Annotated in this window: 79 protein-coding genes and 3 pseudogenes (1 of these 82 cut by a window edge); 27 read left to right on the forward strand and 55 right to left on the reverse strand. The window is 63.8% G+C overall.

The window, feature by feature from the left end; translation table 11 throughout:
• A protein-coding gene (locus AC1DLO_RS03200) for an exodeoxyribonuclease VII small subunit (protein ID WP_476890798.1) crosses the window boundary here: on the forward strand, positions 1-191 show its 3' portion. Its footprint begins 52 nt before the window's first position; 191 of the gene's 243 nt are visible here — the last part of the coding sequence; the start codon falls outside the window, past its left edge; its stop codon occupies positions 189-191.
• Positions 192-252: 61 nt separating this feature from the next.
• Here the strand turns inward: AC1DLO_RS03200 and AC1DLO_RS03205 are convergent, their stop codons facing one another.
• The 8 genes from AC1DLO_RS03205 to AC1DLO_RS03240 all read right to left on the reverse strand — a co-directional run bounded on the left by AC1DLO_RS03205 (position 253) and on the right by AC1DLO_RS03240 (position 8,498).
• Complete coding sequence (locus tag AC1DLO_RS03205) at positions 253-1,107, reverse strand: polyphosphate kinase 2 family protein (protein ID WP_476890799.1); 855 nt, start codon at positions 1,105-1,107, stop codon at positions 253-255.
• Positions 1,108-1,156: 49 nt separating this feature from the next.
• On the reverse strand, positions 1,157-2,377 hold the full coding sequence (locus AC1DLO_RS03210) for a pyridoxal phosphate-dependent aminotransferase (protein WP_059387460.1): 1,221 nt from the start codon (positions 2,375-2,377) through the stop codon (positions 1,157-1,159).
• A 225-nt stretch (positions 2,378-2,602) separates the two neighbouring features.
• On the reverse strand, positions 2,603-3,547 hold the full coding sequence (locus AC1DLO_RS03215) for an ABC transporter substrate-binding protein (RefSeq protein WP_476890800.1): 945 nt from the start codon (positions 3,545-3,547) through the stop codon (positions 2,603-2,605).
• Positions 3,544-4,290: an ABC transporter permease gene (locus AC1DLO_RS03220; RefSeq protein WP_184740375.1), complete on the reverse strand. Its 747-nt coding sequence runs from the start codon at positions 4,288-4,290 to the stop codon at positions 3,544-3,546. Before AC1DLO_RS03220 ends, AC1DLO_RS03215 begins: the two co-directional genes overlap by 4 nt.
• A complete protein-coding gene (locus AC1DLO_RS03225) occupies positions 4,287-5,009 on the reverse strand; it encodes an ABC transporter permease (protein ID WP_476890801.1) in 723 nt (240 codons plus the stop codon). The genes AC1DLO_RS03220 and AC1DLO_RS03225 overlap by 4 nt, the downstream gene beginning before the upstream one ends.
• The gene (locus AC1DLO_RS03230) at positions 5,009-6,094 is read right to left on the reverse strand and encodes an ABC transporter ATP-binding protein (RefSeq protein WP_476890802.1); all 1,086 of its coding nucleotides are present in this window, start codon (positions 6,092-6,094) and stop codon (positions 5,009-5,011) included. Before AC1DLO_RS03230 ends, AC1DLO_RS03225 begins: the two co-directional genes overlap by 1 nt.
• 136 nt (positions 6,095-6,230) lie before the next feature.
• Positions 6,231-6,689, reverse strand: coding sequence for an NUDIX hydrolase (locus AC1DLO_RS03235; protein WP_476890803.1), 459 nt, complete (start codon positions 6,687-6,689; stop codon positions 6,231-6,233).
• A gap of 9 nt (positions 6,690-6,698) precedes the next feature.
• Positions 6,699-8,498 carry a glycoside hydrolase family 35 protein gene (locus AC1DLO_RS03240; RefSeq protein WP_476890804.1) on the reverse strand — a complete coding sequence of 600 codons (1,800 nt, stop codon included), beginning with the start codon at positions 8,496-8,498 and terminating at the stop codon, positions 6,699-6,701.
• Between the two features lie 50 nt (positions 8,499-8,548).
• Here AC1DLO_RS03240 and AC1DLO_RS03245 point away from each other — a divergent pair, with 50 nt between their 5' ends.
• Positions 8,549-9,595, forward strand: coding sequence for a pirin family protein (locus AC1DLO_RS03245; RefSeq protein WP_476890805.1), 1,047 nt, complete (start codon positions 8,549-8,551; stop codon positions 9,593-9,595).
• Between the two features lie 117 nt (positions 9,596-9,712).
• Here AC1DLO_RS03245 and AC1DLO_RS03250 read toward each other — a convergent pair whose 3' ends face one another.
• Positions 9,713-10,642 (reverse strand): N-acetylglucosamine kinase, encoded by a 930-nt coding sequence (locus tag AC1DLO_RS03250; protein WP_476890806.1) that lies wholly within the window; start codon positions 10,640-10,642, stop codon positions 9,713-9,715.
• A 34-nt stretch (positions 10,643-10,676) separates the two neighbouring features.
• On the reverse strand, positions 10,677-11,651 hold the full coding sequence (locus AC1DLO_RS03255) for a LysR substrate-binding domain-containing protein (protein WP_476890807.1): 975 nt from the start codon (positions 11,649-11,651) through the stop codon (positions 10,677-10,679).
• A 103-nt stretch (positions 11,652-11,754) separates the two neighbouring features.
• Here AC1DLO_RS03255 and AC1DLO_RS03260 point away from each other — a divergent pair, with 103 nt between their 5' ends.
• A complete protein-coding gene (locus tag AC1DLO_RS03260) occupies positions 11,755-13,068 on the forward strand; it encodes an MFS transporter (protein ID WP_476914393.1) in 1,314 nt (437 codons plus the stop codon).
• Here the strand turns inward: AC1DLO_RS03260 and AC1DLO_RS03265 are convergent.
• On the reverse strand, positions 12,950-14,086 hold the full coding sequence (locus AC1DLO_RS03265) for a trans-sulfuration enzyme family protein (protein WP_476914394.1): 1,137 nt from the start codon (positions 14,084-14,086) through the stop codon (positions 12,950-12,952). The genes AC1DLO_RS03260 and AC1DLO_RS03265 overlap by 119 nt on opposite strands.
• Before the next feature lie 131 nt (positions 14,087-14,217).
• Between AC1DLO_RS03265 and AC1DLO_RS03270 the strand changes: the two genes are divergently transcribed.
• The gene (locus AC1DLO_RS03270) at positions 14,218-14,721 is read left to right on the forward strand and encodes an Lrp/AsnC family transcriptional regulator (RefSeq protein WP_395797851.1); all 504 of its coding nucleotides are present in this window, start codon (positions 14,218-14,220) and stop codon (positions 14,719-14,721) included.
• A gap of 60 nt (positions 14,722-14,781) precedes the next feature.
• Here AC1DLO_RS03270 and AC1DLO_RS03275 read toward each other — a convergent pair whose 3' ends face one another.
• The 3 genes from AC1DLO_RS03275 to AC1DLO_RS03285 form a co-directional block, all read right to left on the reverse strand.
• Positions 14,782-15,009 (reverse strand): 2-nitropropane dioxygenase, encoded by a 228-nt coding sequence (locus AC1DLO_RS03275; protein ID WP_476890810.1) that lies wholly within the window; start codon positions 15,007-15,009, stop codon positions 14,782-14,784.
• On the reverse strand, positions 15,006-15,671 hold the full coding sequence (locus AC1DLO_RS03280; protein ID WP_184740395.1) for a winged helix-turn-helix domain-containing protein: 666 nt from the start codon (positions 15,669-15,671) through the stop codon (positions 15,006-15,008). Before AC1DLO_RS03280 ends, AC1DLO_RS03275 begins: the two co-directional genes overlap by 4 nt.
• Positions 15,672-15,761: 90 nt before the next feature.
• On the reverse strand, positions 15,762-17,000 hold the full coding sequence (locus AC1DLO_RS03285; RefSeq protein WP_476890811.1) for an MFS transporter: 1,239 nt from the start codon (positions 16,998-17,000) through the stop codon (positions 15,762-15,764).
• Between the two features lie 167 nt (positions 17,001-17,167).
• Between AC1DLO_RS03285 and AC1DLO_RS03290 the strand changes: the two genes are divergently transcribed.
• The 4 genes from AC1DLO_RS03290 to zapE are packed head-to-tail and all read left to right on the forward strand — an operon-like array spanning position 17,168 to position 20,403.
• Positions 17,168-17,743 carry an Lrp/AsnC family transcriptional regulator gene (locus AC1DLO_RS03290; protein WP_476890812.1) on the forward strand — a complete coding sequence of 192 codons (576 nt, stop codon included), beginning with the start codon at positions 17,168-17,170 and terminating at the stop codon, positions 17,741-17,743.
• A gap of 9 nt (positions 17,744-17,752) precedes the next feature.
• Positions 17,753-18,178 carry a DUF1761 domain-containing protein gene (locus AC1DLO_RS03295; protein ID WP_476890813.1) on the forward strand — a complete coding sequence of 142 codons (426 nt, stop codon included), beginning with the start codon at positions 17,753-17,755 and terminating at the stop codon, positions 18,176-18,178.
• An 18-nt stretch (positions 18,179-18,196) separates the two neighbouring features.
• Positions 18,197-19,192: a magnesium/cobalt transporter CorA gene (corA, locus tag AC1DLO_RS03300; RefSeq protein ID WP_476890814.1), complete on the forward strand. Its 996-nt coding sequence runs from the start codon at positions 18,197-18,199 to the stop codon at positions 19,190-19,192.
• Entirely contained in the window at positions 19,192-20,403 is a 1,212-nt protein-coding gene (gene zapE / locus AC1DLO_RS03305) for a cell division protein ZapE (RefSeq protein WP_476890815.1), read from the forward strand. Before corA ends, zapE begins: the two co-directional genes overlap by 1 nt.
• Before the next feature lie 6 nt (positions 20,404-20,409).
• On the opposite strand, the gene AC1DLO_RS03310 is transcribed toward zapE, so the two are convergent.
• The 3 genes from AC1DLO_RS03310 to AC1DLO_RS03320 all read right to left on the reverse strand — a co-directional run bounded on the left by AC1DLO_RS03310 (position 20,410) and on the right by AC1DLO_RS03320 (position 22,612).
• Positions 20,410-21,033 carry a dihydrofolate reductase family protein gene (locus AC1DLO_RS03310; protein WP_476890816.1) on the reverse strand — a complete coding sequence of 208 codons (624 nt, stop codon included), beginning with the start codon at positions 21,031-21,033 and terminating at the stop codon, positions 20,410-20,412.
• Between the two features lie 96 nt (positions 21,034-21,129).
• Positions 21,130-21,660, reverse strand: coding sequence for a ferritin (locus AC1DLO_RS03315; RefSeq protein ID WP_184740407.1), 531 nt, complete (start codon positions 21,658-21,660; stop codon positions 21,130-21,132).
• A 73-nt stretch (positions 21,661-21,733) separates the two neighbouring features.
• A complete protein-coding gene (locus AC1DLO_RS03320) occupies positions 21,734-22,612 on the reverse strand; it encodes an EamA family transporter (RefSeq protein WP_476890817.1) in 879 nt (292 codons plus the stop codon).
• 64 nt (positions 22,613-22,676) lie between these two features.
• Between AC1DLO_RS03320 and AC1DLO_RS03325 the strand changes: the two genes are divergently transcribed.
• A complete protein-coding gene (locus AC1DLO_RS03325; RefSeq protein WP_476890818.1) occupies positions 22,677-23,549 on the forward strand; it encodes a LysR family transcriptional regulator in 873 nt (290 codons plus the stop codon).
• Between the two features lie 9 nt (positions 23,550-23,558).
• On the opposite strand, the gene crcB is transcribed toward AC1DLO_RS03325, so the two are convergent.
• Genes crcB through AC1DLO_RS03340 form a run of 3 tightly spaced genes read right to left on the reverse strand, consistent with a single transcriptional unit; the run spans position 23,559 to position 24,960 of the window.
• Positions 23,559-23,927, reverse strand: coding sequence for a fluoride efflux transporter CrcB (crcB, locus tag AC1DLO_RS03330; RefSeq protein ID WP_476890819.1), 369 nt, complete (start codon positions 23,925-23,927; stop codon positions 23,559-23,561).
• Positions 23,924-24,427 (reverse strand): fluoride efflux transporter FluC, encoded by a 504-nt coding sequence (locus AC1DLO_RS03335; RefSeq protein WP_221451530.1) that lies wholly within the window; start codon positions 24,425-24,427, stop codon positions 23,924-23,926. The genes crcB and AC1DLO_RS03335 overlap by 4 nt, the downstream gene beginning before the upstream one ends.
• Positions 24,424-24,960: a universal stress protein gene (locus AC1DLO_RS03340; RefSeq protein WP_476890820.1), complete on the reverse strand. Its 537-nt coding sequence runs from the start codon at positions 24,958-24,960 to the stop codon at positions 24,424-24,426. The genes AC1DLO_RS03335 and AC1DLO_RS03340 overlap by 4 nt, the downstream gene beginning before the upstream one ends.
• A 106-nt stretch (positions 24,961-25,066) precedes the next feature.
• Here AC1DLO_RS03340 and AC1DLO_RS03345 point away from each other — a divergent pair, with 106 nt between their 5' ends.
• Positions 25,067-25,801, forward strand: coding sequence for an SOS response-associated peptidase (locus AC1DLO_RS03345; RefSeq protein ID WP_476890821.1), 735 nt, complete (start codon positions 25,067-25,069; stop codon positions 25,799-25,801).
• A 17-nt stretch (positions 25,802-25,818) separates the two neighbouring features.
• Here AC1DLO_RS03345 and AC1DLO_RS03350 read toward each other — a convergent pair whose 3' ends face one another.
• Positions 25,819-26,088 carry a hypothetical protein gene (locus AC1DLO_RS03350; RefSeq protein WP_184740419.1) on the reverse strand — a complete coding sequence of 90 codons (270 nt, stop codon included), beginning with the start codon at positions 26,086-26,088 and terminating at the stop codon, positions 25,819-25,821.
• Between the two features lie 196 nt (positions 26,089-26,284).
• Between AC1DLO_RS03350 and AC1DLO_RS03355 the strand changes: the two genes are divergently transcribed.
• Positions 26,285-26,590, forward strand: a complete 306-nt coding sequence (locus AC1DLO_RS03355; RefSeq protein WP_184740421.1) for a hypothetical protein — start codon at positions 26,285-26,287, stop codon at positions 26,588-26,590.
• Between the two features lie 170 nt (positions 26,591-26,760).
• On the opposite strand, the gene AC1DLO_RS03360 is transcribed toward AC1DLO_RS03355, so the two are convergent.
• The 24 genes and pseudogenes from AC1DLO_RS03360 to AC1DLO_RS03475 all read right to left on the reverse strand — a co-directional run bounded on the left by AC1DLO_RS03360 (position 26,761) and on the right by AC1DLO_RS03475 (position 55,341).
• On the reverse strand, positions 26,761-29,034 hold the full coding sequence (locus tag AC1DLO_RS03360) for a gluconokinase, GntK/IdnK-type (RefSeq protein WP_476890848.1): 2,274 nt from the start codon (positions 29,032-29,034) through the stop codon (positions 26,761-26,763).
• Positions 29,035-29,095: 61 nt separating this feature from the next.
• Complete coding sequence (gene manD, locus AC1DLO_RS03365) at positions 29,096-30,325, reverse strand: D-mannonate dehydratase ManD (protein ID WP_184740424.1); 1,230 nt, start codon at positions 30,323-30,325, stop codon at positions 29,096-29,098.
• A 119-nt stretch (positions 30,326-30,444) separates the two neighbouring features.
• Positions 30,445-31,773 carry a mannitol dehydrogenase family protein gene (locus AC1DLO_RS03370; protein ID WP_476890849.1) on the reverse strand — a complete coding sequence of 443 codons (1,329 nt, stop codon included), beginning with the start codon at positions 31,771-31,773 and terminating at the stop codon, positions 30,445-30,447.
• An 86-nt stretch (positions 31,774-31,859) separates the two neighbouring features.
• The gene (gene uxaC / locus AC1DLO_RS03375; RefSeq protein ID WP_476890822.1) at positions 31,860-33,266 is read right to left on the reverse strand and encodes a glucuronate isomerase; all 1,407 of its coding nucleotides are present in this window, start codon (positions 33,264-33,266) and stop codon (positions 31,860-31,862) included.
• An 89-nt stretch (positions 33,267-33,355) separates the two neighbouring features.
• The gene (locus tag AC1DLO_RS03380; protein WP_311770584.1) at positions 33,356-34,402 is read right to left on the reverse strand and encodes a LacI family DNA-binding transcriptional regulator; all 1,047 of its coding nucleotides are present in this window, start codon (positions 34,400-34,402) and stop codon (positions 33,356-33,358) included.
• Positions 34,403-34,542: 140 nt separating this feature from the next.
• The gene (locus AC1DLO_RS03385) at positions 34,543-35,550 is read right to left on the reverse strand and encodes a Gfo/Idh/MocA family protein (protein WP_476890823.1); all 1,008 of its coding nucleotides are present in this window, start codon (positions 35,548-35,550) and stop codon (positions 34,543-34,545) included.
• A 270-nt stretch (positions 35,551-35,820) separates the two neighbouring features.
• Positions 35,821-36,294 (reverse strand): DUF805 domain-containing protein, encoded by a 474-nt coding sequence (locus AC1DLO_RS03390; RefSeq protein WP_476890824.1) that lies wholly within the window; start codon positions 36,292-36,294, stop codon positions 35,821-35,823.
• Between the two features lie 352 nt (positions 36,295-36,646).
• Positions 36,647-36,931 (reverse strand): DUF427 domain-containing protein, encoded by a 285-nt coding sequence (locus AC1DLO_RS03395; RefSeq protein WP_184740432.1) that lies wholly within the window; start codon positions 36,929-36,931, stop codon positions 36,647-36,649.
• A gap of 148 nt (positions 36,932-37,079) precedes the next feature.
• A pseudogene (locus AC1DLO_RS03400) lies at positions 37,080-37,250 on the reverse strand (aspartate/glutamate racemase family protein); the annotation flags it as partial.
• A gap of 173 nt (positions 37,251-37,423) precedes the next feature.
• Positions 37,424-38,272 (reverse strand): IclR family transcriptional regulator, encoded by an 849-nt coding sequence (locus AC1DLO_RS03405; protein ID WP_476890825.1) that lies wholly within the window; start codon positions 38,270-38,272, stop codon positions 37,424-37,426.
• Between the two features lie 87 nt (positions 38,273-38,359).
• Positions 38,360-39,475 carry a maleate cis-trans isomerase family protein gene (locus tag AC1DLO_RS03410; protein WP_476890826.1) on the reverse strand — a complete coding sequence of 372 codons (1,116 nt, stop codon included), beginning with the start codon at positions 39,473-39,475 and terminating at the stop codon, positions 38,360-38,362.
• Between the two features lie 117 nt (positions 39,476-39,592).
• Positions 39,593-40,141, reverse strand: coding sequence for a 2-oxo-4-hydroxy-4-carboxy-5-ureidoimidazoline decarboxylase (locus AC1DLO_RS03415; RefSeq protein ID WP_476890827.1), 549 nt, complete (start codon positions 40,139-40,141; stop codon positions 39,593-39,595).
• Entirely contained in the window at positions 40,138-41,433 is a 1,296-nt protein-coding gene (locus AC1DLO_RS03420) for a hypothetical protein (RefSeq protein WP_476890828.1), read from the reverse strand. The genes AC1DLO_RS03415 and AC1DLO_RS03420 overlap by 4 nt, the downstream gene beginning before the upstream one ends.
• A gap of 19 nt (positions 41,434-41,452) precedes the next feature.
• Complete coding sequence (locus AC1DLO_RS03425; protein ID WP_476890829.1) at positions 41,453-42,607, reverse strand: sugar phosphate isomerase/epimerase family protein; 1,155 nt, start codon at positions 42,605-42,607, stop codon at positions 41,453-41,455.
• The gene (locus tag AC1DLO_RS03430) at positions 42,604-43,425 is read right to left on the reverse strand and encodes an ATP-binding cassette domain-containing protein (RefSeq protein WP_184740442.1); all 822 of its coding nucleotides are present in this window, start codon (positions 43,423-43,425) and stop codon (positions 42,604-42,606) included. The genes AC1DLO_RS03425 and AC1DLO_RS03430 overlap by 4 nt, the downstream gene beginning before the upstream one ends.
• Complete coding sequence (locus tag AC1DLO_RS03435) at positions 43,422-44,444, reverse strand: ABC transporter ATP-binding protein (protein WP_184740638.1); 1,023 nt, start codon at positions 44,442-44,444, stop codon at positions 43,422-43,424. Before AC1DLO_RS03435 ends, AC1DLO_RS03430 begins: the two co-directional genes overlap by 4 nt.
• Positions 44,445-44,463: 19 nt before the next feature.
• Positions 44,464-45,336, reverse strand: a complete 873-nt coding sequence (locus AC1DLO_RS03440) for an ABC transporter permease (RefSeq protein ID WP_221451533.1) — start codon at positions 45,334-45,336, stop codon at positions 44,464-44,466.
• 3 nt (positions 45,337-45,339) lie between these two features.
• Positions 45,340-46,380 carry an ABC transporter permease gene (locus AC1DLO_RS03445; RefSeq protein WP_221451534.1) on the reverse strand — a complete coding sequence of 347 codons (1,041 nt, stop codon included), beginning with the start codon at positions 46,378-46,380 and terminating at the stop codon, positions 45,340-45,342.
• Positions 46,381-46,385: 5 nt separating this feature from the next.
• Entirely contained in the window at positions 46,386-47,969 is a 1,584-nt protein-coding gene (locus AC1DLO_RS03450) for an ABC transporter substrate-binding protein (RefSeq protein ID WP_476890830.1), read from the reverse strand.
• Positions 47,970-48,152: 183 nt separating this feature from the next.
• A complete protein-coding gene (locus AC1DLO_RS03455) occupies positions 48,153-49,397 on the reverse strand; it encodes a M24 family metallopeptidase (RefSeq protein WP_184740446.1) in 1,245 nt (414 codons plus the stop codon).
• A 691-nt stretch (positions 49,398-50,088) separates the two neighbouring features.
• Positions 50,089-51,402 (reverse strand): cytosine permease, encoded by a 1,314-nt coding sequence (locus AC1DLO_RS03460; RefSeq protein WP_184740448.1) that lies wholly within the window; start codon positions 51,400-51,402, stop codon positions 50,089-50,091.
• A gap of 29 nt (positions 51,403-51,431) precedes the next feature.
• Positions 51,432-52,853 (reverse strand): YlbE family protein, encoded by a 1,422-nt coding sequence (locus AC1DLO_RS03465; protein WP_476890831.1) that lies wholly within the window; start codon positions 52,851-52,853, stop codon positions 51,432-51,434.
• Positions 52,850-54,394 (reverse strand): acyl-CoA synthetase FdrA, encoded by a 1,545-nt coding sequence (gene fdrA, locus AC1DLO_RS03470; RefSeq protein ID WP_476890832.1) that lies wholly within the window; start codon positions 54,392-54,394, stop codon positions 52,850-52,852. Before fdrA ends, AC1DLO_RS03465 begins: the two co-directional genes overlap by 4 nt.
• Positions 54,391-55,341 carry an oxamate carbamoyltransferase subunit AllH family protein gene (locus AC1DLO_RS03475; protein WP_476890833.1) on the reverse strand — a complete coding sequence of 317 codons (951 nt, stop codon included), beginning with the start codon at positions 55,339-55,341 and terminating at the stop codon, positions 54,391-54,393. The genes fdrA and AC1DLO_RS03475 overlap by 4 nt, the downstream gene beginning before the upstream one ends.
• Before the next feature lie 112 nt (positions 55,342-55,453).
• Between AC1DLO_RS03475 and AC1DLO_RS03480 the strand changes: the two genes are divergently transcribed.
• A complete protein-coding gene (locus tag AC1DLO_RS03480) occupies positions 55,454-56,383 on the forward strand; it encodes a carbamate kinase (RefSeq protein ID WP_184740458.1) in 930 nt (309 codons plus the stop codon).
• Between the two features lie 468 nt (positions 56,384-56,851).
• Positions 56,852-57,886: a LacI family DNA-binding transcriptional regulator gene (locus tag AC1DLO_RS03485; protein WP_476890834.1), complete on the forward strand. Its 1,035-nt coding sequence runs from the start codon at positions 56,852-56,854 to the stop codon at positions 57,884-57,886.
• Positions 57,887-57,976: 90 nt separating this feature from the next.
• On the opposite strand, the gene AC1DLO_RS03490 is transcribed toward AC1DLO_RS03485, so the two are convergent.
• From AC1DLO_RS03490 to AC1DLO_RS03515, 6 genes are all read right to left on the reverse strand, one after another.
• Entirely contained in the window at positions 57,977-58,186 is a 210-nt protein-coding gene (locus tag AC1DLO_RS03490) for a hypothetical protein (protein ID WP_476890835.1), read from the reverse strand.
• Between the two features lie 61 nt (positions 58,187-58,247).
• Positions 58,248-59,150 (reverse strand): aldose 1-epimerase family protein, encoded by a 903-nt coding sequence (locus tag AC1DLO_RS03495; RefSeq protein ID WP_476890836.1) that lies wholly within the window; start codon positions 59,148-59,150, stop codon positions 58,248-58,250.
• Positions 59,147-60,667, reverse strand: coding sequence for an L-arabinose isomerase (araA, locus tag AC1DLO_RS03500; RefSeq protein WP_476890837.1), 1,521 nt, complete (start codon positions 60,665-60,667; stop codon positions 59,147-59,149). Before araA ends, AC1DLO_RS03495 begins: the two co-directional genes overlap by 4 nt.
• A 35-nt stretch (positions 60,668-60,702) precedes the next feature.
• Complete coding sequence (locus AC1DLO_RS03505; protein ID WP_184740468.1) at positions 60,703-61,407, reverse strand: L-ribulose-5-phosphate 4-epimerase; 705 nt, start codon at positions 61,405-61,407, stop codon at positions 60,703-60,705.
• Positions 61,404-63,152 carry a ribulokinase gene (gene araB / locus AC1DLO_RS03510; protein WP_476914395.1) on the reverse strand — a complete coding sequence of 583 codons (1,749 nt, stop codon included), beginning with the start codon at positions 63,150-63,152 and terminating at the stop codon, positions 61,404-61,406. Before araB ends, AC1DLO_RS03505 begins: the two co-directional genes overlap by 4 nt.
• Positions 63,153-63,279: 127 nt before the next feature.
• Complete coding sequence (locus AC1DLO_RS03515) at positions 63,280-64,290, reverse strand: LacI family DNA-binding transcriptional regulator (protein WP_476890839.1); 1,011 nt, start codon at positions 64,288-64,290, stop codon at positions 63,280-63,282.
• A 315-nt stretch (positions 64,291-64,605) separates the two neighbouring features.
• Between AC1DLO_RS03515 and AC1DLO_RS03520 the strand changes: the two genes are divergently transcribed.
• The 6 genes from AC1DLO_RS03520 (at position 64,606) to AC1DLO_RS03545 (ending at position 72,727) form a co-directional block, all read left to right on the forward strand.
• Positions 64,606-65,874 (forward strand): ABC transporter substrate-binding protein, encoded by a 1,269-nt coding sequence (locus AC1DLO_RS03520; protein ID WP_476890840.1) that lies wholly within the window; start codon positions 64,606-64,608, stop codon positions 65,872-65,874.
• Between the two features lie 55 nt (positions 65,875-65,929).
• Complete coding sequence (locus AC1DLO_RS03525) at positions 65,930-66,871, forward strand: carbohydrate ABC transporter permease (RefSeq protein WP_476890841.1); 942 nt, start codon at positions 65,930-65,932, stop codon at positions 66,869-66,871.
• Entirely contained in the window at positions 66,871-67,734 is an 864-nt protein-coding gene (locus AC1DLO_RS03530) for a carbohydrate ABC transporter permease (protein WP_476890842.1), read from the forward strand. Before AC1DLO_RS03525 ends, AC1DLO_RS03530 begins: the two co-directional genes overlap by 1 nt.
• A complete protein-coding gene (locus tag AC1DLO_RS03535; protein ID WP_476890843.1) occupies positions 67,731-68,996 on the forward strand; it encodes a family 1 glycosylhydrolase in 1,266 nt (421 codons plus the stop codon). The genes AC1DLO_RS03530 and AC1DLO_RS03535 overlap by 4 nt, the downstream gene beginning before the upstream one ends.
• A 10-nt stretch (positions 68,997-69,006) precedes the next feature.
• A complete protein-coding gene (gene arfA / locus AC1DLO_RS03540) occupies positions 69,007-70,524 on the forward strand; it encodes an arabinosylfuranosidase ArfA (protein ID WP_476890844.1) in 1,518 nt (505 codons plus the stop codon).
• Between the two features lie 73 nt (positions 70,525-70,597).
• Positions 70,598-72,727 carry an RICIN domain-containing protein gene (locus AC1DLO_RS03545; RefSeq protein ID WP_476890845.1) on the forward strand — a complete coding sequence of 710 codons (2,130 nt, stop codon included), beginning with the start codon at positions 70,598-70,600 and terminating at the stop codon, positions 72,725-72,727.
• A gap of 160 nt (positions 72,728-72,887) precedes the next feature.
• Here the strand turns inward: AC1DLO_RS03545 and AC1DLO_RS03550 are convergent, their stop codons facing one another.
• Entirely contained in the window at positions 72,888-73,076 is a 189-nt protein-coding gene (locus AC1DLO_RS03550; protein ID WP_476890846.1) for a hypothetical protein, read from the reverse strand.
• A gap of 81 nt (positions 73,077-73,157) precedes the next feature.
• Between AC1DLO_RS03550 and AC1DLO_RS03555 the strand changes: the two genes are divergently transcribed.
• The 3 genes and pseudogenes from AC1DLO_RS03555 to AC1DLO_RS03565 all read left to right on the forward strand — a co-directional run.
• Positions 73,158-73,562, forward strand: coding sequence for a hypothetical protein (locus AC1DLO_RS03555; protein WP_476890847.1), 405 nt, complete (start codon positions 73,158-73,160; stop codon positions 73,560-73,562).
• 739 nt (positions 73,563-74,301) lie between these two features.
• Positions 74,302-75,789 carry an NCS1 family nucleobase:cation symporter-1 gene (locus AC1DLO_RS03560; protein ID WP_476890850.1) on the forward strand — a complete coding sequence of 496 codons (1,488 nt, stop codon included), beginning with the start codon at positions 74,302-74,304 and terminating at the stop codon, positions 75,787-75,789.
• A 162-nt stretch (positions 75,790-75,951) separates the two neighbouring features.
• A pseudogene (locus AC1DLO_RS03565) lies at positions 75,952-76,197 on the forward strand (allantoinase AllB); the annotation flags it as partial.
• Between the two features lie 78 nt (positions 76,198-76,275).
• Here the strand turns inward: AC1DLO_RS03565 and AC1DLO_RS03570 are convergent.
• The 3 genes and pseudogenes from AC1DLO_RS03570 to AC1DLO_RS03580 all read right to left on the reverse strand — a co-directional run.
• Positions 76,276-76,776, reverse strand: a pseudogene (locus tag AC1DLO_RS03570) (recombinase family protein); the annotation flags it as partial.
• Between the two features lie 148 nt (positions 76,777-76,924).
• Entirely contained in the window at positions 76,925-79,951 is a 3,027-nt protein-coding gene (locus tag AC1DLO_RS03575; protein ID WP_476891853.1) for a glycoside hydrolase family 2 TIM barrel-domain containing protein, read from the reverse strand.
• Positions 79,952-80,218: 267 nt separating this feature from the next.
• The gene (locus AC1DLO_RS03580; protein WP_476891854.1) at positions 80,219-81,229 is read right to left on the reverse strand and encodes a LacI family DNA-binding transcriptional regulator; all 1,011 of its coding nucleotides are present in this window, start codon (positions 81,227-81,229) and stop codon (positions 80,219-80,221) included.
• 107 nt (positions 81,230-81,336) lie between these two features.
• Here AC1DLO_RS03580 and AC1DLO_RS03585 point away from each other — a divergent pair, with 107 nt between their 5' ends.
• The 5 genes from AC1DLO_RS03585 (at position 81,337) to AC1DLO_RS03605 (ending at position 86,362) form a co-directional block, all read left to right on the forward strand.
• Positions 81,337-82,266, forward strand: a complete 930-nt coding sequence (locus AC1DLO_RS03585; RefSeq protein ID WP_476891855.1) for a family 43 glycosylhydrolase — start codon at positions 81,337-81,339, stop codon at positions 82,264-82,266.
• 19 nt (positions 82,267-82,285) lie between these two features.
• Positions 82,286-83,560, forward strand: coding sequence for an ABC transporter substrate-binding protein (locus tag AC1DLO_RS03590; protein WP_476891856.1), 1,275 nt, complete (start codon positions 82,286-82,288; stop codon positions 83,558-83,560).
• A 173-nt stretch (positions 83,561-83,733) separates the two neighbouring features.
• Positions 83,734-84,579: a carbohydrate ABC transporter permease gene (locus tag AC1DLO_RS03595; RefSeq protein WP_476891857.1), complete on the forward strand. Its 846-nt coding sequence runs from the start codon at positions 83,734-83,736 to the stop codon at positions 84,577-84,579.
• Positions 84,576-85,394, forward strand: coding sequence for a carbohydrate ABC transporter permease (locus AC1DLO_RS03600; RefSeq protein ID WP_476891858.1), 819 nt, complete (start codon positions 84,576-84,578; stop codon positions 85,392-85,394). The genes AC1DLO_RS03595 and AC1DLO_RS03600 overlap by 4 nt, the downstream gene beginning before the upstream one ends.
• Positions 85,391-86,362 carry a glycoside hydrolase family 43 protein gene (locus AC1DLO_RS03605; protein WP_476891859.1) on the forward strand — a complete coding sequence of 324 codons (972 nt, stop codon included), beginning with the start codon at positions 85,391-85,393 and terminating at the stop codon, positions 86,360-86,362. Before AC1DLO_RS03600 ends, AC1DLO_RS03605 begins: the two co-directional genes overlap by 4 nt.
• Positions 86,363-86,526: the final 164 nt, after the last annotated feature.

The following is an 86,526-nucleotide window of genomic DNA, read 5'->3' on the forward strand; positions in this document are numbered from 1 at the left end:
ACGCCCTCAGTTACGAGGAAGCCCGCGAGCAGCTGATGGGCGTTGTCGGCCGCCTTGAAGCCGGCGGAGCAAGCCTTGAGGAATCACTCGCGCTGTGGGAACGCGGCGAGGCGCTGGCCAAGCGCTGTGAAGAGTGGTTGGAAGGTGCCCGCAGGAGGCTTGCCGCGGCCCGGAGCAAGAGCGAGGAATAGCGAGGATTTGCGACGGCCACGCGCCGAGCATCAGGCAGGTTGATGAGGCTTGGGCGGCACCTTAGGATTCGACGGCCAACGCCCGTTCAGCCGATACGTCAAAGTCCGCCTTCGGCCAGCTCAGGTCCAGCTTCGCGAGTGTCTCGAGGAGAAGCTCCTGGACGGCGATCCTCGCAAACCACTTCTTGTTCGCTGGAACCACATACCATGGCGCCACCTCGGTTGACGTCTTCTCGAAGACGAGCTGATAGGCCTTCATGTAGGAATCCCAATGGGCACGTTCCTTGAGATCGCTCGTGTTGTACTTCCAGTGCTTGGAAGGGTCGTCCAATCGCGCCAGCAAGCGCGCTTTCTGTTCATCGCTGCTGATGTTCAACATGACCTTGACGATCGCAGTGCCTTGCTCGGCGAGTCGTGCCTCGAACTCGTTGATTGCTGCGTAACGCCGTTCCAGTTCGGCCTCATCGGCCCAACCGTGCACTCGGTGAATCAGCACGTCCTCGTAGTGGGAGCGGTCAAAAACCCCCACGAATCCAGGGGTAGGCAAAGCCTTCTCGATCCGCCAGAGGAAGTCGTGGGCTTTTTCCTCATCCGTCGGAGCCTTGAAAGGGGCAACCTTGACTCCCTGCGGATCCATCGATCCCACGACGTGCTCAACAATCCCGCCTTTGCCGGCAGTGTCCATGGCTTGGAGGATCAACAGCACCCGTTTGGGGTTACCGAACTTCCCCTCGGCAAAAAGCATCTCCTGGAGCTCGTCCAAGCGGTCGTCTTGGGCCGCCAGCAAAGCGACCCCATCGGATTTCTTCCCCCTGTAGCCAGGCGTCGATTCCGGATCCACCCCGGACAGCGAGAAGCCCGGCCCGGCTTTCAGTTCCTTGGACGGACTGCGCTTGAAACCCACAACGGCGGCCATTCGACTTCCCCTCCGGTCTGGCCGCATTCATCGCGGCATGCACAACAGGCTAGTTGCCTTGGTACCGCCCGAGGAAGTCCGCCATGCGGCCAATCGCTTCTTCAATGTCCTTGACGTTTGGCAGCGTCACCATCCGGAAGTGATCAGGACGCACCCAGTTGAAAGCCCGGCCGTGCGAGACAAGGATCTTTTGTTCCTTGAGCAGGTCGAGGACGAATTTCTCGTCATCGCGGATGTGATAGACCTCGGGGTCCAACTTCGGGAACAGATAGAGGGCACCCCTGGCCTGCTGCGTGCTGACGCCGGGGATGGCGTTCAGAAGATCGTAGGCTTTGTTCCGCTGCTCCAGGAGCCTGCCGCCGGGCAGGATGAGATCGTTGATGCTCTGGTGGCCCCCCAAAGCGGTCTGGATGGCATGCTGTGCCGGTACGTTGGCGCACAAGCGCATGTTGGCCAGCAGGTTGATGCCCTCGAGGTAGTCAGCGGCATCCTTCTTGGGGCCGGAGATGGCCATCCAGCCAGCACGGTAGCCACACACCCGGTAGGCCTTGGACAATCCACTGAACGTCAGGCAGAGCACGTCGTCGCCGGTGAGCCCGGCAAGATTCACGTGGACAGCGTCTTCGTAGAGGATCTTCTCGTAGATTTCATCAGCGAAAACCACCAGACCATGCTTTTCGGCCAGAGCCACGATCTTCTTGAGGGTCTCCTCCGGGTACACGGCACCCGTGGGGTTATTGGGGTTGATGACCACGATGCCCTTGGTTTGAGGCGTGATCTTTGATTCCATGTCCTCAAGGTCCGGCTGCCAGCCCGATTCTTCGTCGCACAGATAGTGGACAGGGCGGCCGCCGGCCAGTGCCACTGAAGCGGTCCAGAGTGGGTAATCGGGAGTGGGGATGAGGATCTCGTCTCCCACCTCCAGCAAGGCCATGAGCGACATGGTGATGAGCTCACTCACGCCGTTGCCCAAGTAGATGTCGTCAACGTGGATGTTTTGGATACCGCGGGTCTGGTAGTACTGCGAGACGGCGGTGCGGGCCGAGAAAATACCGCGCGAATCGCTGTATCCCTGGGCATGCGGCAGGTGGCGGATCATGTCCACCAAAATCGCGTCCGGCGCTTCAAATCCGAAAGGGGCCGGGTTTCCGATATTCAGTTTGAGGATGCGGTGACCCTCTGCCTCCATCTGCTGGGCGGCCTGAAGAATCGGTCCACGGATGTCGTAAAGGACATTATGAAGCTTGGTGGACTGCTTGAATTCTGCCATCCATCAAATATGCCATACCGGGGATGTTCTTCAGTTGAGACGTCACTCACATACACGACAACGGCGAGGCCCCCAAAGGGTTCCCCGCCGCCGTCGTCCTTTGCAGGGGCCTCCGCCGCCTGGGCCCACGCCACCGAGGGGCCCCAATCGAGCTTGCGAGTTTTGGGGAGGTGGCGGGGAGGGTTCCCTAGACGAGCGGAGCGAGGCGAGGGAGGCGGTGGGGACTTACTTCACGATCCCCTTGTCCTTGAGCCATGCGGCTGCAGCGTCCTTGGGGTTCTGCTTCTGGTTGCCGCTGACGGCGCGGTTGAGGTTGATGAGATCGTCCGTGGTCAGGATCTTGGACACGGCGTTGAGGGCGTCCTTCGCCTTGTCCGTCATCTTGGCCTTGTTGTACAGCGGGAGGACCTGCTGGGCCTTGAAGTTATTCTTGGGATCATCCAAAACCACCAGGGCGTTGTCCTGGATGGACGGCGTGGTGGTGTAGATGTCCGCAACCTGAACGTCGTTGGACAACAAGGCCTGCAGCGTCAAGTTACCGCCGCCGTCACTGAACGGCTTCAGGCCCTTGAGAACGCAGTTGTAGTTGGCCTTGAGGCCCGGGAAACCGTAGGCACGGGTCTCGAAGGTTGCCGGCGCCGCCATCGTGAAGTCCTGGCAGACCTTGGCGAGGTCCTCAATGGACTTGAGCTGGTACTTCTCTGCCGTGGCCTTGGTAACAACCATCGCGTCCTTGTCTTCGGCTTTGGCAGCGTCCAGCACTCCCAATCCCTGCGGAAGCTTGCCGGGTAGCGCCTTGTAGACGTCATCGGCCGAAACCTGGGTAGCGTTCGCGTCCAGGTAGGACAGCAGGTTGCCGGAGTAGTCCGGAGCGAGGTCGATCGAACCGTCCTGGACGGCCTTGAAGTAGATTTCGCGCGATCCGATATTGGGTTTGGTGGTGGCAGTGACGCCCGCGGCGTTCAGTGCTCCCGCGTAGATTTCGGCGATGACCTGGCTTTCCGGGAAATCTGCCGAACCCACGGTCAGCGAGCCCCCCGCCCCGGAGGGAGCGTTGGTGGACGGCGTGGACAGCGGGCTGCCGCCACATGCGCTCAGGGCAAGCGCGACGCCGACTCCGGCCGCTAGGCCGCCGAGCCCGCGGCGGGTCAGGGTGACGGGGTGCTTCATGCGGTACCTCCTTGAACGGCAGCCCCCGCTGGTGCAGCGGCTGCGAGATCTCCGGCTGCCTTGTGGCCGCCGTTGGAATCGATGGAAAGTCCCGGCGGGAGCAGAATCTTCTGCACCAGCGCCAGAATGAGGTCGACGGCGATTGCCAACGCCGCGATGAGCAGTGACCCGCCGAGCATGCGGGGGAAGTCCTGGAGGACCAATCCGTCAAAAAGATAACGCCCCAAGCCTCCCAACGGAAGATAAGCCACCACGGAAACCGTCGCGATGACCTGCAGGACCGCAGTGCGGATGCCACCAAACATGACCTGCAGGCCGTTGGGCAGTTCCACTCGGAACAGAATCTGGAGTTCTGTCATGCCCATGGCCCGGGCTCCGTCAACAACCGTTGGATCCACGCTGGAAATCCCGGCGTACGTCCCGGCCAGGAGGGGCGGCACCGTCAAGATGACCAGGGCCCAGACGGGTGGCATGAGTCCGCTTCCGGCCAACAGGGCGAAGAGGACGAGCAGACCAAGGGTTGGAAGGGCTCGCAGGGCCCCGGCGAACGCCACGGCAACGACGCGTCCATGTCCTGTGTGGCCGATGAAGAGGCCCACCGGCACGGCGATGGCCGCGGCAATCACCAGGACCAACCCGGAATACTCCAGGTGCTCCAGGAGCCTCGTGGCTATTCCACCGCTTCCTGACCAATGCACCGGATCCGTGAGCCACGCGAGGGTGTCGACGAAGATGTTGCTCATCGGCCGGCCTCCGCGTGGATCCCGGCATCCGCGATGAACTGCGCCGCTGTGGTATCCGCTTTCGTGTCTTGCTTGGCGGTTGCGGCACTGGCCCGCGTCCACGGTGTCAGCAGCTTCTCCAGCAGAACCAGGACCGTGTCCATGATGAGGGCCAGCAGAAGGATGGCGATGATGCCGACCACTACCTCTGTGACGAACGTCCGCTGCAGGCCGTCGGTGAACAGCATTCCGAGGTTCCCGACACCCAGGAGCGCGGCGACGCTGACGAGGGAAATATTGCTGACGGACACCACGCGCAGGCCAGCAAAAAGCACGGGCAGGGAAAGAGGCAGGTCGATCTGCAGGAACCGTGCGGTCGGCTTGAAACCCATGGATACTGCCGCCATCCGGAGGTCGTCGTCCACGGAATCGAAAGCGTCCATGGCAGCCCGCACCAGCAAGGCAACGGCGTAGATGGTGAGGGCAACCACCACGTTGAGCGGATCCAGGATCCGGGTTCCCAGGATCGGCGGAAGGATGATGAAAAGCGCCAAGGAGGGGATGGTGTACAGCAGTGAACTGCCCGTGGTGACCACGGCCCTCAGGGTTCGGTTCCTGCGAGCCAGTTGCCCCAGGGGCACGGCGATGAGCAGCCCCAAAACCATGGGAATCAGGGCCAGGACAAGGTGCTCACCCGCCCGTTGGAAGACCATTCCGCTGTTCGCCAGGAACCATTCCATCAGGGGGCATCCTCCCGGTTGTGCCGGGTTTCTTCGATCAGGACCAGCACTTCCTCCGCTTTGAGGACACCGGCGAGCCTGCCGCCGTCGTCGACCACCACGCCGAGGCCCGAGGGCGAGGACAAAGCCGCATCCAGCGCCCGGCGGAGCGTGTCCCCACGCCGGAACAGGGAACCTCCGGGAACCAGTCCGGCCCCGTCACGCGGCGAGGCCCAGCCCATGGGCCGGGAGTCGCCGTCGAGCACCAATGCCCATTCGCCGCTGTTCGCGCCGAGTTGCGACGCGTCGACGGTCTTGACCGGATGCACCGGCACGGCATCGGCGGCGTTGAAGGCCAGGTGCCGGAATCCCCTGTCGCGTCCAACGAAAGAGGCCACGAAATCGTTGGCGGGGGCACGAAGGATCTCTTCTGGCGCCGCATATTGCGCCAGCTTGCCCCCGACGGCGAAGACGGCCACTTTGTCGCCGAGCACCGTGGCTTCATCGATGTCGTGGGTGACGAAGACGATGGTCTTGGCCAGTTCGCGCTGAAGCCGGAGGAGTTCCCGCTGGAGTTCGTCGCGAACCACGGGATCCACTGCGCTGAAGGGCTCATCCATGAGCAGTACCGGCGGGTCGGCCGCCAGCGCTCGCGCTACCCCGACGCGCTGCTGCTGGCCGCCGGACAATTGGGACGGGTACCGCTTGCCAAGCACAGAAGCCAACCCGACGACGTCGAGCAATTCTTGCGCGCGTTTGCGGGCTGCCGCCTTGGAGACACCGTTGAGCCTCGGAACGGTGGCGATGTTGTCCAGCACCGAGCGGTGAGGCATCAGCCCTGAGGACTGCATGACATATCCCATGGAGCGGCGCAACTGGGCAGCCGGTTCGTTCGAAACGTCCTTGCCGGCCACGGTGATGGTGCCCGACGTGGGCTCCACCATGCGGTTGATCATCCGCAGCGAGGTGGTTTTTCCGCAGCCCGAAGGCCCGACGAACACGGTGATTGCACCTTTGTCGATGGACATGCTCAATCCATCAACCGCGGGTTGCCCGCCCTGATACTGCTTGGTGACGCTCTGGAACTCAATCATGGCTTCAGCCATTCCCGGGCTTACCTCACTGCTAGGCGGCGATATCAACGATGGAAACGATTCAACAGTGACCTGATGTTTCTACAGCCTAGCCAGCACCACCGACGATGTCAGCGCAGGCGCGAAGACCGTAATGAATCGGCAATGCTCAGGACGTCGGGAGTTTTCCGTTGACGGGCCTTTCACTGTGCAAGCGGAGGCCGATGTCCACCAGGGAAACACGGTTCAGTCCGGGTACCTTGTCCAACGGCACCCAGGCCGCGTGGGTAGTGCTGCCATCTATCTCGTGGGTCAGTTCGCCGCCCGTGATGCTCGCCTCGTAGACCAGGCGGATCGCCTGGAAACCACGGTCCAATCCGTCCAGCCGCTCCTCGCCCGGCCAGTGTCCGACGTCGACGCCGAGCATCGCCCCGATGTCGGCGTCGTACCCGGTTTCCTCCAGGATCTCGCGCCGGCAACCATCCACGGGGTGCTCCCCCAAGTCCAAGCCTCCGCCGGGGAGGGTCCACCCTTCTTTGCCGTCTTGCTTCCAATAGGCGAGAAGGATTGAGCCGTCACGGATGACCACTCCGTAGGCGGCCGGGCGGGTATCGAACTCGATGCTCATGGAGCCAGCCTAAGCGGGCAGCAACGCCTCCGCGATCTCCGAGTTGTCCGTTGCGCCTAGATCGGCGCTTCCACGAAGTTCAACCACGGTGCCGGGCGCTTCGAGTTCAAGCACTTTGATGGTGTTGCGGCCGGCCCGGATGAGCGGCGCTGGGACGTAGAGCGTGTTTTGGGGTCCGATGCTCCAGTACCGGCCAAGGAGGAAGCCGTTGATCCAAACGAAGCCTTTTCCTGAGTCGGGCAGGGCGAGATACGTGTCCGCTGCTTCCCCCGCCACGAACTCTGCCCCGGCGAGCTGCTCGATCTCTTCGGAGCCCCACTCGGCGAGCCGCACCGGCGTCTGCGTCCAATGGAAGGTGTACCGCTGGTTGACCAGGACGCCGCCGAGGATTCCTTTGCCGTGCCCGGTCAAGGGTCCGTAGTTGATCCGCCCGAGGTTCTCTACGAGGATTTCCAGCTTGACCGGAGCCCCGGTCCCAGTGACTTTCAAGCCTTCCGCCCCGGCGACGTCGTCGAGGATTCCCGCGAAGACGCCATCCACCCAGATGTAGGCGCGGTCATTCAAGCCCGTGATTCGAAGCGCGGATTCCGTCGGAGTTTCAGGCTTCCCCGGCAGCACGGCCTCGGCCGAATACAGCACCATGCCGGCGTCGAGCCCCAATCGTTCGAAGCTCAGGGGACGGACGCTGGCAACAGGGGTTCCTGCCGCCCTGGCAATTGCGAGAAGCCCCGGACCGGGCGTCAACGGCAGCGTCTGAGCGGGGAGAACCGCCGGTTTGGCGAGCAGCTCTTGCGGAAGCTGAGGAAGCTCCTCGATCCCTTGCGCCCTCAGGAACTCGCGCCGGAGTGCGTGGAACTTGGGAGTGAGGGTTCCGTTCTCGGCAATGGGAGCATCGGAGTCGTAGCTCGTGACGGTGGGCTGGATACGGGTACCGTCGTGGTTACAGCCCGAACCAAGCCCGAAGTTGCTGCCTCCGTGGGCCATGTAGATGCAGACGGATCCATCCAGATCGAGCATTTTCCGGATCTCCGCGGCTGCTTCGGCGGCATCCCGCACATGGTGGTGTTCGCCCCAATGATCGAACCAGCCGCCCCAGAACTCGACGTTGAAGAACGGCTCGCCTGGGCGGCGGCGTTCCCACGTTGCCACCGCTTCGTCGCCGCGGCTGCCGAGGGTCGCCGTCGCCCATGTCCCGTCGATGGCGCCGCCGTCGAGGTAGTAGTCCGTGCCGCCGTCGGCAGTGAACAGAATTTCGGTGATTCCGCGCTCTTCCAGCGCGCGGCGATTCCAACGGATGTAGTCATGGTCGTCGCCGTAGCTGCCGTATTCGTTCTCGATCTGCACAGCCACCACCGGTCCTCCGACTGATGCCTGGCGGCTGGCAATGATGGGAAGCACATGGTCAAACCACAGATCAAGAGCGGCGGTGAACACAGGATCGAGGCAACGCAAACCGATCCCCGGGGTGCCGGTGAGCCACGCCGGGAAGCCGCCGTTGTCCCACTCAGCACAAATGTAGGGGCCAGGGCGGACAATGACGTCGAGCCCTTCTTCGGCAGCGAGATCAATGAACCGGCCGAGGTCCCGCCACCCACTGAAATCCGGCGCACTATCGGGACTAGGCTGGTGGAAGTTCCAGGCCACATAGGTGTCCACCGTGTTGGCACCCATGGCTTTGAGCTTGCGCAGCCGGTCCTGCCAGTGGTCCGGGTGTACGCGGAAGTAATGGATGGCTCCGGCAAGGATGCGGTAGCGTTCCCCGGAACGGTAGAGGACGGCGTCGTGGTAGCTCAAAACGGCATTGTTCACGCCAAACAGAATAGTACATTTAGCAACATTTCAGCACATGGAGTTGTATCGTGACCAACTTGGAAACGGCCCCGGCCCAGGAAGTCTGCCCCGCCGGTCACCCCGGCCAAGGACCTTGTGTGCAGCTTTGGCCGTCCCGCGAGGTTCCCTTGGGCGGCGTCCGCAACATGACGGTCTCCCGCACCCTCCCCCAGCGTGGCCTGCCGACCGTGGGAGCGTGGTGCTTCCTGGACAGCTTCGGCCCGGATCGGGTGGCGATGAGCGTCCTCCCCCACCCGCACATGGGATTGCAAACCGTCACGTGGCCGCTCCTGGGTGAGGTTCGGCACCGCGACAGTGTGGGAAGCGACGTCGTGGTGCGCCCCGGTCAGCTGAACATCATGACCGCCGGCCGCGGCATTTCGCATTCCGAGTTCGGCGTCCTGCCGGCAGGACTTCATGCGGACGGAACGCCCGACGGCGGCGCTCCCCTGCCGCTGTCGCGCGGCTTGCAGTTGTGGGTTGCCTTGCCGGACGCTGAACGGCACCGGACGCCGTCGTTCCAACAAGTCGTCGATCTACCCGTGGTTGCCACAGATGGTTTCAGGGCGACTGTCCTCGTCGGTGAATTCGCAGGACAACGCTCGCCCGCCATCATGCACAGCCCGATTGTCGGCGTCGAAATCACCGCCTCGGACGCCGTCGAACTGCCACTCAACCCGGTCTTCGAACACGCGGTCCTGGTTCTGGACGGCTCCGCCGTGATCGATGGCCAAGCAGTCGACCCCGGCCCCTTGGCCTTCCTCGGTACCGGCCGCGAATCGCTCCACATCGAGGCAGCTTCTGGTACCCGCTTCATGCTCCTCGGCGGAGAACCCTTCGAAGAAGACGTCCTGATGTGGTGGAATTTCGTGGGCCGGACGCACGAAGAAGTAGAGCAGGCGCGCGAGGATTGGGAAGCCCAGGCGCTCCTGGGCGGCGACGACGCCCGTGCCGCGCGGTTCGGCTGGATCCATGGCCACGGACCCGACGCCGGAGCAGAGGCCGGGCGCATCCCCGCACCGCCTATGCCGGCAGTCCAGCTCAAGCCGAGGACCCGGAACAGGACTGCGGAGTAAAACTCACAGTCAGGCGACACGCATCAGGACTGGCGACCCAGGAATTCCCGCGTCGCCAGTCCTTCTCCATGTCCGCCGTTCATTCGCGCGTCGCGCAGCAGGGACCGCCGCGGCGCCTTAGGCCAGTTCGGCCAGAATCTGCAGCACACCGAACACCGGTTCCTGGTCCAGGACCCGTACATCGGTGATTCCGTGCGCGGCCAGCCCCGCCCGGAAGGCGGACTGCAAGGGCTCCACATTCATGCCGAGCCCGCCGCCCAGGATCACCGGTCCTGCGAGGCCGAGTTGCCGAACGGCCTGCGCCGCCAGTTCCGCAAGATCCCGTCCTGCCTGGTCCAGCAGCTGGCGGCTGATCTCAAGCCCTTCGCGGGCGGTCTCCACCACGGCATTCGCCCGCTGAGCCCAGTACCGCCGGTCGGTATCCTCCGAATGGAAGAGCGCAATGAGTTTGTTGGGGTCGTCCACGCCGCAGGATTCCAAGAGTGCCGCGGTGAGGCCATCGGGTTCAAGCCCTTTGTTCATCCGTCGAAGACTGTGACGCACTGCCTCCCGGCCCAGCCAGTAACCGCTGCCCTCATCACCCAGGAGAAAGCCCCAGCCGCCCGCACGGGCTTCTTCGCCGTCGGCGTTCTTTCCCCAGGCGGCGGATCCAGTCCCCGCGATGACAGCAACACCTGTGCTCGCCCCGCCTGCCGCCAGCAGCAGGCGGGAATCGTGAACCACCGTGATCTGTGCGCCCGGGACATGCGGCTCAATCAAGTCGGCGAGGGCACGGGCATCGGCCTCGGTGTCGATTCCGCCGGCACCGGCAAGGACGCGGTCCACGTTGCCGCCACCGATCATGGCGAAGAGCTCCGCAAGATTTTCGGCCGCCACTTCCCTGCTCACGTTCTGGACGTTGGAGCTGCCCGTGCTTTCGTCGCGGACGGGCCTACCATCCTCGAACCGCACCCCACGGGTCTTCGTACCGCCAATGTCCAGGCCGATGACCGTCGACGGTACCGATGCGTCGCCGGGCCGGGGGTTCGTGTTCTCTGCAGTCTCCACGTCCAAAAGCGTAGCGCGGGCGCACGGGGTGATCCTATTGGCTTCCGAAGCGCGCCTTCACAAGTCCCGCGAGCAGCCCGGGGCCTTCGGAAAGCACGAGTTCGCGGAAGAGACGCACGGGGTCGGGTTCCCTGCGTCGTTCGCGCCACGCAATCCCAATCTCCCGGTACGCGAGCTCCGACTCAAGCGATACCTCCACCCAGCCCAGGTCCGTGGAATCCAGAACGCCTTGAGGTCCCGGGCCTAATCCTCCAGGTGGCAGGATGCTGTAGCCCAATCCTGCAGACACCAACCCGCGGATGGTGTGCGAGTCCTGGCTTTCGAAGGCAATCCTGGGGCGGAAGCCCGCATCCCGGAAGATCGCGTCGGTCAGCGAGCGCAGGCCGAATCCGGGCCCCATAGACACGAACGGCTCGTGTTTGAGCTCGGCGAGCCGCGCGCTTGACCGCCCCGCCACTGGATGGCGGTGGTGAACCACGAGCCGCAGCGGCTCCCGGTAGAGCGCTGCCGAGCCCACGTTCCGGCCTGAAGCTGCAACCGGTGCCGTCAAGGCGAAGTCGGCGTCTCCGGCAACGAGCAATTCGAGGCAAGCGGCGCGCGCTCCTTGGCTGAGTTCGAAGGCCGTGGAGGGGTGCCGGCTCCGGAACGCGCTCATGAGCAGGGGCAACGTTGCTTCGCCGAAAGTGTGCTGGAAGGTCACCGAGATTCGGCCGCGGACCACGTCGGATTCGTGGCGGACCACGTCCAGCCCGGCTTGGAATTCCGCGAGCGCCGACTCGATATAGGGAAGCAGCGTCTTTGCGGCAGGAGTCAGGCGGACGCCGCGCCCTTCGCGGATGAGCAGCTCGGTCCCGACGACGGCGCTAGCCCGGGCCAGCGTCCGGCTCACGGTTGATTGGGGTACTCCGAGCAGTTCGGCCGTCTCGGTGATGTGTTCCGTCCGGCCTAGCTCGGCAAGCAAGGGCAACATGGGGAGCAGCTGGACCAATTGCTTGTGTTCGATGTCCATTCTTGCCACCTCGGCCGTCACAAAGCTTTCATCCAATTTTGCTATCAATCCTAGATGAATCATGCATTGGAATCATCACTTTGCGCCGCCGTACTGTGAAAAGGTGAGCACAAGCGCAGCATTCCAGAGCACCTCCGAATCCCCTTGGGAAGGCCACCTGAAGGGCTCCACTGCGTACCGGAGGATCCTCGCCGGGCTGGCCCTGGCCGGCGTCGCCACGTTCGCGCAGCTCTACTCCACCCAGGCAGTATTGCCACTCATGGCCAACGAGCTCCACATCACGGCAGCCGAGGCGGCACTCACCATTTCCTTGGCCACGATAGGACTCGCGGCGACGGTACTACCGTGGTCTTTCGTGGCCGACAAGATTGGCCGCGTGCGTGCCATGGCCATCGGAATCGCGGCAGCTACCGTCCTGGGCCTGCTCGTCCCCATGGCCCCCACCTTTCCCCTCGTCCTAGGCTTGAGGGCGCTGGAGGGAATGGCCTTAGGTGGTATTCCTGCCATCGCCATCGCGTACCTCAACGAAGAAGTCAACAAGGTGCACGCCGCGCTGGCCGCAGGGAGCTACGTAGCCGGCACCACCCTCGGCGGACTTGCCGGCCGCTTGCTCGCGGGGCCCATCGGCGAATTGTGGGGATGGCGGGCCGCCGCCCTTGCGGTCTCCGTCCTCGCCACGGTCTCGGCAGCCCTGTTCCTGGTCCTCGTCCCGAAGCCGCGCCGCTTCAGTCCTAGTTCAGCGGGCGGTTTCCGCGGTGCGATGAAGACCCTGGCGGGCCATTCTTCCAATCCGCGGCTACTCGCCCTTTATGTTCAGGCGTTCCTGTTGATGGGCGGTTTCGTGGCCGTCTACAACTACCTCGGGTTCCGACTGCATGCGGAGCCGTTCGGGCTGCCTGGCACCGTAGTAAGCCTGATCTTCCTGGCCTACTTGTCCGGAACGGTGAGCTCCCGTTGGGGAGCTGGGCTGTCCATGCGTTTTGGCCGGCGCACGGTATTGCTCGGCGGCATCGCGACCATGACGGCCGGCCTTGGACTCACCCTGTGGGACAACGTTGCAGCGATCCTGGCAGGCTTGGTGGTCTTCACTGGCGGATTCTTCGCGGCCCACAGCGTCGGAGCAGGCTGGACCGGCACCATTGCCACGAGCGGGCGCGCGCAAGCCGCCTCCTTGTACAACCTCTCTTACTACCTGGGTTCAAGCATCATTGGCTGGGCCGGCGGGCTCGCCTTCCAGGCGTTCGGGTGGACCGCACTCGCCTGGGCGGTCATCGCCCTGGGGTGCACCACCGCGGTGATCACCGCCGGCGGGCCCCCCTCCCCCGCCCCGGCGGGCCCCCTCGGCGGCCCCGCGGTGAAACCCGCCCGGCAGGCGGCGCCACGGGGCGGTGGGTCAAACCGGCGGGATGCTGGATGAGCGTGTCGATTCCTCCCAGCGACACCGCGTGCGTGATGAGCCGGACCGCTCCTGGAATACGCTCCGCGTGCTCGGCAGATTCAAGGTCGAAAGATATCAACGAACCCGGACCGCTCATCTGTGTTCCCACCAGGTGCAAGGGATCGCATTCGGGAAGCCCTGGGTAGTACACCTTGGCGACGAGTTCGTGGCTGGCGAGCGCAGCCGCGACCTTGTGCGCGTGGTCCTGCTGGGCACGGACCCGGATGGGAAGGGTCGCCAGGCCCCGGTGCAGCAGGTAGGCGGGCCAGGGAGTCAGGATGCCCCCGGTCACCGCACGGACCCGGCGGAGCCGCGTGGCCCATTCCGCACTTGTCGCCACCACGCCGCCCATGGCATCGCCATGGCCGCCCAGGAACTTTGTGGCACTGTGGAGCACCATCGCGACGCCATGCCTAAGCGGCTGCTGGAGAATCGGAGTGGCGAAAGTGTTGTCCACGAGCACTGGAACTTCGCCCGCATCGGCCACCAAACGGGCCAGGTCTACGAGGTCCAGGCTCGGGTTCGCGGGGGTCTCCACCACCACCAGGCCGGTGTCCGGGCGAAGGGCGTCCCGCACGCCGGAGGCCTTGACGAAGGTGACTTGGTTGCCAAGGAGGCCGCTGGCCAGCACGTGGTCCGTGCCTCCGTACAGGGGCCGAACCGCAACTACGTGCGTCTTGCCTTCCGATTGGGCTGCCAGCAGCACGGCACTGAAGGCGGCCATGCCTGAGGCGAAGCCGACAGATTGCGCTGCACCTTCGAGCGCCGCTACGCCGTCTTCGAACCTGGCTACCGTAGGATTCCAGAGACGCTGGTACACAGTACTTTGACCTTCGAGGGGCACGCCGCCCGTGGCCATCTGCTCGTAGGCCAGGCCGCCGTCGTGGACAGAGGGCAGGGGCGCAGTAGTTGAGAGGTCGATGGGAACGGCGTGCACGCCTTGTTCCGTGAGTCCGGCCCGGCCTGCGTGGACTGCAAGTGTGTCGATGGCTGTCACTGCTCTCCTTGAATTATTCACCGTTGAATTCGGTAAGTATCTGGCAATAATTCGGACTTTGACAGTGCAAATGAATGGATTGTGCGGAAACTGGCACCTATGATGAATAGACAGCACTTTCAGGAGGATCCGTGAGCACCACCCCGAAGAACGTTCGGCCCGTCGGCATGAGCGAGCCCTTGGATGCAATCGACGAACGCATCCTCGCAGCTTTGGTTGACGATGCCCGGATCTCCAACAAGCAGTTGGCCGAACTGGTCGGAATTGCCCCGTCTACAGCCCTCATGCGCACACGGTCACTCTCCGAGCGCGGCATTATCGAGGGCTTCGAAGCGGTCCTCAGCCTGCCCGCAATCGGGCGTTCGGTGCAGGCCCTGATCGCCGTGCGCCTGCGCGCTCACGACCGCGACCAGATTGACCGCTTCACGGCCCGCGTTCCGGCGCTCCCCGCAGTTATCTCCACGTTCCACACTTCGGGCTCCGTGGACTACCTGCTGCACATCGCAGTAGCCAACACGGACGATCTCCGCGACTGGGTCCTGGACAATCTCGCCACGGACCCCGTGGTGGGCCACACCGAGACCACCTTGGTCTTTGCCCACATCCAGGGCAACCACGGACCGCTGCCGGAATAACGGTTGCCTTAGCCGGCTCGGTTTTACTGCTCGCCGATCTTGCTACTGACTCGATCCTGCTCAGTGCCGTGGTTCGAGGCCCGACTGTGAAGCCCCCATGGCGTCCCGGCGAAGATCACCAAGTTCTTGCCGGCGCTTGAAGGCCGCTCGTTGCAGGGCCACGTCGACCGGCGGGATGTAGCGCCTGCGCTCGGCCCACGAAATCAGATTGGCTCCGATTCCGGCGGCTGCCGACTCCAGGATGGAGGGCGGGCGGTAGGTGCCGCATGATGCGGTGGCAGTGCTCATGACTCTTTCCCTTCGATGGTTGCGGCGTGCGACTTCGCGTCGCGGGATTTTTTGTCCCCGGCCCAAGCGGGGACGCCCAGGATCGGGAATGCGTTGAAGTGGATCTGCACGGGACGGGCGTCTTCCGGCTCGGGCTCGCTCCGGATTTCCTCCAGCAGCTTGTAGGCCATCGTCTCCATGGCATGGGCATAGCGTCCGAGCTGCTCCGCGGACATCCGCGCATTGGCGGTGTTGACGATGGCTGCCTCCAGCCATTCTTCGTCCAAGGAGTCCATGCCGTGGGCCATGAAATCGGCGAGTACAGCTTGCCTGCCACGCTCGAATTCGCGGGTGACCAGCCGCGAAGCCTCCTGGGTTGCCGGTGAATTGGCCATCTCGGGCGAGGTGATCTGGATGGCTCCCTTGGGCCGCTCCCACCACCGCTCCCTCGCAGTCCCTTTGCCCTTGACCTCGCGGACGAAGTCGAATTTGGCAAGCTGCCTCAGGTGATAGCTCGTGGCGCCGCTGGATTCGTTCAAGAGTTCGGCCAAGCTGCAGGCCGTCTGCGCTCCATAGCGGGAAAGCATCTCGAGGATTTGCACGCGCAGGGGGTGCGCGAGCGCTTTCAGTGATGCTGTATCGACCTTGCGGACGGGGAATTCCGGTTCCTGCACCTTGTCCATGCCGGAAACGCTACTCTTGCAAAGAAACCTTTGCAAGCATTTCTTTGCAAATCAACCTTTGCGAACTTGACCTTGGCGGATGGGCCTTCGTTAGCCCTTCCGGAGCACCCTGCGGAAGGACACGGCGGCGAGCGCCATCGCTGCCAACCCGCACACCGCGGTGAAATAGTTGGCCGCGACGCCCAGTCCGAGTACCGATGCCGCCAGTCCCAGCCCGATGACGGGCACAGCGCTGCCGAGGTAGGTGATGACGTAGACCGTGCTAATGATCTGGGCATGCCGGGATGCCTCCACCTTTCCGGCAACGTCATTGAACACCAGCCGGAACGCGATCCCCTGCCCAACTCCGGCAGACAGGCTCGCTGCCACCAACAGCACCGGGCTGGACAGGGATGCGGCCGCGCCGACCAGCACAATGGAAACCCCCAACGTGGCCAATCCCGCGGACACTGCGAACCGGCCGCGGACGGTCAGCAATTGGCTGAGCGCGGACGCACCCAGCGTCAGCCCCGCGAGCAGCCCGGTCATGGGGCGGGAATCGGCGTGCACGACGACGGCGAAGTAGCCAGGCGCGAGCGAGAGGCAGAATCCGAACACGGCAAAGCTCAGGAATCCCACGCTCGAGGCGAGCCAAAATGCTCCCCTCGCTTCCCTCGACACCGAGGGCCGGCGAGGGGCGAGGACCGTGTACGGCCGCGGACCTTCTGCAGGCCGAATCGCAGGCCGCGCTTTGAGAAGCCACAGCGGCACCAGCAGAAGGAGCAGCACTGCCGCGTGGATGATGAACGGCGTAGAAGTTGCACCCGGGAGCAGCGAAAGTAGTCCGCCGATCGCAGGACCGGCGGCCACGCCGCCGGAAGACGAAAGCAACGTGAAACGCGAGGCCCATTCCGGCCGGTACGGGAGCAATTCCCGCAGCGCTGCCGAGCTCGCCCCGGTGGCGAGACCAACCGCAACACCCTGGAGCATGCGGCCCGCAGAGAGCATCAAGAGGTTGTCCGCATTGGCGAAGACGAGTCCACCCGCCAGACCCACAAGGACAGCCAGCACCAGCGCCGCTCGCCTGCCGATATGGTCCGACCAGTGGCCGGCGAGCATCAGGACGGTCACCAGCGCCAGGACGTAGCTCGCGAAGGCAATCGTCACGCCTAGTGAAGTTATCCCCAGTTCCGCTTGAAGCAGCGGATACAGCGGACTCGCCAAGTTGGCACCGACAAGCAGTGTGAACATCACGACGCCGGCCAAGACCAGCCGTGCCGTGATGGAAGCATCCCAGCCCCAGCGCTCGGCGGTAGCCGGACGCATGCGCAGTTCGCTAAAGACAGTCATTTCCGTGCCTTCGCCTCAGCGGCCATCACGAAACCTGGCCTTGTGGGCCGGGACGGTACGGCCCAAACATTGATGGCAATAGAATCTCGCAAACCTGCCAGATAGAGCAGTTGGCCATGGAATAATTGATCAGAACAGTCAAAACTGCCGTCCGAAGATAACCACAAATGATCCGGAGTGACGATTTGAACACCCTCGACCCGACGGACCTGAAGATCCTGCTGGAGTTGATCCGTGACCCACGGGTTCAGATCGGCGAACTCAGCGAGTCCCTGGGGATTGCGCGCAACACCGCCCAATTGAGGATGCGCCGCCTGGTTCGCTCGGGCGTACTGAACGACGGCGGCCGCGAGATCGACCTCGAAAAGGTGGGGTACGACGTCGTCGGTTTCGTCACCCTGGAGGTGACCCACCGGGAACTCGACGGCGTGATCGGAGCCTTGCGCCGCATCCCCCAGGTACTCGAGGTGCATGAAATCTCCGGGAGGGGCGATCTCTTGTGCAGGGTGGTGGCCACCGACACCCACAACCTGCAAACCGCGCTTCGCTCCATCCTCAGAATCAAGGGCGTCATCCGCACGGAAACGGTCCTCGCCCTGCACACCCATATCCCCTACAGGGCAGAACCCCTCATCGGCAGGCTTGTGGACGCAGCCGAGACGGCCGGCACCGCAAAGGGCAGCACCGCGAAACGGGGCAAGCCGCTGCTTGCGGGCGAATCGCCCCTCAGCGAAGCCGACTAGGATTCCAGAATGGATTGGCTCTCTTCTCTTTCGCAGCTCAACTGGCTGGCCATACTCGTGGCCTTCGTGTCCACCATGGTCATTGGATTTGTCTGGTACATGCCTGCCCTCCTCGGTCGAAAATGGATGCAGGCCATCGGCAAGACCGAGGAAGACCTCAAGAAGATCGACGGCGGCGCGGGGATCTGGATCCCCATGATGGTGGCCGCAGCCCTGACGAGCATCTTGCTGGCCATTCTGATCGGCAAACTGGGGGTGCACGGAAGCCTGGCCGCCGGGTTCTTTGCGTTGGTTGTGGCGCTGGTTTTCCGCGCCGGTGGCCACGTCATCCATAACGGTTTCGCAGGCAGGCCGTCCGCCGTGACGCTCATCGATTCCGGCCACGACATCGTGGCCATGACGGTGGCCGGGTCAATTATCGGGGCATGGCAGTAACGGGGGGAGAATAGCCTCGTGACCATCATTGACAACGCCGTCTACGTCAACGGCATCCGGACCGCCACTCCGGGGAGCCTCGAGCAAAGCGTCGAAACGCTGGCCGCCCATGGCGGAATGGTGTGGATTGGACTGTACCGACCGGACGAGACAGAAATGGCAGCAGTGGCTGCCGAGTTCGGCCTTCACTTGCTAGCGGTCGAAGACGCCGTCAACGCCCACCAGCGGCCCAAGCTGGAACGCTACGACAACAACCTCTTCACGGTCCTGCGGCCCGCGCGGTACTTGGACGACACGGAGACGGTGGAGTTCGGTGAGCTTCACATCTTTACCGGCAAGAACTTCGTAGTCACCGTCCGTCACGCGGAAACGCCCGGAGTGGCCCAAGTTCGGCGCAATCTGGAACAACAACCGGAACTGCTGCGCCACGGGCCCGAGGCCATCCTGTACGCCTTGCTGGATCAAGTAGTGGACGATTACGGTCCGGTGATTTCCGGGCTGGAAAACGACATTGACGAGATCGAGGACCAGCTCTTCGGCGGCGATCCCACCGTATCCCGGCGCATCTATGAACTCGCCCGCGAGGTCATCCAGTTCCAGCGTGCAATCAACCCGCTCCCGGACATGATGGCCTCCCTGAAGCGCGGGTTCGAGAAATACGGCGTCGACATTGAGCTGCAACGCAAACTCCGCGATGTGGAGGACCACGTCGAACAAGTCATTTCCCGCGCCAATGGGTTCCGCGACCTGCTGCAGAACGCCCTGACCCTCGACGGCACCCTGACCGCGAACCGGCAAAACGAAGCGAGCGCAGCACAAAACGAACAAACCAAGAAGATCTCCTCGTGGGCAGCGATCTTCTTCGCACCGGCCTTCGTCACCGGGCTCTACGGCATGAACTTCGACATCATGCCCGAGCTCCATTGGCCCTACGGCTATCCCATGGCGATCGGCCTGATGATTGCCGCGTCCTTGCTCATGTACACCATCTTCAAGCGGAAAAACTGGCTCTAGTGTTCACTGCCCCTGCTGGACGGCCCCCAACCCGGCAGGGCCGCCCCGATGCAGCTGCCTTGATGGCGGACATCATCGCCGACGCCGATGCTTCAGGATTCGTCCTGGAGCCTGCCCAGGCCGCGGCCGCAGCCAGGCTCTGCCAACTCGGCGCGTCCCTCCGCGCCCGCCCCACCGGACTCTTACGACGGCGGACACCCCAGAGCGTCTACCTTCACGGTCCGGTGGGACGCGGCAAGAGCTGGCTCATGGACAGCTTTTACCGTCAGTTGCCGGGACGCAAAAGACGCATCCATTTCCACGATTTCTTCCGTCAACTGCATCGGGGCGTACACGCCTCCGCCGGCAGGCCCGAGGCCGATGGCACAGCAATCCAGCGTTCGGTGGATGCCTTGTTGTCCGACATCGACATCCTCTGTTTCGACGAATTCCACGTACACGACGTCGGCGACGGAATGTTCATCGCCAAGCTGCTGCGCACGGCCACCCAACGGCGTGTTGCACTCGTGGTGACGTCGAACTATCCACCGGATATGTTGTTGCCAAACCCTCTGTGGCACGATCACTTCGTGCCGACCATCGGGGTGATCAAGGAGATGATGGACATCGTGGAGATCAACGGAGACACCGACTTCCGGCGCTCGCCGGTTTCCGGTTCCACTACAGCAGGGCGCAGCGACTCTCCCGGCCCGGAGGCCTTCAGTCGTGGCAGGATCATCACGCCCGGAACGCCGGCGCAACTGGGAGCTTTCGGCTTGTTCCCGCCGTCAACATCACAAGAGCGGGTTCTTACCCCCACAACGCAACGGCTCACCGTCAAAGGTGCCGACGACATGCTCTGGGTCAGCTTCGCGGAATTGTGCGGCGGGCTGACGTCGACGGCGGACTACCTGGCTTTGGCGGTGGACTACAAGACCTGGGTGATCGACGGCGTACCCTCGCCAACGGTGGATTCGGCCGCCGGGTCCGCCCCGGCTTGGCAACGGTTCAGCAATGTGGTCGATGTCCTTTACGACCAGGACATCACCCTGTTCCTGGTCGGCCACGGCCCCCTGGACTGGGATCTCGCCCAAGATCCGTCCCACCGAGCAAGCCCGCACCCGACAAGCACCCAGCCCGTCGACTTGGCCCGAATCGCAAGCCGGCTCTCACTCTTGGGCAGGGTAGAAGCGTCGGTGCCATTCGAAGAAGTAGAGGCCGGGGGCAGTTGAAGGCTTCTAGCCCTCATGATCGCCGGCCGACATATCGCCGACGCCAGGCGTGCCGTCGGCGAGCGCGTAGCGCTGCATCACCGCACCCTTCGGTGAGGCGACGACGGGCTCGATGAGTCTGAGGTTCGTCGGAACCACCCCGTCGGCGAAGACCTTTTTTCCACCGCCGAGGAGGATCGGATAGACCCAGAGCGTGAGCCGATCGAAGAGCCGCTCGGTGAACAGGGTCTGCACGAAGTCGAGACTGCCGATGACGTGGATGTTCGCGTGCTGGTCGCGCAGTTCCCGCACCGCGGCGACGACATCAGGACCGAGCAGTGTGGAGTTGGCCCACTCGAGGGTCGGCGCCTCGTGCGAGGCCACGTATTTCGGGATGCTGTTGAACAGCCGTGCGATGCCCCCGTCCGCATGCGGCCAGTACGCGGCGAAAATGTCGTAGGTCCGCCGCCCAAGCAAAAGCGCGTCCAGGTCCGCCATCCCGGTATTGACCTGCTCGTCGACAACCTCGTCCCAGAGGGGCGCCTGCCAGCCGCCAAACGCGAAACCGTCCTCAGCGTCCTCGTCTGGCCCGCCGGGCGCCTGCGCGACGCCGTCGAGCGTCGTGAACAGGTCGATATGGATAAGCCCCATGCCGTGCTCCCTCTCAGCCGCCCGTCGTCACCCCGGCGACGGGATCACTTCGAGGCTGCCACACGGTCCCCTTCGAAGCAACAGGAAAAGAACAACCTAAATCGCACCACCGGCGGTAGGCGGCGCGCCGGCGTCGTTCCCGCCGTCGCCGACTTGCTCGCGGGCGACATAGTTCTCAATGTCGAAAAGATTGTCCGCACGCTCCGCGATGTTCAAAAGAGTCGTCATGGAAGCCACTTCCTCCACCTGCTCCTTCAGGAACCACAGCATGAATTGCTCACCGAGAGGATCATTCTGTTCCCTGGCGGCACGGAAGAGTTCCTCGATATTGCGGGTAACTTCCTTTTCCTGGGCCAACGCCAAGGCAATCGGCTCCCGCACATTGGCAAACTCGTTGCGAACGGCCGGAACCCCTGGAATGTTGACGGGCTGGTTGCGGTCCAGCATGTACTGGACCATCATCATGGCGTGGTTGCGCTCTTCAAGCGACTGGCGGTAGAAGTGTGCTGCCAGCTGCGGCAGGTCCTGCCCATCGAAGTACACTGCCACCGCGATGTATTGCTGGGACGCAGCAAACTCGTTTCCCACTTGGGCGGACAAGAGCTCGTTGAATGCCTTCTTTGCCATGCGCCGATCCTACCCCTGGGGCTCGACGCCGGGCATTTAAGTAATTGCATCAGATGCGTGATCCGTGGCGGCGCTACGGTTGTCCATCCCGCAACAGCATCGCCCCGGCGTTGGCCGCGACGATCAACGCAATCCCGGCCCACTGCCCGACATTGAGTTCCTGATGGAGGGCGAGGGCTCCAATGATCGCTGCGAACACCGGATTGATGCTCATGAGCACGCCAAACAGCTGGGCAGGGACCCGGCGAAGCGCGATCAGATCTGCCACGTAGGGAAGCACGGAGGCTAGGATGCCGGCACTGACAGCGCAGAGAATGGCGAAGCCGTCCAGCGGCTGACTCGCAAAGATCACGACGGCGACGGGTAGGTACAGCGTTGCCGACACCCCGGTTGCGGCTGCCGTCCCTTGGATGCCTTGGATGCGTTGTCCGACGGTTCGGTTCAGGAGGATGTAGAAAGCCCAGCTGCAGGCGGCGACGAGTCCCAGCCCGATGCCGGCGTAGTCCATGGACGCGTCCGGCTGGGTAATCGCCACTACGCCGGCACCCGCGGCCACAGCACACACGACGCTGCTCTTCCGGCGCGAACTGAGCAGGGCGACGGCCAAGGGTCCCAGGAATTCCAATGTCACGGCTAAACCCAGACCGATCCGCTGGATGGATGCATACAGGCAAAGGTTCATGGTCCCGAACACCACGGCCAGGAGGAGCACCGGCCACCATTGCCGCCAACTGAATTCGCGCAGCCGCGGGCGAACGATGGGCAGGAGAACTGCGGCGGCCACGAGTTGGCGGACCGCAACAACCCCCAGGGGTCCAATGACGGGGAATGCGAGGGAGCCACTTGCGGCACCCAGCTGGTTGGATAGCGAACTAGCCACAAGCGTTGCAACGCCGCCCGCCTTTCGCGGCGGCAACCCTCCGGATCCGATGGCTGCATTGGTCTCGATCATGGGGGAATTCTGCGCTCCCGGCACGCATCCCCAAAATGCGTGGACTGTCCTATTTATACGGTGAATGCATGAATATGATGGGGCCATGGGCGTGGAGTTGAGGCAGTTGCGCTGCCTGATGGCGGTAGTCGAGGAGGGTAGCTTCACCGACGCTGCCCTTGAGCTCAAGATGTCCCAAGCCGCTGTGTCACGCAACATCGCCGCACTGGAGCACACGCTCGGGCTGAGGCTCGTTGAACGCACCACTCGAAGCGTGGCCCTGACCCCCGGCGGCGAGCGGGTGCTGGCCAAGGCGCGGCGCCTACTCGCACTCCTTGCGGAGCTGGAACAGGAAGCGCGGGTAGGAACGGGGAAAGTACGGATCGGCTATGCGTGGTCCGCCTTGGGCGAGCACACCACCGAGTTCCAGCGACGGTGGGCCGCCAGTTTCGCCCACACGGAACTCCAGCTCATCCACTCCAACAGCCCGACGGCGGGACTCACCGACGGGACCACCGACTTCGCCATCCTGCGGCGCCTGCCGGAAGCGGCCGCCGTCGAGCATGTCCGCATTGGTGCGGAGAAGCGCTACTGTGTCATGTCCTCGGACGATCCCCTGGCGCCCAGGCGATCGGTGACGCTCGCGCAGATTGCCCAGCGGCCGGTGGCGATGGATCTCCGCACGGGCAGCACCACCCTTGAGCTCTGGCCCGAGCACGGTCGCCCGCAGGAGGTGATCGCCATTCACGACGTCGACGACTGGCTGACGCTGATCGGCAGCGGCGCGGCGCGCGGCATCACGGCCGAGTCGACGATGCACCAGTATCGACGACGCGGCGTCGTCTACCGTCCGGTCCGCGATGCCCCGCCCGTCCCCGTCTATGCGGCCTGGTCGAAGACGGACCCGCCGCGGGAGCGCGAACGCATTGTTGAGTTGCTGGCGGGGCTATATGGCTGACAGGCCGCTTCAGGGCAAGAAAACCAGCCCGACGCCGGCGGCTGCGGCACCGACACATGCCGCCATGGTGCCCACTCCGTTGAGGAGGGCCAGGCCCGTCCGGCCGCTCTGGACAAGCCTGACGGTCTCCAAGCTTGCAGTGCTGAAGGTCGTGTATCCGCCAAGGAATCCAGTGCCGAGAATCAACTGAAGGGACTCAGGAGCCTGATGAGCCATGACCAAGCCAGCCAGGATCCCCATGAGCAATGAGCCGGAGACGTTGATGAAGATAGTGCCCAGCGGCAGCGCGGTCCGGGCCCAGGAACGGACAAGCCCATCCACGACGAACCGGGCGGCCGCCCCCGCACCGCCCGCAAGCGCGATCAGAAGGAGAGTCATGGTTGGGCCTTCTGCCTCTGTTGGGCGGACTTGTGCCGGAAGGCTCCAAGCCAGATGCCGAGGGTTGTGGCTGCTGCGCCACCGAATAGGCTGGCAGCTAGGTACCACAGAGCGTCCATCCCTCGTCCGGCGCCGAGGAGATGCACTGAGTCAAGCGCCAGGGTGCTGTACGTGGTGTAGGCCCCGAGGAAACCACTCCCCATGCCGAGCCGCGCCACGCGGCGAAGCCCGGCGTCGGGACCCCTCCGGACGAGCGCCTCGAGGAGCCAACCCAGCGCGAGCGCGCCGGACAGATTGATAAGCAAAGTGGGCAACGGCCACGCGTCCGGGGCCGGAAGGGCCATGCCAAATCCGTAGCGGCTTAAGGCGCCGAGAATTCCTCCGGCCGCCACAAGGAGAACGAACCGCCCGTGCAGATGGAGCGGACGGTGCGCATGCCCGTCCGTGGGCCGCGCCGCCTGGGTTTGGGCTCCGGGCGGGGCGGTGTTGCTTTCCTTCATTGATCCCTGCTTGCGTCGTGGCGGCCCAGGGGAACCATGAGCACGGGGCAGTTTTGGCGATGGGCCAAGTGCAACGCTACCGATCCGGTGACCAGTCCTTCAAACTTCGGGCCGAGGCCATGTTCCTTGGTTCCCACCACAATCATGGAAGCATTGATACTCGCGGCATATCGGCCTAGTGACCGGGCAGGCTCACCTGCGAGCGTGACAAAGGTCCACTGCACACCCGTTCCTTCAAGTTGATCAGCGATGCGGGACTGGAGCGACTCCGAAATGGCGGCTGCGTCGTCGTCGATTCCGTCAGGATCGATCGGCTGGGCCGCCAGATGCCCGTCCCGGTCACCAGCCGCCGGAAAGCTCGTGACATCAGAAAACGCCAGGACCAGTTCCAATCCAGTGCTTAGCGCTACTTGCGCGGCTTTCTCAACCACGGTGGCAGGCTGGTTCGGGAGCACCCCTGCCAGTACCGGTCCGGTCAATCGATCCGGCCGCCCGTGGGCCAGCGGTGTGTCCTCGCCACGGGGATTACTCATGGAGCCCTCCGAATGTCCGGGTTGTCTGGATGTGGGTTCTTCCATCTTGCTCCAGTATGGTCGTCGAAGACTGGCGTTGTCCCAAGCCCTAGGCGAGAATGTCGATATGTGCGGTCGGTTCAGTGTCGGTTTCGAAGCAGACTACCTTTCGAGAAAGCTCGGTGCTGTGCTGCGCGGTGATACCGACTACCCCTCGCCAACGCTTCAGATCAATCCGACTGACCCGGTGGTCTTCCTGCGGGGGCGGGCGGGAGAAGGCACGGTCGGAAGGGAGCTCGCGGCCGGGCGGTGGGGCTTGGTTCCATCATTCTCCAAGACCTTCGATTCGAAGGTACCCACCTGGAATGCGCGCTCGGAAACCGCTGGTGGTATCCCGGTATTCAAAGCTTCACTGCCCAAGTGGCGGGCAGTTGTTCCGGCTTCCGCCTACTACGAATGGAAGAAATCTGGACCCGGGCGCAAGGATCCCAAGCAGCGCTACATCGTCGAGCCGCAGGATGAGCTGATTACCTTCGCCGGGTTGTTTGCGCCGTGGCGCGACGAGAGCATCGCGGACAAGTCCGAGCCGGGCGCGTGGCGTTTGTCCTGCTCGATCCTGACCATGGATTCCCCTCCGGAGGGAGTCCACGAGAGACTGCACAATTTGCATGACCGGATCCCGGTGCCGATCTCCGCCGACATGATCGACGATTGGATCGACCCCCAGGAAACCCGCGGCCAGGCACTCTTGGATGCCGTGCTGGGGGAGGCGTATGGCTTGGCGTCGTCATGGACACTCAGGCCCGTGGAGCTCGTGGACGACAACACCCGCCTGGTGGACGTCGCAAACCCAGCTGCCTGAGTCAACTCTCGTCGCGCTCAACGCTCGTAACGCAGTTCTGCCCGCACGTCCGTATCTTTCAGCCACGTCAACCTCGTCGCCGATCCGAAGGGATTCGGCCACCATTGCACCAGCACCTTGCCCTCCGCCGTCCGGGTGACCATGGCCGGAACGTATTGAAGGTATTTCGGCCACACAAGCTTGGCGATGACGGGCACCCTTGAAACGGTGGACAGCGGCTCCGTTTGACGCGGAGGCGGGGCACCAACTGAATTCAAAGGCGCAGGATACTCAGGCTGGTCAGGCATGCCCGAATACTACTGCGAGGCATCGACAAAGTGCGGAGTTCGTCAGAGCTGCTTACGCCAACCCGCGAGACTCTGGTTTTTCCGGTTCTCCGCTATTGGGTGCGATAGTCCTTAGCGGACTTTTTGCGGACTCGGCATGTAGGCATGTTCGGCAACGCGCCCTGTCTTTCCAAGATGCCACGTCATAAAATCTGCTATGAACCACAACGCCGCAAGCATCGCCGCAGAGGACGTCTCGGCAGGCCTACTCGTGTTTGGCTTGATCGGCATGGTGGTCGCTTTCGCTGTAATCATGATGGCGGAAGTAGCTACCGATGCTCTTGCAAGAAGATTTCCAGCAGGACCAGGAATCATGATCGGCGCGGGCGCAGTATCGCTCGTCTTGGCTTCTATCTTTTCAAGCGCGTTATTCGGCATCGTTGGAGTCGTCTTGCTTGGCATCCCTGTCCTGCTGATTCTTTTTGGCGGACACAATGTTCGTGGCAAGTGGCACCGTTCCTGAGGCAGAGCCGGTCTTGTATGTTTTGGGCATGGATGAGCTGATCAAGCAGGCCAGTGGTGGTGGTTGCTCGTACACGTCCCAAATCCGTCCGGAACCTTGGCATCACTGACAGAGTGAGCGTCACAAAGCCAGCCGCTGAGGACTGCCCCCGGGCCGCTGGGAGAAATGGCCTAAAGCCGGGTGTCGAACGAATCGCAGAACACGTTCTCGTTGAACGTTCCCTGGAACTCGGACTTGCCCTGGATCTTCTGGATAGTCGCCCGAATGGCCGCACGAGTTCCTGCGTGGGCGTTGATGGCCGTCTTGACCATCGGGACATCGATCAGGTGGTTCGGCTGGTTCAGCGAGACGAACACCGTGGGGACTTCCGTGACGTACCAAGGGATTTCCGCAGCCATGGGGCTGGACCACTTGATGCGGATCGCCGCCTCTTGGGCGAAGCCCTTGACGTTGGCGAAGACGAACGCGGCATCATACTTGTCCGCATAGTCGCCGGTGGCCTCGTCAGAGATGACGCTCATGAAGTTCACGCCCGTCTCCCCCGCGGCTTCACGCTGCTCCGCGGTCTTGAAGACGTGGACTTCGAAACCGGCGATCTCAAGTTCTTCCTTGACCGTATCCAGGTAGGCCAGCGGGTCCGCCCGGGTGAAATCTGAACCGCCGGAGATGCCGTACAGGCGAATGCGCTTATGCGTTTCCGGCGTGATGGGCAGGTTGCCGGCGGTGTCCTTGATCAGGGTGACGGTCTTGTCGGCGATTTCGGCGGCGACGGCGAGATGCTCTTCGCTGCCGATCAGCCGCAGCGCCTCAGGCGACGGCGTCAATTCTTCCGGGAGCTTCTTGTGCAGCCCTAGGCTGGCCTTCAACCCCAGAATCCGGCGCAGTGCGTCATGCAGGCGCAGATCGGTGATCACGCCGGATTTGTAACCGTCCATCATGTACTGGAAGTCCTCCGCCGGGTTACGGAAGAACAGGAACATGTCGCATCCGGCGGCGATGGTGGCTGGAACGAGGTCCTTGCGCTTCTTGGCCTGGGTGAGGCCTACCATCTGCGATGCATCCGTGAGGATCAGTCCGTTGAAGCCGAGCTCGCCCCGGAGCAAATCCTGGAGCAGTTCCGGAGCGAGGGTGGCGGGCAAGACGTCCTTGTCCTCCGTCTCCGGACGGAAATGCCGCGTGAGCTCAGGCGCCCCGATGTGTCCGACCATGATCGATTGGACCCCGTGGCCGATCATTTCCCGGTACACGTGCCCGTAGCTGGAATTCCATTCCGCGTACCCGAGTGTGTTGTACGAAGTGACCACGTGCTGATCTCGTTCGTCCACCCCGTCGCCCGGGAAGTGCTTGATGGCACACACGGTGGGCGATTCGCTGATGCCGTCGAAATACTCCTTGGCGCGCTCCACCACGATTTCCGGCGTGTTGCCGAACGCCCGGGTGGAGATGACCGTGTTGCGCCAGTTGTAGTGGATGTCCACGATCGGCGCGAAGGCCCAGTTGCAGCCCAAGGCCGCTGTCTCCACTCCGGCGACCCGACCCATTTTCCGGGCAATGGACTTGTCCGGATGCGAGCCGGCCTGCAGGTGCGTCGACACAAAAGTTCCGTCGTCGCAGCTTCCGGCTCCCCCCATTTCCGGATTGGAGGCCACCAGGAGCGGGATGCGAGTTTTCGATTGGGCATAGCGGATGTGCCGCTGCACCGCGGCGGACGGGCCCGGCCTGTACCGCATGCCGCCCACGTGATAGTTCTCCAGCACACCATCGAGGTACTCCGGGGAGAAGTCGTTGTTGTGGTTGATAAAGAGCTGCCCGATTTTCTCCTCAAGGCTCATGCCGTCGATCGTCGAGTGCACCCATGCAACGGCGTCGTCGTCGAGGTTGAACGGCGCGCCCTGAAGGTCGACGTCGAACTGCCGCGCTTGGGTGCGTGGGGCGCCCGCGCTGCCGCTCACCGGAGCTTTGGAACCCACGACGGCGGCAATGCCCGCCAGCGCCTCGGCCACCACCTTGCTTACCGGGGCGGCGATGTCGACGACGATACCGGCCTCGTCGCCGTCGATCGGTTCCAGGGTGGCGAGCTGTGAATCCAAGAGCGCAGGCGGCATGAAGTGTCCGGAGCGCCCTTCTGTCCGTTCCCTCAGCACCTCCTTGCTGCCGTGGAGATGAAGGAAAACGGTGTCCGGCGCTTGCAACCGGATGGCGTCCCGGTAGCTGCGCCGGAGGGCGGAGCAGGCGAGAACCAGCCCGCCGTCCCCGGCGTTAGCGAGTTCAGTGCCGACCGTCGCCAGCCACGGCCAGCGGTCCTCGTCGGTCAGCGGCGTTCCGGCGGCCATCTTGGCAACGTTCTCCACTGGGTGGAGCGAATCGCCGTCGAGGAACGGAACGCCGAGTTCCCGGGCCACGAGGTCCCCGATGGTGGTCTTGCCGCAGCCGGAGACGCCCATCACCACAATGCGCCGCGGCTTTTCCGCGGCTGCGGTGGGCTCGCCAGTCACGCCGACGTTCCTACCAGTCATGAACGGTGCCGTCCACGAGGCGGTTGTACGGCAGGTAAGCCTGCTGGTACGGGAAGGAGTTGGCGGCTTCCTCGTTGAACTCGACGCCGAGGCCCGGCTTGTCGCCCGGGTGCAGGTAGCCGTCCGTGAAGGTCATGGACTGTTCGAAGACCGTGTTGGTCTTGTCCGAGTGCTGCATGTACTCCTGGATGCCGTAATTGTGGATGGCCAGGCCAACGTGCAGCTGCGCGGCGAAACCGACGGGGGAAATATCGGTGGGGCCGTGGAAGCCGGATTTGATCTGGTACTGGGCGGCGAAGTCCATGACCTTCTTCAGCGGCGAGATTCCGCCGAAGTGCGTGGACGCGGCCCGGACGTAGTCGATGAGCTGTTCCTTGATGAGCGTCTGGAAGTCATACACCGTGTTGAAGATCTCCCCGATGGCCAGCGGGGTGGTGGTGTGCTGGCGGACCAGGCGCAGCCCTTCCTGGTTTTCGGCCGGAGTGCAGTCTTCGAGCCAGAACAGATCGTACGGTTCCAGCGCCTTGCCGAGCTTGGCTGCCTGGATGGGAGTCATGCGGTGGTGGCCATCGTGCAGCAGCGGGATTTCCGGGCCGAATTCGTTGCGCACCGCTTCGAAGACGGTGGGCAGGTGGCGCAGGTAGGCCCGGGTGTCCCAATCCTCTTCCTGCGGAAACGCACCGCGGCCGGCAGGCTCGTAGTCGTAACGCTCACCCGAAGCCTGCGCCTGGGCGGCCACGCCGTACACGGCCTTGATCCCGGGAATGGCTGTCTGGATCCGGATGGACTTGTAGCCCAGTTCGAGGTGCTCCCGGACCGAATCGAACAGGGACGGGATGTCCGACCCCGAAGCGTGGCCGTACGCGCGGAGCCCGTTGCGGGAGGCACCGCCCAGGAGTTGGTAGACCGGCAGCCCGGCGACCTTGCCCTTGATGTCCCACAACGCCATGTCGACGGCGGCGATCGCGGCCATGGTGACGGGGCCGCGGCGCCAGTACGAGGAGCGGTACAGGAACTGCCAGGTGTCCTCGATCCGGTGCGGGTCCTTGCCGATCAGCAGCTGCGCGACGTGTTCCTTCAAGTACGCGGCCACGGCGAGTTCACGGCCGTTCAGCGTCGCATCCCCGATGCCCGTCACGCCGTCCTCGGTGGTGATCCGCAAGGTCACGAAGTTCCGGGTGGGGCTGGTCACGAAGACTTCAGCGGCAATGATTTTCACAGCTGGTCCTTTCAGGGTTGCTGATCGAGGGCTGACCTGGCCCGGATGCGAGGTGCACCGCAGGGCGGGTAAGGATGATCTTAGGATGGATGACAACAATTGGCAACCGGTTGCACACCTTATTTCGTGGAAACTTTGCCGACGACCGCGAAGGTGTCGGCCAAGCTATCGACGAGTGCCACGATCTCGGCATCGGCGGCCAATTCCGGATCCACGAGGCTTAGGAGGGCCCCGAGCCGCACACGGCCCGGTAGGAGGTTCGCGGCGGCGATGTCTGCCGCCCGCGGGTCTTGGAGTCCGGTGGCCGAAGCGGTGTAGGCCGACCACGCTGCGATCATCCGTGCCGCCGCTTCGCCGCTGCGGCCGGCGGCGCGCTCGGCGCGGAGAACCGGTACTGCCCGCATGCGCAGTTTGGTACTGCCATCCATGGCTATCTGGGCCAAGTGGTGGGCGATTCCGGAGTTGGCGAATCGCTCCAGGAGGGCAGCCCGGTACTCGGGGATACGCAGATCGTCGCCATGCAGGTTGGCAGCGGCCTCGTCCCAGAAGTCTTCCACGGCCCGGCGGCAGGAATCATCAGCGAGCGCCTCGGCCACGGTCTTGTGGCCGCGCAGTTGGCCCGCATAAGCGAGGAGCGAGTGGGCGCCGTTGAGGAGCCATAGCTTGCGGTTCTCGTATGGCTCGATTTCGTCCACGAAAACGGCACCGGCGTCTTCCCAACGTGGTCGCCCGGCGGGGAAGTCTCCGCTGAGGACCCAGTTGTGGAAGGGCTCGGCGACCACAGGCGATTCGTCGCGGTATCCGCAAGCGGCAGCGACGGCGTCGATATCGGCGTCCGTCGTCCGCGGCGTAATCCGGTCAACAGAAGTACTGACAAAACTGACACTCGCGTCAATCCAGGCGGCGAGTCCGGCGTCGAACGCCAAGGCCATCCCCACCACGGCGTTCCTGGCCACCGTCCCGTTGTTGGAAAGGTTGTCGCAACAGACGACGGAGAGGGGACCTGCGTCGGCATCGCGGCGGGCGGCGAGTCCCCGCACTAGGCGGCCCAGCGGCGTCGACGGCTTGCTGGAAGCAGATCCGTCGGCGAGCACGGCGAGGTCCGCGACGACGTCGGGCGCTTCCGTGTCCAGCTTGCCGTCGACGCCAAGCCGGTAAGCGGCCTCTGTGATGGTGAGCGTGACGACCGAGGTCAGCGGCGCGGAGACAAGCTCGACAAAACGCTCGACGTCGGCGCCATCAACTGCCTCGACGATGCTGCCGATGATCTCGAACGAATCGCCCTCATCCGACCGTTCCACCACTGTGTACAGGCCGTCCTGGTCAGACAGGACCGCTGCCGCGTCCGGGCGGCGACCCGTGAAGGAAGCAATCCCCCACTCAGCTGCGTCCCCGGCGTGTTGGGTGTACCACGCCTGGTGCGAGCGGTGGAATGCGCCAAGCCCCATGTGCACAATGCGCACGGGAGCCTTGCCCAGGGGCTTGACTGCGCGGCTCAAGCGGGGAAGGTCCGCGGGTTGCTTGGGTTCAGTGGTCACAGCTTGAAAACCCTTCGGGGTGAGGAGTCGACGACGTCGACGATCAGTTCGTGGGCGCGGTCTTCACTGACACGGTGTTCGGCAACCAGCCGGGCAAGGAACGATGCCTCGATCCGACGGGAGGCGTCGTGCCTGGCGGGGATGGAGCAGAACGCGCGGGTGTCGTCGATGAAACCTGAAGACCGCGAGAAGCCGGTGGTTTCGGTGACGGCGGAGCGGAAGCGGAGCATCGCGTCCGGCGCGTCGAGGAACCACCACGGCGCCCCGAGGTACACGGACGGGTAGAACCCTGCCAGCGGCGCCAGTTCGCGGGAAAACACTGTTTCGTCCAGGGTGAACAGCACCAGGTGGAAGTCCTTCGCCGTGCCGAAGTCCTGGAGCAGGGGCCGAATGGCCTCGGTGTAGTTGGTGGCGAACGGAATGTCATGTCCGGTGTCCGCACCGTAGGCATCGAAGGTGGGCTGGTGGTGGTTGCGGAAGGAACCGGGGTGGATGGTCATGACCAAGCCGTCCTCCACCGACATCCGTGCCATCTGGTACATCATGTGGGCTTCGAAGATGTTGCGGTCCTCGGCTGTCGCCTTGCCGGCACGGGCGAGTTCGAAGATCCGCTCGGCCTCGGCACGGTCCAACTTGACCGTTGCCGGGGTGAGGACGCCGTGGTCCGCGGAGACCGCGCCGTGGTCCGCAAAATAACGACGCCGGTTTTCCAGGGCCATGATGTAGCCGGCGTAGCCTGTGGCGCCGTCGCCGGCGGCTTCGATCAGCCGGTCGACGTTGGCGCTCCATGCCGGGTGAGCGATGTTCAGGTATGCATCCGGGCGGAAGGTTGGCAGCACGCGGCCGTTGAAGGAGGGGTCGTCGGCGATCGCTTTGTGGCTCGCCAGGCTGTCCAGGGGATCGTCCGTGGTGGCCAGGACCTCGATGTTGAAGTCCTTGAAGAGCTGGCGCGGACGGAAGTCGGGCTCCACGAGCTTGGCGGCAATGGCGTCGTAGCTGGCGTCGGCGGACATATCGCCGAGATCCGCGCCGAGCTTGAATACACTCTCGAACTGCGTGCGCAGCCAGTAGCCGGAGGCCGTGCCTTCGAAGAGCGGCCAGGCGTCGACGAACCTCCGCCAGACTTCCCGCGACTCCGACGGGCTGGAGCCTCCCGAGCGCAGCTTGTCCATGGAGACCCCGCTTGCGTGGATCAAGCGAGTGACGTAATGGTCCGGGCTGACCAGGAGCGCGGCCGGATCAGGGAACGGTGTGTTGTGCTCGATAACAGCCGCGTCAACGTGGCCGTGCGGGGAGATGATGGGCAGGTCCTGGACGCGCTCCAGCAGGGAGCGCGCAATGCTCCGGGTCCCGGGATCCGCGGGCAGGAGGCGGTCAGGATTGGCTGCAATCGACTGTGACATAGGTCAATTTTCGATCCGAGGAGACAATCTGTCAACCGGTTGCCATCTATTGCCATACCGTTGCAGTTACTCCCGAATATCCCTTGAAACTAGGCGATCAGCCGTCCGCTGGAGCCGCGCACCACGAGTTCCGTATCCACCCGAACCACTCCCACGGGCCCCTCATTACCGAGGAACATGTCCAGCAGCAGGGCTGCGGCCCGGGATCCGCACTCCCCCAACGGCGACCTGACCGTGGTGAGCGCCGGCGTGGTGAAGTCCGCCCCGAAGATGTCGTCGAAACCCACAATGCTGATCTGGTCGGGAACGCGGACGCCGGCGGCCTGCAATTCCTGCATGAGCCCTATGGCGAGGAGATCGTTGTAGGTGATGACCGCCGTCGCACCGCTCCCCAGGACGTCGCGCGCTGCCTGGCGGCCGCCGTCGACGGTTGGCTTGGACGATTCCAAGCGGACCGCTCCCAACTTGTACCAATCGCAGGCAGCCTGGACCCCTTCCCAGCGGCGGCGGGACATCCAGGACAGCGGCGGACCGGCCACGAAGGCGAGCTGGTGATGGCCGTTGGCCGCGAGGCTCCGCACCGCCTGGCTGATGCCTTTGTTGACGTCGGGGACAACGCAGGGCACTCCGTCCACTTCGCGGTTGATGACGGCCACCGGTTTGTCCGAGGCCAAAGCACGGATCTGCTCATCGTCCATACGCGGGCTCGCCAAAATGAGGCCGTCCACGGTGCTCAACATCCGGCGGGCAGCCGTGAGCTCTGTTTCCGGCGACTCCGCGGACTCAGCCAACACCAGGGTGTAATCCCGGGCGGATCCGGTGGTCTCAGCGCCGCGGATAATGTCGAAGAACGTCGGGTTGGTGATGTCCGCGACGATCAGCCCGATCGTTTGGGTCCGCCCAGTGGGAAGCGCCCGGGCGAAGGGGTTCACTCGATAGTTCAGCTGCTCGGCGGCATCCTCGATGATCTTCTGGGTTTTGGCACTGACCCGCCCCGGTTTGCTCAGCGCGCGCGAGACCGTGGATGGGTTGACTCCCGCGAGCTTCGCGATGTCGTAGATCGTGGGTGAGGATTTCTCCCCGCGCCCACGCCTGGTGGGGACAGTTGCTGCTCCGGAGTTCGTCGCTTGAGTCACGGCTCCATCGTAATCCGGCATGGCAACAAAAAGCAGGACGGTTGCCAATCAATCTCCCGGCGACCGCCCTGCCCGTCCAACCGGAGAGGTGAATGGCGCTTGCCAGGCGGACGCCTGGTTGTCAGGCGGACGCCTGGTTGTCAGCCGACCTGTGCGGAAAGCTCCGGGTAGCTCTGGGCATAGATGTCTTTGACGATCCTGAGTGACTTTTCGGCTTCAGCAGGGCTGATCCAGAACGGATCAGTATCCCCAAGCTTGGCGTAGAAGTCCTTGATGAGGAGTTCGTGGGATACGCCCCAGTACGCCCGCCCCCCTGATTCCAAGGCACGTTCCGGGATAATGTCCACGGTGCCGTCGGCGTACGTGACGTTGAGATCGCCACGAAGGCTGAGCGTGGCCTTTTCGGTCACGATGTCCAGCGTCACCGGCGCGTTGGTGGCGTTCGCCAGGGTGGCATAGAAGACGCTGGTTGCACCGTTGGCGTGCCCGGCGATGAATTCCGCCGTGTCCTCCACTTCGATCACGCCGCCGAGCGAGCGCGTGGAGGCGTGGCCCTCCACTTTTGTCACGTCACCTACCAGCCACTGGAGCAGGTCCACCGTGTGGATGGCCTGGTTCATCATGAGGCCGCCGCCTCCTTCAGCCCAGGTCCCGCGCCACGGCCTGTCCCGGTAGTACTCGGCCGTCCGGTGCCACATCACGGTTGCCGAGGCGCCCAGAACCTGACCCAGCCCGCCGTCGTCGAGCAGTCGCCGCATCGCTTGAGACGTCGCGTTGTAACGGTTCTGGAAACATACGGCAATCTTCGCCGTGCTCCGTTCAGCCGCCTCGACCAGCCGGCGTCCCTCTTCCAGAGTGTGGGCGAGCGGCTTCTCGACAATCACGCTGACGCCGCGCTCGAGGCAGTCCGCGGCCAGCGAGGCATGAAGGTGGTGCGGAGTGCAGATATGCACGACGTCGGGCATCACCGCCTCGAGCATCTCAAGATGGTTCGCGTACCCCTCGACGCCATAGGCGGCTTTTGCCACGCCCAGACGCGCGAGGTCCGTGTCGCAGACTGCCACGAGTTCGACGTCGTCCATCTTGGCGATCGCCCCGAAGTGCACACTCGATACATCGCCGCAACCGATGACTGCTGCTGTGGGCATTCTTGCTCCCTCGAAAAATGTCCTTCTTTGAACGTACAGGCGCTCAGGCGGCATGTGTTTCCCCGAGTCTAACCAGCTCGACACGGCCTGACAACCGATTGCCAACTGCTCGCCCTGGTCCTGCAGACCGGGTGGGGTGCTCTCCCTGGCGATTTTCGGCGTCGTGATGTCAGGCTGCTGGATTGTCGCCTCCGCTGGTGAATCTCGAACTGAGACCAAAGGCCACCGGCATGACGCCGATGGCCTTCAGTGTTACCGCTGCCGTGTGGGCTAGGCGGGGACGTCGAACCGCTGGCCTTCCGGCTTGGGCGGAAGGAACATGAAGATGAGCAGGGCCAGTCCACCGAGGAACGGAACGAGGCCGATCAGGATCAACCAGCCGCTGAAGTTCGCATCGTGCAGGCGGCGAACGACGAGGGCCAGGGACGGGACGATGACCGCCAGGCCCCAGATGACCAAAAGGATGACACCGACGATCGCGCCTGGACCCGGAACCATGGTTCCGGAGTCACTGACAGTGGCGCCAGCGGAGCCTGCCACAGACATGACGATGTTCAGCACGATGCTCACGACGACGGAGATGAGGGTCCACCACCAGTATTCGCTGCGGCTGGCGCGGCCGGTGAAGGTGGCGTACTTCTTGAAGAACCGGCGTGCGGCCTCACCGATGGGCGCACCGTAGTACGGGGCCCAAAGCGGGACGGCACTACCGGCCGGGACGGTCTGTTGCTGCTGGTACGACAATGGATCTCCTCTATAGACGAGTGATGACGATTTATCCTAGGGCTCCAAACCACCCGCAAAGTTGTCCTGCAGGTGAAATTCCAGCGGCGTGTCGGAAATACTGCGTTCGTTTTTTGATAAGACGTGCCTGTCACTGGCTTTTTGTTTCGTGCTCTTACTACCCTCACCGCTATTAGCGCCGATGATTCTGCCAGAAAACGGAGATTTTATGCCCGACATGGCTGGAGAGTGGTAAAACGGGGTTTTCACCAAACCAAACTTTCCACCGTTGGGTAGCTAATTGTCTTTGGAAGGTTGGCCGGATTGAGGCTTGTGAAGGCTGGCTGTTACACAGCTGCGTACAAGACCGGGCCTATTCTTCGATAGTGACCCCACGCCAGAAGGCGATGCGGTCCTTGATGGGAAGCGCCCGTTTCTTGGGGTCGGGGTAGTACCACGCGGCGTCAGCATTCCCCCGGCCGTTGACTTCCAGGCTGAAGTAGCTGGCGTGGCCCTTCCACGGGCAGATCGAGGACATGTCGCTGTCCGTCAGGTATCGGTCCTCCACGGCATCGCGGGGGAAATAGTGATTTCCCTCAACCACGACGGTGTCATCGGATTCGGCGATGACGACTCCGTTCCAGAGTGCTTTGACCATGATCGGCTTGTTCCTTTCGTTGCGCCCGATCCGAGTCCGGGCCGCTGGTTCCGGGAGTTCTGGTGGTATCGTTTCCCGGTTCATCCGAGGTACGGGACCCGGCCCCGCGTATCGGCCGTCCCTGAGGAATCCGCTCCTAGGTCCTTCGGCGCGAATCCCGGACCGCCAACAAAGCCTGTTCAACGATCGCTTCTACTGCCCGCTCTGGTTCTTCTTCAAGCTCCAAGGACTGGCATGCCGCTGGCCCGGACCGAGGCACAACGGGCGTCTAGTCCGGCCAGCTTCAGCCGATCCTGATCAAAGGGACAGTCCGGTCCAGACAGCCGCGGCGGACCTGGCCTGCTCGGCAATGGACTCCGTCATGGATGCGGTGGTATTCACATTGGCGACGAGAATGCGCATGGTGTGTTCTTCCTTGTCTGGGTGTGCAAAAGGCACGGCCAATAAGGCAGGCCGTTCCCTTGTCGGTATCTGAGTGCGCCGCCATGCCGGTCAGGGCTGTTCAACAGGACAACGGCCGGGGACACCCGGCCCTCTTGGCTGCGGCCGAATCGCTTTCGGCGATGGTGCCGGTTTGAAGCCCTCGCTGATCTTCTCTGCGGTTTCCCTGAGCACAGTGATGGCACGGCCCTCTGAGCCGTTCCCGAGCCGCTCGATCGGGCCAGCAACAGAAATTACAAAGGGCCTCCCGGCACCGGCAATCGGGACTGTGTAGCACCGCATACCTAGCTCGTGATCACCTTCGTCTATGGAGTAACCAGCCGCCCGGATCTGCCTGATCGTCGAATCGATCCCGAGGTTGTAGGCTTCGTCTGAAGTTCTCGGATTCGGTGACCTCGCGCGGGCAAGGCTCTGTCTGAGCTGATCATCCGTGAGTTGGGCTAAGAGCACTCTACCGGCGCCTGTTTCGTGAGCAGGAGCAGGTGTTCTGATCTCAACATTTGAACGTAGTGCGTGGGGTGACTGGACTTGGAGTGTGTAAACAATCGTGTCACCGTCAAGCATTGCCAGGGTCGCCGTTTCACCCAACTGGAGCACCGCCGAGGCGAGCGCCGGCCGTGCCGCCGACATGTGCTGTGCAATCGCCCCCTCGCCCAGACGGATGAGTCTAGCGCCGAGGGTGTAGCTCCGATCGCTTAGCTGGCGTCCGTATCCAAGGGTTACCATAGTGCGCAGCATCCGGTAGGTTCCCGCCATACTCACCCCAAGGCTCTTGGACAACTGGCTCACCGTCACGCTGCCTCCGGAATCGGCCATATGCTCGAGCACAGCAAACGCACGCTCGACTGAGCGCACGTGTTGCATTCCGCATCCGCCGTCCGATCCTGTCTCCCGAGTCATGAAACTCGACGCTCCCCGCCCGCTGGCTCATTCTCGACCGACCGCCAGCGCCGACTTGTCATTTGGCCACCTCGTGGCGGGCAGGTTTCATGCCCGGACCGGCTTGGTCAATGACGACACAGTTTCCTCGGCGATCTGACGGGCAGCAACCATGGCCCCCTGGCTGGATTTCGTCCACGCTCGCTCGGAAACACTTTGCGCGGACAACCACCCAATCAACGCGCCGTCCAGCTCCACGGGCTCAAGGATCTGGGATTGGATGCCGTGGACAAGGTTGCGGCGGGACCACTCGAGCCATTCAGCCACGTTGACACCGGGCGGCGCATTTGTTTCGTCCGAGCGAATCGGACGGACTCCTGGACCCACAGACTCACCCACCGGCAACACTCCTCGAAGGTTGCGCTCAGGAATATCCAGATGAAGGGTGGTACGGTCCGCGGCTGTGTCGCGCAGCAGCGAATCGCAGAGGGCTTGAAGACGTGATCGGAAGGCGCCATCTTGGAGGAGAGTTCCGAACCCAGTGAGGGACGTCGGTGCCACAAGCTGGAGCGCCTGCCAAAGGGTGGCCGCAACACTATCGAAGACAGGGATCCCCAACTCCGCCTCCAGAATCGGGGCCACTGACGCGCCATGAAGGTTTGTGCAGAGGATTGTCACCGCTTGCGCGTGCGATGCCGCTGCCCGGACGCCCGCGGCGACGGCATCTTCAGGGATCCGTGCAAACGCCTTGTTTCCTTCGATTCCCATGTGGGATTCGGAGACTATTTCCACCCCGTGTTCGGCGTATACCGCGGCAATCCTGACGTTCACGTCCGTGGTGTAGGGGGTGGCCAGGCCGAGATTGGTCACGCCGTAGATTCTGCAGGCTTCGAGGAGTGCGAGTGTCGTGCTCGTGGATGGCACCCCGCAAATTCTGGACAAGTTGGCGCAGATCTCTCGATCACGCTCGACTCCGAGCCACGAACCGCTGCTCGCGTTCCAAACCACGGCGTCAACTTCCGCATGGGCAAGTTGCTGCGCCGCTGTGGTCATCCCTTCCCCACCAAGTCGCGAACCAAAGGAGGGTTGATCTACATCGACCCGGGCAAAGTGAACCGTGACCTCAGGCACTCCGCCCAGGAGCCGGTAGGTGACCGGCTCCAGGCAGGTGTTGGATGACGGAACAAGCATTCCAAGGCGCAAACCGTCATTTCCGCGAGCCATACGGTTCCTTCCCGGCATGTCTTCCTTGGATGGCAAACCCACTGGACCGTGGCCAACGAATCAAACTTCCAGTCATGGTGACGGAACGTGTCTTCAAGCAGTTCGCCGTTGGAAGCATCAGAGGCTCCCCTGTAGGCCGGGATCCAATTGCTGCATCAGCTTGGCGATGCGCATCCGGCAGATCAGTTCCAGCTGCTGCCGGGACGTGCCCAGTTCTTGCCCGGGCTCGGCCCGAAGTCGTTCCTTCATGGCCTCGAGGACCTCGGGACTGGTCCGCCCGGCGGCGGCAATGACGAAGGTGTAGCCGAAACGCTCCTTGAACTTCAGACCCGTCTCGACCAGCTGGGCCTTCACGTCACTCGCGGAGGCGTGGATGGCGGCCTCCTCCTGGCGGGACCAGTTGGCCGCCCGGGAATCGCCGCCCCGGTCCACCGCGATGGGCGGGAACAGGTTGAGCACGTCCGGCAGGGTCCCGTCCGGGATGGCCCGCGTGGCCACACCTGCCTGGTCTTCGGCCTCCTCCACCGAGCGGAACGGCCGGGCGGAGACCACCGTCGAACCCCATTCCGGCAAGGGGCAGCAGCTGGCGACCGCCGTCAGGGCCTCGGCTTCCGGCAGGGAGTTGAAGGCCTCCAGGCCACCGTGCACCGTCGTCTCCGTGCTCATCGCTGGCTCACCTGACGCGAGAAGTCCACAGTCTCCTTGCACAGGGCCGACGCCTGCTCCGCGGTCAGCCAGCGGGGGTACTCCGGGATCCCGTCAATGGCGTCGTTGAGGGCTTTGTAGACGGCCTCGACTTCCACCCCGTTGAGTTCCAGGCCCAGGTTGGCGGCGAGCTGGCGTACCATGGCGCGGGTGCTGAGGCGGTCCCAGACCCAGCGGATGTCGGCGCCCACCACGTCCGCGTGGAGGCAGCCGGAGATCGGCGGGAACGTCCGGACACCGTCTCGCAGGGAGCTGAGCACATCGGCGGTGGTGCTCTTGAGGTACGCGTAGCCTCCTGTGACCGGCTTGAGGGCCGGGTTCGGGAGGCCGGTCTCCCGGTAGACGAGGTCGGAAAGTGCCTGCAGACCGGACAGCTTGATGCCGGTGTCCACACCGTAGAGGACCTCCAGGCTGGTGGCGACCTCCTCCAGGGGCGGGAAGCCGCAGCGGTAGGAGACTCCGTTGACGGAAACGTCAGGCCCGGCACCCGCGGCAGCGGCGGCGATGGCACCTGCCGTTCCGAGCCCGAAGTCGTCGTGCACGTGCATGGTCAGCGGCACCTTGGTGGCGAGCCGGGAACGGAAGCGCCGGATGAACACGCGCATGGCCTCGGGGCTGAGGCTGCTGGTGGAGTCCATGAGGTCGATTCTCTTGGCGCCGAGCGCCACGGCCTCGTTGGCCACGCGCATCATGCTGTCGAAGCCCCGACGTCCCGCCTGGGCCAAGGTGACGGTCCACTCCAGACCGCAGGAGGTGGCGTACTCCACCACCTCGGCCAGCTGGCGCAGCTGCCGGGCCTCGCTCTCCGGGGACGAGGCCTCCACGATCCCCGGCGCAATCACCTTCGCGCCAATGGACAGCAGGAGGTCCACCGTGGAGAGCGGATCGATGCGCGGGGTTCCATCGCCGTTGCCCAGCAGGGTGTCGGCGTAGACGTTGCAGGTGAAGGCGAAGCCGCCGGCCAGGACTTCCCGGACCATTTCCAGTTCCCGGGCGTTCGGTGTGTCGTCGCCCCACCAGTCCAGGTTGAGGCTCTCGTCCTTGATGCCAATGTCCTCGAGGGCCTGGGCGATCCGGAGGAAGCCATCGATGGTGGTCTCGGCGCCGGCGGTGTAGTTCGTCTTGCGCAGCGTGCTGTCTATAAGGCCCAGCGGGTTGGGGAAATCGAAGTCGCGGGTGACCTCGTCGTCGAAGTTGACGGGGCTGACCCAGTGGCTCCCCTCCAGCCGGTATTCGCGGTTGGGGTTGATCATGTTGTGTCCTTTGCTTAAATCAGTGGCCGGCGGTGGCAGCCTGCCCCAGGGGGGTGTGCAGTGGGAAGCCGGCGGAGCCGATGATGGACCGGGCCATGCGGGCGCCGGTCTTGATGCATTCCACGGCCTCGGCGTATTCGTACGGCTGGGTGAGGTAGCTCCGCCAGTCGGCCACCTCGCCGGAGGCGACGCGTTGCTCATAACGGTGGATCATGTCCAGATAGGCTGCGAGCTCCTCGACCGTCAGGTCCGGGTGACCCTTCAGGAACTCGGGGTGGAAGGCCTCGATCACGCGCGGACGCTGGCTCGGGGTCTTATCCAGGTAGGACTGCGGGTTCTCGATGGTGACGTTCATGGTCGGGTTTGCGGCCACGATGATCGGCAGCACCCCGGCGAAGTCCACCACGCCCTCACCGTAAGGCCGCAACTGGTGGACCAACCCGCCGTCGTCGTGCGCCACATAGGCGTCTTTCAGGTGCGTCTGCCGGACATACGGCGCCACGCGCCGCGCCGCGAACATCGGATGCTCCATCCGCTGCAGGACGTTGGCGGTGTCGTAGACGATACCGGTGACGTCCGGGCCGACCTCCTCGACCAACCGGACCAGCTCGAAGGTGGTGATCTCCTCGTGGGTCTCCAGGTTCATGTGGATACCCAGATCCCGAGCGATGGGGGCCAGTTTCTTGAGGAACCTCTCCGTCGCGGCCAGCTGATCGCTCCAGTCCACATCGGTGCGGAACCGGTCGTAGGCGAAGCGGCCGTAGTAGGACCCCTTGAAGTTGGCGGTGGCCACCCACAGCTCACGGCAGTCGATGGCCGCGCAGGCTTCCATCATCCGGCGGAACCCCAGGACGATGTCCCCGTCCCCGATGGCCCGCAGCTCGGGGGCCTCGGGGTTGGCATAAGGGTTAACCTTGCCCAGCCCGGTCTCCAGGTACATGTCCAGTTCGTCCGCCCGCTGCCGGATCTCCCCAAGTTCACCGGCGTCCAAGGTGGGACTCATGTCCAGCACGGTCCGGAAGAACAGCCCGTCCATGTCCAGTTCGTGGGCGTGGGAGACGGTGGCGAGCGGGCCACGCTTGGCGGATTCAGGAATCTTCTTTCCGTCAACCCCTATACGTACGGGGTGGGTCGATATGGTCCCCGTGGAACCGTTGGCAACTTCAAGCATCATGCAACCTTTTCTTGGAGCCGTGCGAGCGCCCGCGCGCGGGCGACGGCGGGATTGGGCGTGGGAACCGCGGCCAGAAGTGCCTGGGTGTACGGGTGGGACGGAGCGGCCAGGACGTCTTCGGAAGGCCCCTCTTCAACGATCTGCCCCAACTGGATCACGGCCACCCGGGAACAGATCTGCCTGACCACGGCAAGGTCGTGGGCGATGAACAGCACCGTGAACCCCAGCTCCTCCTGCATGTCCTGCAGCAAATTGAGCACCTGCGCCTGGACAGAGACATCCAAGGCCGAGACCGGCTCGTCACAGACCAGGAGCTTGGGTCCGACGGCGAGAGCCCGGGCAATGGCGATCCTCTGGCGCTGGCCGCCCGAGAAGGACCGGGGGTACCTGTCCAGATCGCGATCGCTCAGGCCCACCATGGTGAGCAGTTCCGCCACCCGCTCGCGGCGCTGCGCTTTCCCGGCGACCAGCTTGTGCACCAGAAGACCCTCACCCACCAACTGCTCCACGGTCATGCGTGGGTTCAGGCTGGAGGTGGGATCCTGGAAGACGAACTGGACCTCACGCCGGATCCGCTTGAGCGTCTCCCCTTTGGCTTCAGGGATGTTTATGCCGTCGTAGGTGACCGTGCCACTCGTGGGCCTTTCCAAGCCCATGATGCTCTTGATAATGGTGGTCTTCCCGGAGCCGGACTCCCCCACCAGGCCGGTGATGGTGCCGGCCTCGACGGTGAGATTGACGTCCCTGAGAGCCTTCACCGGCTCCCGCCCCAAGGCGTGGAAGGTCTTGCACACGTCACGCAGTTCCAGGAGGCTCATGATCCTTCGTCCTTTCCGGAGGCACCATAGAGGTGGCAAGCGACGACTCCACCCTCTGGCGAGGGCCTGAGTTCAGGCGATTCCACGAGGCACAAATCGAACGCGAAGGGGCACCGTGGGGAGAAAGCGCAGCCAGTGGGCCGGTTGAGGGGGTGCGGCGGCGCCCCCGGGATGGTCAGCAAGCGCGGGACCGTCTGGTCGATGCGCGGCACCGCTTGGAGCAGTCCCTGGGTGTAGGGGTGGGCCGGGTTGCTGAAGAGTGCATCCACCGAGGCCTCGTCCACCTTGCGGCCCGAGTACATGACGGCCACGCGGTCCGTGAATCCGGCCACCGTGCCGAGGTCGTGGGTGATCAAAAGCACGGCAAGGCCGCGTTCCTTGGACACCTTGTCCATCAGGGTAAGCACCTGCTCTTGAACGCGGACGTCCAAGGCAGTGGTGGGCTCATCCGCGATGATGAGGGACGGGTCGGAGATGAGTGCCATCGCCAGGACGACCCTCTGGCGCATGCCGCCGGAAAACTCGTGCGGGTAGGCCTTCATACGGGACTCGGCGTTGGCCACGCCGAGCTCCTCCAGGACGGACTTGGCCCGGCGCTCGGATTCAGCGCGGCTCACTCCGGAAATCCGGAGCGGCTCCATCACCTGTTCCCCGATGGTCATCAGCGGGTTGAGCGCTCCCATGGGGTCCTGGAATACCATGCCGATCTTGTGCCCCCGGACGGCCACCATCTGCTTCTCATTGAGCTTCAGGAGGTCCTGTCCTTCGAAGTCGACGGTTCCGGAGAGCCGGAAGTCAGGATCCAGGCGCATGATGGCACGGGCCGTGACAGATTTTCCGGAGCCCGATTCACCTACCAGGGCCACCCGGTCGCCCGGGGCCATGTCCAAGCTGAAATGATCCACGAGGCGCACGGAAAGCTCCTTGGATCCCGCCTCGATGGTGAGGTCCCGTACGGACAGCAGTGTGCCAGGATCAGGACGGCGTTCGGCGTCCTTCTGTGCTGGGGTATTGGTCATCGTTTTCATGTTCCGGTCCTCACCGTTTGCGGAGTGCAGGATTAAAGCGGACCTGGAGTATGTCACCCAGGAGGCCGAAGGCCGTCGCCGTGATCGCGATGGCAATGCCGGGGGTGAACGCCGCCCACCATGCGGTGGCGATGACACCCTTGGCGCTGGTCACCATGGCTCCCCACTCCGCGCTGGGGGGCTGCGCGCCCACGCCCACGAAGGAAAGGCCACCGAGGATCAGAATGGTGTTGCCGACGTCGCCCGCCCACTTGACCACTAGCACGTCCAAAGAGTTCGGAAGGACGTGCCGGAGCATGAGCCGGGTCCGCGAGACGCCCAGGACGCGGGCGTTCTCCACGAAAGGCTGGCTCATGGTCTCCTTCATGACGCCTCGCAGTACGCGTGCCGTGACGGGCCAGCCGGTGAGGATCATCGCGATGATGGCCGAGTTGAGGCTCGGGCCGAGGGCCGCAGCGACACCGAGGGCGAAGATGATCGGCGGAAAGGCCAAGGCGGCGTCGACGACGCGCATCAGGACTTCGTCCGCCCACTTGCCACCAAGGGTGGCCAGGGTGGCTACCAGGACCCCCACGAAGGAAAAGCCGGTGACGATTGCGACGGCGGACAACAGGGAGGACTGCGCGCCGGCGATGATGCGCCAGAAGACGTCGCGGCCCTGTTCGTCGGTGCCGAGCCAGTGCGTACTGCTCGGCGGAGCAAGCGCGCTCAGGATGTCAGATCGGTAGACCAAGGCATCCGGGGCAATCAGCGGCCCTACGATGGCGAGCACCAGGAGGAGCACCACCACCGTCGGGACGATCAGCTGCATGCCCGGGAGCCCGCTGACAGTCCGGCGCCAGCTGCGTCGCTCGGGGACGAACACAGGAAGGGTTGCGGCCACGGTTCATGCTCCTAACTGGCCGGCCCGCAGGCGCGGGTCGCGGACCAATTGCAAAATATCTACGACGAAGTTCGAGACGACCACGAGTGCACCGATGACCAGGACCCCGCCGAGGACGGCGAAGGTGTCCTTCTGGCTCACGGCGTTGGTCAGGTAGGAACCGATTCCCACCAGCCCGAACACCGACTCCACCAGCACCGCGGCGCCCACCATGGCCCCGAACTGGATACCCACCAGGGTGATCGAGGGACCGATAGAGTTGGGCAACACGTGCTGCATCACCAGCTGCCTCTGGGGGACGCCCTTTGCACGGGCGACTGTGAGGTGCTCGCGAGCGAGCACCTGGATGAGCTCCGCCCGCAGCATCCTGTAGAGCTGCGCCCCGAACGGAAGGGCGAGGACGACTGCCGGCAGGATGAGGTGCTGGAGGCCGTCCCACGCGGCGAGCGGGTTCCCGGCCAAAAGGGAGTCCAGGACCACGGAGCCGGTCCGGGTCGGCACGTGCATGTTGCGGGACAGACGCCCCGAGATGGGGAACAGCTGCGCCTTGGTGCCCAGGCCATACTGCAGGAGCAGTGCGAGCCAGAAGGTGGGGAGACCGGCGCTCACGATCACGAGGATCTTGAAGGTGTAGTCGATCTTGCCGTCCCGGTGCAGCGCCGAGACCGTGGCCAGCGGGACCACGACCGTGACCACGATGAGCACGGCGAGCAGGACCAATTCGATGGTCTGGGGCAGCACCTGCTGGATGCCCTGAGTGACCGAGACATGCGTGGTGATGGACGTTCCCAGGTCACCGTGCAACAGGCGGCCGATGAAAGCCACAAACTGTACGGGGACCGGCTGGTCGAAGCCCAGGCTGTGGCGGATCGCTTCCACCTGTTCGACGGACGCGTTCTCACCTGCGGCCACGCGCGCTTCGTCACCGGGGATGAGCTTGACCATCATGAAAACGAAGGCGCTCAGACCGACCAGCGTGATGAAGGAAGACGCGGCCTTTCTCAGCAGGAAGACTGCTGTCTGCTGTTTGGGGTTGTTCGCCACCGTGGTCACCCCACCCGGACGTTGAAGAAGGACATGGGGGTTGCGGACCAGTCGAAGACGATGCCCTGAAGGCCCTTTCGGTAGCCGACCGGGAACGTCACCTGGTACAGGTTCGCAGAGACGGAGTCCTGGGAGACCTGGGCTTCGACCTGCTTGTACAGATCGCAGCGTTTGCCCGAGTCGGCGATGGTGCGCGCCTGGGCGAGGAGCTCGTCGACCTTGCTGTTGCTGTAGGCGCCCTTGTTCGTACTGCCGATGTTCTTGGAGTTGTAGAGCTTGTCCAGGCTGGCACCGGGGTCAGGGGTCAGGATGTAGTCGTTCAGCAGCATCATGGACGGGATCGTGGCTGGGTTGGACAGGGTCTTGAGGTAGTCCGGGAAGGCGATCGGCACCAGGTTGACGGTCACACCCAGGTCCTTCAGATTGGACTGGAAGAGCGTTGCGAGCTGGGTCTGCACGGAGTCCACGGACTGGTAGCGGAGCTCCAGGGCCTGGGATCCGAGGCCGGCCAGCAATTGCTTGGCCTTGTCCTTGTCCTGGGCCGACGGCGTGGAGTTCTCCGGGCGGCAGGTGAAGGCGTCGGAGACGGTGCCGGAGGCGATGGTGCCGTTGCTGTTGAGGATCTTCTGGAAGCCGCCCGCGTAGTCAAAGGCCAGTCTGAGACCCTCGCGGATCTGGGGGTTGGCGGTGGCACCGGTTGAGGTGTTGAAGAACAGCTGAGTCTGGCCGGAAGTCTTGAGGAAAGCGACGTCCACGTTCTGCTGGTCCTTCAGGGCCGCAGCGTCGACCGCCGAGACGCCGAAGGCGATGTCCACGTTGCCGGCCTTCAGCTCGTCACGCTCAGTGGCGCTTTCGTCGATGCGGCGGAAGACCATCTGGGTGGGCCGCTTGTCGTCGAATCCCCAGTACTTGTCGTAGCGGGTGACGGTGGTGCCGTCGGCGGAGGACGTCCCGGTGCCTTGGTAGGGGCCGGTGCCGGCCTCATGGGACTGCAGCCAGCCCTGGCTGTCGTCGGACCCGGCGTTCTTGGAGACCATGTCGGCTTCCAAGATGTAGACATTGGCGATGCCGTTGATGAAGAAGGCGTTGGGAGCCTTCAGGTTGAGCACCACGTGCTTGTCATCGACGACGGTGGTGGAGGCGTAGCCCTGCAGCTGGGAGGCGATTCCTTGGCCCAACCGTACGTAGCGGTCCAAGCTGAACTTGACGTCCTTGGCCGTGAGGGGGGTGCCATCGTGGAAGGTCACGTTGTCACGGAGGGTGAACGCGATCGACTTGGCGTCCGGGGCCAACTTGAACTCGGTGGCCAGCGAGCCGACCATGTTGTTCTTGGCGTCGAACTTGACCAGCGGCTCGTAGAGCACATTGTCGACCATGTTCGTCTGGGCGTAGTCCGACCGCAGCGGGTCCATTGTGTTGAACTCGTGCTTGAAGGCCACGACGATCGACGACGAGCCACCGCTGGCGTCGCCGCCACCGCCACTGGAGCTTCCGCCTGCAGTGCAGGCCGTCAGCATGGAAGCGACGAGGGGGACGGTCAAGATAGCGGTACGGGCGATGGTCCTTGAACGGCGGGGATTGGAGGTCATTTTGGGGGCTCCTGAGAGGCTTGTCAGTGGGATTCCGAGGGGTGAGCAGCAGCACGGAGACGCTGCTATTTTTGGTCGCCAAGTGGGCGGGTCCTTGCGTGAGGTCCGCTAAGCGAGGATGTTCTTTTTGGGGTTCGGCAGGTCAGGGGCGCCTTCAGCGGTGACACGACGAACAGAGCGGAATCAGAGTTCCCAGATTCCGCGGGGTGACTCGGTGATCCATTCGGCACCGTCTTCCGTGACGAGCGCCATGTCGCCGGCGACGACGCAGCCCAGTCCGGGAACAGTGAAGTTGGGGTGGACTTCGATGACCATGTTGGGTTCGATCAGAACACCACTGGGGTCGAGGGACTTGTCCCTCAGGGGGTTCAGGTCCCGGGCCATGCCGGGCTCGACGTAGCTGAGCCCGAGTCCGTGGCAGCTTTGGAAACGGAAGGGGTCGGTTCCCCGCGTGTAGGGTGCGTGCGCCGCGTACATCTCCTCGATGACGTCGATGACCCGGTGCAAGGGCTCGCCGGGGCGCATGACTCCGAGGGCGGCGTCCTGGATCTTCAGGAGGATCTCGGAGTACTCAGCGAGCTCTCGGCTCGGGGTTCCCCTTACTCCCATCCTGAGGCACTGACCAAAGTATCCTTCGTAGGCCGTGGTGGTGCCCATCTGCACGCGGTCACGCGAGGTGACCTCCTGGGGCAGTTCCATGAACTCGAAGTACGTGGTGGGAGGAGCTTCTCCGACGGACAGCCAGCAATTGGCCAGATCGGCTCCGAGGAGCCTGCCTGTGTGCTCGATCTCCGCCATGATGGAGGGACCGGAGGCTCCAGGGCGGATCGACTCCGCAAAAGCAGCCGCCACCATCGCGTCGGAGATCTTCGCGGAGACGCGGAACATCTCCACCTCCTCCGGGGCCCGGGTCAGCCGCAGGCGGTCCAGCAGGCTGTCAGCAGCGACGGTCTCGTATCCGCCGAGTTCCTGCTCCACCGCGAGATAAGACGCGTGGCTCAGCTCGTCGGTTCCGATGACGCCCAGCCGGGATCCGGGGGTGACTCCCGCTTCCGCCAGGAACCTGGCGGCCACCGCGGGGTGGGAGCGCTGCTCGCCGGCCTGGATGATCTCCCCCAGCCAGCCGGAGCGCAGTCCGAACTCGCGCGTCTCGTGGGCGCCGAAGGTCAGGACCGCTCCTTCGCCGGACGCCGTGAGCACTACTGTGGAGGGTGTCGGCTTGGATGTGAAACCGGCCAGGTACTGGACGTATCCGGTAGTCCGGGTCCGGGATCCCAGGGAACGGGGGCTGGCGAAGACCACCAGGGCGTCGATGCCCTGGTCCTTCAACACGGCCCGGACCCTGGCGATGCGCTCCCGGAGGACGCTGAGGGGGAGCTTGGCGGTGAAGCGCTCCAACACAGTGGCTGCGCTGTTCGCCGGGATCATCGTGCGCCGTCTGGGATCAGGCCGGAGCGGGGGGATTCGACGCCATTTCTGGCGATCAGTGATGCGGGGACGGTGCGCGGAATGGACTTCGCACCCGTCTCCCCCAGTGCCGAACTCACCTTCGGCACTGTTGAGTCTGAAATGTTCATGATTCAGAGCCAATCTGTCTTCGTTGACGCCCCAGGGAGGGGTGGACTCAATATAATTCTCGTCACATTTTTCCGCAAGAGAAAATCTAATTTCCACAGAGTGGAATTCTTGTTCGGCGAAAACCCGGCACCGGCAGCGCGGCGGGATGACCCATGGTGGCGTTTGCGGGCCATCCGGGACGCCCGACGAGGGTCAGCAGGCTGCTGGGCAGCCGTCATCGCGATCGGTCCCCCGCAGCCGCATGTGGGGGACGAGCCAGGGCACCTAAAACGACGGCGCCCGGTGATTATCGACGTCGCCCTCCGAGAGGAAGCCGCAGAAGCGGCCACCGGCGACACAGGGGCTGCGGGAAGCAGACCGCCTCGACGCTGGCACGGCGTGCCCCAACTCGTGGGGGCCAAAAGAGTTTCAGGTGGGCCGTCGGCAGCAAACCAGACCACTGCTCATCCGTCAGCTGCGCAAATGACACACCCAACAAGCACGCCAAAAGCCACCGAACCGAATTTGGAGGCACACCCTATGCAACTAGCTGCGCTTAGACCTACCTCCCTGCCGTTGCCCGGCCGGACAGCGACTCGATCGCGAGGTAGGCGACAAGACCGACAACTAGGCCCACTACGGCATCCGAAAGCATCGGCGCGTTGAAGTGGACCACGACGGCGGCCGCGGCCCCGATGGCCCAGGCGATGAACGCCGTCGGGCGGATCTTCGCCTCACCCCGGTCGGCAAGGCGCTTGCGCAAGATGATCTGGTCCGCGATGAGCACGGCTCCGAGCGGCGGGACCAGCACGCCCAGGAAGGCGAGCCAGTTCACGAAGTAGTTCCACGCACCCAGCAGAGCCACCACCACGCCGATTACCCCCAGCACCAAGGTGAGGAGTCGCATCCTGGACCGGGTCAGATGGGACCAGCCCAGCGCGCCGTTGTAGAGGCAGTGCGTGCACACCGAACCGAGATTGATAACCACGAACACCACCACCAGGGCGTTGAGGAACGGGTTGTTCACGCCGGTGAGGATCGGGGTGAAGTTGCCGCCGGCGGTCTCCGCGGCCGCTATGGCGCCGGCTGCGACCAGCAGGCCGCCGCTGAGTTGGGCCACGAGGCTCGCGAACGGGAACGCGGTGACCGTGGCAAGCACGGCTTCGCGGCCGTTCTTCGACCAGCGGGTGAAGTCCGCCGTCATGGTTCCGGAATCGGCGAAAGTTGCCATGATCGAGGTGACGGCCACACCGAAGGTCATGGCACCGCCGCCCACGCCCTGGTAGTTCACGATCTGGCCCAGGTCGTGGCTCTGCGCCGCGATCGCGATGGCGATGATCACCACCACGATGAACAACGGAGCCGCGATGGCACCCAGCCAGGACAGCGCCTTGATGCCAAGATAGGTCACCGCGATGAACGCGACACCGGCAACGGCAACTACCAGCGCCTCGTTCCAGCCGAACGCCTTGTTCAGGCTGGCGCCTGTGGCGCCGGTGTTGAAGGCGAACCAGCCCACCACCACGGTGGCCAGGAAGCCTGAGGCAATGGCATAGCCGGCGGTCCCGAAGGTTTCGGTGGCTTGCAGAGCGAAGCTCTTGCCCGTCTTGCCGGCCCGATAGCTCAGCAGGCTGACGTAGACGAACATGAAGAGATTGGCCACGACAATCGCGGCGAGGCCTTGCCAGAAACCGAGCAAGGCAACCACGAGGCCACCGGGGACGGCATTAGTGAGGATCATCGGGAATCCAAACCAGACGGCCGAAACCGTCAGGAGAGATTTCCGGTGGGACTCGGGAACCGGGGAGTGCTCGAATTCGGATTCGAGACCGGCCCCGGCAGCCGTGACTTCAACTGTGTCTGGCGGTGTTGTCATATCAGCGACTGCTTTCTCTTGGGGTCGGTTCAGGCGAGCTTGTCCGCGAGGGCGATGATTGCCTTCTCGAACGCCTCGACCGGTGGGTGGGTGATGCCGGCGCCGATCATGCCGATGCCGGCATCCTTGTGCGCGATGGCGGTGTTGATGACCGGGAGGATGCCGGTGTCCAGCACTTTGCGGACGTCGATCGCCGTCGGCAGGCCTTGGAAGCCCAGCGATGGGATGGTGATGTTCCGGTTCTCGGTGGTGGTGATTTCAGCCATCGCGTGCGTGTAGGCGACCGCGTCTTCCACTGTGCCCCCCACGAGCGCGACGATCGCCGGGGCCGCGGCCATGGCGAAGCCGCCGAATCCATAGGTCTCAGTGATCGCGCTGTCGCCGATGTCCAGCCCGGAGTCTTCCGGCTTGTAGCCGGCGAACATCGGCCCGATGACCTTCTGGGCCGGCCCCGTGAGCCAGTGGTTGCCGGGCAGGCCGCTCACGCGGATACCGAATTCGACGCCGTTGCGCGCCATGGTGGTCACGATGGTGGAGCCTTCGATCCCGTGGGCGGCGTCGAGGGCCGCTTTCGCCGTCGCCATCCAGGTGGGGCCGGAGAAGTAGTCGGAGCTGGCGATGAAGTCGAAGACTTCCTTCTTCTGCTCCGTGCTGAAGCTGGTCTGTAGGAGGGCGGGCGCCAGGGCCTGGAAAAGCAACACAGTGCCGGCGACGTTGCGGTTGTGCGCTTCGTCGCCCATGTGGAGGGCCTGGGCGAGCATCAGGCGCAGGTCGATAGCCCCGCCGATTTCCATGGCTTCCTTGAGCATGGGGCCCAGGACGTCCCGCATCCAGACGAGGCGGTCAATGACGCTCTGGTCGTTGGCGCCCATGCGCAGGATCTTGGCCATCTGCTCTGACAAGTTGGTGTAGGCGTAGTTGCCGTGCGTCTCGTTGTGGACCACGTGCATATACATGGATGCGGAGGTGACGCCGGCCATGGAGCCCACGCAGTCGTGCTCGTGGCAGGGCGAGAAGGTAATCTTCCCGGAGGCGGCCACGTCTTCGGCCTCAACGAGATCGGCGGCGAGGCCTTCGAAGACCAGCGCACCGGTGACAGCACCTTTCATCGGGCCGGACATCCGCTCCCAGGTGATGGGCGGGCCGGCGTGCAGGATGGTGGTGGCGGTCATGCCGGGAACGACGTCGAGTGCGCGGCCGAAGCCCACCAGCATCGGTTTGGCGCTCATGATGCGGTCCGCCGCCTCAGCGTTCGCGGCGCCAATCTTCTCCGCGAGCTCCGGCCGCTCAAGCTTATCCAGCGCGGCGATCACCTTCGGCTTGCCGCCGCCGGGAGGGGTCCAGTCAAGGGTGCGGACCTTGGCGCCCTGCGCGGCAATATCCTCTTCGAACATTGCCAGGCCGACGTTGATGACGTTCAACTCACTGTCGAAAAGCTTCGACATGCTCATGCCTTGATTCCTTCCCGCACCAATGCACGGGCGAATTCGCCCGTCTCGGTGCTGCTGCTGGTAACGATGACCCCGGCCCTTTCAAGGGCCGCAGTTTGGGCCGCGAGGCCTGGCGTATCCAAGTCCGTCCCGAGGACGTACGCCACGATCTCAAGGTGGCGTCCTGCGTCGGCGGCAATCTTCTTGGCTTCGGTAATCGCCGGGAGGGTGACACCTACCGGGTCTTCGTGGGCGCCAAAGCCCAACACGAAGTCCATGATGATGGCCGCGACGGAGGGATCCTTCGCCTCTTCGACCAGGCGGGCCAGGCGCAAGGAAGGATCGATCATCGGGTGCGGGCGACCGTTGGTGAATTCGTCGTCGCCGAAGTCGAGGAAGGTGTGCCCGGTGCTCGGGCTGCCCGTGCCGAGCACGAATTCCGGGTTCTTCTGGATGTTGCTCCAGACTTCCTCGCCGTCGTCGAGTAGCGCGTACATCGACTCGTCGCATAGGGTGCCGCCGCAGAAAAGGCCGCGGATGTTCGTCTGTTCCGGGGAGAGCCGGGCGCGCACGGATTCGATGCGCGCGGCGTCGACGGCCAGGGCAGTGGCAGAAGGCGAGCCTGTGAGCCGCACGGCGGCCAGGGCGGCGTCGAGGCTGCTCGCGGCGAAGTGACCGCCTGCAGCGGTGACGGCTTCCTCGGAACCGCCGATGAAGTACACCACCACGGGCTTGCCGGCGTCGGCGACTTCCGCGAGTACCTTCTTCTCAACCTCCGGCGCGGGCGGCTTGGACACCAGGACTATCGCTTCGGTCTTCGGGTCCGCCGCGAGGGCTCGGATTCCGTCGATCATCATGACTCCGCCGACTTCGGCGCTCAGGTCGCGCCCGCCGGTACCGATCAGCTGGGAGACGCCGCCGCCCAGCGCGTGGATTCGGACGCTGACCTCCTGCGAACCGGTGCCGGACGCGGCGACGATGCCGACCGGGCCGGGGCGGACGGCGTTGCCGAAGCAGAGGGCTACGTTGCTGATGATGGCCGTTCCGCAATCGGGGCCCATCATGAGCAGGCCTTGCTCGTGGGCAAGAGCCTTCAGTGCGATTTCCTCTTCAACGGGGACGTTGTCGCTGAACATCATCACGCTCATCCCGTTTTCAAGGGCCTTGCGTGCCTCGCGCCCGGCATAGGCGCCGTTGACCGCGATGATCGCCAGGTTCGCCCCGGCGTCGGCATGTGCGGCCGCGGCAATGGTGCGGTACGAGATCTCCGCCGCGCCGCCGGACGGTGCCCGGCGTGTGAGCAGTTCCTCGATCTGCGGGACGATCGCGTCGGCGTTCCCGCCGCCGGATGGGACGACGACGATCATCAGGTCGCCGTTGCCCGCCTCGGCGAGTTCGGGGGTGAGCAGACCGAGGTTCTTCAGAACTCCCTTGTTCATCTCGGTCGCCATCGCGACGAACGCCTGTTCGACGCCGTCGATCCCGTTCGCTTTCGTCGATATCGACATCAGCGATACCGAATCGAAATAGCTGTTCTTCTTGATCACCGCTGTGACACTCACATGGATCCTCTCAGTTCTGTTTCGAGGCGGAGTCCGGCCAGAAGGCCGGACAGGATGTCTGTTCCCGAGGTGTGGCCAATGCGCAAAGCGCGGTTCACCGGGGCTCGGAGGTGCCGGGCAAGTTCGGCCGGGCTTTCCGCGCGTTGGCGGAAGAGCTGGCTGAGCAGCTCGAGGACGCTTTCGCGGGCGCGCCCATCGAGCGATTCCCGCAGCGTCGTCCAGCTAAGCAGGGTGGTGCGGTCTGAATATTGCCCGACGACGGCGGAGATCACTTCGCGTGCCCCGCCGAGCCGACTTCCGGGCTGGGCCGCGAGCAATGTCAGGCCGCTGAGGAAATCGTCGCCGGCCGGGGTAAGTCCGGGGCCGAGACCGAGCAGTTGCAACGCGGTCTCGCCGATGCGGTCGGGCTGGTTGGCACGGATTGCAGCCATGAGGGCCTCGCATCCGTTGCGCAGGCCTGCGGCGATTTGTTCCTCGAAGGCATTGGCGTGCGCCGACTCCTTCTGGGCGGACTCCTCAAGGATTCCGCCACGGATGCCGAGTTCGTCGAGCAGTCCAGCCAGGACATGGCCGCGCATTTGGAACTCCTCTGCCGCGAGATGTTCCAACGAGACCTTCTTCGCGAACCATTCCCGGGCTCCGGACAGCAACACTGTAGGTGCGTCCGGGCTCTCGAAACGGATCTGCTGCGCGCTGAAGGCCACCGGATCGCCGGCCTGGACATCCTCCCTGCTCCAGTCGCGCACTTCGGCACGGATAGTCCACGGTGCGTCATCCAATTGTTGGGCGGCAAGGGCGACCAACTGCCCGCACGGAGCCAGGACGTTGATGACCCGGTCAAAGACCGAATGTACTTTTCCCGTGCCCGGATTCTCACGGAGGGCAGGCAGCAAGACCGAATCCAAGGAAACGGATGGTATACGGTTCGGCCGCGCCGATGTTTTCATAACCCTCCTTGTGTCCGCCTTCCAAGGGCGAGACGCGGCCCGTTCGACCGCTGGTTCTGATGATGGTATACCATCATCAGTATCTTGAAGCCAATTCCAGAGGAGGATTCAAATGCGACTAGTGGTTGCACTGGGCGGAAACGCCCTGGCCCGCCGCGGTGAGCCGATGACGGCAGACCGCCTGCGTGCGAACGTGAAAGCAAGCTGTCAAGCCCTTGCCGCCCTGGCAAAGGAGCACGAGCTGGTGATCACGCACGGCAACGGTCCCCAGGTCGGCTTGCTTGCCCTGCAGAACCTTGCCTACCAGGACGTCGCCGCATACCCCCTAGACATCCTTGGCGCCGAGACCCAAGGCATGATCGGGTACGTCATCCAGCAGGAACTATCCAATGCCCTGGCTGGGGAACGGGAGGTTGCCGCCGTCGTGACCACCACTGTCGTAGACGAACACGATCCCGCCTTTGAACGGCCCACCAAGCTCATCGGCCCCCAGTACTCCGCGCAGGATGCCGCGGAAGCCGCGTCCGAGTACCGCTGGACGATTGCCAAGGACGGCAACGCCTTCCGCCGTGTAGTTCCTTCTCCGGACCCCGTTAGCATCCTCCAGGCACCGCTGGTCCGGCTGCTCCTGGAAAAGGGCCGCCTCGTAGTGTGCGTCGGCGGGGGCGGCGTTCCTGTGAAGATCGACGGAAAAGGCCGCCAGACCGGTATGCAGGCCGTTGTCGACAAAGACCTTGCCAGTGCTGCCCTTGCCGCGGAGCTCGGGGCCGACACCCTCATTATGCTCACCGACGGCGACTACGTCAGCGAAAACTGGGGCACCCCCGAGCAGCGCGACATCCTCACGGCCTCGCCGGAGGCCATCTCCGAGCTGGCTTTCGCCGAGGGATCCATGAAGCCGAAGGTCGACGCCGCGATCCGTGTCGCCAAGGCCGGCGGCCGCGCCCTGATTGGCCCGCTGGACCGCCTGGACGACCTGCTGGCGCGCAAGGTCGGGACGGAAATCCGCCCAGATGTTCCGGAGGGCATCGTTTTCGCCTAAGCAGCTCCGCAGCTCGGAGGGCCTTCCGTGGGCGTCCTACAAGCCTATTCGAAACAAAGTAGCGGGTCAGTCAAACTTCGTTCCTTCAGTGCCGAACACGTCACGGCACTGACCGAGGACTACCAGGCAAGGATGCGAGTCAAGGACGGTTCTTCGGCCGACGCGGTACTCCAAGGGACTCCTCAGTCGCGCCGATCCGACAACGCGAATACGCGGTTCGCCGATCGGCCACCACCTTTACATCGTGAGTACAACGTTGCAAAATAGAGGCTGCGAACCCGCTGGATCCTCGTCAGCGGGAAGAAGGGGGCTGAACTTGCGCGCATGTCCGGGTTGTCGCCGTCGGCCCCCGTGCTCCCGCTGTCCCAGGGGTACGCGCCGTCAAGGGCGCATCCCCCAAAGATTCCGGACCTCGTGCCCGAAATCCGGACCCCTGGGTACTATGTGCTTCAAGCCTAGGAGGTTGTAGTGGCCACTCTGCGCGATGTCGCGGCCCTGGCGGGGGTTTCCGTCAAAACCGTTTCTAACGTTGTCAATGGTTTCGAGTTCATCCGGGACAGCACGCGCGAGCGGGTGAACAACGCAATCGCCGAGCTCGGCTACAAGCCGAACCTCGTGGCCCGAAATCTGCGGGCCGGAAGGACCGGTGTGATCGGCCTCGCCGTGCCGGAGCTGAAGTTCAGCTACTTCGCCGAGCTCGCAGACGCTGTCCTTGAGGCCGCCCGACGACGAGGATACGTAGTCCTCATCGAGCAGACAGGCGGAGAGCGGTCGTCCGAAATCGAGTTGCTTCACGGCTCCCGGATCTCCATGATGGACGGATTGCTATTCTCCCCTCTGGGGCTGTCCAGCGACGACGGAAGAGAGCTCGAGGTGGACTATCCGGTCGTCCTGCTCGGGGAACGGATCTTCAACGGCCCGACCGACCATGTGACCATGCAGAACGTCGAAGGTGCTGCCATGGCGGTGCGTCATCTCCTGGCTTCCGGGCGAAAGCGGATCGCGGTGCTCGGCGCCCACGAGGGCGAAATTATCGGCTCGGCGTCCTTACGCCTCGACGGATACCGGGCGGCACTGGAGCAGGCGGGCGTCCCCTTCGACCCAAGCCTGGTCGTGCATCGGCAAGGCTGGCACCGAACCGACGGGGCCGAGGCCATGCAGGAGCTCATCCGCCGCGAGATACCATTCGACGCCGTCTTCGCGCTCAATGACGAACTGGCCCTCGGAGCCCTCCGCACCCTGTTCCACTCGGGAATTAGTGTCCCGACGGACGTTGCGGTGGTCGGCTTCGACAACGTCACCGAGGCGCAGTTCGCCATGCCCAGCCTCACCACCATCGACCCTAACAGGGCAAAGATCGCCGAGACGGCCGTCGACGCGCTCCTTGAGAGGATCGCCGGGCGCGGCAAGCGAGACGAGCCCGGGCCGCGGATCTTCGAGGTCCCGGCGACGCTCGTCCCGCGGGAGTCCGCGTCAGCAGGGATCCGCAGCGCTGTCGCCTGATTCTCTCGGCGTGCATGACGCGGTTCTTGATGTCGGTGAACACGCTCATCCAGAACTTGACGCCCTCGCCGACGGCACCGGGCCATGGAATTAGCGGAAAAGCTCTCGAGTCATTCCGAAGGGGACCTGGTCGGAGAGTTCGGCCGTGTAGTGTCCTGGTTGGTGGCGAGTGATGAGGATCCCGCGTGTCCTGGCATAGAGCGCGGTTTCCTGTAGGTCTCGTACCGCGGCCGCGAGCCGAGGATCAAGGTCGTTGCGGGTGTTAACGTATATGTCGATGCGTTCGGTGAGGGTGACCATGTTATGCCTTCCTTTGTGGCGGGTTCATGCTTCGGCGAGTCTTGAAATCGAGAGACTGCTGTCACGCAGCGAAAATGCTCCACCGTGCCTCGTGCACTGAGCCTGCTTCCAGCCGGACCAGGTCCCGCCCGCTGTTGAAGGCATCGGGTGGGCAGGTCATGGGTTCCAGGGCCAGTCCGAGGCGGTTGGGCATCGGCGCGGGTTTGTCCGCGGTGTGGACCTGCAGCCATGGGCTGTTCCGGTCCCACGACATGCCCACGCCCGTTCCCGAGGGGTCGCGGACAACGACGCGGGCGGTCCCGCCGTCGTTGTACTTAATGTCCGTAAACGCATGGTCGATTTCCGTCGCCCCGATGGTGCGCGGTGTACGGAAATCGAACTCGCGGCCTGCCACCGGGCGGGTTCCGAGGGGCAGCAGCCGGTCCGTGGTGACTTCCAGGAAGGTTTCGGCGGGCAGTTCGAGGACCCATTCGTCCAGCGGGGCGGGGCCGGCCAGCAGGTACGGGTGCGGGCACACACCGTAGGGCGCGGTCCGCTTTCCGAGATTTCTTGCTGTCACTGTGGTGTGCAGCCCCCCAGAGTCCAGCCGGTAGTCCAGCTGCAACGCGAGCGGGAACGGATACCCGGGGCTGTCGCCAAGTTCGCAGGACAGGCTGAGGCTATCGCTGCTGCCGGCTTGAAGTGTCCAGAGCTGGTTGAACACAAGTCCGTGCAATGCGGTCCGTCGCGCGGGCTCGTTGAGCGGAAGGTGCAGCACGGTGCCGTCGTGGCGGTAGCTTCCATCGGCGATCCGGTTGGGCCACGGGGCGGCGATGATGCCCCGGTAGTCCGGGATGGGCGCGGCGGCGTCGAACGGAACCACCAGGTCCCGGCCCTGGTATGTCAGCTGCCGCAGCGCGCCGCCTCGCTGGACGACCGACGCGGTGTAGTCGCCGGCGACCAGCCGGAATTCCTCGCCGTTCACAGCCCGCTGGCGAGTTTGTAGTAGGCGGCGTTCCAGGCCAGTTCCTTCTTGAACGCCTTGAGGGTGGTGCCCTCGTCGATGGTGAGCAGTTCGGTTTGGGCGATCTCGGCGAAGTCCTCGAACACGTCCATGCCTACCTGGGTGGAGAGGACGGTGTGGTGCGCGGCGCCCGCGGTAAGCCACGCGGCGGCCGAGGTCGCGAAGTCGGGTTTGGGTGACCACAACGCCCGTGCGACCGGGAGGTTGGGCAGCGGTTCGGGGAGGTCGACGACGTCGACGGCGTTCGCCACGAGGCGGAAGCGGTCGCGCATGTCCGACAGCGCGACGACCACACCAGGGCCGGCGTCGGTGTCGAAGACCATGCGGACGGGATCTTCCTTGCCGCCGATGCCCAGCGGGTGGATCTCCACGCGCGGCTTGGCCTTGGTCAGGGAGGGGCAGACTTCGAGCATGTGGGCGCCGAGGATCTTCTCCTGCCCCGGGGTCAGGTGGTAGGTGTAGTCCTCCATGAGGGACGCGCCGCCGGGCAGCCCGGCGCCCATGACCTTCGCGGCCCGGACCAGGATCGCGGTCTTCCAGTCGCCCTCGGCCCCGAAGCCGTAGCCGTCGGCCATAAGCCTCTGCACCGCCATCCCGGGAAGCTGCCGCAGCGCGCCCAGATCCTCGAACGACGTCGTGAACGCGGCCGAGCCGTTCGCCTCCAGCATGCTGCGCAGACCGAGTTCGATACGGGCGCTGTAACGCAGCGATTCATGCCTGGCAGCGCCGGCCTTCAGCTCGGGTGCGACCTCGTAGAGGCGCTCGTACTCGGCGACGAGGGCGTCGACGTCGGACTCCGCGGCGCCGTGCACGGCGTCGGCGAGCTCGTTGACCGACCAGGTGTTGACCGAGACGCCGAAGCGCAGCTCGGCCTCGGTCTTGTCCCCTTCGGTGACGGCAACGTTGCGCATGTTGTCCCCGAAACGGGTCAGCTTCAGGGTGCGCACGGCGGCCCAGCCCGCGGCAGCGCGCTGCCAGGCGCCTACCTGGCGTGTGACCTCCGGGTTGGTCACGTGCCCGACGACGGTCTTGCGCGGCACGCCGAGCCGGGACTGGATGTAGCCGAATTCGCGGTCCCCGTGGGCCGCCTGGTTCAGGTTCATGAAATCGAAGTCGATGTCCGCCCACGGAAGGGCCACGTTCGCCTGGGTGTGCAGGTGCAGGAGGGGTTTGCGGAGCAGGTCCAGGCCCTGGATCCACATCTTGGCCGGACTGAAGGTGTGCATCCACGCGGTCACGCCGATCACGGCGTCCTCCGCGTTCGCCTCGAGCGCGGTGCGGCGGATCGCGTCCGCATCCGTCAGCACTGGCTTCCAGACCAGCTTGACCGGCACATGTGAGGAGGCGTTCAGGGCGGCGGCGATTTCGTGGGATTGGGCGGCCACCTGCTTCAGGACGTCCTCGCCATAGAGGTGCTGGCTGCCGGTCAGGAACCAGACTTCGTAGTGTTCGAGAGAGGTGTTGTGGGCGATGGGCATGCGTTTCTCCTGGAAAAGTTCGTGGTTGCCGCGCGTTAGCGGCCGTAGACGTTCTGGTAGCGGTCGTAGAGGGACTCGATCTGGGCTGCGTCGATCGGCAGTGGTTCGCCGAGCTGCCGGGAAATATGGACCGTCTTGGCCACTTCCTCGCACATGACGGCAGCCTTCACGGCGGAGCGGGCGTCCTTGCCGATGGTGAAGGGCCCGTGGTTCTGCATCAGGACCGCCGGCGAATTCGAGGCCCGGAGGGTGTCCACGATGCCGCGGCCGATCGAGTCGTCCCCGATCAGGGCAAACGGGCCCACGGGAATGGTGCCGCCGAATTCGTCCCCCATCATGGTGAGCACGCACGGGATCGGTTCCCCCCGCGCTGCCCAGGCCGTGGCGTAGGTGGAATGCGTGTGGACGACGCCGCCGACGTCGGGCATGTTCCGGTAAACATAGGCGTGCGCGGCGGTGTCCGACGACGGCGGGAGGCCCGGGTTGCCCCATTCCACGATTTCCTGACCGGTGCACGCGGCTTTCACCGGGGTGCCGTGCAGGTCGGTGACCACCATGAGTTCCGGCGTCAGCTCATCGTAGGACACCCCCGACGGTTTGATGACCATGAGCTCATGGCCCGGGACGCGGGCGGAGACGTTGCCCGCTGTCCAGACCACCAGCTCGTAGCGGGTGAGTTCGGAATGCAGTGCGCACACCTCGGCCCTGATCCGGGCAATGGTGTCCAGCAGGGCGCTCATACGTTCGCTCCCTCGGTGACAAGCTCCGCGGCAGGGTCCGTGCGCGCGTCATCGTGGAGGCGGCGCTGGATTTTCTTGAGCCGGTGCATGACCTCGTTCGCTCCCCTGCCGAAGTAATCGTGGAGTATCCGGTATTCGCGGAACAGTTCCTCGTAGGCGGCGACGTTTTCCGGGATCGGCGTGTAGACCGCGCCGGGTTCGGATCCCATGGCGGCCGCTGCCTCCCGGATGTCCGGGTACTCCCCCGCGGCGACCGCGGCGTGGATGGCCGAACCCAGCGCAGGCCCCTGGGCCGAGCCGATCGTGGAGAGCTGCAGGCCGGTGATGTCGGCGTAGATCTGCATCAGCAGCGTATTCTTCAACAGCCCTCCGGCCACGATGAACTCCTTCACCGGAACCCCGGAATCCCGGAAGGCATCCACGATGGTGCGGGTGCCGAAGGCCGTGGCCTCCAGGAGCGCCCGGTACGTGTCCTCGGGTTTCGTGGCGAGGGTCTGGCCGACGATCACGCCGGACAGCTCGTGGTCCACCAGCACGGAACGGTTGCCCGAGTGCCAGTCCAGGGCGATCAGCCCGTGTTCACCGATGTCCTGGCGGGAAGCGAGTTCCGTGAGGTACTCGTGGATGCCCAGACCTGCCGCTTCGGCAGCCGCGTGGTATTCGGGCGGGACGCCGTACCGGGTGAACCAGCCGAAGATATCACCCACCCCGGACTGGCCGGCCTCGTAACCCCAGAGCCCGTCCACGATCCCGCCGTCGACCACTCCGCACATGCCCGGCACCTCGCGGAGGACGTCGGCATTCATGACGTGGCACGTCGAAGTGCCCATGATCGCGACGAGCTGTCCCGGTTCCACGGCCCGGGCCGCCGGCGCAGTGACGTGGGCGTCAACATTCCCTACGGCGACCGCGATGCCCTCGCGCAGCCCGGTCCATTCAGCGGCTTCGGCCGTCAGATAACCGGCAGCGTCACCCAACCGGCCGATCGAGTGCTCCAACTTGGTGCTGATGAAGTCCTTGAAGTCCGGGTTCAGGGCGGCCAGGAACTCCTCGGACGGGTAGGCGCCGTCCTGGTAGATGCCCTTGTAACCGGCCGTGCAGGCGTTCCGGACGTAGTTTCCGCACATTTGCCAGACGATCCAGTCCGCGGCTTCCACCCAGTGGTCCATCGCGGCGTATGCTTCAGGGTCCTCCTCCAGCAGCTGGAGGCCCTTGGCAAACTCCCATTCAGAAGAAATGAGCCCGCCATAGCGCGGCAGCCAGTTTTCGCCGCGCTCGGCGGCGAGGGCGTTGATGCGGTCTGCCTGGCCCTGGGCCGCGTGATGGCGCCACAGCTTCACATAGGCGTGAGGCCGGTTCGCGAAGCCGGGCAGCTCGTTCAGCGGTGTGCCGTCAGCCTTCACCGGCACCATCGTGCACGCGGTGAAGTCGGTGGCGATTCCGACGACGGCGGCCGGATCGATCCCGGCGTCGCGCACCGCTGCGGGAACCGCGTGACGTAAGACGTCCCGGTAGTCCTCCGGCACCTGCAGGGCCCATTCGCCCGGGAGCCGGGCCGCTGTTTCATCCTGTACATCCGCCAGATCGGCTGGAAGGGCCTGCGTAATGACGGCGTGCGGGTAGTCGAACACGCCGCTTCCCAGTTCCTTGCCGTCCCTGACCCGTACCACCACAGCCCGGCCGGAAAGCGTGCCGTAGTCCACGCCGATGACATAGTGTTCGTTGCCGTCAGCTGTGACGTCCATGAAATCCTCCGAATAACCAGTCCGCCGCTTTGCGGATTCACTCAATTGTGAGCGCTAACAATGCTGTCGTCAAGATGTGTGCCTCGAGACACGAGGCGTCCGGTGCCGGCTCCGCGAAAGAACGCGGTCAGGCGGGGGCGGAGGTGCTTTGGCGAACCACCAGCTCGGGCTCCACCACGGTGGTGCCGATATTGTTCCCGTCTTCGATGCCTTTGAGCATGATGTCGATGCAGCGGCGGCCGAGTTCCTCGAAGTCCTGGCGCACTGTGGTCAACGGCGGCGTGAAATAGCCCGATTCGGGTTGGTCATCGAAACCCACCACCGAGACATCCTGGGGCACGCGGACGCCGGCCTCGTTGAAGGCGCGCAGCAGTCCCAGGGCCATCTGGTCATTTCCCACAAAGAGGGCAGTGGCAGTCCTTTCGCCGGCGAGTTTCCTGCCGATGTCGTAGCCGCTGCCGGCACTCCAGTCCCCCACTACCAGCAGATCATCCTCAAGGCCCGCCGCCCGCAACGCCGCGCTCCACCCTTCGGCCCGGGCGACCCCGTCGATCCAGTCCTGCGGGCCCGCCAGGTGCCCGATCTTGCGATGTCCCTGATCCACCAGGTGCCTGACGGCCAATTCCGCACCCCGCCTCTGGTCCACCATCGCTCCGCCCACCGTGGCGTTGCCCAGCGATCCGACGGCCACCACGGGAACCCCGGGGTTCACTTCGGCCAACGCCAACAGGGTTTCCGAATGCGGCACGATCACCACGATCCCGTCCACAGCCTGGTCCAGGAAATGCCGGACGGTATCAAGAATCGCCTCCCGGCTGACGGTCCGAAGCGCTGCAATGCTGACGAAATAGCCGGCATCCCTGGCAGCCTGCTCGACGCCCAGCAGGGTGTTCGCCGGGCCGTATTGTGCCAGCTCGCTTGCCAGGACACCGATGGTCTGGGAGCGCCGTGTCACGAGGCTCCGCGCGGCAGTATTGCGCCGGTATCCCAACTCGGCGATGGCCGCCTCGACCCGCTCGCGGGTGCCCTTGCTGACGTTGGGGTGGTCGTTGATCACCCGGGAGACGGTTTGGTGCGACACTCCCGCAAGTTCCGCCACATCCTCGAGCCGTGGCAAGCGCCCGCTGCTATTTGTCATGGAGCTATTCTGCTCGACACATGAACGCATCGCGGAATGAGCGAAGCGAGATTGCCAAAGCGTATCCAGCTATCGCGGAGGATAAACCCCGACGTCCGAGACTGACTGCACCGCCGGCGAGGCCTACGGGCACGAGTTTCCTGATCGCAACGCCCTGTCGAAGCGTCACCATCGCGCTTCTAATTTGTCTCGGCGCCCCGTTGACGGAGTGTGACGCAGGTCCCTATACTCGCAGTTACAACGTTGCATTTCTATCGTTGTAAAGATTCGTTCGATTGGCGGTCTACCCGATCGACGACCCCAGAGAGGCATTCAATGAAGAAACTGCTTGCGACGCTCGCGGTGTCCGCCGTGGGCACAGTCCTGGCTTTGACAGGCTGCTCGAACTCCACGAACTCCACTGCAGCCGACGCGTCCGGCCCCGTCACGCTTACTTTCTGGCACGGTTACACCGAGGCCGACGGCAAGGTCCTAGACCAGATCGTCGACGACTTCAACAAGTCCCAGAACACGATCACGATCAAAACCACGACTAAACCGTGGGCGGTAATCGGCGACACTCTGCTCACATCCCTCTCTGCGAAGAACGGGCCAGACATCGTGGCGCTTCCCGCCGAGAACCTCCCGGTCTATGCGTCCAAGGGAGCACTGCAGAAGCTCGATGACTTCTACTCGTCCGCCTCGACCCAGAGCGCATCACTGAACCCGCGGGCGGTCGAGATGGAGAAGATCGGCGGCTCCTACTACGGCGTGCCCACCGGTTTCGTGCCACTGTCCGTCATCTACAACAAGGCCCTGTTCCAGAAGGCCGGGATCGCCACGTTCCCCACTACGTGGGACGAGTGGGTCGCTGACGCCCAGAAACTGACCGTCGGCGCTGACACCGGCACGCCCGGGCAGTACGGGCTCGCGCTTCCCGACCACGCGACCGTGGGCAACGGGGTCTGGGCCAGTCTCTTCTACGGCAACGGCGGCGCAATCGTCGATGGGGACAAGTCCGTGCTCGACTCCCAGGCCAACCAGGAGACCCTCGCCTACTGGTCCAAGGCCGTGCATGACTTCAAGATATCCCCAACAGGCCTGGACGGGATCGCCTCGGACAAGCTCTTCTCCTCCGGCAAGGCCGCGATGGAGATCGGCGGGCCATGGATGGCCAGCGTGGCGAAAGATAACAATATCGACTACGGCATTGCGGCGATCCCGGCAGGGCCGAAGGGCCAGGCGGCATCGGCCATCGGGATCTCGGCTGCTGTGACCTCTCAGGCCGATGCGGCGAAGAAGGCCGCGGCCAGGAAGTTCTTCGACTACCTCCTCACGAAGGACAATGCGGCCAAGTGGTCACTCGGCTCCGGCTGGCCTCCCCTGCGGACTGACCTCCCCGCATCGGCGGTTTCCTCAAACGCGGTCGTGTCCGCCCTCTCAGGCATCGTCAGCACCGCTCGTCCCCTCCTCCCTGGCGTCGCCGACAGCAGCGATGTGCTGACCGCAGTGGACGAAGCGACTCAGAAGTCCCTCAGCGGTGGGGATCCTGCCGCGCTGCTGAAGAGCGCCTCCCAATCTGTCCAGCAGGCCCTCGGCAAGTGATCCTGAGGTGGCCGCCGCGCGTGACGGCGGCCACCTCTCACAGAAAGAACCCCCAATGACCTCTCCCACCCGAGTGCGCACGCCCTACCGGGCTCCGGCTCCCCTCGGCGGACGCCCCTCGAGGCGGCGCGCCCTGCCGGCCAGGGCGTTGCTGTTCATGCTCCCGGCCCTGGTCGTCCTCCTCGCCTTCGTATTCTGGCCGATGGCCTCCGCCCTGCGGCTCTCGTTCACCAACGCCTCCGGATTCGGGATCGAGGAATGGGTCGGCTTCGGCAACTACGCAAAGATCTTCACCGACCACCGCATCCTGGCCACGCTCGGCAACACCGCGCTGTACACGTCGATGTTCACCCCGACCGCCCTGATCGTGGCGCTGGCCCTCGCGCTCCTGCTGAACAACCGGCTCCTGGTCGCGCGCGGGTTCTTCCGCACGGCCCTCTTCCTGCCCTTCATCATCTCTCTGGCCGTGGCTGCCTTCGCCTGGACGTACCTGCTCGACCCGCAGGTCGGCCTCCTGACCTACTGGCTGCGAACGGTCGGCGTCCAGATCGGCAACGTCCTGCAGGACCCCGTGCTTGCCATGCCAACGGTCGTGGCCGTGGCCATCTGGAAGAACTTCGGCTTCTACATGGTGGTCTTCATCGCCGGGCTCCAGGAGATCCCGGAGTCCCTGTACGAGGCGGCGAAGATCGACGGCGCGGGCCCCTGGCGGCGGTTCACCAATGTCACGCTCCCCCAGCTGGGCAACACACTCGCGTTCGTCGTGGTCTTCGCGATGATCGCTGCACTGCAGGCCTTCGACCAGATCTACGTGATGACCGGCGGCGGCCCCTACAGAAGTACGCAATCAGTCGTGATGGAGCTCTACCAGGAAGGCTTCAAGAAACTCGACCTCGGCTTGGCCTCCGCACTGTCCTACGTGCTGCTCGCTGCCACCCTGCTCCTGAGCCTCATCCAGTTCCGCTTCTTCGGACGCCGCGAGAAGGACACCCTCTGATGACCATCACCATGACCAAGGCCCCGGCCGGACGCCGCCGCCCCGGCCGCATCGCGCACCGGTGGCTGCTCGCCGCGGCCGTGCTGGTGCTGACAGCGGTGGTGCTGCTGCCCGTTGCCATCATCGTCTTCACCGCATTCAAGCCCACAGCAGAGATCAACGCCTTCCCGCCGACCCTCGTGCCTGCAAGCTGGACGCTGGAGAACTTCACCCGCATCTTCACCGATCTGCCGTTCGCACGACTGTTCCTCAACAGCTTCCTGTTCGCCGGCGGAGTGACCCTGTTCGCCCTGACCTTCGACTCTCTTGCCGCGTACGCCCTGGCCCGACTCGACTTCCGCGGCAACCGGCTCTTGCTGATCGCCATCGTGGCCAGTCTCATGATCCCGTTCCAGGCCACCCTCATCCCGGTCTACCAGCTCGTGGCACAGCTGGGCTGGGTCAACACCTTCGCCGGACTGATCATCCCGCGCGCCGCGGACGCCTTCGGCATCTTCTTCCTGCGCCAGTTCTTCGTCTCGCTGCCCCGGGATCTGGACAACGCGGCACGCATCGACGGCGCGGGCGAGTTCCGTGTCTTCCGCAGCATCATCCTGCCCAACGCGGTGCCTGCGCTGCTGACCCTGGCAATATTCACCTTCGTAAACAACTGGAACGACCTTCTCTGGCCCCTGGTCTTCACCACGACCCCGGACATGGGCACCATCACCTCCGGCCTGACTCTCCTGACAGGCCCGAGCGGCATCATCCCTTACGGCACCATGATGGCCGGCTCCCTCATCGCCGTCTTGCCGCTGGCGGTCATGTTCCTGATCATGCAGCGCCGCTTCATCGAATCGGTCGCGACGACGGGGCTCAAATGACGGCCGCGCCGCGCTGGTTCGAGGACGGACGCCTTCACTTCGCCTTGGGAATCGAAGACACCTTCGTACCGCAGTCACGGGACGGAGAGCGGGCGATCGACGAGTACGAACTGACCGAGCACTACGAGCAGTACGCCGAAGACTTCGCCCTCGCCGCCGGATCCGGTGCCGAACTCCTGCGCTGGGGCGTGCCCTGGTACCGCATCGCCCCGGAGCCGGGGCAGTGGGACTGGTCCTGGACGGACCGCGCCGTCAACGCTCTCCTCGACGCGGGTCTGACGCCCATTATCGATCTGCTCCACTACGGCACTCCCCTGTGGCTTGAGCGCGAATTCGCCAACCCGGACTACCCCCACCACGCCGCCGAGTTCGCCGAGCGCTTCGCCACCCGCTACGGCGACCGCGTCACCGACTACACACCGGTCAACGAACCTGTGATCCATGCCCTCTTCTCCGGCGAGTACGGCTACTGGCCGCCCTACCTCCACGGCCCAGCGGGCTTCGCGACAATAGCAGCCAACCTCGCCCGCGGGTTCGTCCGCACGCAGCAGGCCATCACGGCCTCCATCGGAGCACGGGCCGCCTTCGTCCATGTGGACGCGGCCATGGGCTTCGTCGGCGACGAGACGGCCCCCGAGCACCTGGAAGAGGCGTCCCGGCTCCGCCACCAAGTGCACCTGGTCGAGGACCTGGTCACCGGCAGAGTCGATGACCGGCACCCGCTCCGGCGGCACCTGACGGCCGCCATCGACGACGCCGAGCTCTCCTGGTTCCGGGAGAACGCCGTGCAGCCGGACGTGATGGGGGTCAACTACTACCCGCGCCATTCCACCGAACTGTTCGAACCCGGTGTCCGCCATGCCGGCGGGTTCACCGACCCCCGCCCCGCCGTCGACCGCGGCACCGAAGGCCTCCGGGACGCAATCGACCTCTACGCCGGACGCTACGGGGCACCGGTGATGATCACCGAAACGTGCGTCACCGGATCCGTGACCGAACGGATCCGGTGGCTGGACGAGTCGGTGGCACTCGCCGAGCGGATTCGCGCCGAGGGAACCCGGCTGGTCGGCTACACCTGGTGGCCCCTCTTTGACATGTACGAGTGGACCTGGCGGCACAGCGGCCGGCCCCGCGCAGACCACCTCCTCACCATGGGCCTGTACGACCTGGCCGAGAATCCCGAAGGACTCCTGCGCCTGCCGAACCCGGTCGCCGCCCGCTACCGACACCATGCCTCCCTGCACCGAACAACGAACCACTGACGGAAGACCCATGCATACAGCACACCTCACCATCCGGCCACAGGCCGTCATCGGCACTATCAACCCGCGGATCTACGGCTCCTTCATCGAACACCTCGGACGGGCCGTGTACGACGGCATCTACGAGCCGGGCCACCCGCTTGCCGACGCAGCAGGCTTCCGCACCGATGTCATCGAGCTCGTCAAAGAGCTCGGCGTCTCCGCCATCCGCTACCCCGGAGGGAACTTCGTCTCCGGGTTCAAATGGGAGGACAGTGTCGGACCAGTTGCGGAGCGCCCGGCCCGGCTCGACTTGGCATGGCACTCCACCGAAACCAACCAGATCGGCCTGCACGAGTTCCAGGACTGGCTGGACCGCGTCGGCAGCGAACTGATGCTCGCGGTCAACCTCGGAACCCGTGGGACCGCCGAAGCACTCGAACTCCTCGAGTACACCAACCTCCACACCGGCACCGCCCTGGCCGAGCAGCGCATCGCCAACGGCCGAACCGAACCCCTCGACGTACGCATCTGGTGCCTTGGCAACGAGATGGACGGACCCTGGCAACTCGGGCACCGCCCGGCCGAAGACTACGGAAAGCTCGCAGCCCAGACCGCCCGCGCCATGAAGCAGTTCGACCCGAACCTCGAGCTCGTCGTCTGCGGCTCCTCAAGCTCGTCCATGCCGACCTTCGCCGAGTGGGAGCGCGTGGTGCTCTCCCACGCCTACGACGCGGTCGACTACATCTCCTGCCACGCCTACTACGAGAACACCGGCGACCTCGGCTCGTTCCTCGCCTCCGGCGTCGACATGGACAGGTTCATCCGCAGCGTCCTCGCCACGGCAGACCAGGTCAAGGCCGTCCGCGGCAGCAGCAAGACGATCGACATCTCATTCGACGAGTGGAACATCTGGTACAATACACGGTTCGAAAACGTCGACAAGATCGAGGGCGTGCGCAACTGGCCCAAGGCCCCACGCCTGCTCGAGGACGTCTACACGGTCGCTGACGCTGTCGTGTTTGGCAGCCTCCTGATCACCCTGCTCAAGCACGCCGACCGCGTCACCAGCGCCTCCCTCGCGCAGCTGGTGAACGTGATTGCACCCATCATGACAGAACCCGGGGGGCCCTCCTGGCGGCAAACCACCTTCTTCCCCTTCTCAGCGACCTCGGCCCACGCCCGCGGCACCGCGCTCGACGTCGCTACGGTCACCGACACATACGAAACAGGCCGCTTCGGCGACGTCCCGGTCGTGGACGCCGTCGCCGCCCACGACGAGGTCACCGGACACTACGCCGTCTATGCGGTGAACCGCTCCGTGGACGGCCCGACAGAAATAGTGGTGGACCTCTCGGCGCTGCCCCACGGAGCGGAACGGTTCGCCGCATCCGCACGGGTGCTCAACGACCCCGACCTCGACGCGGCTAACACTCTCGAAGAGCCGGAGCGGGTCACCCTCCGGAACCTCCCCGTCGTCCGCGACGGCTCGACCCTGCACATCACGCTCCCCCCGGTCTCCTGGGCGGAGATCCTGCTGGAACGCTGACGCAGTCAACCAGCCGATGTCGCGACGGCCCGCGGCGACCGCTCGCGGGCAACCACCCACAGAGGAGATAGAGATGGTTCCATCCGTCACCGCCGCTTCGCGCCCGCCGTCAAAACCCACACGCCTTCGGTTCCGCGCCATCGTCGCGATAGCCGCCACCGGGCTCAGTATGATCGCCTCCGCCATGACGGCGCTCCCCGCGCACGCCGTCACCACGGGCAACGGCTCGCTCGTGTACTCGCCCGCAGCCGGGACCTCCTTCAACCCGGAAGGGGGCAGACCGGCGGGCACCACGTATGCCAAGAACGTCGTCCTGAAGCACAGCGGCAGCGCCAACGGTACCCAGCTGGTGACGTTCGACCAGCTCGTCCTGAACAACAGCAACCAGCAGGTCTACCCCATCTACCGCAGCACCGATAACGGGACCTCCTGGTCGCACATCACCGACGTAGTGCCCAACAACAACTTCCCCCTGCTCAACCGCACGGCGCAGCCGTTCCTTTTCGAAGTCCCCCAGCAGACCGGGAACCTCCCCGCCGGCACACTCCTTCTCGCCGGCATGATCATGCCCCAGGACCGCTCCAGCACTCAGCTGGTCGTGTATAAGAGCTCCGACCAGGGAAGCACCTGGTCCTATCTGAGCACCATCGACACCGGCGGCCCCGCGGTATACGACCCCAGTCCCACCTCGACGACCACCGCGGTCTGGGAGCCTTCGCTCGCCGTCGACGGACAGGGCGGCCTGGTCGCCTACTTCTCCGACGAACGGCAGAAAGCCAACGGTGTACTTCAGGCCGTCGCCTATCACCGCTCCACCGACGGCGGGGCGACCTGGGGCCCCGAAGTCAATGTCTCTGCACCCCCCAACCAGTCGGACCGACCCGGGATGATCACGGTCACCAAGCTCCCGGACGGCCGCTACCTCGCCACTTTCGAAGTGGTGAACCGGCCCTCCCAGACCCAGAACACCGCCCCCGTCTACTACAAGACCTCCCCGGACGGCCTCAACTGGTCCCCGACGACGAGTATCGGAACCCAGATCACCCTGGCCAACGGCCGCGGCATCGGCTCCTCCCCCAACGTCAAATGGGTCCCGACAGGAGGCCCGAAAGGCATGGTGGTGGTCGCCGCCAAGTGGGCCCTGAACGCGACGGGGGCAACGGACGGCGGACAGGACTTCTACGTCAACTACAACCTCGGCGACGGACCGTGGGAACGCCTTCCCATGGCGGTGACCTTTGACAGCACCGACAGCGAGGGAGGCACGTTCAGCGGCTTCGCCCAGAGCATCGACTACTCGGTGGACGGCCGCACCCTCTACCAGGCGACCAACGTCGAGAACCTGACGACAACGTACAACGACATCCGAGTCGGCTCCATCCCCCTGGACGCTCAGCAGTACGAGGCAGAGAAGGCAGCCCGGACATCGGACTCCACGATCGTTAACCACCCCGCCGCCTCCAACGGCGCCAAAGTCGGGAACATCAACAACCCGACCAGCGCCGTGACCTTCACAGTCCGGGTACCCAACGCGGGCAACTACACCCTTAACGTTAGGTACGACAACGGCACCGGCGCGACATCGACCCACAACGTCAGTGTCAACGGTGGAACCTCGCAGGTGATCACCTATGCTCCGACCGTCAACTGGGGCCGCTACCAATGGGCGCAACTGCCGGTCACCCTTAACGCGGGCGTAAACACGATCAGCTTCAGCAAGGGAACATCCTACGCGGAGCTGGACGTGCTCCACGTCTACCAACCGAGCGCGGCCCTGGACACCCAGTTCCGGGTCGTGAATCAGAACAGCAGCAAATACCTTGAGATAACGGGAGCCTTGACCACGGACGGGGCAACGGCAGGGCAATGGGGCGACACCGGAAACGCCTGCCAGATCTGGAACCTCCACGCCGTCCCCCAAGGCATCCAGCTGTTCAACGACAACAGCGGAAAGCTCCTGGAGATCCCCAATGCCCAGACGGCCGATGGCATCCATGCCGACCAGTGGGGACCGACAGGGAACCTCACGCAGGTATGGTCTCCGGCCACCTCCAACGGTACCTGGACCTTCACCAACGCCAACAGCGGCAAATTCCTGGAAATAGCTTCGGCATCCACGGCCGACGGCGCCGCCGCGCAGCAATGGGGACCGACCGGAAACCCCACCCAGCAATGGCGGCTGGTCCGGGAGGGCATCCAATGAGCTAAGGGGGACGGCGGCCGCTAAGCCGCCGTCCCCCTGCATCGCCAACACCAACCAGACATCGCGTCCGCGGTCTAGTCCAGTCAGCTGCCGGCGAGCACGGGCTCGTGAGCAGCTCCGCGTCATGGCTTGTCGATGAATTGACTCACAACTACTGCTTTCAGTTTTCAGCGGGCAAAGCCGCACGCTCGTAAACGATCCGCCCGGCGACGACGGTCGCCGCCGTACCGAGACCAATGAGGTGCTGCGCCGGAATCTCGAAGGGGTCCAGCGTGGAAATGACGACGTCGGCGCGCCCACCTACGCGGATGCGTCCGCCGTCGCCGAGCACGCGCGCCTGGACATCCAAGATCGTGCGGCTGCCCTTGCGCTGCTCTCCGGCCAGAACCCCACCTGGATCTCGCCGTCGGAAAGGTCCCGGTTGAAAAGCATGCTGAATGACGCAGACACCGTGCGCATCTTGGCCCGCAACAAAGACAAGAGACTGCGCTTCAGGATCAGTCCCGACGGTCTAACCGTACTTATCGACTACTTGATCGTCAGCCGGGCGGCCGCTATGCAGGACAAAGACACAACCGAAACCTTCGGCATGTCCGGGGGTGGAGGAATCGCCGAAGGCTACGTCATGGCCGGCGACGCCCGCGCCCGCGTGGACGCACTCGGCATGGTGGAGGACTCCGACGGCAACGACATCATCCACGAGGTGGATTTCAGCGAGCCCTTCGAAGAAGGAAAGGCACCAGTCGCCGCGATCGCCGTGGACCTCATGGACTCTCTCGCCACCCGCGAACGCAGCGCGGGCCGGCGCATCATCGATGGACTTCTCCATTCCTGAGTCCGCAGAAACGGCCATCCCAAGGAGCGGTGTCTGGACGACGCCGTCGTCCTGTGTGCAACCATCAGGAATCCTCTGGTTACAGCAAGCCACATGAAAGGCAGCGACAAGTCCCGCATCCTCAGCCTGCACAAGAAACTCGCCGCCGGCGAACCGGCTCAAGCGCGGCCGACGACGACCGTCACCCGCGCGGCTGCCCCACGGCGGCGATGGACACTCAGATTATTTCATAATATGGAAATCAATTCCCCTATTGTGAAATAATGTGATCGACCTTACCGTATTCATATCCTCATCGGCGAGGATCCCACCAGAGGATTGGTTCAGGTCAATGTCCATCTCCCACGCTGCTGGGCCGAAAGCGAGTTCGGCCACAGCCCAGAGGCACCAGGCGTCTCCGCCGGTTCTCCTCTTGAACAGCTCTGATCGCCCCGGCGGCGTATTCAGACATCTAACGCCGCGGGCAGATCCCCGCAGCTGTCCGGATCATGGGACCCGGTTCTTCTTCCTGGCCCGCTAGCACTTCCTGCCATCCAGCCCCCGTTGCCCCGGCTCTCTGCCCGGGCCCGACAGCGTACACACGGCGGCAGCACCTCACATCAACGGTGCGCTTTCGCGCGCCCGATTACGCATCACTGCACGAAAGGCCTTCTCAATGAGCATGCCCCCAGAAGCAACCCCACAGGCTGACACGGTGAGCCGTCCTCACCACGAACACCACGAACACCACGACCCGATCATGCACCAGCCGCCGGCCACGGCGCTGGGCATCCCGGGACTGCCTCCCACCAGTCCGCGGCTCTACAACCAGGACCTGGCCCCGACCAAGACGGCCGGCCGCCGATGGAGCGCCTACAGCATCTTCACGCTCTGGGCCAATGATGTGCACAGCCTTGGCAACTACGGATTCGCGCTCGGCCTCTTCGCCCTGGGCCTGGGCGGTTGGCAGATTCTGCTGGCACTTGGCGTCGGTGCAGTCTTATTGTTCCTGCTCCTGAACTTCTCCGGCTTCATGGGCCACAAAACCGGCGTGCCCTTCCCTGTGATGAGCCGGATAGCCTTCGGCATCCACGGCGCCCAGATACCCGCCCTTATCCGCGGTGGCGTCGCCATCGTCTGGTTCGGCATCCAGACCTACCTGGCCTCCCTGGTACTGCGAGTGCTGCTAATTGCCCTTGCCCCTGGATTGAAGGGTCTGGACGAAAACTCGATCCTCGGACTCTCCACCCTGGGCTGGCTTACCTTTGTCTTCCTCTGGATCGTTCAGGTTTTCATCGTGAGCTACGGCATGGACATGATCCGCAAATACGAAGCGTTCGCCGGACCCATCATCCTTGTCACGATGATTACGCTGGCCATCTGGATGTTTTTCCAGGCCGGCGGATCGATCGCCTGGTCCACCCATAACAGCCTCACCGGTGGCGAAATGTGGCGCACCATCTTCGCCGGCGGTGCACTCTGGGTCTCCATCTACGCCACGTTTGTCCTGAACTTCTGCGACTTCACCCGGTCCTCACAGTCCAAGAAATCAATCGTCCGTGGCAACTTCTGGGGCATCCCGATCAACATGCTGCTCTTCGGCGCTATCGTCGTCGTACTGGCCGGGGCACAGTTCAAGATCAACGGAACCATCATTGGAAGCCCTTCCGACATCGTGCAGACCGTCCCCAACACGCTCCTGCTGGTCGCCGCGGCACTGGCCTTGCTCGTTCTGACCATCGCCGTGAACCTGATGGCCAACTTCGTCGCACCGATCTACGCGCTGACCAACCTCTTCCCCAAGCACCTGAACTTCCGCCGCGCCGGCATGGCCAGCGCAGTCATCGGACTCGTCATACTGCCGTGGAACCTCTACAACAACCCGACAGTGATCGTCTACTTCCTCGGCGGCCTCGGCGCCCTGCTCGGCCCGCTCTTTGGCGTGGTCATGGCCGACTACTGGCTGATCCGCCGCGCAAAGATCAACGTCCCCGAACTCTTCACCGAAGAGCGGACCGGCGCCTATTTCTATCGCAACGGCTTCAACCCCCGCGCCATCGCAGCGTTCACACCGGCTGCCATCATCTCACTTCTCATCGCCTTCGTCCCGGCCCTCGAACCGCTGTCTGCCTTCTCGTGGTTCTTTGGAGCCGGCCTCGGAGCCATCGCTTACTTCCTGCTGGCCGACCGGAAACAAGTGTTCCATGACGTCTCCGGCGAACCACTGGCCGTCCCCAGCATCCACTGACCGACGTGCTGACCCCCCATGGCGGGACGACCCCTTCGGGGACCGTCCCGCCAACCAGCCGTCGACACCCTCTTGTGGGAAAAACTATTGCAACACGTTGGTCAGTTCAGACGAAGGCGCCTGAATCCGAAGACAAGGAGAGTTTCCATGATTGAAGAACCAATGACATCGATTCAAACCGCTGCACGATTTGACCTGGTCATCCGTGGCCAGCGCATCCTCACCACCGCCGGCATCACCGCCCGCGAAGTCGGCATCCGCAACGGCGTGATCGTCGCGATCGAACCCCTCGGCAACGGGCTCTCCGGCACCGAAATCATCGAGCTCGCCGAGGACGAAACCCTCATCCCCGGCCTCGTGGACACCCACGTGCACGTCAACGAGCCCGGCCGCACCCGGCGTCATGGCCCGAGGGCGTCCCCCTTTTCTACCTCTTGCTCGTGCTGCAGCCAAGCCCGCGCGAGTGCGCTCCGAGAGTCTTGACCGCTCGTACTCAGCAAGCGCCGCAAACATGTTGAAGATGAGTTGCCCATGTGCCGTCGTTGTATCGAGCCAAGGTTCAGCTAGTGATCGAAAACCCACTCGCATCTCGCCCAGAATGCCAACTATCGATGAGAGATCTGCGGTGCTTCTTCCAAGCCTCGTAAGGTCGGTGACCACGAGTACATTCCCTGGTTGCAGGTACTCAAGACACGCCTGCCACTGCGGTCGGGCCTGTGTCACCCCCGATGCGTGCTCTTGGAAGACTTTGACAGCCCCGGCCTCGAGCAGAGCATCTGCCTGGGAATTTACAACTTGATCTTTGGTGCTCACTCTGGCGCAGCCAATGACATTGCCCGATTGCGGCGATACGTCAAAAACCCTCCTGTTGCGATTTTGAGCCGCTTGATTACGGCGACGAGTTTTGACTAAGTCTAGAGAGCAATCTCGTGTCTTTGGTGTCAGTTTCAGAAGTCGACTGCACAGAATGTCAGAAGTTGTCTGCACAGCTGAGGCCCCCGGCCCGGGCTTTGAGTCGTCTTTTATGGCATGGGTTTCGTGACGAGGCGGCTTCGAGACACCGAGTTAGATTGGGACATTTACCTTGCCGTGTTTCTACGCCCTCGTTTTTCGCCCGTGTGGATTGGTTAACATCTCAGCTACGGATGTTAAGGGTCAGCGTAAAGTCAGCTTTCCGTGGCTTGAGTCGGTACTGTTCCAGCACGCCGGGACCACACGCAGCAGTACCTACACCCCGGAGCGCATGGTCAAGATACAAGTAGGTCCGCCCGTCCGCTTTCAAATCCGGGCGGTGGGCCGCTGCATTCAGAACCTTTATGCCGTAGGGCCGGACAGTCAGGGCAAAGGGATCGCCGGAAATCTCGAGCGTGCCGCCTTCCATCTCCAGCGCTGCCGAGCGAACTCCGGACCGTGCCCCGGATTCCTGTGGCCGCGCGTAGTCCACGTCCATCTCTGCAAGGGACAGTGTGAACCAGCCGGTCCGCGCTCCCTGCCCCGTGTCCGGATAGCTCTGGTGGGGGCCTTGGCCGTACCAGCTCACTGTCGATGTCTGTTCAGCGAGCACGAGTTCCAGTCCAATCCGCGCCCATTCCACTTCAATGCCTTGGTTGACCCATTCGCCGTCGGGGCGGACTTGGGTCCGGAGCGCAACGGTCTCGCCGTCGCTGGTCCATGTGTAGTGAACCAAAACCCCGTATTGTTTGTCGGCAGCGCTCACGCGGGTGCGGACCGTCAGGGCTTCTCCGCCTTCCGGCTTCGCCTCCGCGCTGATGCCCAGCAGGCGGGCATGGAGCAGGTTCACCCTGGCATCCGTCCACTGCGTGGCGAGCGGGCGATCATCGCTGCCGCCCCATTCCCGTCCGAGGTCGTTGTCGGTGGGGGCCCACCATAACGCGAGGCCCATCTTCTCCACCGGGATGCCATGTATAGAGGTGGGCATGCCGTCGGTACGGCTAAACACTACGGGGCCCAGCTGAAGTTCAGCGTCTTGGACGCGGACCGATTCAGTCGACCGGGGCATTGCCGCTGCACTTAGCCCATGAACCGCTTGCCCCCACGCGATTTCGTGCCCAGCTGATGCCCATGTTGAATCAGCGGCGAGGACTGCACTGACAGTGAGTACCGCCGGCCGGCCATCAGGCAGTCCGGCAGCCAAAGAAGCAACACTTTCCGGGAGCCGCACAAATGCCTCGGTCTGAGGGGCAACGGATGTGACGTTCGCTTCCCCTGTGTGGAGTGTGCCGCCGTCGGCTTCCACTACGTAACGGAAGCTGTAGGCGCCCGTGTCCGCGAAGTCATGGCCGTTGCGGATGGTGAAGCCGGACCAGTCGGCGGACACGGTGATGCGCAGTGGTTCGATGACCTTTTTGAAGTCCAGAAGACCGGGCCTCGGGTTACGGTCCGCGTCCACTAGCCCATCGGTGACAAAGTTGCCGTCGTGGACTTCCTCACCGAAGTCCCCGCCGTAGGCGTAGTACTCATCGCCGTCCGTGGAAGCGACGGTGATGCCGTGTTCCAGCCATTCCCAGACGAAGCCGCCCATCAGTCGGGGGTACTTTTCGAAGAGCTCCTGGTACTCGCTCATTCCACCGGGGCCGTTGCCCATGGCGTGCGCATATTCGCAGAGCACAAAAGGCAGGCCCCGGCGTCGGGCGTCCAACTCGGCGTCTTCCAAGGAAGGCTCGATTCCCTGCCCGATCAGGGCTGTTTCCGCTTGGCTGGCATACATGCGGGAGTAGACGTCAACGTGCGCCGAGGACCAGTCGCCCTCGTAGTGGATGGGACGCGACGGGTCGCGGTCCTTGGTCCAGCGTGACATGGCCGCGAGGTTCCTGCCGGTGCCGGCTTCGTTGCCGAGTGACCACATGACCACTGCCGGGTGGTTCTTGTCCCGCTCCACAGTGCGGCGCATCCGGTCCAGCAACACGGGTTCCCATCGGGGGTCATCGCTGGGGTTCTGGGCCCAGCCGGCGCTCTCAAAGCCGTGCGTTTCCAGGTCGCATTCAAGCACGACGTAGAAGCCAAGCTGGTCCGCAAGCGCCAGGAACTCCGGGTGCGGCGGATAATGGGACGTTCGGATGGCATTGATGTTGTGCTGCTTCATGAGCCGCAGCTCGGCTTCCATCACGTCGCGTGGAACCACCCGGCCGAGGCGGGGATGGTGCTCGTGGCGGTTCACGCCGCGCAGCAGGATCCGGCGACCGTTGACCTTGAACTGCGCGTCCTCGATGGCAATGCTGCGGAAGCCCACCTGGAGGGACACCGTCTCACCTGCCGAGCTGACGGTTGCGTCGTAGAGCCGGGGCACCTCTGCGGACCACGGCTCGACGCGGGGGACGCCCACTTCAGTGCCGGCGGAAAGTTCCAGGTTCAGTTCCGGAACGCGGACGACAGCGTCGACCGCTCGTCCGCCCCGGCTTGCCTCCACTTTGAGCGTTCCCTCCCCGCTGAAGTGGTTGTAGTCCGCGTGGACAAACACGTCGTCGATGCCCTCTGCCGGCCGGGCCTGCAGGCTGACGTCGCGGAAAATCCCAGGGAGCCACCACATGTCTTGATCCTCCACGTAGCTGGCGGCCGAGAACTGGGCGACGCGCACGGCCAGGGTATTCTCCCCTTCCTTCAGGACTCCGGAGACATCGAACTCGTGGGCAAGCCTGCTGCCGCGAGTAGTGCCGAGCTCCACTCCGTTCAACCACACCGTTCCCGCGGACTCAATGCCGTCGAACCGCAAAAGTGCATACGGAAGGAACTCAGGTCCTGCCTCAAAGACCAGAACGTGGTCTCCAATGGGGTTTGCCTCCGGCACATGTGGCGGCTCAACGGCGAACGGGAACTGGACGTTGGTGTACGCGGGTGCGCCGTGGCCATGCATGGACCAGCTGGACGGAACCGGCAGGCTTTCGAATCCGTGCAGCTCCCTTCCCAGCTGCCACCCGTCATCAGGCGCCGTCCGGATTCCCGCGCTGAGGCGGAACTGCCACTCCCCGTTGAGCGACACCCTTGGCACGTCACTGAGCAGGTATGCGCGCGCGGGCAAGGTCCCGGTGCTTGGCTCCAAAGCGGACAGCTGCCGCACGCCCTCCGCGCCAAGCTCAAGGCTGGTGGAGGGCAAAGCTGCTTCCGGGTTGCTGCCACTGGCGGCGGATGGAGACTGAACTGGCATGGTTTCCTTGCTTTCATCGGGTTTATGGCGGGTTGCAGGAGGGCGCTGCGCTTGTCAAGGCTTCGGCGTGGACGCTCACGTTCGACTGCTGCTCATTTTGATTAGGCGTGATTACCGCTCCCCGAGTCACCTTGACAAAGTGGCGGACGTCACTCATTGTATGTATCGATACAAGTTTTGGGAAACGCTCGTCAGCGCGGACGGAGGTGAAAGATGCAATACCAGTTTGACAGCAGGTTCCGGGGGTCGGATTTTGACGCCGGCCCTTCACCACTGCGCTGTCGACTCACGCTCGATAACGCGAACGGTACTGACGAACTCTCTGGGGGATTGGTTGGACGAGTCACCGGAAATCCTTTGCACAAGCAGTTTGACTGCCATTCTGGCCATTTCGGCTCCGTCCGGGTCAACGGTGGAGAGGGAAGGGGTGCTGTACTCACCCTCCACCAGGTTGTCGAAGCCGATGACTTTCACATCCTCAGGGACACGGAGTTTGGCCTCGTGGAGGGCGCGGAGTGCGCCAAGCGCCACGGTGTCGGTGGCACAGAACAGTCCGTCGAACCTGACACCCGAGTCTATGAGACGGTCCACGGCTTCGTGTCCGCCTTTCAGCGTGAATTCATTGATCGTAACGTGCAGCGAGGGGTCGTGCTCGATCCCCGCTGCTGCCAGCGCCTGCCGGTAACCTGCGTAGCGGAGCGAAGAAGCGTCCGGATCGGACCCTATGGGGCCCATGACGCCGGCGATCCTGCGGCAGCCGCGCTCGATCAAGTGTGCGGTGGCGGCCTGCGCGCCTTCCACGTTTGCCATCGCGACGTGATCGACAGGCCCGGAGAAAATGCGTTCGCCAAGGATCACGACCGGGTAGTCGACACGCAACATGTTGGCATCCCCGGCGCTAAGACCGACAGTGCTCAGGATCAGCCCGTCGTACATCCGGTTCCGGGACAGCGCAAGCGCATTGATTTCGTTTTCCTTGCTACGGCCGGTCTGCTCGACGAGGACGCGGAGGTTGTACACGGCGGCTTCCTCGATGACCCGCGTAGCGAAGTGTCCCCAGTAGGGGCGGTCGAATTCCGGGACCGCGAGTCCAATGGTGAAGGTCCGGCCGGCGCGCAGGTTACGGGCGGCGTGATTGACACGGTAGTCCAGTTCTTCCATAGCCTTGACTACCTTGGCCCGCGTGCTGCTTTTCACATGGGGGTGGTCGTTAAGGACGTTGGAAACGGTCATCGGCGAAACGCCGGCCGCCCTGGCCACATCCTGGATGGTTGCCATCTTCTTCCTCAATCCGGGGACATTCGACCTGTCCTCCGATCAGCCTACGTCAAAGCCTTGTATCGATCCACAATTTTTGTATCGATCCATACTAAAAGGAGAATCTTTTGAGCCACTTCGATATTGGAGATCCTGCTGTCCCGGCCCTTATTGAGGGCTATTACGCGGACCCCCACCTCTGTGTCTTTGACGGCAGGTTCTATCTGTACCCAACTACTGATGGCAGCGACGCCTGGGGCGCCAACTCCTTCCGGGCATTCTCTTCCCCTGATCTGATCGAGTGGACCGATCACGGCGTCGTTTTCTCGCTGCCTGAACACACCCTCTGGGCGAGAGAGCATGCGTGGGCTCCTGCTGTCGTGGAACGGGGCGGCCGCTATTTTCTTTACTACACCGCGGAACAGGAAAGCATCGGCGTGGCCGTGGCCTCGTCCCCGACCGGCCCTTTTGTGGACCTGGGAAGGCCGCTGATCGCGCAGGGCGATTTCCCCGGCCGGGCCATCGACCCAAACATTTTTATCGACGACGACACCGCCGCCTACCTGTGCTGGGGCAATGGCATCGCCCACTCGGTGCTCTTGAACGAGGACATGATCTCATTCAATCCTTCCGGGGTGATTTCCTGGATTCCGACGGGCTTTCGCGAGGCGGTCAACCTGCACCGGCGAGGGGATACCTACTACCTCTCCTGGTCGGAAAACGATACCCGCGACGAAAACTACCGGGTCCGCTATGCGACCTCCACCAGTCCCTTCGGGCCCTGGACCGATCGTGGCGTGCTCCTGGAAAAAGCTCCCCTCCGGGGCATCCGGGCCACCGGGCACCACTCCATCGTCAGGATTCCGCACAGCGACGAGTGGCTGATCGCCTATCACCGCTTTGCCATTCCCGGGGGGACCGGGTACCGCAGGGAACTTGCAATCGACCCATTGGTTCACACCGACGACGGCCTGCTCGAAAAGGTCGTCCCCGGCCGCGAACCCATAGTGAGGGACCTGGCCCGTTATCGCGCTAAGTCCGAAAACGCATCAAACTAACACTAGAAAGGCACCTTCCATGCTTCATCACACAATCGTCTCCCGCCCCCACCGCACAACTTTCCTGCGGCTGACTGTTCTCGGCACAGTACTCGCGGCCGCGACTGCCCTGACGGGGTGTTCCGGTTCTTCCGGGGGTTCCGGCGCGGACAACACGGTCAGTTTCTACTCCTGGGACAACGAAGCGAGCATGAAGCCGGTCCTGGACGAGTTCAAGAAAGAGAACCCCTCGATCGATCTCAAGGTCTCCTATGGCACCCCGGTCCAGGGCTACATTTCCACCCTCCAGACCCGCATCAACAGCGGCACCGCGGCAGACGTGTTCATTATCACCGCCGAGAACAAGACGGAAATCATGAACGGAGGGTTCGCCAAGGATCTCAGTGCGGAGCCGTGGATGGGCAACATCGCTGATGCCGCGAAAGCCACCTACACGAAGGACGGAAAAGTGTACGGCGCAGCAACCGCTTCCTGGGGCGGCGGGATCCTCTACAACAAGGACCTCCTGGCCAAAGTCGGGTTCATGAACCCGCCAGAGACGTGGGATGACTTCCTGGCGCTGTGCAAGAAACTCAAGGACGCCGGCATCACCCCGTTCTACGAGCGCGGCGAGGAAATCCCAACGAGCCTGGCGGCACTCGTCGGACTGCAGAACCAGGCCGGCGGCGGCACCATGGACGCCGACATTTGGGCCGGCAAGACGTCCTTCGCCAAGACCTGGACCAAGCCACTCGAGGAGTGGTCAAAGCTGTTCAGTCAAGGGATCGAATCAACGTCGGTTGCCGGACTGACAGCGGACCAGATCACTGCCGAATTCCAAAGGGGCTCCGTGGCGATGATCGGCACCGGTTCGTGGGCGCTGGGCAGCATCCAGAAGGCAGCCCCGGACTTGAAAATGGCGTTCATGCCCGTACCCGGTGACTCGGGAACGTATTGGGCCGGAGCAGTCTCCCCCGGATACGCGATCAATGCCAAGACTGAACATGCCAAGGCGGCCGAAAAGCTTGTGGAGTTCCTTCAGAGCAAGACCGGCGTGGAGCTGTACCAGAAGCAGACCGCGGCGATCACGACGACGAAGGACTTCACGCCCCAGCTGGACCCCGCTTTGTCCTCGATGGTCGCGGCAGTGCGTGATGGGAAGTTCTACCTCCCCCAGGTTACTTGGCCCACCAACTCGGCTGCGCTGAACAGCGAGACCGTCTCCCTGCTCCAGCAGCTCATTCAGGGCCAGAGTACCCCGGAAAAGGTTGCATCGGGGCTCGACGCGAAGCTTGCCTCGCTCCAGGGCAAGTAGCACTCCCCGGGGGCCGGCGGAGAGTAACCGCCGGCCCCTCCCCAAAGAAAGGCATCCCTATAGTGGCACTCTCCACAACACCTGAATTACGGCCGGTACGGACGACAAACGGCAGAAACAAGACGCTGCCCCGGAAACGGGTGGACCGGCTGTCCATCACATCGTGGGTCTTCATGGCCCCTATAGCGGTGGTCTTCGTGGCGCTCTACGTGGTTCCAATGACCCAGTCGCTCTACTACAGCTTCACCGACTTTAACGGCTACGTCAGCAACCCCAAGTTCATCGGCTTTGACAACTACACCCAGCTCTTCAAAGACCCGTCAATGCTCTCGGCCCTCGGATACACCATCTTCTACGCCGTCTCCACCACCATTCTGGTCACCGTGACAGCGATCCCCCTCGCACTGACTCTCAACCGGAAATTCTTTGGCCGCAACGTGGTCCGCTCAGCCTTCTTTTTCCCGGCTGTTCCCAGCGTCGCCATCTTGGGCCTGGTGTGGGGCTTTATCCTCAATCCGCTGGGCTCCGGCGTCCTGAACAGCATCATCCACTCGCTCACCGGGCTCGGTCCCATCGCCTGGCTCTCCGACAGCACGCTCGCCCAGCTCTCAACAGTAGCCGTTACGGTCTGGGCTCAAACGGGCTGGCACGCGGTGCTGTATTTGGCCTACCTTCAGGCGATTCCCGCCGACTACTACGAAGTCTCAAAAATCGACGGGGCGAGCAGCTGGCAGAGCTTCCGCTACATCACCCTCCCGTTGCTGGTTCCGGCCATGGCCGTCAGCCAACTGCTGCTGATGACCAACGGCCTGAAAGTCTACGACCTGCCGTTCACCCTCACTCGCGGCGGCCCAGGTTTCTCCACCAGATCCCTCACCCAGTCCCTGATCGAGGACGGCATCGCCCAGTCACGCGTCGGGGCCGCCTCAGCCCTCGCCGTCCTCTTCCTCATCGTCGTGGGCCTCGTGGTGCTGGGCCAGATGGCCATCTCAAACGCACTCCAAAGGAAATACTCATGACCAAGAACCGGCACGTCCTGACTTCCGTGCTCATGATCACGCTTGCGGTCCTCATGAGCGTCCCGTTTTACTACATTGTCGTCAACACCTTCAAGACACAGGAGGAGACCGCAAACAGCCCGCTGGCCCTGCCCAGCCACTGGATTTTCGATAACTACATCACGGTGTTCGAAGGCACCCCGATCGTCCAAAGCCTGATGAACACCATCTATGTCACGGCTATCTCGATCTTCCTGATGCTCGCCATAGGATCGCTTGCCGCGTTCGGTCAGATCACCGATCGAAGCCGCGTTTCGCGCATCGTCGGGGCAGTCCTGCTCGCAGCCTTCATCATCCCCGGGCAGGCAACGCTGGTGCCCTTGTACCGGATGCTCGTCGGCGTACACCTCGTGGACTCCCTCAACGGGCTCATCGTGATCTACGCCTGCGGCTCCATCTTCTGCTACTACCTGATCCTCGGCTACATGCGGACGATTCCGGCCGAGGTCCTCGAAGCAGCCAGGGTCGACGGGGCCGGACCTTTCCGCATCTACTGGATGATCGTCCTGCCCCTCATCCGGCCCATCCTGGTCACCGTCGGCGTATTCCAAACCATGTGGGTCTGGAACGACTTCATCACACCAAACGTATTCATTAGCTCAGAAGAGAAACAAACCCTCGTCCTGCAGGTTTACTCGGCGGTGGGCCAGTTCACTACAGACTGGCCGTCCTTTATGACCCTGACAGTCATCGTCCTGCTCCCGATGGTCCTGTTCTTCGTCTTCATGCAGCGGCACATCGTCAGCGGGCTGGTCAGCGGAAGCGTCAAGGGATGACCATGCACCCAGCCGGCTACCTCTTCGCCTACTTCACCACCGCTGCGGAAGCGGACGGAGAACAGGTACGTTTCGCCCTCAGCGCCGCCCCCGACCCACTGGAATGGAAGGTCCTCAACGGCGGCCGCCCGCTCCTGTACTCCACCGTAGGCGAGCAGGGTGCCAGAGACCCCTTCCTGCTCCGTGCGGCCGGCCTGCCAGGCGAGAGAGCACGCTACTACCTCGTGGCCACCGACCTCTGCATCGCCAGGACCGACCCGGCAACCGCCTGGGAGGACTCGGTCAGAGCGGGAAGCGGCTCGATCGTGGTCTGGGAAAGCAACGATCTGGTCTCATGGACAGCCCCGCGGCTCGTTGAAGTCGCCCCGCCAAATGCGGGCAACGCCTGGGCCCCGGAAGCAATCTTCGACAAGGCCAGCCAGACCTACCTGGTCTACTGGGCCTCCACCCTCCACTCCCCCTCGAATAATCTGGCCCACAGCTCCTACCACCGGATGCTCTGCGCCAACACCACCGACTTCAGAACCTTCACTCCTGCACGCGTCTGGATCGATCGTGGATGGTCGGTCATCGACTCCACCGTCGTCGAAGCCGACGGATGCTTCTATCGCTTCAGCAAAGACGAACTCTCCGCCGATTCCTCCTCCCCGGACGCCAAATTCATAACCGCCGAACGCTCCCACACCCTGGACAGCCAGCAATACTCCGTCATCGCAACCGGCATCGGGAAGAACGAACTCGTGCACGGCGAGGGGCCGATCATCATCCGCGGCCCAGACCCCAGCTCGTGGTTCCTCTTCATCGACGAATTCGGCCTGCGCCGGTACACCGCCTTCACCAGCAACTCGCTCACATCCAGCACGTGGACTCCGGTAGCGGCGGCTATGCCCCCGGGGGCCAGCCACGGTTCAATCCTGGCTCTCACCGCCCAGGAATACTCGCAACTCGAACTCCTCGCGGACCATTAGCCCTACTCCCCGCGCCCGAGGGACTGTCTGAATAACGGTGTGTGAGGTCCGGCCTGATCCGAAAGGAGACGGCCGTGTCAGAGTCCACGACCGCAATGACAGGGGTGATGATCGATCCTGTGACGGGAGAGATCATCGATCAGAAGGAGCTTGCGGAGCGGTTG

This window comes from Arthrobacter sp. 01T419 (genome assembly GCF_056398865.1).

Bases quoted from the DNA above. Each gene is read 5' to 3' on its own strand.
- AC1DLO_RS03205 (WP_476890799.1), bottom strand. From the start codon at position 1,107: ATGGCCGCCGTTGTGGGTTTCAAGCGCAGTCCGTCCAAGGAACTGAAA.
- AC1DLO_RS03210 (WP_059387460.1), bottom strand. From the start codon at position 2,377: ATGGCAGAATTCAAGCAGTCCACCAAGCTTCATAATGTCCTTTACGAC.
- AC1DLO_RS03215 (WP_476890800.1), bottom strand. From the start codon at position 3,547: ATGAAGCACCCCGTCACCCTGACCCGCCGCGGGCTCGGCGGCCTAGCG.
- AC1DLO_RS03220 (WP_184740375.1), bottom strand. From the start codon at position 4,290: ATGAGCAACATCTTCGTCGACACCCTCGCGTGGCTCACGGATCCGGTG.
- AC1DLO_RS03225 (WP_476890801.1), bottom strand. From the start codon at position 5,009: ATGGAATGGTTCCTGGCGAACAGCGGAATGGTCTTCCAACGGGCGGGT.
- AC1DLO_RS03230 (WP_476890802.1), bottom strand. From the start codon at position 6,094: ATGGCTGAAGCCATGATTGAGTTCCAGAGCGTCACCAAGCAGTATCAG.
- AC1DLO_RS03235 (WP_476890803.1), bottom strand. From the start codon at position 6,689: ATGAGCATCGAGTTCGATACCCGCCCGGCCGCCTACGGAGTGGTCATC.
- AC1DLO_RS03255 (WP_476890807.1), bottom strand. From the start codon at position 11,651: ATGGACATCGAACACAAGCAATTGGTCCAGCTGCTCCCCATGTTGCCC.
- AC1DLO_RS03275 (WP_476890810.1), bottom strand. From the start codon at position 15,009: ATGAGCACTGCCACCGCATCATGCGGCACCTACCGCCCGCCCTCCATC.
- AC1DLO_RS03280 (WP_184740395.1), bottom strand. From the start codon at position 15,671: ATGGACAAGGTGCAGGAACCGGAATTCCCCGTCCGCAAGGTCGATACA.
- AC1DLO_RS03285 (WP_476890811.1), bottom strand. From the start codon at position 17,000: ATGACTGTCTTTAGCGAACTGCGCATGCGTCCGGCTACCGCCGAGCGC.
- AC1DLO_RS03290 (WP_476890812.1), top strand. From the start codon at position 17,168: ATGATCCGGAGTGACGATTTGAACACCCTCGACCCGACGGACCTGAAG.
- AC1DLO_RS03295 (WP_476890813.1), top strand. From the start codon at position 17,753: ATGGATTGGCTCTCTTCTCTTTCGCAGCTCAACTGGCTGGCCATACTC.
- AC1DLO_RS03310 (WP_476890816.1), bottom strand. From the start codon at position 21,033: ATGGGGCTTATCCATATCGACCTGTTCACGACGCTCGACGGCGTCGCG.
- AC1DLO_RS03315 (WP_184740407.1), bottom strand. From the start codon at position 21,660: ATGGCAAAGAAGGCATTCAACGAGCTCTTGTCCGCCCAAGTGGGAAAC.
- AC1DLO_RS03320 (WP_476890817.1), bottom strand. From the start codon at position 22,612: ATGATCGAGACCAATGCAGCCATCGGATCCGGAGGGTTGCCGCCGCGA.
- AC1DLO_RS03325 (WP_476890818.1), top strand. From the start codon at position 22,677: ATGCATGAATATGATGGGGCCATGGGCGTGGAGTTGAGGCAGTTGCGC.
- crcB (WP_476890819.1), bottom strand. From the start codon at position 23,927: ATGACTCTCCTTCTGATCGCGCTTGCGGGCGGTGCGGGGGCGGCCGCC.
- AC1DLO_RS03335 (WP_221451530.1), bottom strand. From the start codon at position 24,427: ATGAAGGAAAGCAACACCGCCCCGCCCGGAGCCCAAACCCAGGCGGCG.
- AC1DLO_RS03340 (WP_476890820.1), bottom strand. From the start codon at position 24,960: ATGAGTAATCCCCGTGGCGAGGACACACCGCTGGCCCACGGGCGGCCG.
- AC1DLO_RS03345 (WP_476890821.1), top strand. From the start codon at position 25,067: ATGTGCGGTCGGTTCAGTGTCGGTTTCGAAGCAGACTACCTTTCGAGA.
- AC1DLO_RS03350 (WP_184740419.1), bottom strand. From the start codon at position 26,088: ATGCCTGACCAGCCTGAGTATCCTGCGCCTTTGAATTCAGTTGGTGCC.
- AC1DLO_RS03355 (WP_184740421.1), top strand. From the start codon at position 26,285: ATGAACCACAACGCCGCAAGCATCGCCGCAGAGGACGTCTCGGCAGGC.
- AC1DLO_RS03360 (WP_476890848.1), bottom strand. From the start codon at position 29,034: ATGGGCGTCTCCGGCTGCGGCAAGACCACCATCGGGGACCTCGTGGCC.
- AC1DLO_RS03370 (WP_476890849.1), bottom strand. From the start codon at position 31,773: ATGGGGCTTGGCGCATTCCACCGCTCGCACCAGGCGTGGTACACCCAA.
- uxaC (WP_476890822.1), bottom strand. From the start codon at position 33,266: ATGTCACAGTCGATTGCAGCCAATCCTGACCGCCTCCTGCCCGCGGAT.
- AC1DLO_RS03385 (WP_476890823.1), bottom strand. From the start codon at position 35,550: ATGCCCACAGCAGCAGTCATCGGTTGCGGCGATGTATCGAGTGTGCAC.
- AC1DLO_RS03395 (WP_184740432.1), bottom strand. From the start codon at position 36,931: ATGGTCAAAGCACTCTGGAACGGAGTCGTCATCGCCGAATCCGATGAC.
- AC1DLO_RS03405 (WP_476890825.1), bottom strand. From the start codon at position 38,272: ATGACTCGGGAGACAGGATCGGACGGCGGATGCGGAATGCAACACGTG.
- AC1DLO_RS03410 (WP_476890826.1), bottom strand. From the start codon at position 39,475: ATGGCTCGCGGAAATGACGGTTTGCGCCTTGGAATGCTTGTTCCGTCA.
- AC1DLO_RS03415 (WP_476890827.1), bottom strand. From the start codon at position 40,141: ATGAGCACGGAGACGACGGTGCACGGTGGCCTGGAGGCCTTCAACTCC.
- AC1DLO_RS03420 (WP_476890828.1), bottom strand. From the start codon at position 41,433: ATGATCAACCCCAACCGCGAATACCGGCTGGAGGGGAGCCACTGGGTC.
- AC1DLO_RS03425 (WP_476890829.1), bottom strand. From the start codon at position 42,607: ATGATGCTTGAAGTTGCCAACGGTTCCACGGGGACCATATCGACCCAC.
- AC1DLO_RS03430 (WP_184740442.1), bottom strand. From the start codon at position 43,425: ATGAGCCTCCTGGAACTGCGTGACGTGTGCAAGACCTTCCACGCCTTG.
- AC1DLO_RS03435 (WP_184740638.1), bottom strand. From the start codon at position 44,444: ATGACCAATACCCCAGCACAGAAGGACGCCGAACGCCGTCCTGATCCT.
- AC1DLO_RS03450 (WP_476890830.1), bottom strand. From the start codon at position 47,969: ATGACCTCCAATCCCCGCCGTTCAAGGACCATCGCCCGTACCGCTATC.
- AC1DLO_RS03455 (WP_184740446.1), bottom strand. From the start codon at position 49,397: ATGATCCCGGCGAACAGCGCAGCCACTGTGTTGGAGCGCTTCACCGCC.
- AC1DLO_RS03460 (WP_184740448.1), bottom strand. From the start codon at position 51,402: ATGACAACACCGCCAGACACAGTTGAAGTCACGGCTGCCGGGGCCGGT.
- AC1DLO_RS03465 (WP_476890831.1), bottom strand. From the start codon at position 52,853: ATGAGCATGTCGAAGCTTTTCGACAGTGAGTTGAACGTCATCAACGTC.
- AC1DLO_RS03475 (WP_476890833.1), bottom strand. From the start codon at position 55,341: ATGAAAACATCGGCGCGGCCGAACCGTATACCATCCGTTTCCTTGGAT.
- AC1DLO_RS03480 (WP_184740458.1), top strand. From the start codon at position 55,454: ATGCGACTAGTGGTTGCACTGGGCGGAAACGCCCTGGCCCGCCGCGGT.
- AC1DLO_RS03490 (WP_476890835.1), bottom strand. From the start codon at position 58,186: ATGGTCACCCTCACCGAACGCATCGACATATACGTTAACACCCGCAAC.
- araA (WP_476890837.1), bottom strand. From the start codon at position 60,667: ATGCCCATCGCCCACAACACCTCTCTCGAACACTACGAAGTCTGGTTC.
- AC1DLO_RS03505 (WP_184740468.1), bottom strand. From the start codon at position 61,407: ATGAGCGCCCTGCTGGACACCATTGCCCGGATCAGGGCCGAGGTGTGC.
- araB (WP_476914395.1), bottom strand. From the start codon at position 63,152: ATGGACGTCACAGCTGACGGCAACGAACACTATGTCATCGGCGTGGAC.
- AC1DLO_RS03515 (WP_476890839.1), bottom strand. From the start codon at position 64,290: ATGACAAATAGCAGCGGGCGCTTGCCACGGCTCGAGGATGTGGCGGAA.
- AC1DLO_RS03520 (WP_476890840.1), top strand. From the start codon at position 64,606: ATGAAGAAACTGCTTGCGACGCTCGCGGTGTCCGCCGTGGGCACAGTC.
- AC1DLO_RS03525 (WP_476890841.1), top strand. From the start codon at position 65,930: ATGACCTCTCCCACCCGAGTGCGCACGCCCTACCGGGCTCCGGCTCCC.
- AC1DLO_RS03530 (WP_476890842.1), top strand. From the start codon at position 66,871: ATGACCATCACCATGACCAAGGCCCCGGCCGGACGCCGCCGCCCCGGC.
- AC1DLO_RS03535 (WP_476890843.1), top strand. From the start codon at position 67,731: ATGACGGCCGCGCCGCGCTGGTTCGAGGACGGACGCCTTCACTTCGCC.
- arfA (WP_476890844.1), top strand. From the start codon at position 69,007: ATGCATACAGCACACCTCACCATCCGGCCACAGGCCGTCATCGGCACT.
- AC1DLO_RS03545 (WP_476890845.1), top strand. From the start codon at position 70,598: ATGGTTCCATCCGTCACCGCCGCTTCGCGCCCGCCGTCAAAACCCACA.
- AC1DLO_RS03555 (WP_476890847.1), top strand. From the start codon at position 73,158: ATGCTGAATGACGCAGACACCGTGCGCATCTTGGCCCGCAACAAAGAC.
- AC1DLO_RS03560 (WP_476890850.1), top strand. From the start codon at position 74,302: ATGCACCAGCCGCCGGCCACGGCGCTGGGCATCCCGGGACTGCCTCCC.
- AC1DLO_RS03575 (WP_476891853.1), bottom strand. From the start codon at position 79,951: ATGCCAGTTCAGTCTCCATCCGCCGCCAGTGGCAGCAACCCGGAAGCA.
- AC1DLO_RS03580 (WP_476891854.1), bottom strand. From the start codon at position 81,229: ATGGCAACCATCCAGGATGTGGCCAGGGCGGCCGGCGTTTCGCCGATG.
- AC1DLO_RS03590 (WP_476891856.1), top strand. From the start codon at position 82,286: ATGCTTCATCACACAATCGTCTCCCGCCCCCACCGCACAACTTTCCTG.
- AC1DLO_RS03595 (WP_476891857.1), top strand. From the start codon at position 83,734: ATGGCCCCTATAGCGGTGGTCTTCGTGGCGCTCTACGTGGTTCCAATG.
- AC1DLO_RS03600 (WP_476891858.1), top strand. From the start codon at position 84,576: ATGACCAAGAACCGGCACGTCCTGACTTCCGTGCTCATGATCACGCTT.
- AC1DLO_RS03605 (WP_476891859.1), top strand. From the start codon at position 85,391: ATGACCATGCACCCAGCCGGCTACCTCTTCGCCTACTTCACCACCGCT.